Origin of the sequence: Arthrobacter oryzae (assembly GCF_030812315.1) — a bacterium.
In the GTDB taxonomy this organism is placed as follows: Bacteria; Actinomycetota; Actinomycetes; order Actinomycetales; family Micrococcaceae; genus Arthrobacter; species Arthrobacter oryzae_B.
Genome location: NZ_JAUSSM010000001.1, coordinates 169808 through 285150, shown reverse-complemented (window position 1 = coordinate 285150; position 115343 = coordinate 169808). Strand labels below are relative to the sequence as shown.

The following is a 115343-nucleotide window of genomic DNA, read 5'->3' as shown; positions in this document are numbered from 1 at the left end:
CAGGAAGATGAAGACAAAGATGAACAGGCCGGCGATGGCCCCGCTGTGGCCAAGGAACCGTTTGCGGACAATCTGTCCCTGGCTGAGCCCTTTCGCTTCCGGCTCGAAGGACGCCCCCGGCGGCCGGGGGTGCGAGTGCTCGGCGAGGAATTCTTCCTGCTGGGTCGGCTGGCTCATGCCTTAATCCTTACGCGGGGATCGAGTGCGGAATACGCAAGGTCTGCTATCAGGTTGAACACCATCGCGGTCACTGCCACGCAGACGAACACGCCCATCACGGGGTTCGGGTCAGTGTGCATGATGCCGTCCAGGAAGAGGAACCCCATGCCCCGCACCGAGAAAACTGTCTCCGTAATAACGGCACCGCCGATGAGCGCTCCGATGTCGAACGCCACGATGGTGGCGATGGGAATCAGCGCGTTGCGGAAGGCGTGGCCCATCACCACGGACCGCTCGGAGAGTCCCTTGGCGCGGGCTGTCCTGATGTAGTCCATGTTCATGATTTCCAGCATGGACGACCTTGTGAACCGCGTGTAGCTTGCCAGCGAAACAAGGATGAGGGCCATGGTCGGAAGGATCAGGTGCGTAAAAGTGTCCAGGCTCAGGACCCAGAAGTCGCCCTGGATGTTGGGGGTACCGGCACCGATTGTGGCGATCGGCCTCCCCCTGACCCGGCTGTTGTTGAAGTAGCTGGGCCAGGCCTGCATGAACCGGTCCATCAGGATGAGTCCGCCCACGAGGAAGGCTGTTATCCCGGCGGCGCGCATCGACTGGCCGCGATCGTAGCCGCCCATCAGGTAACCCGTTCCCACACCCACACCGATTGTCGCGATGCCCAGCAGGACGATCATGAGCGCCGTCGCCTCATTCAGCAGCGGCTGGACGGCGAAGTAGGCAACCACTCCGAGCACCACCACGATCAGGGACGACTGCAGGGCGCGTTTGTTCTTGAGCCCGGCCACGAGGACCGTGACGGCGAAGGCAATGCCGACGCCCGCAATCGCAATGACCACCGGGCCGAGTCCGGGGTTCCGGAACCACTGGACAACGGAGAAGTAGATCAGGATAAGGCTGGCGGCCAGGAAGACGATGCCGCCTGAAACCAGCCGGCGGCGGGCCACTCCGCCGACGGCAACGGCGACGATCACGCCCGCTACGGCACCAATCACCAAGGCCACCGGCAGTGGTATTTCAGGATTGCGGAGGAAATCGTTGAAGCCGATGGCGCCGTATTCCTTCAGCAGCACGGCAACCCAGAAGATGGGGAGCGAGAAGAACAGGAACGCCATGAACGTCACGCCGTAGTCGAGGGCGCTGTACTGCCGGAGCGCCGTGATGATGCCGAGGGCAATGCCGATCAGGATCGCCAGCACGGTGGCGCCGGTGACGAGCGTCAGGGTCTGGACCAGCGCGAAGCCGAGGGCCTCCGTTATTGGCTGCCCCGCGATATTCTTGCCGAGGTCGCAGGAGCCGCCGAAAGGAACCAGGCATTTGGCTGCTCCGCCAAGCCACTTGAAGTACCGCAGCGGGGCCGGTGTGTCCAGGTCAAGGAGCTCGCTGCGGGCATCCATGAGCTGTTGTTTGTTGGCGGCACTGCTGGCACGGAATTCCTCCAGTGGATCCCCGGACGACGCTGTCAGGAGGTACACGAGGAATGATGCCCCGAGAAGTATGAGTGCGGCAGTGATAAGCCGCCGGACGATGTACGTCACCATGGTGGGAAGCCTCTATATCCGGGCCGGGATCTTACCGGGCCCATCGCAGAATCAGTCCGGCTTGCCGAGTGAGGTGGGCGGAAAGCCGGCACAATGCCGGTGGTGCCGGCAAAGGCGCCGGGACGCTACTGCTTTGTCCCGGCGCCTTCACCTGCTGTTCGCTCTCTGAGCGGGGGCTTTACTTCTCTGCCCACTCCCAGAAGTTCCACCAGACACCGGTCTGGTTCGGCATGAACTTCACACCGGTGATGCGATCGCTGTAGGCGTCCACGCCTACCGACTGGAAGAGCGGAAGACCGTAAGCGGAATCCCAGATCTTCTTGTCGATCTGCGTAATCAGTTCATCCTGCTTGCTGCGGTCGGTGGTGACGATCAGCTCATCCATCAGCTTGTCGGCTTCCGGATCGCTGAACTGGTTGAAGTTGGATCCGTTGCCGGTGCGGAAGATCTGCGGTACGCCGGAAACACCGACACCCGGGTTGATCCAGCCGAAGATCGTGGCGTCGTAGCTGCCGTCGCCCAGGGCCTTGCCCCAGTCGGAAGCACCCAGGCCGCCGTCAACGATCTTGAAACCGGCCTTGGTCGCCGACTCGCGGATCAGGGAGAAGGCATCAACGCGGTTGGGGTTGTCCTTGTTGTACATAATGCGGATCTCAGGCGTCTTGCCGGCGAGAAGTGCCTTGGCGCCGTCAATGTCCACGTCCTGGTAGGCCGAGGAACCGTTGTTCTTTGCAGACTCCTCATAGGCCGCCTGCGCCGGAACGAACAGCTGGGAGTCCAGTGGCTTGGCTTCCGGATCGAGCTTCTTCACGATCTTGTCAACGATGTCCTTGCGGGGGACGGTCTTCATGAACGCCTCACGGACGCTCTTTTCGGCCAGCGGACCCGAGTAGTTCAGGTCGATGTGGTCGTAGGAGAGCTGGTTGCCCTGCTCCACGGTCACGCCCTGGCTTTCGAGCGCCTTGAGCTGTTCGATGGTGTCTGCAGAAGCCTGCGGAGCAATGATGTCCGCTTCGCCGTTCTTCAGTGCCTGCACCTGTGCCGGAGCGGAACCAATGTAGCGGACCGTGATTTCGTCCAGGCTCGCTTCCGGGCCCCAGTTGTAGTCCTTGTTGCGGACCATGGTCAGCGACTGGTCCTGCGTGACGCTCTTGACAATGTATGGGCCGTTGGAGAGGTAGAGGCTTGGATCCGACGGCAGGGTCTTGGTGTCGAACCCGGTGTTCCAGAAGTCGGCCATGGCCTTCAGCTTCTCATCGGCCGGCTTGGGAGCCTTGGCGTCGCCCTTCGGCTTTTCCTTGAGGTAGTCCACGAGTGCCTTGGCGTCGGTGAGTCCCGCCTTCTTCGCCATGACGTGGGCCGCGATGTCAATGCCCGGACCGCCAAGGATGGTTTCCCAGTCAGCAAACGGCTTGGTGTATTTGATGGTCATGGTGCGGTTGTCGTCGCCGAGTTCGGGGAAATCGGTGAGCTTGAGGCCGGTGGGATCGCCGGCGTAGGAGAAGTACTGCGTACCCGTCTTCGCCTCTGAGTCGGCGTCGTCGTAGTAGCCCGAGAACGCTGCCCACTGCAGCAGGAGGTCGGCTGCCGTGACCGGGGTTCCGTCCGACCACTTCACGCCCTCGTTGACGGTGTACTTGACCGTCAGCGGGTCATCGGAAGTCTTTTCCATCTTGCCGAACTTCTCGTTGCGAACAACGTTCAGCTGATTGTCGATGTAGTAGAAACCCGAGTGGGTGGCATAGCTGATCTTCGAGTTGATGTCAGTGTTGCCGTCGGCAGTGTTCGGGTTGAACGTGTTGAATGCGTTCACCTCGACCACCGTGGCTGAGCCACCCTGTTTGCCGGCAGTGGCGCTGGACGGGGTTGTCCCGCCGCTGTTGCCGGCGCAGGCGCTGAGAGCAAGCGCGGCAGCTGCCGCGACGCCTACCGCTTTGGAAATACGACCGAAGCGCATTCCGCCTCCTATGTTTCTGTGGTTTGAAAAGACCGCCGCTGTAGGCGCCGGCCAGACCGCCCATTCCCCCAGTGAGAATGTGGCTGGCCTCACATGAGCAGTAGCCTAAACCCGAAAGGTGCGCCCGTGGGACCAAAGTTGCCCATGGGTAAAGGTTGTTACCGAGCTGCAACAATGGGCAAGCTGTGCCGCTTTAAATCGTTGGAGAACCTTGATGCGCGACGGCCCGCGCTGGACCGGGTCCAATCACAGCAAAAGCCCCGATCCAAGGGAATCGGGGCTTGTGCTGTTAATGCTCAATCACTGACTGTGGCTTGCCATCAGACGAGTCGCTGCGGCGCTGCTGCTACACGTTGAAGCGGAACTCCACGACGTCGCCGTCGGACATGACGTATTCCTTGCCTTCGATGCGGACCTTGCCGCGGGCCTTCGCCTCGGCCATGGAACCGGCGTCGATGAGGTCGTCAAACGAGACAACTTCGGCTTTGATAAAACCGCGCTGGAAGTCGGAGTGGATCACGCCGGCCGCCTGCGGGGCGGTGTCGCCCTGGTGGATGGTCCAGGCGCGCGTTTCCTTGGGCCCTGCCGTCAGGTAGGTCTGCAGTCCGAGCGTGTGGAAACCCACCCGGGCCAGCTGGTCAAGGCCCGATTCGTCCTGGCCGTTCATCTCCAGCATTTCGCGGGCCTCTTCCTCATCCAGCTCGACGAGGTCGGACTCGAGCTTGGCGTCGAGGAAGATGGCGTCCGCGGGGGCAACCATGGCCCGCAGTTCGTCCTGCTTCTCCGGGCTGCCAAGAATGCCTTCGTCCGCATTGAAGACGTAGATGAAGGGCTTGGCGGTCAGGAGGCTGAGCTCCTTGAGGTGTTCCATCTCCAGTTTGTCGCTCTTGACCGAGGCGAAAATAGTGTCGCCACGTTCCAGCACAGCCTGGGCCGCCTTGATGGCAGCCAGCTCGGCAGCTTCCCGCTTCTTGATCTTGACTTCTTTTTCGATCCGGGGAATCGCATTTTCGATGGTCTGAAGGTCGGCCAGGATCAGCTCGGTGTTGATGGTCTCCATATCCGAGCGGGGATCGACCTTGCCGTCAACGTGGATGACATCGGGGTCATCGAACACACGGACAACCTGGGCGATCGCTTCGGCCTCGCGGATGTTGGCGAGGAACTTGTTGCCCAGGCCTTCGCCCTCCGACGCGCCTTTCACGATCCCGGCGATGTCCACGAAGGACACCGGGGCGGGCAGCAGCCGCTGGGATCCGAAGATGGCCGCCAGCTTCGCCAGGCGGGGATCCGGCAGGTTCACGACGCCGACATTCGGCTCGATGGTGGCGAACGGATAGTTCGCGGCCAGCACTTGGTTGCGGGTCAGTGCGTTGAAAAGGGTTGATTTGCCGACGTTGGGCAGTCCGACGATGCCAATAGTAAGAGCCACGAGCATTGATTCTACCGGTAATCGGTCCGGAACCATGCGGCAGCCCGTTCCCGTTCACCGCAGCAGTTCGCGGGCGGGCCTGCTCGTCGGCAGCGTGCCAGGCGGTGGCCGGCCGCGTGGCCGCGCGTGAGCCTGCGCTAAAAATGTCAGGGGCCCGTGCCAAAGTGAACACATGGACGCTTTTGCACTGATACTTGCCCTGCTGATGCTGATTCTCGGCGCCGTGATTGGCGCCGCCTTCACCTACGTGGTGTTCCGGCGGCGGAACGTTGCCCTGGAGCAGGATTTCGACGGCGTCTCGGCCCGTCTTTCGGAGGTCAGCGCGCAGTTCGCGGCGGCCGACGCCGAGCGGCGCCTGTTGTCGGCACAGAACAGGGAGCTCGGCGAGTCACGCAACCAGGACGGCAGCGTCCTGCGGGCCCTGGCACCCGTGGCGGAGAAGCTGACGGCAGTACAGCAGCAGGTGTCGCTGCTGGAGCGTGACCGGCTGGAGCAGTACGGACAGCTGGCACAGCAGCTGCAGGAAGCCCGTCTCTCCGACGAACAGCTTCTTCGCTCAACGCACGCCCTCGAGTCCGCCCTGCGGTCCAACAGCGCCCGCGGCCAGTGGGGCGAAGTCCAGCTGCGGCGTGTGGTGGAAGCCGCCGGCATGCTCCGCCACGTGGATTTCCATGAGCAGCACCACAGCGCAGGGGCGGGGAATGCCGTTCGGCCCGACCTCGTGGTCCAGCTCCCCGGCGAGAAGCAACTTGTGGTCGACGCCAAGGTGCCGCTGGCGTCCTACCTTGAAGCCCAGGACCTGGGGCCCTCCTCCGGACGCCAACAGCACGGGTCGGCCCTCAACGGCCAAAGTGCGCTGCTGACGGCACACGCAAAGGCATTGAAATCCCATGTGGACGCCCTGAGCAACAAGAAGTACTGGGACATCCCGGGTAATTCACCCGAACTGGTGATCTGCTTCCTGCCGGCGGAATCAATTCTGGCCGCCGCGCTGGCAGCCGATCCCGGCCTGCTGGACTATGCCTTGAACAAGAACGTTGTCCTCGCCTCCCCCGGCACTCTGCTGGCCGTGCTGAAGTCGGTGGCGTTCACCTGGCGCCAGGACGTGCTGACGGACAGTGCCCGGGAGCTCTTTGAGCTGGCCCGGCAGCTCTACGAGCGCATGGGAACGCTGGGCGACAACGTGACCAAGCTGGGGTCATCCCTCAAGACTTCCGTTGACCGGTACAACTCGATGGTCGGGACGCTTGAAGCCCGCGTCCTGCCCACGGCCCGAAAGCTCAACGCCCTTGAAGCCGAGGGGCTGACCACCCCGCCCGCCATCGAAGTGACCCCGCGTTCAGTGGCCGCCCCCGAACTGCAGTCGGAGGAATCAGCCGCCTAATCCCGCGCGAGGGAAAGGACCCCGGAGGGGTCAGGCCCGCGCCTTGTTTCCGCCCAGGGCGCGGGTCACGTCTCCGGATTTCTTCAGCGTCGCACGGAGCTCCTTCGGCAGCGAGAAGAGCAGGTCTTCCTCTGCAGTGACCACTTCCTCCACGGCACCGTAGCCATAGTCCGAAAGGAGCCGGAGCACGTCCTTGACCAGCACTTCCGGAACGGATGCACCGGACGTGACGCCAACCGTGGCAACCCCTTCGAACCAGGCCTCGTCCACTTCATTGGCGAAGTCAACGCGGAAGGAGGCTTTTGCGCCATATTCCAGGGCAACTTCCACGAGGCGCACGGAGTTGGAGGAGTTGGCGGAGCCCACCACGATGACCAGGTCGGCCTGCGGGGAAATCTTCTTGATGGCCACCTGGCGGTTGGTGGTGGCGTAGCAGATGTCGTCGCTGGGCGGATCCTGCAGTGTCGGGAAGCGCTCCTTGAGCAGCCGGACCGTTTCCATCGTTTCATCCACGCTCAGCGTGGTCTGCGAAAGCCAGATGACCTTTTCCGGGTCTCGGACCGTCACTTTGTCCACTTCGTGGGGGCCATTGATGATCTGGATGTGCTCGGGTGCCTCACCGGCTGTTCCTTCAACTTCCTCGTGGCCGTCGTGGCCAATGAGGAGGATGTCGAAGTCGTCCTTGGCAAAGCGGACAGCTTCGCGGTGCACTTTGGTCACCAGCGGACACGTGGCGTCAATGGTGCGCAGGCCGCGGTCTTCGGCCGACTGCACCACAGCGGGAGATACTCCGTGGGCCGAGAAAATCACCAGGGCGCCTTCGGGGACCTCATCGGTCTCGTCAACGAAGATGGCGCCCTTCTCCTCGAGGGAGCTGACCACGTGAACGTTGTGGACGATCTGCTTGCGGACGTAAACCGGCGGACCATAGTGCTCCAGCGCCTTCTCAACGGCAATGACGGCGCGGTCCACTCCGGCGCAGTAGCCGCGGGGAGCCGCGAGCAGAACCTTCTTGGGACCTGACACCGGAGCCGCAGCCAGCACGTCCTCAGGCGAACGGCGCCTCCGCGGAATTGAAGGCATGGGGATGGAGACAGCTGAGGTGGTCATTGTTCAATGCTACCGGGAACGCAAGGCGCGGCCGGCGCCGGCCGCAACGCGGGAAATGACGCCGGCCACAATGAGGACGGCGCCGGCGATGAGCGTTGCCAGGATCCACTGCCCGAACCTGTCGGAGGACGCGGCCACGAATTCGCTCTTGAAAATGTCAGCCACCTCGTTCCCGCTGGCAGTTCCGGCGACCGCAAGGCCCGCTGCGTCCGAGCCCAGTTTCCAGGCCGCCGCCAGCACCAGCGCTCCGGCGCCGGCGCCCACCAGCACAGTCCAGCGCCGGCGTGCGGCACTTAAGCCAAGCAGCAGGGCGATCGCCGATCCCCCCGCCAACGCATAACCCAGGGGTGCGTAGGCCGACACCTGGTCCACGAGTTGCCGCTGGCTAGGCTGCCCAATGTCGATCAGCGTCCGCTCCGGCGCCTCCAGCGGCACTTTCGTTGCATCCGAAATCTGCTGGGTCAGCAGGCCCACCAGGGGTGCCACATCAAGGGTGAGGGACGTGGACGGTTCTGCCTCCGACTGGGCGGTCCCGGAAGCCGCGAAATTGAGCCGGTGGCTCTTCCTCAGCGTTTCCTCCCACGCCGCGGGATAACCGGGGAGGGTCGTCAGTGATTTGGCGGCGGAGTCCAGGATCGGCTGCACGAGTTCCGCGAAGGGTTCAGGAATCTGCCCGGCCGGATCGATGCTGCCCACCGCGGTGGCAGCCAGCCTTTCCTGGAAGACGCTGTCCTTGCCCAGCGGGCCGGCGAGGGACACGAACCCGTCCTCCTGGACAATGTTACGGTCCACCCAGATGGCCGGAACGGCGACGGCGGCCAGCAGCAGGCCAAGGATGACGGCGGCAGCTGAGACAAAAGTGCGCAAGTGATTCCTAGGTTTGGTGGGCGGTACTGCCATCCTAGGGGCGCCGGCGGGGAAGCGAAAATGTCGGCGGACAGTGATAGAGCTATGGATAGAGTTGATTCGGTTTGATGCCATTCCGTTTTGATGCACTGCCACCGCAAAGGATTCCCATGCCCCAGGCCACCACCACAGCACGATCCGCCCGTGTCTGACAACACGCCCGCGGCAACCACGCTTCCGGCGACGGCTGCGGATACAAGTCCGGACAATCCGTGGCCCCTGCAACTCCTGTCCCAAAAACTCAAGGCCCACATCGAACGGACCCCCTCGGTCTGGGTCGAGGGCCAGGTTATCGAGTTGAACCGCCGCGGCAGCAGTGCCTTCATGACGCTCCGGGACGTCGACGCCGAAATCTCCCTGCCAGCCTCCATCTGGTCGAATGTGCTGGACCGCCAAGAGGTTCCGCTGGAACGGGGCTCCAGGGTGGTGGCCCTCCTGAAGGCCGAGTTCTGGCTCAAGACCGGACGCCTCAACATGTCCGTGAAGGACATCCGGCCGGTGGGGCTCGGAGACCTGCTGGCGCGGATCGAACGGCTCCGCCACGCGCTTTCCCTGGAAGGCCTCTTTGCGGACTCCCGGAAGAAACGCCTGCCGCTCCTCCCCCACCGGATCGGACTGATCACAGGACGCGACTCCGACGCCAAGAAGGACGTGCTCCGCAACGCCGCGCTCCGGTGGCCCGCCGTCGAATTCGAGGTCCGGGAAGTGGCTGTGCAGGGAAACACCGCCGTGTCCCAGATCGTTGGCGCGCTGCGGGAACTCGATGCGGATCCCCACGTTGACGTCATCGTCATTGCCCGCGGCGGCGGTGCGCTGGAGGACCTGCTCCCCTTCAGCAATGAGGACCTGATCCGGGCAGTATCCAGTGCGTCCACACCCGTAGTCAGCGCAATCGGCCACGAGGCGGACCGGCCAATCCTCGACGATGTGGCCGACCTCCGGGCGTCCACGCCCACGGATGCCGCCAAGAGGATCGTTCCCGACGTCGCGGAAGAACTCACCAGGGTGCGGCAGGCCCGCGACCAGCTCCGGCGCGGCGTGACGCGGCTGGTGGAACGTGAATCCGACCGGATGGCCTCCCTGCATTCGCGGCCTGTCCTCGCCTCGCCGGAAGCCATGGTCAGCACCCGCGCCGAAGACGTGGCCCGTTTGAGCAGCCGCTCACGCGCCGCCATCAGCACCGCCGTGCTGAGGGCCGCCGACCAGATCGTCCACCTCCGCAACCAGGTGCGTTCCCTCTCACCGCAACAGACACTGGACCGCGGCTACGCCGTGGTCCAGATGGCCGGGACGGAGCCGGCTGCGGATGGCCAGGGGGCCGTCGTGCGGCACCCGTCGCAGGCACCGGAAGGCTCCGAATTGTTCGTACGGGTCGCCGGAGGCAGCTTTTCGGCCCGCTCCACCGGCAACCAGCAGGTTTCCGACAACTGAACCAGCGCGCTGCCGGACAATTGCCGGCAGCGTCCAGTCCACTTACTACCCTCAGGAGCAGCACATTGGCAGCAGAACAGAAACCGAACGCGGACATCGAAGGACTGAGCTACGAGGAGGCCCGCGAACAGCTCGTGGCCGTGGTGGGCAAGCTGGAAGCCGGCGGCGCCAGCCTGGAGGATTCACTCGCGTTGTGGGAGCGGGGCGAGGCATTGGCCAAGCGCTGCGAGGAATGGCTGGAAGGCGCCCGCAAACGCCTGGCCGCGGCCAGGAACCAGGCCGGACCGGAGTCCTAGACCGCCCGGGTCCTCGGCGGACGGGTCAGGACCTTTCCACCAGACCGCGCTCCAGGGCAACATCGAACTCGGCTGCGGGCCACTCCAGGTTAAGGTCTTCCATAGCCTGGAGCAGCAGCTGCTGCACGGCGATGCGCGCGTACCACTTCTTGTTTGCCGGAACCACATGCCAGGGCGCCACCTCGGTGTGCGTCTTGTCGAAGGCCGCCTGGTAAGCGGCCATGTAGTCGTCCCAGAAGGCGCGCTCCTTCATGTCGCCGCTGCTGTACTTCCAGTGCTTCGAGGGATCATCCAGCCGCGCAAGGAGGCGGGCTTTCTGTTCATCCCGGCTGATGTTCAGCATCACTTTGACGATCCTGGTGCCGGACGCCGTTAGCCTGGCTTCAAATTCGTTGATCGCAGCGTAGCGTCTCTCCAACTCCTCCGGCGAGGCCCAGCCGCGGACCCGGTGAATGAGCACATCCTCGTAGTGGGACCGGTCGAAGACACCCACCATCCCGGCTGCGGGGACTTCCTTCTCGATCCGCCAGAGGAAATCGTAGGCTTTTTCCTCGTCGGTGGGTGCCTTGAACGCCTTGAGCTGCACACCCTGCGGATCCATGGCGCCCACCACGTGTGCCACGATGCCGCCTTTTCCCGCGGTGTCCATGGCCTGGAGGATCAGCAGGACACGCTTGCTGCCACCAAACTTGGCTTCGGCAAACAACTTCTCCTGCAGCGTCGCGAGCTTGCCGTCGAGTTCGGCAAGAAGGGCCTGTCCATCCGATTTGCCGCCCGGATATCCCGGCGTCGACTCAGGGTCCACATCCGCGAGCTTGAACCCGTCACCCGCTGCGAGGGTCGCCGAGGGGTGTTCCTTGAACGTTTCGATGCTTGCCATGACTAGCCTTCCGCCGATGTGCCGCCAGTCCGGAACTCCGCCTCAGGCGGCCCGCTCCGGCTGCCGCCGCCCGGGATCCACCGGGCGGCGTTGCTGCCATCAGGCTAGTTCCCCTGGTACCGGCTCAGGAAGTCCCCCATGCGGCCAATTGCCTCTTCGATGTCCTTCACGTTGGGCAGGGTGACCATCCGGAAGTGATCCGGCCGGACCCAGTTGAAGGCCCGTCCGTGGGAGACGAGGATCTTCTGCTCGCGGAGCAGGTCCAGGACAAACTTTTCGTCGTCGCGGATGTGGAAGACCTCAGGGTCCAGTTTCGGGAACAGGTAGAGCGCCCCCCTCGCCTGCTGCGTGCTGACGCCGGGGATGGCGTTGAGCATGTCGTAGGCCTTGTTCCGCTGTTCGAGCAGGCGCCCGCCGGGGAGGATCAGGTCGTTGATGCTTTGGTATCCGCCCAAAGCCGTCTGGATGGCGTGCTGCGCCGGGACGTTGGCACAGAGGCGCATGTTGGCGAGCAGGCTGATGCCTTCGAGGTAGTCGGCGGCGTCCTTCTTCGGCCCGGAAATCGCCATCCAGCCGGCCCGGTAACCGCACACCCGGTAGGCCTTGGAGAGTCCGCTGAAGGTCAGGCACAGGACGTCGTCGCCGGTGAGGCCGGCAAGGTTCACGTGGACGGCGTCCTCGTACAGGATCTTCTCGTAGATTTCATCCGCGAACAGGACCAGCCCGTGCTTTTCGGCCAGGGCCACGATCTTCTTGAGGGTCTCCTCGGGATACACCGCGCCGGTGGGGTTGTTCGGGTTGATCACCACGATTCCCTTGGTGCGGGGGGTGATCTTGGATTCGAGGTCCTCCAGGTCCGGCTGCCAGCCGGATTCCTCGTCGCAGAGGTAGTGCACGGGCCGCCCGCTCGCGAGGGCCACGGAGGCGGTCCACAGCGGGTAGTCCGGCGTGGGGATAAGGACCTCGTCACCGTCGTCGAGGAGCGCCATGAGGGACATGGTGATCAGTTCGCTGACGCCGTTGCCGAGGTAGATGTCATCCACGTGGATGTTCTGGATCCCGCGGGTCTGGTAGTACTGCGACACGGCGGTCCGTGCGGAAAATATGCCGCGGGAATCGCTGTAGCCCTGGGCATGCGGCAGGTGGCGGATCATGTCCACCAAAATGGCGTCCGGCGCTTCAAAACCAAACGGGGCCGGGTTTCCGATATTCAGTTTGAGGATGCGGTGACCCTCTGCCTCCATCTGCTGGGCGGCCTGAAGAATCGGTCCACGGATGTCGTAGAGGACATTATGAAGCTTGGTGGACTGCTTGAATTCTGCCATCCATCAAATATGCCATATGGCGGATGTACTTCAGCTGAGACTTGACTCACACAGGAAGCCGGCATTGCACGGGCCCGCAGGACAGCCGGGAACGACGACGGCGCCTGCCGGACGCTGTCACGTCCGGCAGGCGCCGTCGGGCTTCCGCCTACTTAACCAGGCCCTTGTCCTTGAGCCAGGCCGCGGCTGCGTCCTTCGAGTTCTGTTTCTGGGTGCCGCTGACGGCGCGATTGAGGTTGATGAGGTCTTCCGTGGTGAGGATTTTGGACACGGAGTTGAGCGCTTCCTTGGCCTTGTCCGTCATCTTGGCCTCGTTGTACAGCGGCAGGACCTGCTGGGCGATGAAGTTGTTCTTGGGATCTTCCAGGACCACAAGGTCATTGTCGGCGATCGCGGGCGTTGTGGTGTAGATGTCCGCGACCTGCACCTGGTCCTCGAGCAAAGCCTTGACGGTGATGGGGCCGCCGCCGTCGCTGAACGGTTCCAGCTTCTTGGGCTCGCAGCCATAGTTCTTCTTCAGGCCAGGCAGTCCGTAGGCGCGCTCGGCGAATGTAGCCGGGGCGCCAACCACCAGCTCACTGCAGACCTTGGCGAGGTCTTCGATCGACTTGAGCTGGTACTTTTCCGCCGTTGCTTTGGTCACTACCATGGCGTCCTTGTCCTCAGCCTTGGAAGCCTCCAGCACGGCCAGTCCCTCGGGCAGCTTGGCCGGGAGGGCCTTGTAGATGTCGTCCGCCGATACCTCGGTGGCTTCCTTGTCCACGTGCAGCAGGAGGTTGCCGCTGTAATCGGGGATGACATCAACGGAACCGTCCTGGACGGCCTTGAAGTAGACCTCGCGGGAGCCGATGTTGGGCTTGGTGCTTGCAGTCACGCCAGCCGCGTTCAGGGCACCCGCGTAGACCTCTGCGATGATCTGGCTTTCGGGGAAGTCCGCCGAACCGATTACCAGCGCGGAACCTGATTCTGAGCCGCCCGTGGCAGGTGCGCTTCCCAGGGGATCCGACCCTCCGCCGCAGGCGGACAGCGTCAGGGCAAGCCCGACGCCGGCTGCCAGGCCGCCGAACGCGCGGCGGCCCAGGACTCTTGAGTGGGTTTCCTTCATGACGTACCTCCTTGAAGAACAGGCTCCGCGGACACGGGGTCTGTGAGATCAACCGGCGCCTGCTGGCTCCGGTCTGGCGTGGCAGGGACTCTCCTGGAAAGGAACAGCCTCTGGAAAACGGCGAGAATCACGTCGACGGCAATGGCCAGTCCGGCTATCAGGAGCGAACCGCCCAGCATCTGCGGAAAATCGGACAACACCAGGCCGTCGAAAAGATACCGGCCCAGGCCGCCCAGATTGATGTAGGCAACTACTGAAACGGTGGCGATCACCTGCAGCACGCCGGTCCTGAATCCGCCGAACATTACCGTCAGGGCATTGGGGACTTCGGCCCGGAACAGCACCTGTAATTCAGTCATGCCCATGGCGCGGGCGGCGTCCACCACGTTCCGGTCCACGCTGGCGATCCCCGCATAGGTGCCGGCGAGCAGCGGCGGCACCGTCAGAATCACGAGGGCCCAAATCGGCGGCATCAGTCCGATGCCGGCCAAGAGGACGAAGAGAGTCAGCAGGCCAAGCGTTGGCAGTGCCCGCAGCGCCCCGGCCAGCGCAACAACCGCCACCCGGCCGCGCCCGGTGTGCCCGACATAGAGGCCTATTGGGACTGCAATGGCCGTGGCGATCAGCATCACGAGGCCTGTGTACTGGAGGTGCTCCGCGAGCCTGACAGGGATTCCCGTGCTTCCGGCCCAGTGCAGGGGGTCCCCCAGCCAGGCGAACGTGTCCGTGAAGACGTTGCTCATGCGGACGCACCGCCTGCCCGGACATCGGACAACCGCTCCGCCGCCGAAGCAAGGCCGGCCTTGTCCGTTCTTGCTGCGGCCCTGGTCCACGGCGTCAGGATCCGTTCGAGGAGCACGAGCACCGCGTCCATCACAAGTGCCAGAACCAAAATGGCAATGATTCCGACCACCACCTCGGTAATGAAGCCCCGTTGGAGGCCGGAGGTGAAGAGCATCCCCAGGTTCCCGATGCCCAGCAGGGCGGCCACGCTCACGAGCGAGATGTTGCTGACCGAGACCACGCGCAGCCCGGCGAACAGCACTGGCAGGGAAAGCGGGAGATCGATCTGGACGAAGCGCGCACCGGGCTTGAAGCCCATGGCAACGGCCGCCTGGCGAAGGTCCTCATCCACCGAGTCGAAAGCGTCGAGCGCGGCCCGCACCAGGAGGGCCACCGCGTAAATCGTGAGTGCCACAATCACGTTGACCGGGTCCAGGACCCTGGTCCCCAGGATGGAGGGCAGGATGATGAACAGGGCGAGGGACGGCACCGTGTAGAGCAGGGACGTGGCCGTGACCACCACGGAGCGCAGGGTCCTGTTTCGCCGGGCGAACTGGGCGAGCGGAATCGAGAGCAGCAAACCAAAGACCATGGGCAGGATGGCCAGCACCAGATGCTGGCCGGCGAGCTCGAACACCCGCCCGCTGTTGGCCAGGAACCATTCCATCAGAGGGCGCCCTGCCGGACCAGCCGGGCCGATTCAATGACCGCCAGCACCTCATCCGCCTTGAGGACGCCGGCAAGCCGGCCGTCGGCGTCCACTGCAACACCCAGCCCCGAAGGTGAGGAGAGGGCCGCGTCCAAGGCCCGGCGGAGGGTCTCCCCTTTCCGGAAGAGCGATCCCCCGGGGATGAGTGCCGAGCCCGCACCGGGGCTTGTCCAGCCCAGCGGGCGGGAGCCAGCGTCCACCACGAGCAGCCAGTCGTCAGCGGAAGCACCGGCCGCACCGGCCTCCAGGTCGCTGTGGCTAACGGTGGGCACATCGTGGAGAATGACGGCGTCGGACGGGCTGAATGCCAGGTGGCGGAATCCCCGGTCCTTGCCCACGAAGGACGCCACAAAGTCGTTGGCTGGGGCGCGCAGGATTTCCTCCGGCGTGGCGTACTGTGCCAGCTTTCCGCCGGTGGCGAAGACGGCGACTTTGTCCCCGAGCACGGTGGCTTCGTCGATGTCATGGGTGACGAACACGATGGTCTTGGCGAGGTCCCTTTGCAGCCTGAGGAGTTCCTGCTGCAATTCGTCGCGGACCACCGGATCCACGGCGCTAAAGGGCTCGTCCATCAGCAGCACGGGCGGGTCAGCGGCGAGGGCTCGCGCAACGCCCACGCGCTGCTGCTGGCCGCCGGACAATTGGGAGGGGTATCGCTTGCCGAGCACCGAAGCGAGCCCGACGACGTCGAGCAGTTCCTGGGCGCGCCGGCGCGCCTCCGCCTTGGAGACCCCGTTCAGCCGCGGGACCGTGGCGATGTTGTCCAGCACTGAACGGTGCGGCATCAGGCCCGAGGACTGCATGACATAGCCCATGGACCGGCGCAGCTGCGCGGCGGGGACGGACGCGACGTCCTTCCCGTCCACGGTGATGGTGCCCGAAGTGGGCTCCACCATGCGGTTGATCATCCGCAGGGAGGTGGTCTTCCCGCACCCGGACGGACCAACAAAAACCGTGATGGAGCCCCTATCGATGGACATGGTCAGGTTGTCAACGGCCGGCTGCCCGCTCTGGTACTGCTTGGTGACGCTCTGGAATTTGATCATGGCTTCAGCCATTTCCGGGCTTACCTAACTGTTGGGCGGCAACATCGGACGGACAAGCCAGAAGATCATAAGCTCGCTGATTTTCGGCTGTAAAGCAGGTATTACACAGCGTAACCAGCGGCCAAGCCAAAGTCAGCGGTGCCGCGGTTACCGTAAGCATTCGGTGACCTGCGCCTTTTGGATGGGTGGCGGTGCCGGACGCGTCATCCGGGCAGTCCGGCACCGCTGCGCCCCTCCCTGGCGCCACGTCACCTGTTCTTCCGTTTACCCCGCTTTCCGTCCCCGCCGGCGCGGTCGCCTGCCCCTTCCTGCCCGTAACGCTCGGCCGCCCGCTGGCTCTTTCCGGCCACCACCACCTTCTGGTGCCATTCCCGTTGGTAAGCCCGCCGGGCTGCCACGTCATGCCGGCGGTTCAGGGCCGCAAGCTCGCGCTGGAGCTTGAGGTAGCTCTCCCAACGGCGCATCTCCAGGGTCCCGTCGGCGAGCGCGCCCTGGACAGCGCAGCCGGGTTCCCGGTCGTGCGCACAATCGGCGAAGCGGCACTGGGCGAACAGCTCCTCCAGGTCGCCGAACATCTCCCCCATCCCGTCGTCCGCGTCGAAGAGCCCGAACCCGCGCACCCCGGGGGTGTCCATGAGCACAGCTCCGCCGGGCAGCGGAACGAGCTCACGGGACGTGGTGGTATGCCTGCCTTTGCCGTCCCCCGCGCGGACCGGACCGACTTCCTGGACGCGGTGCCCCGCGAGGGCATTGATCAGCGTGGACTTGCCGGCGCCGGAAGGCCCCAGCAGGACAAGCGTCCCGCCGGCCGGCATATGACTGAGCAGTTCATCGAGGCCATCGCCGTGTTCCGCGGACGTGGTGACCACCTCCACGCCGGCGGCTTGCAGGATGACCTTTCCGACGACGTCGTCCGCGATGTCTGCCAGATCCGCTTTGGTGATGATCACCAGCGGAGTGGCCCCCGAATCCCACGCCGCCACGAGCGTCCGCTCGAGCCGGTTGTGGGTGAGCGGCCGGTCCACGGGGACCACGACGCCCACCACATCCACGTTGGCGCCCAGGACCTGGGCTTCCGAGGACGCTTCAAATGCCCGCTTGCGGCTCAGCGCCGATTGACGCGGCAGCACGCTGATGACGGCGGGTTCCCCCACAGCATTGGTCCCGAGCCAGACCCAGTCCCCGGTGGCAGGAACCTCGCCGTGGGCGGGGTAAGGCAAGTGCCAGAGCTCTGCTGCCCCCGCGACCAGGACCCTGTTCCGGTCGACCCGGACCACGCGTCCCGGGCTCACTCCGCCCGGGACGGGGTGGGCCTCAAACAGAACCGCCGTTGAGGGGGTGAAGCCGAACTGCACGGGTCCGGCAAGCGCAGGTTGCCCGTGAGGTGAAGTTGAATTGTTGGTTGCTGGAAAATCTGAGGTCAGCACGTGACCTGAAGTTGAATTCAATGGAGAACCTCTGGTGAGGCCCCGTTGCATGGACTCCGCTGCTTGAGTCAGCCGGTGCGATGTGCGCGCGGTGATTCAGGCCCGATGATTCAGGCCCGGTGATTCAGGCCGGTGCGGGTCAGGACATGCGTTGGTCCGGGGCAGGACTAATGACTTTGCTGAGGCGCCTGGCGCGCAGGAATATTGCAGTCATCGTGTCCACCTCCCCGAGTTCACGGCCACGACTTTCGCGTGGGGCCGTCCGCTTCACCGGCGCTCCCGCCGGCGGCTTTTCAAGGGTAAACCGCCGGGCCCCGGCTTGGCTAGGGGTCTTGGGCGGGGGCTACTGCCGGTAGCCGGGCGTTCGGCCTAGAGTTGGTCTGTGACGAACCTTGAAGTGAGCCCCAGGGAAGAACTGTGCCCGCCCGGACAGCCCGGAGGATATGCCGGAAACGGGCCGTGCCTGCAGTTGTGGCCGGCACGGGAGGTCCCGCTGGGAGGAGTCCGGGCCATGAACGTCCTGCGGACGCTTCCGCAACGGGGCCTTCCCACCGTCGGCGCCTGGTGCTTCCTGGACAGCTTTGGTCCGGACCGGGTTGCCATGTCCGTGCTGCCGCATCCGCACACCGGCCTGCAGACAGTGACCTGGCCGCTCGCCGGCAACATCAGGCACCGCGACAGCGTCGGCAGCGACGTGGTCGTGCGTCCGGGCGAGCTCAACATCATGACCGCCGGCCACGGCGTCTCCCACTCCGAGTTCGCCGTACTGCCGCACCATCAGCACGACGGCGGGCCGGAGCTTCCGCTGCAGCGGGGCCTTCAGCTGTGGGTCGCCCTGCCGGACGGTGAGCGTCACCGGGCTCCGGCATTCGAGCAGCACCGGGACCTGCCGGAGGTCGCCGGAGCAGGATTCACGGCAACGGTCATGGTGGGAAGCTTCGCCGGAAAGGCCTCACCGGCCACCATGTACTCCCCGATTGTGGGAGCGGACATCAGCTGCACCGGCCCGGTCACGCTGCCGCTCGACCCGGAGTTTGAGCATGCGGTGCTGGTGCTCGACGGCGGAATTGCCATCGACGGCCAGGACGTTCCGCCGGGTCCGCTGGGCTACCTCGGCACGGGCCGCCAACTGCTTGAACTGGATGCGCTTCCGGGCACGCGCTTCATCCTGCTGGGCGGGGAACCGTTCCAGGAGGAGCTGCTGATGTGGTGGAATTTCGTGGGCCGGACCCATGACGAGGTGGCCCAGGCGCGCCAGGACTGGGAAGCCCAGGCCGGACTTCCGGACCCGGACGCCGAGGCCTCACGCTTTGGCCTGGTCCGGGGTCATGGCCCGGAAGCCGGGGCCGAAGCCGGGCGCATTCCCGCTCCTGCACTGCCCGGCGTCCCGCTCCGCCCGCGCACGCGTTCCTGACCGGCACACGCTCCAACGGCCCCGTTCATTCGGAGTCCGGGACGGCTCTAGCTCTGTTCGGCCACCAGCTGCAGGACGCCGAAGACGGGATCCTGCTCCAGCACGCGCACATCCGTGACGCCTTCGGCGGCAAGGCTGCGCGTGAAGGATTCCTGCAGGCGTGGCACGTTCATGCCAAGGCCGCCACCGAGGATCACCGGCCCCTTGATCCCCAGCTTCGTCAACGCCTGGGCTGTCAGGCCCGCCAGGTCCCGGCCTGCCTGTTCAACCAGCGCCTGGCTGGTTTCGTGACCCGCGTCCGCGGCCTCGACCACAAACCGGGCCTGCTGCGCCCAGAAGCGGCGCCCGGTCTCCGGCGAGTGGAAAAGGGCAATGAGCTTGTTGGGGTCGTCGATGCCGCAGGACCGCAGCAGCGCCGCGGTAAGTTCGTCCGGCTCCAAACCCTGGTTCATCCGGCGGAGGCTGTGGCGGACAGCTTCGCGCCCCAGCCAATAGCCGCTGCCCTCGTCCCCGAGCAGGTAGCCCCAACCGCCCGCACGGGCTTCCTCGCCCTCCGCGTTCCTGCCCCAGGCCGCGGAGCCGGTGCCGGCGATAACCGCTACGCCGGTGCTGGTCCCGCCGGCCGCCAGCAAGAGCCGGGAGTCGTGGACCACCGTGATCTTCGCCCCCGGCACATGCGGAGCGATCAGCGCCGCGAGCGCAGCTGCGTCCTCGTCCGTGTCGATTCCGCCGGCTCCGGCGTAGACCTGAGCCACCGCGCCTCCGCCGATCCGGGCAAAGAGCTCGGCCAGGTGCAGGGCCGCCTCCTCGCGGCTGACGTTTTGCACGTTTGAACTGCCGACGCTTTCATCGGCCACGGCCTGCCCGTTCTCGAAGCGGACACCGCGTGTCTTGGTGCCGCCGATGTCCAGGCCGATCACTGCGCCGGCCTGCGCACCAGCCTGAGTGGCGGCCGGTACGGCAGGGGCCCTGAGGGTGGAAGGAACAGAATCCGTTGCCGGCAGGTTGTCAGAATTAGTCACGTGAACAGACTACTGAGTCGTTACAGGGAGCAGGGAATGACAGACGCCATATTCGGTACAAGAATCATCGCGGCTCCCATGGCCGGGGGCACGTCAACTTCCCGGTTCGTGCAGGCCGTGCACCACGCGGGCGGCGTGGGTTTCCTCGCGGCGGGCTATAAGGGCGTGGAGGCCATGGAGGCCGAGATACGCGAGCTCCGGTCCGCCGGTACCCGATTCGGCATGAACCTCTTTGTGCCCGACAGGGCCCAGCTGAACCCGCCGTCCCCCGTCAAAGCAGCCTTGGAGGACTACCGGCGGAGCCTTGAGCCGGACGCCCGGCGCTACGGGGTGTCGCTTCCCGAACTGCGGCTCGACGACGATGACGAGTGGCAGGGCAAGGTGGACACCCTGCTGGCCGACCCGGTGGAGTTCGTGAGCTTCACTTTCGGGCTGCCGGAGCAGGACGAAGTGCGCGCGTTCAAGCGGGCCGGCTCCATGGTCATTGCAACAGTCACCAGCAAGGCCGAAGCCCTGCTGGCAGTGGAGCGGGGAGCGGACGCCCTTGCCGTCCAGCACGGGAGCGCGGGCGGCCACAGCGGGGCGTTCCTGACCCCAGGCGGCGCGGCCGCCTCCCCCGGACCCCGTACGACGGCGGAACTGATCGCCGAGGTGCGGGCCGCCGTCGGCGTTCCCTTGGTTGCGGCCGGCGGGATCATGGATTCCGCGGGCCTTGACTCCGTGCTGGCCGCCGGGGCAACGGCGGCCCAGCTGGGCACGGCGTTTGTCCGCAGCGATGAAAGCGGCGCGAGGCAGCTGCACAAGGACGCCCTCGCCAGCCCCGTTTTCACGGAGACGCGCCTGACGCGTGCCTTCACCGGCAGGCAGGCACGGGCCTTGGCCAATTCGTTCGCCCGGGACCATGAGGATGCACCGGAGGGGTACCCGGCAATCCATCACCTCACCGCACCGATCCGCGCAGCGGCCGCCGCGGCAGGTGATACGGAGCGGCTCAATCTCTGGGCGGGAACCGGATGGCAGCAGGCGGCAGCGGGCCCGGTCTCGGCCATCATGGCCGGGCTGCTGGCCGGATCCGACCGTTCCTGATCCGCCGGGAATTCCGGGGCTGCCGGCCGGCCTGATGAGCCGGTCCCGCTGAGTCATGCCCGATGAGACTGCTGGGCGTCAGGCTTCCGAGCGTGACCGGACCAGTCCGGCCAGCAGCGCCGGCCCCTCGGTCACCACCAGCTCCCGGAACAGCCTGACCTGGTCCGGCTCGCCCTCAGGGCCGCCGCGGCGCTCCCGCCATGCGAGGCCGATTTCACGGAATGCCAGGACCGATTCCAGCGGCACCTCCACCCAGCCCAGGTGGCCGGTGTGCGGTTTTACCGCCCGCCCGGGAGCCAGTCCGCCGGGCGGAAGGATGCTGACGCCGAGCCCGGCGGACACGAGGCCTCGGACGGTGTGGGAATCCTGGCTTTCAAAGGCGATCCGCGGGCGGAGGCCCGCTTCGCGGAACAGCGCGTCCGTCAGCGAGCGCAGGCCGTATCCGGGTCCCATCGCCACAAACGGATCCTGCCTGATGTCCGCCATCCGTGCGCTCTTCCGGCCGGCAAGGCGATGTTCATGGTGCACCACCAGCCGCAGCGGTTCCCGGTACAGGGCGGCTGAGCCGGTGCTCCGGCCCGCCGCTGCAACGGGCGCCGTCAGGGCCAGGTCAGCGGTTCCCGCCGCGAGTTCGGCCAGGCACGTGTCCCGGGCACCCTGGCTGAGGTCGAACGCGGTCTGCGGATGGCGGCTGCGGAAGACGCTGATCAGCAGCGGCAGCGTCGCCTCGCCAAAGGTGTGCTGGAAAGCCACGGCGATCCTGCCGCGCACCACCTCAGATTCGTGCCGCACCAAATCCAGCCCCGTCCGGAACTCGTTGAGCGCCGAGTCGATGTACGGCAGCAGCGCCTTGGCCGCCGGAGTCAGCCGGACTCCCCTGCCGTCACGGATCAGCAGCTCAGTGCCCACGACGGCACTGGCACGGGCGAGCGCCCGGCTGACAGTGGACTGGGGTATGCCGAGCAATTCCGCTGTCTCCGTTACGTGTTGCGTCCGCCCCAGCTCGGACAGGACGGGAAGCAAGGGCAGCAGCTGCACCAATTGTTTATGATCGACGTCCATCTCTGGCTCCCGCAGATTGATCCGATATAGGCATCTATTCTATGTAAATCATGCATTGGAAGCATGTCTCCGGGGCATCTACGCTGGCTTCATGCCCTTGCCCTCAACGCACACCCCGCCAAAAACCGGGCCTTGGGAAGGCCATCCGAAAGGTTCGGCCGCGTACGGAAGGCTCCTGGCGGGGCTGGCGTTCGCCGGAGTGGCAACGTTCGCGCAGCTCTACTCCACCCAGGCCGTGCTGCCCATCATGGCAACCGACCTGCAGATCACGGCGGCCGAAGCTGCCCTCACCATCTCCCTTGCGACAGTGGGGTTGGCCGTCACTGTCATCCCGTGGTCCTTCCTCGCGGACAGGATCGGCCGCGTTCGCGCCATGACCCTGGGCATCTCGGCTGCGACCGTACTGGGCCTGCTGACGCCCCTGGCCGCCACTTTTCCCATCCTCCTGGCCCTCAGGCTGCTTGAGGGCATGGCACTGGGCGGGATTCCGGCGATTGCCATTGCCTACCTGAATGAGGAAGTCCACAAGGCGCACGCAGCGCTGGCTGCAGGGTCCTACGTCGCGGGCACCACGCTGGGCGGGCTCGCGGGGCGGCTTGTTGCCGGTCCCGTCGGGGAACTGTGGGGGTGGCGGGCGGCAACATTGGCCGTCTCGGTTCTGGCAGCGGCCGCTGCCGTCCTTTTCCTGGTGCTGGTGCCCAGGGCCCGCGGCTTCACCCCGGCACGGGCCAGCGGCTTCCGCGGTGCCACCAGGACGCTGGCGGGCCATCTCCGCAACCCCCGCCTGCTTGCCCTCTATGTACAGGCGTTCCTGCTGATGGGCGGCTTCGTGGCCGTCTACAACTACCTCGGATTCCGGCTCTCAGGGGACCCGTTCGGGCTACCTGCCACCCTGATCAGCCTCATCTTCGTGGCCTACCTGTCCGGGACGGTGACCTCCCGGCTGGCCGCCGGCCTCACGCTAAGGTTCGGACGGCGGACCATCCTGCTGGCAGGCATCGTGCTGATGGTCCTGGGCCTGGCGCTGACATTGACGCAACTGCTGGTGCTGATCCTGGCAGGGCTGCTGGTCTTCACCGGAGGATTCTTTGCCGCGCACAGCATCGGTGCCGGCTGGACCGGAGGAATCGCCACCACGGGCAGGGCGCAGGCCGCCTCACTGTACAACCTCGCCTACTATCTGGGCTCCAGCGTCATTGGCTGGGCCGGCGGCCTGGTCTTTCAGTCGTTCGGCTGGACGGCGCTTGCCCTGGCCGTCATCGGGCTGGGATGTACGACGGCGGTGATCACCGCCGTCGTACATCCCGCCTCGGGTGACGGGCGACGGAAAGGTGCTGTGCAGCCGGAACCAGCCTGAGAGCGGTACAGCTAGCGCGTGCCCTCGATCGCCTGCTCCAGGTCCGCCACGATGTCTGCTGCGTCTTCCAGCCCGACGGACAGCCTCAGCAGCCTGGCATGGGGCTTTGCCTCGGCAGCTACGGGCCGGTGGGTCAGCCCCGCCGGATGCTGGATGAGGGTGTCGATGCCGCCGAGGGAAACGGCGTGCGTGATCATCCTGACCTCGGCCGGAATCCTTTCGGCGTGCTCCGCACTGGACAGTTCAAAGGCCATCAGCGAACCCGGGCCGGACATCTGAGTGCCCACAAGCCCCAGCGGATCGCACTCCGGGAGCCCCGGGTAGTGGACAGCCTTCACCAGCCCGTGGCCGGCGAGCGCGGCGGCCACCTTGTGCGCGGTTGCCTGCTGCGCCCGGACGCGCACCGGGAGCGTGGCCAGGCCGCGGTGGAGCAGGTAGGCCGGCCACGGAGTCAGGATGCCGCCGGTCACGGCGCGGACCTGACGGAGCCTGGTGGTCCATTCCGGGGAAGCTGCCACGACACCGCCCATGGCGTCCCCGTGGCCGCCGAGGAACTTGGTGGCGCTGTGCAGCACAAGCGCCGCGCCGTGGCGGAGCGGCTGCTGGAGCACGGGGCTGGCGAACGTGTTGTCCACCAGGAGCGGGACGCCGTCGGCGTCGGCGGCCAGCCGGGCGATGTCCACGAGCTCCAGGCTGGGGTTGGCGGGGGTTTCCACGATGACCAGCCCGGTGTCCGGACGCAGCGCGGAGCGGACACCATCCGGCGTTGTAAAGGTCACCGCCGTGCCCAGGACGCCCGAGGCGAGGACGTGGTCGCTCCCGCCGTAGAGCGGACGGACTGCCACCACATGCTTCTTGCCGGCCGCCACCGTCGCGAGCAGGACAGCCGATAGGGCGGCCATGCCGGTGGCGAACGCCACGGCCTCGGGCGCACCCTCCAGGACGGCGACGCCTTCCTCGAATCGTGCCACGGTGGGGTTCCAGAGGCGCTGGTAGACGGTGCTTTGGCCTTCCAGATGCACCCCGCCGGTGGCCATTTGTTCGTAGGCCTGCCCGCCGTCGTGGACTGATGGAAGCGGTGCCGTCGTGGACAGGTCAATCGGCACGGCGTGGACGCCCTGCTCAGTGAGGCCGCTGCGGCCTGCATGGACAGCCAGTGAATCGAGGGATAGCACGGGACTCCTTTGAATTATTCGCCATTGAATCCGGCAAGTATCTGGCAATAATTCGGAGTTTCACAGGGCTTATGAATGGAACTGTCGGAAATTGCGGTTTATGATGAACCCATAACACTTTGAGGAGGCCCTGTGAGCAGCGGTGCGAAGAATATTCGGCTCGGAGCGGGAACTGAACCGCTGGACGCCATCGATGAGCGGCTACTGGCCGCCCTGGTGGATGACGCCCGGATTTCGAACAAACAGCTGGCCGAGCTCGTGGGCATAGCCCCGTCGACGGCGCTGATGCGCACGCGGGCATTGTCCGAACGCGGCATCATCCAGGGCTTCGAAGCCAAACTCAGCCTGTCCGCCATCGGCCGTTCCGTCCAGGCCCTCATCGCCGTCAGGCTCCGCGCCCACGACCGCGAACAGATCGACCGGTTTACGTCCCGGGTGCCCAGGCTCCCGGCCGTGCTCTCCACTTTCCACACGTCCGGCTCGGTGGATTACCTGCTGCACATTGCCGTAGCCACCACCGAGGACCTGCGCGACTGGGTCCTGGACAACCTGGCAACTGATCCGGTGGTGGGCCACACCGAGACCACGCTGGTGTTCGACCACATCCAGGGCAACCACGGCCCGCTGCCCGACTGAGTTTCCAGGCTGCGGCGTTTCCAGGCTGCGGCTGGCCCCTAGCGCCAGATGTAGAGCCCGGAGTGCGCGGCACCCATGATGTCGGTCCGCAGCACGTCCAGCTGCTCGCGGCGGAGCGTTGCGGCGCGTTCGCGTTGGGCCCAGTCGGAGAGAATGACACGCCGGCGTTCGGCCCAGCGGACCAGCGCCGAGCCCAGTCCGGCCGCAGCCGATTCGACGACGGTCGGACGGCGGTAGGGGCTGCAGGCAGCTGCACCGGTGGCGGACACTGCACTCATGGCACTTTCCTTTCAGGTATTCCTGGTTCTGCGTTCTCTGGTTGTGCGTTCTCTGGTTGTGCGGTCCGCGCTGGTACGTTCCGTGAGTTACGGTCCCGGCCTCCCGCCGAAGCGGGCACGCCAAGGATGGGGAAGGCATTCAAGTGGATCTGGACCGGGCGGGCGCCTTCCTGCTCGCCTTCACTTCTGATGTCCTCCAGCAGGCGGTGGCCGTAGGCCTCCAGGGCGTGGGTGTACCTCGCCAGCTGCTCCGCAGTTAGCCGCGCATTCGCCGTGCTGATGAGCGACGCATGGAGCCATTCGGCATCAAGGCTTTCGTTGCCATGCCCCATGAAGTCCGCCAGCACGGCCTGCCTGCTGTGTTCAAACTCGCGGGTGACCAGCCGGGAGGCCTCCTCCGTCGCGGGCGAGGTTGCCAGTTCCGGAGACGTGATCTGGATGGCCCCGCGGGGGCGTTCCCACCAGCGTTCCCTCGCCGTGCCCTTGCCTTCCACTTCCCGGACAAAGTCGTGCTTTGCCAGCTGGCGAAGGTGGTAACTCGTGGAACCACTGGACTCGTTAAGGAGTTCGCCCAGGCTGCAGGCCGTCTGCGCGCCGTAGCGCGAGAGCATTTCGAGGATCTGCACGCGCAGCGGGTGTGCGAGCGCCTTCAGCGACACGGTATCCACGCGGCGAACCGGGAACGGCTGGTCTTCCGCCGACGGCAGGACTGCGTCAATTGGGCTGGCCGCCGCGGCCCGGGCCGCTTCCGCATCCTGGCCCGTGGCTGAGGCCGTCTCCGGTGAGCTGTTCATGCTTCAAAAATACGCTTGCAAAGAAACCTTTGCAAGCATTTCTTTGCAACAGTTTATTTGCAATGATTCGTTTGCAACAGTTTCTTTGCAACCGCTCCGCTCAGGCCGGTCGGCGGACCGCGGCAGCAAGCGTGCCCGCGGCCAGGACGAACGCAAGGAGTGCGCAGATCACCACAAAACCAGCCACTGCCGCCTGCAGGCCGTACGCCGCCGTCGCGAGTCCCAGGCCGATCACGGGGAGTGCGCTGCCGAGGTAGGTGATCACATAGACGGTGCTGATGATTTGCGCGTGCCTCGAGGCCTCCACTTTTCCTGCCACGTCGTTGAACACGGTCCGGAAAGACACTCCCTGGCCCACGCCCGCGGCCAGGCTGGCCGCGATCAGCAGCCACGGACTGCTCCAGGATGCGGCGGCGGCGATCAAAAGCACCGACACGGCGAGCACGGCCAGGCCGGCCGGCACCACGAACCGCCCGCGGACTGCCAGCAACTGGCTGAGGGCTGAAGCGCCGAGCGTCAGTCCGGCGAGCACGCCGATGAGCGGGCGGGAATCGGCGTCGACGATCTGGGCGAAGTAGCCTGGGGCGAGCGAGAGGCAGAAGCCGAAAACGGCGAAGCTGAGGAACCCGACGGCTGAAGCCAGCCAGAAGGCGCCGCGGGCCTCGCTCGAAACGGACGGACGGCGCGGCGCCAGCACCTTCAACGGCTGCGGCCCGGCAACGGACGAGATGGCCGGCCGCGCCTTCAGCAGGTAGAGCGGGACGAGCATGGCGATGAGGACCAGCGAGTGAAGGTAGTACGGCGTGGATGTCGGCCCCGGCAGGAGGGACAGGACACCGCCAATGGCCGGCCCGGCGGCCACTCCCCCGGCGGATGCCAGCAGGGTGAATCGTGAGGCCCAGTCTGGACGGGCGGGCAGCAGTTCGCGCAGCGCAGCTGAACTGGCCCCGGTGGCCAGGGCGACGGCGATGCCCTGGAGGGCCCGGCCGGCGGACAACATCGCCAGGCTGTGGGCATTGGCGAAAATAATGCCGCCTGCCAGTCCTACGACGACGGCAAGGAGCAGAGCGGCCCGGCGGCCGATGTGGTCTGACCAGTGCCCGGCAAGCATCAGCGTGGACACGAGTGCCAGCACGTAGGCGGAAAACGCCACCGTGATTCCGAATGACCCGATGCCAAGGTTCGCCTGAAGCAGCGGGTACAGCGGGGTTGCGAGGTTCGCGCCGACGAGCAGCGTGAAGATCACAACGCCCGCCATGACGAGCCGTGCCGTGGTGGAAGCGTCCCATGCCCAGCCTCCGGCGGTGGCCGGACGCATGCGGAGTTCGCTGAAGACAGTCATGTGCGTGCCTTTGCCTGGGGGCCGGACCCCGTCCGTTCCTTGTGGGAACAATCGGGGTCCGGGCGAAACAATTGATACCTACAGAATGGAACAAATCTGAGCTTGAACACCAAGATTCGTGGCAAAATTGATCAAAACAGTCAAGGATGCCTGGCCACGATGAACCGGAGTGACGAATTGAACAGCCTGGACAGCACGGACCTGAAGATCCTGCTGGAACTGATCCGCGATCCGCGGGTCCAGATCGGCGAACTCAGCGACTCGCTGGGCATCGCCCGCAATACAGCGCAGTCCCGGATCCGCCGGATGCTCCGCTCCGGCCTGCTGCATGACGGCGGACGGGAGATCGACCTCGAGGCAGTGGGGTACGACGTCGTCGCCTTCGTAACGATCGAAGTCAGCCACCGGGAACTCGACGGCGTGGTGGGCGCCTTGCGCCTGATCCCGCAGGTCCTGGAAGTCCACGAGATTTCCGGACGGGGCGATGTCTGGTGCCGGGTGGTGGCCACGGATACCCACAACCTGCAGACGGCACTGCGCTCGATCCTCAGGATCAAGGGCGTGATCCGCACGGAGACCGTTCTTGCGCTGCACACGCACATCCCCTACCGCACGGAGCCGCTCATCAGCAGGCTCGCCCAGAGCGCCGCGCCCGCCGTACGCGCCAAGTGACTGGGATAATGGCGCGTGACCATCATCGACAACGCCGTGTACGTCAACGGCCGCCGCACCGCCGAGCCGCACAATCTTGAACAAACGTTTGAGACCCTGGCGGACCACGGCGGCATGGCCTGGATCGGACTGTACCGGCCCACAGAAGCTGAAATGTCCGCCGTTGCCAAGGAGTTCGGCCTTCACGGGCTCGCGGTGGAGGATGCCATCTCCGCGCACCAGCGCCCCAAGCTGGAGCGGTATGACGACGTCCTTTTCACGGTGCTCCGTCCGGCCAGGTACCTCGACGCGACGGAAACCGTCGAGTTCGGTGAACTCCACATTTTTACGGGCAAGAACTTCGTCGTCACCGTCCGGCATGCGGAAACCGCCGGCGTGGCCCGCGTACGGCAACGCCTGGAGGAGCGCCCGGACCTCCTGAAACACGGGCCTGAAGCGGTGCTCTACGCCCTGATGGACCAGGTGGTGGATGACTACGTTCCCGTTGTGGCGGGACTGGAAAACGACATCGATGAGATCGAGGACCAGCTGTTCAGCGGCGATTCCGCTGTTTCCCGCCGGATCTATGAGCTGGCACGCGAAGTGATCCAGTTCCAGCGCGCCATCCATCCGCTGCCTGCAATGATGCAGCTGCTCAAACGCGGGTTCGACAAATACGAGGTGGTCACCGATCTTCAGCATCACCTCCGCGACGTCGAGGACCACGTGGAGCGGCTGGTCTCCCGGGCGGACTCCTTCCGCGACATCCTGCAGAATGCGCTCACCTTGGATGGCACGCTGACCGCCAACCGGCAAAACGAGGCGAGCGCCGAGCAAAACGAGCAGGTCAAGAAGATCTCGTCGTGGGCGGCAATCTTCTTCGCGCCATCCTTCGTGGCCGGAGTCTATGGCATGAATTTCGACCACATGCCCGAACTGCACTGGACCCTCGGCTATCCCCTCGCGATTGCCATGATGGCCGCGACGGCGGTACTGATGTACATCATTTTCAAACGGAAGGGCTGGCTCTAGGAGCCGCCGCCATGACCGATTCAGTGGCCGGCGGCCCGCAGCCCGCGTTCCGGCCGGGGCGGATCATCATCCCCGGCACCGCCCGGCAGCTGGGCACGTTCGGGCTGTTCGTCCCTGCACCAGGGCAGCGCCGCACCCTGGAGGCGGCGGGCAAGCCGCTTGACGTGAAAAGCGCCGAAGGTGACCTGCTGTGGATCGGCTTCCGCGAACTCAGCGGGGCGGCGGCCGGGGATGTGGTTTCCCTTGCTGGGCGGTTCGGGGAGTGGGTAGTGGACGGCCTCCCGGGCGATGCCGTTGCCGATTCGCCGGAGTGGCAGCACTTCCTGGACGTTGTGGACCTGTTGTTTGGTGCGGACGTCACCCTGTTCCTCATCGGTGCGGCGCTCCCGGAGTTCGGCGCGGACAGCCCGTTGTCCCTGCTGCTGCGCGTGGAATCTGACGAAGAACTGCCGGCCGAGCACTCTTCCGGAAGCTAGGCCGTCCCCGGCTGACCCAGGGTCACGGTGCCGGCATCGCCGTCGACCTCTACCTGCTGGCCGCTCGCGATCCGGCGGGTCGCCACCCCGGTGCCGAGCACTGCGGGGATGCCGTACTCCCTGGCCACGATGGAGCTGTGGCTCAGCGGGCCACCGACATCCGTGACCACGGCTGAAGCCATGGCGAACAGCGGGGTCCAGGCCGGTGTGGTGATGCGGGCCACCAGCACCTCCCCCGGCTGCATCCGGGCGAAGTCCTCGGGTCCGGCCAACACCCGGGCCGGAGCGTTGACCCGGCCCTGGCTGGCGCCCGCACCTTTGATCGTGTTCCCGTGCTGGTCCTGGGACCCTTCCGGCATCATTCCGGCCAGGGACCGCTGCAGCCACCGGATCTCCGGCAGCATCTGCGGGGCAGCGGCCTTGCGCTGTCCCCGCCAGCGCATCCTGCGGTCAGCGACCGCCGCCGCCAGCACCGGCCGCCCGGCACCCGTAATTGCTGCCGGGCCACTGGGGCGGGCCAGGCCGAATCCGACGGCGCTGCTGACCTCCTGGTGTCGAAGCCAGAACACGTCATCGGGCTCCGCGATGAGTCCGGCCGCGACCAGCCGGTGCCCCAGTTCACGCAGCATCCGCCGCATCAGCGGCCAACCGAGTCCGACGTCGGCCAGCGCATCTTCGCGGATCGGCGCTGACCCCTGCGCCCAGCGAAGCAACCGTACGAAGGCGGCCCGGCGGGCAGGGAGCAGACGGGACAGTATTCGATTCGCACTGTCCTCACGGCGTGCAGCTGCGAGCTCCCGTCTCCGGTGCGGATCGTTGCCCTGGCCGCGGAGGTAGAACTTCAGCGTGTCCAGCAGCGGGGACGGGTCGTCGGCCGGCACGGGATTGATGAAGTCAAGGTTGTAGACTGCGTGGCCGAAGCGGTCCAGGTGGAGCTGGAACCGGGGTTCCCACTGCTGCCACAGCCCGGCGTCCATCCCGGCCGGAGGTGTCTCCGATAGTTGTGCCGTGGCGAGGGTTTCTGTTGGCATTGCCAGGATGGCCTCGGCGAGCCCCGGAACTCCGCGGGCCCACTCGGCAAGGTCAAAGAGTGCCGCTTCAGCCCTGATGGGCTCGCTCTCGTAGCCCAGCAGGAACGTCTGGGCCGGCGGATCGGCGTCCCGCCGAACAAATCTGTCGTAGAACTTCTGGAAAGCGAGTTCGCTGGACGAAGCGACCGGAATGATGGACTGAACAGCCGTGTAGTACACGGTCCCGGCATCCAGCAGCGCCGACACGCCCTCAAGCAGCTCCTGCCCGGTGAGATCCGTGACGGGCCTGGCCGACCAGGACTCCACCACATGCATGTAGCGAGGATGGGAGTAGTCCCTCCAGCCCGGGATTCCCATGTGGGCCTCGCCCCGGATAAGGGCGCGGACGGCGGCCGGGAGCTTGCCCATCAGCCGCCACAATCCGGACGTGCGGTAGTAGTAATAGGCGTAGCCGTTGATGGCGGGGAGGCCCAGATCCCCATCGCGCAGGCTGCTCTTGCCGAACGCCTCGTCCAGCAGGGCATTCAGGGACCGCGACACTGAGCCGTCAATGAGGTCCGCGAACAAGGGCGAGAGCGGATCGGGAAGCTGCTCCACGATGCTCGCCCGGAAGTAGAGCCCCTTCGGGTAGGGCACGCTCCAGTCCGTCGGCGTTTCTCCCGCGGGCTCGGGCAGGGCGGTGATGGGCCGGGATTGAAGGATGAAGAATTCTCCGCCCGAGCGCGCCCACTCAATGTCCTGCGGGGAACCGAGGTGCTGTGCGATCCGTGTTCCGTAGCCGGCCAGTGTGGCCGCACCGGCGTCGTCCAGCACGGGTTGAAAGCGGCGGGCAGCCGGCACTGGTTCCTCACGCGTACCGCGGTCTGCATAGACCGTCATGGTTTCCTTGTCGGCGGTCCGCCGGGACACGACGCTGCCTGTTGCGGCGTCGACGACGATGTCGTCGGTGGAAACGGCACCGCTGACCACGGATTCGCCCAGCCCCCAGGCAGCGCCGATCACGACCTGGTCGCGGCGTCCCGTGGCAGGGTTGGCCGTGAACAGGACTCCGGCGGCGTCCGCGTCCACCATTTCCTGAACCACCACGGCCAGCCGGACGTCCTCCGGCCGGATGCCCGCCCGGGCACGGTAGGCCATCGCCCGGGCGGTCCAGAGGGATGCCCAGCAGTTGATAACCGCCGCGGCGAGGGCATCGCCGCCGCGCACGTTGAGGTAGGTGTCCTGCTGGCCCGCGAAACTGGCCGAGGCGAGGTCTTCGGCGGTGGCGGAGGACCTCACAGCAACAGCGGCTTCCCCGCCGGCATCGAGCCGGTGGTAGGCGTCGCGGAACTCGGCCGCTAACGCCGCCGGCATCACTCCGCCCGCGAAGAGCCCGCGGATGCGTGCGGACGCCTCCTCGAAGTCCCGGCCTGTGGCGGACGGAGGCAAGGCGGCCTCCGCCTGAATGCGCCGGTCCAGCCCGTTGTCCCGGACGTAGAGCTCGTAAGCGGCTGTATTCAGCAGGAACCCACAGGGCACGGGCAGGCCCGCGCGAACCAGCTCGCCCAGCCCGGCACCCTTGCCACCCGCCACCGCGACGTCGTCACGGCCAACGCCGCTGAAATCAATGATGTAGCCCATGAGCGAGCGGCCTCCTGTCCGGCCGGGGCTGCCCTTTCGCCCCTGATCCACAACATCTTGGCACGAGCCGTGGCATCAGGCCATGAACGTGGGTGTTTCGAGGCTTGCGGCACTCCCCTGGAGGTCGGCGGCGGGGAATCGATTGCCGGGGCGGTGGGGACGTCTGCTCGCGGTGTGCTCAAGACGGTCAGCGCAAGCCGGCGGTCGCCTTGATCCAGTCCAGCTCGTAGGGCACCGAGGCCGACAGGTTCAGATAGGCAGGCGCCGGCGGCAGTTCAAGGGCGTTCGTGACGCCCACCAGCTTCTGCTCGCCGTGATCGGACCAGATGACGGGTCCGCCGCTGTCGCCGCGGTTCGCTGACGTGTACGGCGAGTATGTGCAGAACTGCCAGGGGCCCGCGATGTCCGGGCACGCCTCCGGGGGGACCGTGGTGAGTTCGGTTTCAATCAGCCGGCGCGCAGGATCGCAGGATTCCGCCGGGTTGAACGGATCCCCGGTGCAGCCGTAACCGGCCACGGTGACTTCCGCCCCTACCGGCGCCGGTGTGGACGCCAACTCGATGGTCGGCTCGGAAACGGCCGACTGCAGGAAGAGCAGCGCGATATCGTCCTTGATCAGTGCCGGGTCGTAGTGCGGCATGGGCACGGCGCTGGCAACGCCAACGGTGTATTGGTCGCGTTTCTGGCCAAAGTGGAAGGTCACGTCAATGGCGGAGGGGCTGCGTCCGTTGTTCCGGATGCAATGTGCCGCCGTCACTACGGTGTCCTCCTTGATCAGGGAACCGGTGCAGGATGCAATGCCTTCCGGGTAGGCCAGTTGCACCCTGACCGCCCACGCGTAATCGTCCGAATCCGCCCTGCTGCCATTGAACACCGCGAGTGCGGGCGTGGCTGTTGCGGCTGTGAGGGCTGAGGTGATGAGCACCGACAGCAGCTGTGCAACGAGTCGCCGGCGGCGTCGTCCGGGGAGTGCTGGGATGGTGTCACTGTTGGGGGATGTGGTCTGCCTGGGGTTGCCGTTGCGCATGAGGTTGCTCCTCATCATTGCCTGAAGATACTTCGCGGATGTGGTGAAGGAACCATCACAAGCCTCAGGTTCCCGGAGATCACACATCTGCCCCCAGTCGCAGCACCATAACTCTGCCCCTCCCCTCAGGCGGGCGTCAAGGGCACACGGATCGGGCCGGTGGTCAGCCGGCCGCCCGGCGGTTAGGCGGCGCGCACCTCGACCTCGCCGGGCATGGCCGTGTCCGCACCGAACACAAGGTACCTGTTGGCGATCTTCTCGCTGAAGAACCGGTCGTGGCTGACCACCACCACGGCGCCGGGGAAATGCAGCAGCGCCCGTTCCATGACCTGGGTGCTGGACATGTCCAGGTGGTTGGTGGGCTCATCCAGCAGCAGGACGGATGCGCCGGACAGGAGGCACTGGGCCATCGCGACGCGCGCCTTCTGGCCGCCGGAGAGGTTTCCGATCTTCTGTTTGAGGTCCGCCTCGGAGAACTGGAACATCGCAAGGAACCTGTTGACCGATTTTTTGGTGGCGCTGAAGGCCAGGCTGTCCGGCAGCGCGTTGACTGCGTGAGAAACAGTGTCGGCGTCGTCGAGTTCTTCAAGCATCCGGTTGTAGGACACAAAGCCGGGTCCCTTGGCCCAGGAGACGACGCCGGTGTCCGCCTGTTCCTCACCGGTCAGCACCTTCAGGAGGGTTGACTTGCCGCTGCCGTTGGAGCCCAGGACCACAATCCGGTTGCCGCGCCTGATCTCGAAGCCAAGGCCGGCAAAAAGTTCCTTGTCGCCGAACGACTTGCCCAGCCCCTCCACACGGCAGAGGACGTCCTTGACGTGCAAGCCGCCGTAGATCTCTGTGACAATCTGGTCCACGGGGCGGGGCATGCGGGACTTCTTGATCTTCGCCAGCTGGTTTCCCAGCCCGCGGCTGGCGGCCTTGGCTGCCTCGCGGCGGTCGGCGATCCCTTCGGCCTCGAACGCCAGCAGTTCGGATTCGTGCACAAACTGCTGCTCCAGGGTCTTGAGCCGGAACTGTTTTTGCACAACGTATTCGCCGAAGTTGCCCGGGTACTCGTGCAGGTGGAAGTTTTCCACTTCGATGATCCGGGTGACCACGGCGTCGAGGAATTTCCGGTCGTGCGAGACGATGATCGCCGCGCCCTTGAAGTCCCGGAACCAGCTTTCGAGCCATTCGACGCCGGCCACGTCCAGGAAGTTGGTGGGCTCGTCCAGGAGGAGCACATCCGGGTCCTCAAGGAGGATCTTCGCCAGGGCGGCACGGTTCCGCCAGCCGCCGGACAGCTCGTCGATGGAGCAGAGACGGTGGGCATCGCTGAACCCCAGCGTCGTCAGCACCTTGTCGATGCGCCGCGGATAGTCCCAGCCATCGAGGCGGTCCATGTCCTCGAACAGTTCCGCCTGGCGGGAGATCAACCGGTCGAGTTCTGCTCCGGCGGGGTCCCCGGCGATGGCCGCATCGATGGACGCCAGTTCGGCTTCGACTGACTTGATCTCCACGAACAGCCCATCCAGGACCTCGGCAATGGTTGACTCGCCGTTCAGTTCGGAGAACTGCGAAAAGTAGCCGACCCTGATTCCCTGTTCCACGGTGACAGTTCCGGATTCCGGCGTGACCCGGTCAAGGATCAGCTGGAGCATTGTGGTCTTGCCGGAACCGTTCTTGCCGATGAGCCCCACCCTGTCGCCCGGTTCCAGGCGGAAGTATGCCTCGCGCAGGATCTGGGTGTTGTCGAATCGCACGCTGACGTCTTGCAGCCGGATAAGGCTCATTGCAGTCCTTTCGAGGGGGTGGTGCGGGGCGCGCAGGGCAGGCCCGGAAAAGAGAAAGCTCCCCCGTCCGATGCTGGCTCGGATGAGGGAGCTTATTCTGTGGAGCTAAGGGGATTCGAACCCCTGACCTCTTCGATGCGAACGAAGCGCTCTACCAACTGAGCTATAGCCCCGGGCCGCCGCCGTACCTTGGGATATTCCGCAGGAACAGGCAAACCGGTGTCCCTAGGCTACAAACTATCTGCGTGCTTCGCCAGCCAGCTCCCGAATGTCTCGCTTCCATAGCGCTGTTCCGGGATCAGGTTCCGGCCCTCGCGCAGGAATTTGCCCATGGCGCCCGGAAGGGGCAGGTGCACCAGGTGGCCACGGGAACCCGTGTGGCGCTTCCAGGTTTCCGCCAGCTCCCCCATGCCGATCGCTTCCGGTCCGCCCACCGTCCGGAGCCTGTGGAGTTCCGCCGAGGGCTCCTCGAGGACTGCTTCGAGCAGGGCCGAAGCCACCTCCGCCGGCGCGATGGTTTGGAAACGGGCGCCCTTGACCACCGGAATCAGCCCTACCCTGGCGCCGGCAGAGAACAGCTGCACCGGAAGGCTGTGGAACTGGGTGGTTCGCACCGTAACGGTCTCAAGGGAAGACGCCGCGAGACATCCTCCTTGTCCGCCTTGGACTGGTAGAACCGCAGCGGCACCTGGTCGCAGTTGATGATGGAAAGCAGGACGGCTTTGCTGACACCGGCGGTGTGCGCCGCCCCGAGGAGACGGGCGCCGCCGTCGGCAAAGTTCCTGAGGGCCTTGCCGGTCTTGCCTTCCAGGCAATCGACGACGACGGCGGCACCGGCCAGCGCGTCCGGCAGCCCTTCCCCGGTGGTGACGTCCGCACGGAAGTAGGCGGCGCCGTCGTCGTATTCTGAACTGCCGGGAACCGGCGGATTACGGCAGATGACGGAAACGTCGTGGCCCAGCGTCAGCGCCTGGCCCACCACCTCACGGCCAACTTGGCCGGTGCCGCCGGCAACACAGATGCGAGTCATGCTCTGAGGCTACAGGCAGGTACGGCACAGTCGTTGTGCGCGCGGCCCAGGCCCGCAGTAGCGGCCAAGGCTGTGCCCGCACGAAAAAGCCCCGGACGGCCGTTAGGCTGCCCGGGGCTATGGTTCGCAGTCAGGCGCGGCGGCGCTGCAGAACGTCGTCCAGGTTACTCAGGGCACTCTGCGCCTTCGTGAGCGGCTTGCCGGAGGCCCCTCCGGCGGCCGGAGCCGCTGCCGGTCCCTGTTTGAGGGACGGTTTGCCGGCAGCCTTCGGGGCTTCGGGCAGGTCAAGCGGCTCAGGGGCTGCACGTTCGGCCTTGGCTGCCTCGACGTAGGTGGGTTTGGGAACGTCGACCGGTTCCCAGCTGGATTCCGCGCTGACCGCAGATCCCGGGGCGGCGGCGGTCCGCAGGGCCGTATCGCCCGAGGCTTTGGCTTCGGCGAGGGCGGCTTCACGCAGTTCCTGGGCAGTCAGCGGCTTGACCTTGGGCTTGCTGCCCGCCTCAGCATCGAAAAGCTGGCTTTCCGGGGCATCCACGGCAGGCTCCCGGGTGGGACGCGGGACAGCTGCCCGCATCTGGCGCTCCGGGGCAGTCATGGCCGCACGGAAAGCCGCATTCATCCTGACGCGCCGGTCCCGTACCGCCAGCCGTCGAAGCAATGCCACGGACACGACACCGGTCAGCAGGGCGGCGACAGGCAGCCACGACGAACCAATGCCGAACATGAGGAAGGCGGCGGACATGATCCCGGTCAGCAGGGACACCAGCGCCATGAGAGCGATCGCACATCGTCCGTACCGGATCCTGAGTGCTCCCGGACGCGCCTTCGCCGGCCCCGGGCCGGCGGCGGGGGTCAGGGATCCCTGGGCGGATCCGGTGGCCTGCTTGGTTTCCATTGGTTTCTCCTGCTGGGCGGCCATTTTCATGACGTTTCCGGCTTGGGGGTCTGCGGGTTCGGCGAAGTTGAGTTCCGGCATCAGCTCGACGGCGGGCTGCAGCTGGTGCCGGCGGTTTCGGAGTACATACGGGGCCACCCAAACTATCCAGAGCGCGACAGCGACAACAAGGATCACTGAGCTGCTAAGGGGGAAGTCCACAATCAAAACCGTATGAGCAATTCGCCCCCCGCACTCGCATTACCTCCGGTGTGTCGCCGGGCAGCTGGCAAATCAATGGATTTATGACCAAAGACACAACAGCCGTCGTCAGGACACGTGGCTAAAAGCGCGTCAGGAAGCACTGTGCTGAGGGGTTGGGACGGGCGTCAGCAAGGCCACTGAAGGCGGTTCAGGACGGGCGGTTTCCCAGCCATCTGGAAAGCAGTCCTTCGGGAACTTCCTCGGCCGTGAGGGCGAAGGACCGGTGGTCAGCCCATTCCCCGTTGATGTGCAGGAAACGCGGCCGGTAGCCTTCGTCACGGAAACCAAGCTTTTCCACCACCCGTAGGCTGGGCGCATTTTCCGGCCGGATGTTGATTTCCATCCGGTGCAGCCCAAGGGTGCGGAAGCAGTGATCAGTAGCCATGGCCACTGCTGTGGGCGCAATCCCCCGGCCAGCACAGGACCTGTCCACCCAGTAGCCCAGCGTCGCCATCATTGCGGAGCCCCAGATGATGGAGGACACGGTCAGTTGCCCGACGATTACCGGATTGCGCTGCCCCGGCGTCCGTTCGGTGATCACAAAGGGCAACGCCGTGGCTTGCGCGGCCTGCGCGTTGAGGGACCTGACCATCTGCCGGTAGTCCGGCAGTGCCCCTCCCGGGGCCGGATTGGACGCCTCCCACGGAGCCAGCCATTCGGAATTGCGGGAACGGACCGCCATCCATTCCTTACGGTCGCGGTACCGGATGGGGCGCAGAACAAGGTCGCCGCACTCCAGCGTCACCGGCCAGATGCTGCCCCGCATGGGACCGTTACTTGGCCAGCGAGGAAGTGAATTCCGGCAGCCATTCGCGCAGCCCTGGGCCGAGGTCGTCGCTGTCGCAGGCGAGCTGGACGCAGGCCTTGAGGTAGCTGAGCTTGTCACCGGTGTCGTAGCGGCGGCCACGGAAAACAACGCCGTAGACGCCGTAACCCTCACCGGTTCCCGCAGCAAGTTCCTGAAGTGCATCAGTGAGCTGGATTTCCCCGCCCCTGCCAGGTTCGGTGCGTTCGAGGACGTCGAAGACGGCGGGGTGCAGGACGTAGCGTCCGATCACGGCCAGGTTCGACGGCGCTTCATCAACGGTGGGCTTTTCCACGAGCTTCCTGATCCGCACGAAACCGTTCATGTCGGTTTCATCGATATCGGCGCAGCCGTAGGCGCTGATCTGGGACGGCTCCACCTCAATGAGCGCAACGACGGATCCGCCGGTCTTGGCCTGGACCTCGATCATGGTGCTCAGCAGTTCGTCGCGGGCGTCGATGAGGTCATCGCCAAGCAGTACGGCGAAGGGCTCATAGCCAACGTGCTGCTTGGCGCGCAGCACGGCGTGGCCAAGGCCCATGGGGTCGCCCTGGCGGACGTAATGGATGTCGCCGAGGTTGCTGGCAGCCTGGATGGATTCGAGTTTGGTGGTGTCGCCCTTGGCCTCGAGCATTGACTCCAGCGAGGGAACCCTGTCGAAGTGGTCTTCCAGGGCGCGCTTGTTCCGGCCGGTGATCATGAGGATGTCGTTGAGGCCAACGTTGACCGCTTCCTCCACGACATACTGGATCGCGGGCTTGTCCACTACGGGCAGCATTTCCTTGGGCATGGCCTTGGTGGCCGGGAGGAACCGGGTGCCGAGACCCGCAGCAGGAATGACAGCCTTGCGGACGGAAGTATTGGTGGTAGTCACTGGACTAATCTAACGTCAGGGACCAAACATTGGGTAATTGCACGGACCGCCCGGTTTCGCCCCGAACTGAGGCCTCCGGGCATGGAAGGACAGGCACTCATGCCATCGAAGGAAGAGATCCGCTCCGCCCACAGGATCGAACGTGCTGCGGCCTCTCCCGCGGGACTGGAAGCCGCCGGTGCCGGCATCGCCCGCCACGGGCTGCAGTGGGCCACCATGGTTGCCGCCGGGGAGCGGGGCACATTTGCCGCGTACCTGGGAGTGGGATTCGAACCGCCCACGCTCCCGCTCATCGCCGCACTTCACGGGACCGGGCACAGGGTACTGTTGCCGGTCTGCGGGCCGTCGCTCACTCTGGCCTGGGTCTTCTGGACTCCGGCGACCGAATTTGTCCGCAGCAGTTACGCGCCCATCGAGGAACCCGTCGGAGAACGGCACGGCATCGAGGTCATGCGCGATGTGGCCGGGATCTTCGTTCCAGCCACCGCTGTGGACCTGTCTGGCAACAGGATCGGCCAGGGCGGCGGCTACTACGACAAGTTCCTGGCCGGACTGGAAGAGGAGGAACTGCCCGTGCCGGCGGCTGCAGTGGTCTACGACACCGAAGTGCTTCCGGCCGGCTCTATCGCCGCAGAGTCCTTCGACCGCCCGGTTCGCGTTGCGGTCACTCCGTCAGGCCTCACAAGCCTGATGTAAAGCTCCCCTGCCGCTGGTGATAGAATTGGCACTCAGGCCCTGCGACTGCTAAGGAGCGGAACACGTCGATGGAAACATCGGCTGGAATCCGCGACTTGCAGCACGGGACCTGTTCGTTTGTCCCAGAGGAGGATTTCCAGTGCCCACGTATGCATATGCCTGCAAGGACTGCAGCCACGCCTTCGAGATCGTGCAGTCGTTTACCGACAGCTCCCTCACCTCCTGCCCCGAGTGCGAGGGGACGCTGCGCAAGAAGTTCAACAGCGTCGGCGTCGTTTTCAAGGGCTCGGGCTTCTACCGGACCGACTCCCGCGACACCAAGGGCAGCAGCGTCTCGCCCGCCCCGGCTGCGGCTCCCGCGCCGGCTGCCGCAGCCGCAAGCTAGCCGCCACTTCCAGCACCGGCTGCCGCAATCCGGCGGACGCGTCCGCAACGGCGGGTTTTCCACATAGGACTTCCACGGTCTGTCCGCACCACCGGGACTCTTTTAGCCTGACGGTATGCCCTCCACCCTCCGCAACAACGGATTTTCGTCACGCCGTCACGGCATTCGGTCAGAACGCCCCGGGCGCCCGGGCCTGTCCGGCAGGCGCCGCTTCGCTGCATGGCTCAACCGCAACCGCAGGCTCGCCGTTGCGCTCCTGTTGTGCGCCGCCGCCGGCATCGCCGTCCAACAACTGACACCTGCACCCGCCCACACCGTGACGGCCATGGCCTCAGCCAGGGACCTTCCTGCCGGAGCAACCCTGTCCAGCAATGAAGTAGTGCCGGTCAGGGTGCCGCCCGGGATGATTCCCTCCGGTGCCTTCACCGACACTGCCGCGATCCAAGGCAAACAGCTTGCTGCACCGCTGCGCAAAGGCCAGCTGATCTCCGACACTCAGTTACTTGGACCTGGGCTGCTGGCGGGTACCGCCCCCGGTTCGGCGGCGGTACCCCTGAGGATGGCCGATCCGTCGTCCATCCAGTTGGTGGCGCCCGGCCAGCTGGTCAATATCGTCATGACCAACGGAACCGACTACGGCCAGGCGGCGGAATCGGAGGTGCTGGCTGCCTCTGTCCCGGTCCTCTGGACCTCCGGGCAGGGCGGGCAAACCGGACAATGGCTGGGCACGGGAGAAACCGAGGGGCTCATGGTGGTCGCCGCGGATCCCGACCAGGCACGCCGCCTTGCCGGCAGCTCAACACAAGGCAAACTCTTCTTCGTGCTCGTCGGAGCGCCGGGCCAGCCGTAAACCGGCCGGCCCGGTCCTATGGAGCACAGCGGTCAGCCCCAGTGCGGCGGTTTCTGCTCCTGCAGCCAGGCATCGTGGTCGTAATCCGAGGCGTGATCGCCCCAGCGCTTCGGGTCATCCTCAGCGGCTTTGTTCGGCAGTACTCCGGCGGGCACGCCGGCACCCGCCTCGCGGCCCCGGTTGGGCGCGGCCCCGTCGGCGCCCGAGGCAGGGACGCCGCCCCGGCTGCCCGCTTCGCTGCTGTTCGTGTCCATGCCGTCTTCCTTGCTGTATCCCTCTGAACCGGGTCCGGCGCTATTGGGCTCTTCCCGGTCCGCACCGCCCTCTTCCAAGGGTACCGGGGGCCTGGCCGCCGATGCCACGCTCCCGTACTCCCCGCTGCCGGACTGGGTTCCAGGTTCGGCCCCGGATTCGGTCCCCGACTCGCTGCGGTCCTCGGACCCGGCCGCTTCCCGTTCGGAAGCCTCGCTGGCACGCTCTGCGCTTGTCAGTGTCAGGTTGTCCACATCGTCCTCGAAGAACCCCTGGGAACTCGGTGAAAATCCGGTGACTGCCGGCTTTTCCAGCCCAAGGTAACCGCCGATCCGGTCCGCACAGGCGGACGGGTCGGTGAACACTTCGATGGTCCAGAGGGGCATGTAGCGCCAGCCCAGCCGTTCCAGCAGTTGCGGACGAAGCCTGCTCCGTTCCCGAACGCTCATGCGCCGGTATTGTTCCGTACCGTCGGACTCAATGGCCACGGGCCTGGGGATTTCGGCATCATCATGACCGATGGAATTCACCGGGTCGGCGGCCGCGGCCACGTCGATCACGCCGTCGTACTGGTGCCAGACCCTGGCGCCGCGGGCGCGCAGCCTGTCGCCCAGGTCTGCCACGAGGGGGTCGGCACCCAGCGCCTGTTCGCTCGCGGCTGCGCGGGACGCCGGCGTACCGAGGTCCGTGTTGCCGGCAATCTCACGGTCGAGCAGTTCATAGAAGTCGACGGCGCCATGGCTGAGGCGGCTGACGTCGAGGTCTTCCGGCTTGAAGCAACTGAGTACGTGCAGGGAACGCCGCGCACGGGTCATGGCCAGCGCGAATTTCGCCCTGCCGCCCTCGGCGGACAGCGGGCCGAAATTGTGGAGCGCGCGGCCGTGCGGCGTGCGGCCATACCCCGGGGAAAAGATCACGTGGTCGCGGACCAGGCCCTGGGCACGTTCCAGGTCCACAACCCGGAAGGATTCCGGCCCGGCCGAGAAGAAACTCGCCAACAGCGGGTAGTTGGGCAGCTGCAGCCGGATGGCCTCGCCGATCCTGGCCGCGTGGCGGAGGCTTGCCGTCACCACGGCGAGCGAGGTCCGCGGCCTTAGTCGGGCATGCTCGAACACGAGGCTGACCACCCGGTTTACCTCGGCGACGGCGGATTCCACGCCTTCCTGGTCGGCGCTGGGGAGGCCGGTCCCGTCGGGCAGGTATTCCACCAGCAGGGCCCGGTCCAGTCCGGTCGCGGTCTGGCCCTCAGGAAGCCTGCGGAGGCGGCCGTCGTAGAAACTCTTGCTCAGCTGCAGCACGAGGTCTTCGTCAACTGCCCGGTATACGGAGGTCAGCCGCCGCGTGGGCAGCACAGCAGCCAGGGCGGTGTAGGCACTCTCAACGCTCTGGTGGGCGGTCTCGCCCGCAGCGAGGCGCTCGACGCCCACTGTGAACGTGCGGGGGCTCGCGATCTTGTCGTCGCCGAACGCGATGACCTGCCTGGCCCGCGCGATCGCCGGAAGGACGGCTTGCAGGGATGTGGCTTCAGCGTCGAGGATGACGACGGCGTCGAACTTCTGTTCGGCGGGCAGCAGTCCGGTCATGAGGTAGGGGCTCACGGACCATACCGGCACCAGCATGGGAACCAGGGCAGGGGCCTGCGCCGTGAGGGCCGCCAGGGTGACCCGCCCGTCCTTCAGGAGACTCCGCAGCAGGTCGGCCTGGCGGGGGTTTTCGCCGATGCCGGCGCGCCAGCGCTCGGCGAGGGTCCAGCGCAGCCGCGCTGCCCCGCTGGCGATGTGGGCGTTGTCCGCCAAACGGTACTCGGCTTCGAGCTGGCGGAGGGCGTCGCCGTCGGACATTGCCAGGTAGTCATCGCCGCTGATCATCGCTTCAAGGGCGGACTGCCACCACGCAAGTTCCAGCTCTGATGCGACGGAGGCCGCGGGAACTTCGCGGTCAGCCAGGTCGGCGAGCAGCTCCCCGAGCCCGTGCTCACGCATGTTCTCGATGAGCAGCGTCCGCTCCGGAAGAGTCTTGAGCGTCCGGGAGTCCGCCACCAGCCGCTCCAGGCGCTCCATCAGTTCTTCATACGGTGTGTGCTGGAGGTCGCCGCCGGCTGCCGTGTGCTTTACAGCCGCACCCAGCTGCGCCAGTTCGCGCTCAAGGCTGCGGTACATCACGTTCACTTCGCCCAGGCCGGACGGCACGGCAGGGTGCCGCTGCGTAGTCGCGTAGCCCGCCCAAAGCGCCCGCTGCTCCTGGACCAGCACCAATGAGCTGTGGAGGTCCGAGATGTGCACGCCGGGGCGGACGTATTCCTTGGCGACACGGCGTAGCCGCGAACGCTGCATGGACGGCATCTCTATACCCCGTTCACGCCGCCACGGGGAGGTGGCAGTCGCGGAGATGAGGTCGTGGACCGGCCTGTCAAAAATATCCGGAGTGAATTTGTCCAGGCTCTCACGGACGGCCATCAGCAGCTCCAGCTGGGCGCCCCACTCGGCGAAGGTGGTTCCGAGGCGGATCTGGGCGTGCTCGGCTACCTCGTTCATGCGGTGGCGGAGAACCGGCAGGTTCTTCTCAACCGAGCGTGCAACGTCGTGCGCCTCCTCGGTTTCCTTACGGGTCAGGAGCCGGGCGCCGTGCCACGGGCTGGCCGTGGATGCGCGGCTGAAACTGCCGAGTTCGGCGGCGCGGTGCAGGCGTCCGGCCAGTTCCTCACGGTCCCGGATGTTGTCCAGTACGCTCCGCTTCAGCCGCACGGTCGTGGCGGGAGCCGGTTGGATGGACGTCAGTTCGGCAAGCGACTGCATGGCCTGGTAGGGCGAGCATCCCCAGCGCTGGCGGACGTTGTGCAGCGAGGCCACGTGGTCCATGAGCGCGTGCCGGTGCTCGGCAAGCGTGGTGTGCAGGTTCTCGAGCTGGGGCTGAAGGGACTTCTCATTTCGCACAATGGCACGCACCAGCTGCCCCTTGAGCTGAAGCGGTGTAGCCGTCCCGGACAGCGCAAACAGGATGGACTCCAGGCCCAGCGTCTCCAGCTGGGTCGCAACCTCGCTGAGGCTGGCACGGCGGTCGCCCACCACCAGGACGGTCTTGCCTTCGTCCACCAGCGCGCCGATGGTGTTGATGGCCGTCTGGGTCTGGCCCGTTCCGGGCGGGCTGCTGACAAGGAGGGAGTCCCCCGCACGCACGGCGTCCACCACATATTGCTGGTCGGCGTCGGCGTCGAGAAGCAGCAACTCCTCGGCGGGATCCCGCAGATCGATGTCCTGAAAGCGGTCTTCGGCCAGCTCGGGCACGTCCACGGCCTCGCCGGCGGCGGCCCGGGCAAGAGCTGCCACTATGGGATTGTTCTGGTTGATCCACGGGTCGTCGAGGTTTCCGGAGAGGTCTGCAAACGTTGAAACGAGCAGATTGTGCTCCACGTCGGCCCCGTGAATGGGCTTGATAAGGGTGCCCAGGCGGTCCAGGACGGGCTGGGGATCGAACCGGGCGGTGCTGTACGCCATCCGGGTTACGGCATTGACGTCGAAGACGATGCCGTGAATGCTCTTCAGGTGCCTGATCAGCGCCGGGTTGATGTGGGCCTGCTCGGTCAGCTGGAGCTCGTAGTCATCCTCGCCCGGACGGACAGTGAGGGAAATGGCCGTGAGCATGACCGGCGCGGACACGCGCTGGGGCTTACCGCCGACAGCCGATGTCCAGGAAACTGTCCCGGCCGAAAAGTAGCCGGCGTCGATGCCGCGGTCGTTCCCGAGTTCAAAAATCTTGGAGCGGAGGTTACGCGAAGCCCTGGCGGCGACGACGTACTGATCGTGGTCGCGGATCAGCGTGGACAGTCGCGTGCGCCTACCCGCCATGAGCTGGGCCAGACCGGACGGATGCGCATGCGTGAGGTCGATGGAACCTTCCGGCGTCTTGGTGAAGCGCAGCATGGTGTCTGCTCCGGTGACCGGTTTAAGCCCCGACAGCCATTTCTTGAGCTCCTCGGAGCCCTCTGGGAGGCCTTGACCAACTGACACTACTGCCTTCTTTTCTGCGCTTGCGCGTGACGCCCTGGACCATACCGGCATACTTTCGAGCGTAGCCCGAATCGGGGCCCAGTGAGAGACCGCAACACTGGGACGGGGCAAAATTTGCGCCGGATTTAGCGTGAATAAAGCAAAGTGGCCGGCCTCATCGCTGAGACCGGCCACTCAAAGTGCTATTCCCACTCGATGGTTCCCGGCGGCTTGCTGGTCACGTCCAGCACCACGCGGTTGACGCCTTCCACCTCGTTGGTGATGCGGTTGGAGATTTTCGCCAGCAGGTCGTACGGAAGCCGTGACCAGTCGGCGGTCATGGCGTCCTCGGACGAAACGGGACGGAGCACGATCGGGTGGCCGTAGGTACGGCCGTCGCCCATGACGCCGACGCTGCGGACGTCCGCCAGGAGCACTACCGGCATCTGCCACACGTCGTTGTCGAGTCCGGCTGCAGTCAGCTCTGCGCGGGCAATCGCGTCGGCCTTGCGGAGCAGGTCCAGACGTTCCTTGGTCACTTCGCCGACGATGCGGATGCCGAGGCCCGGGCCCGGGAAAGGCTGGCGGCCCACGATTTCCTGCGGCAGTCCCAGCTGGGCGCCGACGGCGCGGACCTCGTCCTTGAACAGCGCACGAAGCGGCTCGACGAGCTCGAACTGCAGGTCCTCGGGCAGGCCGCCCACGTTGTGGTGGCTCTTGATGTTGGCTGCACCCTCGCCGCCGCCGGATTCGACGACGTCCGGGTACAGCGTTCCCTGGACCAGGAACTTGATCTTTTCGCCGTGGGCAGCTGCCTCGGCAATGATGGCCAGTTCGGCTTCCTCGAACGCCCGGATGAATTCGCGGCCGATGATCTTGCGCTTGGTCTCGGGATCGCTGACCCCGGCCAGTGCCGCCTGGAACCGCTCCTGCTCGTTGGCGACGTAGAGCTTGACGCCTGTGGCTGCCACGAAATCGCGTTCAACCTGCTCTGCTTCGCCTTCGCGCAGCAGGCCGTGGTCCACGAACACACAGGTCAGCTGGTCGCCCACCGCGCGCTGGACCAGGGCCGCTGCCACTGCGGAGTCGACGCCGCCGGAGAGGCCGCAGATGACCCTGGCGTCGCCGATCTGCTTGCGGATCCGGTCAACCTGTTCCTCGAGGATGTTGCCCGTGGTCCAGTTCGGTTCAAGCTTGGCGCCCTTGAACAGGAAGTTCTCAAGGACTTGCTGGCCGTAGGCCGAGTGCTTCACCTCGGGGTGCCACTGCACGCCGTACAGGCATTTCTCTTCGTTCGCGAAGGCTGCCACTTCGGCGCCGGCGGTGGTCGCCAGCACTTCGAAGCCTTCCGGCGCCTCGTGCACGGAGTCGCCGTGGCTCATCCAGGTGTTCTGGTGCTGCGGCATCCCCTCAAGGACGGAGCGGCCCTCGCCGAGGATGGTGGTCTGCGTCGAGCCATACTCGCGCAGGCCGGTTTTATCCACTTTCCCGCCGAGCGCGTTGGCCATGGCCTGGAAGCCGTAGCAGATGCCGAAGACGGGGATCCCGGCTTCGAACAGGTCTGCGCCGACGCTCGGCGCGCCTTCCGCATACACGCTGGAGGGGCCACCCGAAAGGATGATGGCGGCGGGGTTCTTGGCCAGCAGTTGCTCGGTGCTGTACGTATGCGGAACCACTTCCGAATACACATTTGCTTCCCGGACGCGGCGGGCAATCAGCTGCGCGTACTGGGCACCGTAGTCAACAACCAGCACCGGCTTCTGGGAAGTCTGGGATGCAGTGGGAGTAGTCACCGTCCTAGACTACGTGGGCGCTTGCCGAGTCGCACGTTGAGACGGCCGTTCACGGCCTGAATCGGCCCCGGGCGTTAGGGATCTCACACGCCGCCGGTGCAGGCGCCATCCGCCGACTGCCTGGACCCCGTTTGGGACCCGGTTGGGTCAGTAGCGCTTGGACGCCTGCGGATTCGCGGCGAGTTCGGCCTCGACCTCGGCGTGGAACTTCTTCTCCACAATGAACGACAGGAACGGAATCACGCCGCCCAGTGCCAGGAGGATGAGTTTCGCGAACGGCCACCGCATCAGCGACCACAGGCGGAAGTTGGACATCAGGTACACGACGTACATCCAGCCATGGACAATCAGCACGGCCACCGAGAGGTTCACTCCCCCGAGGACGCCCTGCGGCTCGGCGTCGGCGAACCCGAAGCCAAACGGCTGGCCGGTCACGGCGTTGGTTCCGCCTGCGAACAGGTACTGGCCGAAGGCGTACCGCGCAACCAGTTCGGCGCAGAGCAGCAGGAGCATCGCACCGGTCAGGTATGCCAGGACTTTGTAGAACTTCAGGGCGGACCGGATCTGGGCTTCCGTCCCGCCGAACCGGCGCTTCTTTACGGTGCCTGATCCGCTGGTCTGGGACTGCTGGGGCTGGATGGCCGGCTTGGGATCGATCATGGCTGCACCTTTTGTTCAGACGGGCTGGAATTTTCTGGCGGGTTGGCTTGCTGTTGGGGCTCTTGCTGTTGGGGCTGCGGAGGGTCTTCGGTGTACTGGTGGTGCTCGTCGTCGAACTCGTCTTCGAGGTCGCGGCGGTAGTCATCCTTCACCATGCGCCACCAGATGAACAGGGCGAAGCCGGCAAACACGATCCACTCCACGGAGTAGAACAGGTTGAGCCAGTTCACCTGCTGCGCCGGGGGCTGCGGGCCGATGCGCAGGGGCTTGAGGTCGCTGCTGACGGCCGAGGCGCTGACGTCGGCCCCGCCGGCAACCTCGGAAGTGGCGGCCACAAATCCCGGATAGCTGCTGATTTCCCAGACATTGATGAGCTCAGCGACGGAGACGGCAGTGGCGCGTCCGGGTTCCGGAGCGGTGTTCGGCAGCGGGGCCTCGGACGGCAGGAGCCGTCCGGTCAGTTCAATAGTGCCCGACGGCGGGGTGCTCGCGTCCGCGGGGTCGGCAACCCACCCGCGGGCCACCGGAATCCACGTCCGGGGCGAGGCCGCAACGCCGCTCAGCACAGGGGCGTCCTGCACCGAAAACGCCGACACCACCCAGTATCCGGTAGCGCCGTCGTGGAGACGGCCGGGGACCAGCACCTGCTTCTCGGGATCGTAGGAACCTGTGGCGGCGACCATTTGGTCCGCCACGGAGCCGTGAAAGAAATCACCCGGCTGCAGCACCGAAATGAGCGGCTTTGTGTCTTCCGTCCCGGTCGAAACCGGGGCTTCAGGTTGGGTTGACCGGCCGAATTGCCACTGGCTCAGCAGCACAAAAACCCCGGAAATGACGATCGCAAAGACCAGGCCTGCGATCCAGCGGGGTTTGAGGGCAGTTTTCAACACACATTAACCGTACTTCGTTCCCGTGTAGAACAACGAAACGGGGTCAGCGCGAACGAACACTTGAGGCCCCTCGGCGAGGGGCCTCAAGTGTTCGTTCGCGCTATTGCGGGGCAGCCGGATCCCCTCTAGTGGTCGAAGAACACCAGGCTTGAGTTGATGAGTTCGGCGATGACTTCGGCATCGTAGGCGCGGCGCAGGGATTCCCGGAATGATTCCTTCGACAGCGACCGGGCCAGGGTGGCAAGGACCTCCAGGTGGTCCGAGAAAGAACTTGCCGGCGTCGCGATCAGCAGGATCACTGTTGCCGGCCCGTCAGTTGCGCCGAAGTCCAGGGCCCTGCCGTACTTCGTGATCCCAACGGCGATGGAGGTCCGGGACACGAACTCGCTGCGGGCGTGCGGCAGCCCGACGCCGCCGGGCAGTCCGGTGGCGAGCTGGTGCTCCCGCGCATTGACGTGCTTCAGGAAGCCGTCAAGATCCGATACACGCCCTGCCGCATAGAGCCGTTCCGCGAGCTGGGTGGCCGCGTCCGCTTTGTCCTTGGCATCGAGCTCGAGAATCACCATTTCCGGTGTGGTGAGTTCGGCATCATACCGGTCCAGTGGTTCCGCCAAGAGGTGTCCCTTCAGTGAGGCAGGAGGCGCGCGTCAGTCATTACCCTGTCACCGCAACGGGACAATGTCCTCGACGCCCAGCCGCGCGGCGTCGGCAGATTCATCGTCAGGCTGCTCCTGGCTGAGCCGTTCGGCTTCCACCCGGGCAAGGTAATGCTTGATTTCGCTTTCGCGCTGCGCATCGCTCCAGCCAAGAATTTCTCCCATCAGCTTAGCGACAACCGGGACAGCCGACACACCCCGGTCCCAGGACTCAATGGAAATACGGGTCCTCCGCGTCAAAACGTCGTGTACATGACGGGCCCCCTCGTGCGTGGCCGCGTAGACCGCTTCGGCCTGGAGGTAGTCGTCGGCGCCAGGCAGCGGTTCGGCCAGCGCAGGGTTGTCCTTGATGAGCGCCAGGACCTCGGTTGCCATGGAGCCGTAACGGTTGAGCAGGTGCTCGATCCGGGCCACGTGCACACCGGTTTCTTCCGCCGTCCGGTTGCGGCGGTTCCAGGCCGCCTTGAAGCCGTTGGCCCCCAACAGGGGGATGGTATCGGTGCAGCTCGGCGGGACGCGTTCATCCATGCTCCGGGTTGCCTCATCGACGGCGTCCTTGGCCATGACGCGGTAGGTGGTCCACTTTCCGCCGGCCACCACCACGAGGCCCGGCACCGGGTGGGCCACCACGTGCTCGCGCGAAAGCTTGGCGGTTGAGTCGTTCTCCCCGGCCAGCAGCGGGCGCAGCCCGGCGTAGACGCCTTCAACGTCTTCCCTGGTCAGGGGCCGCTTGAGCACCTTGTTGACGTGTTCGAGGATGTAGTCAATGTCCTTGCTGGACGCCGCCGGGTGCGCCTTGTCCAGATGCCAGTCAGTGTCCGTGGTGCCGATGATCCAGTGCCGCCCCCAGGGAATCACGAAGAGCACGGACTTCTCGGTCCGGAGGATCAGTCCGACGGTTGACTGGAACCGGTCGCGCGGCACTACGAGGTGGATGCCCTTCGAGGCGCGCACCTTGAGCTGCCCGCGGTCCGTCACCATGGCCTGGGTCTCATCGGTCCACACGCCTGTAGCGTTGATGACCTGCTTGGCACGGATGCTGAAGGCAGAGCCGTCCTCGCGATTGACCACCTTGGCGCCCACCACCCGCTCGCCTTCGCGCAGGAAGTCGACAACCGCCGTCTGGTTGACGGCATGGGCGCCATAGTGCGCGGCGGTGCGGATGAGGTTGGCCACATACTTGGCGTCGTCCACCTGCCCGTCGTAGTACCTGATGGAACCGACGAACGCGTCATCCTTCAGGCTTGGGGCCGCGCGCAGGGTGCCGCGGCGGCTCAGGTGCTTGTGGAACGGCACTCCGCGTTTGTGCCCGCCGGAAATGGACATGACGTCGTACAGGGCAATGCCTGCACCGACATAGGGCCGTTCGAGGAAGGGCTTCGTCAGCGGGTAGAGGAAGGGCACCGGCCTGGCCAGGTGCGGAGCGATCTCGGACAGCAACAGCCCGCGTTCATTCAGCGCCTCCTTGACCAGCCCGAAGTCCAGCATTTCGAGGTAACGCAGCCCGCCGTGGATGAGTTTGGAGGAACGCGATGACGTGCCGGCGGCCCAGTCGCTAGCCTCCACGATGCCAACGCTCAAGCCTCGCGTGACGGCATCAAGGGCGGCGCCGGTGCCGACGATGCCACCGCCGACGATGAGGATATCGAGTTCCTTGCCCGGCTCCATTGTCGCCTTGAGCGCTGCAAGCGATGCTTCCCGGGCGGCGGGGCCAAGGGCCCCTTGGGAAAAGGAAGAACCACCGGAAGAACTGAACATTTCAAGCCTCCATCCGCATCAAACCTCGTAGTTCACCAGACTACTTGCTAGGCATGCTGATGGGCAGGGCCGCTGAAGGCACTATTCACCGGTCCCGGGGACAGCCCGGGACCGGCTGGAACCTCAAATTCCGGAGTACGGGGACACAACGACGTCGACCCTCTGGAATTCCTTCAGGTCCGAATAGCCGGTGGTCGCCATGGAGCGGCGGAGGGCACCGATCAGGTTGGACGTCCCGTTGGTGTGGTGGCCGGGCCCGAAGAGGACCTCCTCGAGCGGGCCCACCGTGCCGACGTTGACCCTGTCGCCACGCGGGAGTTCCAGGTGGTGGGCCTCCTGGCCCCAGTGCCAGCCCTTGCCCGGAGCTTCTTCCGCCCTGGCCAGCGCACTGCCGAGCATCACGGCGTCTGCGCCCATGGCGATGGCCTTGACGATGTCGCCGGAGGAGCCCATTCCGCCGTCGGCAATCACGTGAACGTAGCGGCCGCCGGACTCGTCCATGTAATCGCGGCGGGCCGCGGCGACGTCGGAAATCGCCGACGCCATGGGCGAGTGGATACCGAGTGCACGGCGGGTGGTGGTGGTGGCACCGCCGCCAAAGCCCACCAGCACACCGGCAGCGCCCGTGCGCATCAGGTGCAGGGCGGGGGTGTAGCCGGCCGCGCCGCCCACAATTACGGGGACATCGAGCTCATAGATGAACTGCTTCAAGTTCAGCGGCTCGTGGTCCTTGGAGACGTGCTCCGCGGAAACCGTGGTTCCCCGGATCACGAAGATGTCCACGCCGGCAGCGACAACTGTCTTGTAGTGCTCCTGGGTGCGCTGCGGAGTGAGCGAGCCGGCGACGGTCACGCCCGCGGCCCGGATTTCAGCCAGGCGGGACGTAATCAGTTCCGGCTGGATGGGCGCTTGGTAGAGCTCCTGCATCCGCCGCGTGACGGCGGGGCTGTTCGTCTCATCCTCCAGCGCTCCGATCTGGTCGAGGACGGACTGGGGGTCCTCGTACCGTGTCCAGAGCCCCTCCAGGTCCAGCACGCCGAGTCCGCCGAGGCGGCCCAGCGCAATGGCGCTCTCGGGCGACATTGCCGAGTCCATGGGCGCGGCGATGACAGGCATGTCGAACTTGTAGGCATCTATCTGCCACGAGACCGAAACGTCCTTGGGATCACGCGTCCGACGGTTGGGGACGATCGCGATGTCATCCAGGGAGTAGGCACGACGCCCACGCTTGCCACGGCCAATCTCAATCTCATAAGTCACGTGACCACTTTACTTGACCACGCGGGATACGGCGGGGCGACTCCCCCGGACGCCTCCCGAAACTGATAGTCCACACTTTATTGACACGATTTGTCAACCATTTACAAGTTATGAAAATACCTTTACGTTTACTCTCGGTTACCACCTGATCCACCACGTGACCACCCATCACTCCATCATCCGGGCCACCCGTGTGCCCGATCCGAGAAAGAAGCCCCTCTTGGGAAAAGCAGAAAGTGCATCAATTAGGCGCCACCGCATATTGGCCCTGTCGCTCGCGGCAGCAGTCGGCACTCTGGCCTTCGCCAGTTCACCGGTCTTCGCCACCACTGAAGACGGGGACGCTTCCGCCGCAGGCGGGCGCGCCGCTGCCCAAAGCGCCACGGTCCAAAGCGCTACCGTGCAGGACGTGGCGCCCGGCGAGGCCTACACCAAGTTCATCGTGGACTACAAGGAGAGCGCGGCCAATGCCACCCCTAACGGCCGCGCCAACGCCTGGGGCAAGGCGGCCAAGGAACAGGGAGTTGCCGTGAAGGAGGTCCGCACCCTGGCAACCGGGGGAACGCTGCTTGAGGCGGACCGGGCCCTTTCCGGCCAGGCCGCCGCAGACTTCATGACCGAAATTGCAGCGTCCGGGTCGGTCGAGTCCGTCGAGCCTGACGCCCGCATGACCCTGGCGCTCACGCCGAACGACCCGCGCTATGGCGAACAGTGGGATTTCACAGCCGCGAACGGCATGCGGATCCCCGGCGCGTGGGACGTCGCAACCGGTACCGGCGTGACCGTGGCCGTCATCGACACGGGCATCACGGCGCACGCCGACCTCGACGCGAATGTGCTCCCCGGCTATGACTTCGTCGCGGACGCCACGGCCGCCCGTGACGGCAACGGCCGCGACGCCAATGCCCAGGACCAGGGCGACTGGTACGCCGCCGGCGAGTGCGGCCAGGCGACGGCCGGCAACAGCTCCTGGCACGGCACCCACGTCGCAGGTACCGTCGCAGCCGTCACCGGGAACGCCACCGGAGTGGCGGGCGTCGCTCCCAACGCCAAAGTGGTGCCGGTCCGTGTCCTGGCCAAGTGCGGCGGCTCCCTGTCTGACATCGCCGATGCCATCGTCTGGTCAGCCGGCGGAACCGTTGCGGGCATCCCGGCCAACGCAAACCCCGCCAAGGTCATCAACATGAGCCTGGGCGGGTCGGGCGCCTGCGGAAGCACTTACCAGGCAGCCATCGATTCCGCGGTTTCGCGCGGCGCCACAGTAGTTGTCGCGGCCGGCAACAGCAATCAGGACACATCCGGTTTCCGCCCGGCGAACTGCGGCAGCGTTGTCAGCGTGGCAGCCGGCAATCCGAGCGGCAGCCTCTCCTACTACTCCAACTTCGGCGCCAGCGTTGACCTGACAGCTCCGGGAGGCGACGTCAGGGTTTCCGGCGGCGGAATCCTCTCCACCATCAACACCGGCACCACCACACCGGCCTCGGCAGGCTACGCAAACTATCAGGGCACGTCCATGGCGGCCCCCCACGTGGCCGGGCTGGCCGCACTGATGAAATCCAAGACATCCTCGCTCACGCCGGCACAGGTTGAATCAACACTCAAGCAGGGAACCCGGGTCATGCCGGGCGGCTGCACCACGGGCTGCGGTGCGGGACTGTCGGACGCCACCAAGACGATGGGCCTGCTTGGCGGGACCATTCCCCCGCCGTCAGGCAATCTCCTGCTGAACCCGGGCTTCGAAGAAGGCGCGGTTTCCTGGACGTCCGATCACGCCGACACGTTTGAGACCGGCGCGAATGCCCGGACGGGTTCCCGTTTCGCCGGCCTCAACGGCTGGGGCCGGGCAACGTCCTACACGCTCGACCAGGCCTTTGCAGTCCCCTCCGCCGTGTCCGCCGCTTCGCTGTCCTTCTACCTGAAGGTGCAGTCTGACGAAACCACCGCCAGTTCGGCCTACGACACCCTCAAAGTCCAGGTGATCAGCGGCGGCACCACCACCACGCTGGCGACCTACTCCAACCTCAACGAATCCACCGGCTACGTCCAGAAGCAGTTGGATCTTTCTGCCTACAAGGGCAAGAGCGTGACTCTGCGCTTCCTCGGCGTCGAGGATTCATCGCTGTCAACGTACTTCTTCCTCGACGACGCAGCTGTAAGCACTTCCTAGCTCCTGTCTTGGAGAAATCCGGGAACCGCCGGCCGCGCAGGGTGCGCGGCCGGCGGTTTCTTGCCTGCCGTCTTCCGCCCGACGCCGTCGGCGCACACGAGGGGACTAGTCCCCATCGCGGGGTCCGGCGTGGATGGAATAGATTGAAATGGAGAACCGCGGGCAGGCGATGCGGGCACGGATAGTTTGGGGAATTCATGGCGCGCACTCCTGTCAGCAACATCACGATGGCCACGGCCACGGATCCCCGCGCGCCGGCGTTTGGTTTCGCCCAGCGCCGGTCCTGGGTGTTCTGGGCATGGTGGTATCCGGCCGTGCTGGCGATGGCCGGAGCTGTGCACGCCGGACTCGCCACCGTCCTTGGACAAAGCGCGGAAATCGGCATCGTCATGGCTATCCTTGGCGGGGTCTTCGCGGCCTTGGGCTGGAGCTTTACTACGTGGCCGCGGTTCACGCGCAAGCTGCCAAAGCCTGCCTCGGACATCGCCCGGGTGGAACAGGGAATCCGGATCACCCCAGGCATCATCCGGACCGTGCTCATCGCGGGCGCCCTGGGTATCGGGGCCCTGGTGCTGCTAGCGCCCTTGGGCGGCTCACTGGAGGCGGTCCCCCTGTTCGGAATGCTCGCGGCGGTCCTGCTGGGCTTGGCCGCGGGCTTGGCCCACACCGGATGGCTTATGAAGAACAGCACTGAACGTTACTCCCGCTGGGTGAACCGACGGCACAACCCATGAAGGACGCATTGATGACACCGGTTGCTGGTCAGCCATCCACTTTCCAGGAACTCGCCTTGGGGCACGCACACCGCCGCAACCGTGTGTTCTTGTTCTGGTGGATGGGCATGGCCTTCGCGATTCCGGGATTGGCGTATGCCATGGCAGCGGCGGCCACCGGGCAGTCCCTCGAAACCGGCCTTATGACAGCGGCCCTGGGCCTCGTCCTTTCCGGGGCAGGCTGGTTGCTGGCCATTGGACCGAGGTTTACGCGCAAGCCGCCGCGGCCGGCAACGGACTTTGCCCGCACTCACCAGCAAATTCGGATAGCAACCGGAGTTGCCGCCGCAGCCCCGATTGCGATGCTGGCGATCGTGGTCGCCTTAGTGACCCTCACGCCTAAAGGCGCATCGCCGGAAGTCCTCCCGATCCTGTCGTCCCTCGCGGTATATCCCGTCCCGATATCCGCAGCTCTGCTCTATTCACGCCGTCACTTGCTGGCCCGGCGCGAGGAACTGTACGCCCGGTGGCTGGCGCGCAGGTAGCCCCGCCCAACACCCGCCCTGAGTCAGATCCCCTCCGCCTCGTCCACCGAGAGCTGCGATTCGAACATCCGGAAGTACCGGCCCCGGAGGGCCACGAGTTCGCGGTGGGTGCCCTGTTCCACGATCCGGCCGTCCTCCAGCATGTAGACGATGTCCGCCTTCTCGATCGTCGCGAGCCGGTGGCTGATGGCGATGATGGTGCTGCTGCGGTCGGCGAACAGCCGGGTGAAGATCCGATGTTCGGCCAGGGCGTCGATGGCCGACGTCGGCTCGTCCATGACCATGAAGGTGGCGTTCCGGTAGAAGTTCCGGGCCATCGCGAGCCGCTGCCACTGGCCGCCGCTGAGTCCGCTGCCCTTCCGGCCCCGCGGATCTTCCATCCAGTTGCTGACGTGGTTGTCGAGGCCGTTGGGCAGCTTGTTGATGAACTCGAGGGCCTCAGCGTCGGAGGCGGACCGGCGGATCCGCTCATCGTCGCGCGGTGAATCGACGTCGCCAAAAAGAATGTTTTCCGCAGCCGTGGCGAACTCGTACTTGAGGAATTCCTGGCTCAGCACCGCCAGATGGCGGTGCCAGGACTTGACGTCGACGGCGGCGAGGTCGACGCCGTCGAGCATCACCTGCCCGGAATCGGGGCGGTAGAGCCCCGCGAGAATCCGGATCAGGGTGGACTTGCCGGCGCCGTTCTCCCCCACGATGGCGATGTGCTGGCCCTCGCGGATGGTCATGGTGACGCCGCGGATCACCTCGATGTCGCTGCCGGTATAGGTAAAACGGATATCCCGCAGCTCCACATTCTTCGGAGCCTGCAGCAGCGGCGGCGCATGCTCCGAGTGAACCGGCATGGCCATGAAGAGCTCATAGTCCTTGAGGTTCGCCAGGTCCTCATCGATGGAGCTGAGGGAGGAGACCAGGCTGTTGGCCGTGGACAATGCCCTGCTGACGATCTGCTGGACGTAGAGGAACTGGCCCACCGGCTGCGCGCGGGCGATGATCTGGCCCACCACCCAGATCAGTGATACGACCTCGGCCCCGTACTGCAGGGCGTCCGCCGCGAGCTGCTTGGGGATGTAGCGCTTCTGGAAATCCAGCCGCCTTTTCTCGTCGGCGTCCCGGAGCCGGGAGCGCAGCTCCATCAGATACCCGACGATCCCGTACAGGCGCATCTCGGCAATGTGCTGGGGACGCAGCAGGTTGGTCTCGATCATCCGCCGCTGGCGGCGTGAATCGACCTGCGTGTTCCAGTGGGCAATCTGTTCCCGGGAAAGCTTGAACTGAAGGTACACGCTGGGGACGATGGCCACCAGGACGATCACCGCTATCCACCAGCTCACGAGCAGGAGCGCCCCGACCGCCAGGATCACGGAGACAAGTTGGGTGAAGATCGCGGCGATCCGGTCCAGGACCCGTGCATAGGAATCGGAGAACCTTTTGGCGCGGTCGTAGAGGTCCACCGTCTCCTTGTCGTCGTAGCGCCAGAACTCGAGGGCCAGGAACCGCTCGTACATCTGGTCGCCGACAATCGCCCCCACCTTGAAGCTCATGAGCTGCTGGATGTAGCGGTCCACACTGCTGAAGGCGCCCCAGAAAAGGCCCAGTGCGGCCGTGATGATGACGTAGATGATGGCCTGCTGGCCCGCAGCGGCATCACCGGAATAAGCGGCGGCCAGGGCGGTGGTGGTCAGCGCAGCAAAGTAGGTGGTGACCAGGGGCAGCAGTGCCGAGATCAGCGAGCCCACCACTTTCATGACAACGGCGGCCGGCGAGGCACGGAAGCTGACTCGCAGCACCTGTGCCACTGCCCGGGCATACGGCCTCACAGCAAGTTTTCGCTTGGGATCCCGCTTGGGGTTCAGCTCTGCGGGATGGCGTGGTTCGGGCATGACTACAGCCTAGTTCCGCGCGCTCTGGCCGGGCGGCAGCGTCAGTACTTCTCGCCGTACTCGTACTCGGGTAAATCGAAGCAGGCGCTGTAACCTGCCACCCGCAGAGTCTCAGGCGAATCTTAGAACGAAACCACGTTCCCGGGCACCAACTCAACGATCTGGTCCTGCACTGACAGCAGTTTCGTCTTGGCATCCGCCAACCCGCTGCCGGACGCAGGTTGGTCCGTTTCGTTGGCGCACGCCGTCAGGCTGAGGGCGAGACCAAGGACCGCCATGGCACACAAACGCGCCGCTGGATATTCAGTTGTCACGCATCCCCCATGCATTCTGCGCGGAATTCCCGCGGTCGCTGCCTACGATATAGCAGCAGACACAAGCGGGCCATGGGGACGGTTCCCCATGGCCCGCTTGAACAGCGTTGTTAGCGTGAACCGTAGTTCGGAGCTTCCACCGTCATCTGGATGTCGTGCGGGTGCGATTCCTTGAGGCCGGCCGGCGTGATGCGGACGAACTTGCCACGCGCCTTCAGCTCCGCCACGGTCGGGGCGCCGGTGTAGAACATGGTCTGGCGGAGGCCGCCCACCAGCTGGTAGGCAACGGATGCCAGCGGGCCGCGGTAGGCAACGCGGCCTTCGATGCCTTCCGGAATCAGCTTGTCGTCGCCGGACACGTCCGCCTGGAAGTAACGGTCCTTGGAGTAGGACGTGTTCTTGCCGCGCGTCTGCATGGCGCCGAGGGATCCCATGCCGCGGTAGCTCTTGAACTGCTTGCCGTTGACGAAGATGAGCTCGCCGGGTGATTCGTCACAGCCGGCCAGCAGGGAGCCGAGCATCACGGTGTCGGCGCCGGCAACGAGCGCCTTGCCGATGTCGCCCGAGTACTGCAGGCCACCGTCGGCAATCAGCGGAACGCCGGCCGGGATGGCCGCCTTCGCGGACTCGTAAATGGCGGTGATCTGCGGAACGCCTACGCCGGCAACAACGCGCGTGGTGCAGATGGAGCCCGGGCCCACGCCCACCTTGATGCCGTCGGCACCGGCGTCGATCAGGGCCTGCGCACCTTCGCGGGTGGCTGCCTGGCCGCCGATGATATCCACGTGTGCCGCCACGGGATCGGACTTCAGGCGGCGGATCATGTCCAGCACACCCTGGGAGTGCCCGTTGGCGGTGTCCACGAACAGGGCATCCACACCGGCGTCGATGAGGGCCATGGCACGTTCCCAGCCGTCACCGAAGAAACCGATGGCGGCGCCGACGCGCAGGCGGCCTTCGTCGTCCTTCGTAGCCAGCGGGTACTGCTCGGCCTTAGTGAAGTCCTTGGTGGTGATGAGGCCCTTGAGCCGGCCCTGCTCGTCCACGAGGGGAAGCTTTTCGATCTTGTTGGTGGCCAGCTTGTGCGAGGCTTCCTCGCGGCTGATGCCGACGTGCCCGGTGACCAGGGGCATCTTGGTCATGACGTCGCTGACCAGACGGATCGGGAAATCCGCTTCCGGCACGAAACGGGTGTCTCGGTTGGTGACGATGCCCAGCAGCCTCATGCCCTCGTCCACGACGGGCAGGCCAGAGACGCGGTAGTGCGAACAGATCTCGTCCAGCTCGGCCAGCGTCGCTTCCGGGCCGATGGTCAGCGGGTTGGTGATCATCCCGGACTCGCTGCGCTTTACGCGGTCCACCTGGTCTGCCTGGTCCTGGATGGACAGGTTGCGGTGAACCACACCGAGGCCGCCCTGGCGGGCCATGGCGATGGCCATCCGGGACTCCGTGACGGTATCCATGGCGGCGGAAAGCAGCGGAGTCTGAACGGAGATGCGCTTGGAAATGCGCGAGGAGGTGTCTGCCTCTGACGGGATGACGTCGGTGTGCCCGGGCAGGAGCAGTACGTCATCGTAGGTCAGGCCGATGAAGCCGAACGGGTTGTGTTCGGGCTGGGTCATGAGTGCGCCTCTTACCTTAATTTCTGGGGTTCACGGGTAGGGGTTGCAGCTGATGACCAGCCCGTCATTACGGGACTGGCCTGTGCAGAATGTGGTGCGGCGGTTGCTGCGTTCGTGCGGAAGTATTGAATAAATTCTAGAACCTCGGCGGCGATCCCCATATTCCGCAGCGGTAATGTGAGCAACCGCACCCGCCGGTTCCGGCAGGGCCCGCTCCCCTCCCCCACCCCCAGGCCGGGGTTCCTGCCGGCTCAAGTCCAGCCGGTGGCGGCCAGCAGCCGCTGCTCGAACATGGGAATCATGCTCTGCACGTACGTCTTGGTCAGATGGTTGTCATCCTTGTAGACGTATACATTGCCCACCACGGCCGGGCAAATGCCGTCCGCACAGATGAAGTCGCTGAGGTCCATCAGGTGGAGGCCGTCCACCTTGCCGCGGTATGCGTCCAGCGGTGACGAGTCGGCGAGCGATTCGCTGAGCGGCGGATTGCACTCCTCCGCGGCGGCGCCCCTCTTTTGCACGCACTCCGGCATGTTCATACCGAAGCGCGGGTTGTCCCGGACCCCCACCACGTCCATGCCGGCGTCCGTGAACGGTTTGATGCCTGCGAGGTAGCCGGGCACTTCGGTTTCGAACGGCGCCTCTGCATGGGTCAGTGACGCAACGGTGAACACAGCGTCCGGCTTGTGCTCGAGCACATATTCGGCGCTGGCCTTGTTGAAGGCATTGCACTCCGCGTCCCGCTCGGGCGATTCTGCGCCGAAGCGGCAGCTGCCCTTGAGGAGTGTGACCACTTCCCAGCCGTGCTCCTTGGCGATCGGGCCGAGCGCAGCCATGTACTGCTGCGCGTGCGAGTCGCCAAGCACCACAATCCGCTTGGTAACAACTTCCGGTTTGCTGTTCTGCAGGCAGCCGGACAGCAACGGGTCGCCGGGCACGTTGCCGTCGGTGCACAGTCCGTCGATATCGGCCCACTCATCTTTCATGGCGGCCGGTGCCGGAATGATCTTCGCCTCCGGCGTCGGCTTCCCCGCGTTTTCCGGCGTCAGGGCTGCGGCACCGGGAGTCAGTTCCCTCGGCTGCGCCGCGGCCGCCGCTTCCTCGGCTGTCAGCTTCGTCTGCCAGAGGGATACCGGCCCGGCGAGCAACGCTCCACAGGCCACAATCACGACGGCGTTCCGCCAGATCCGCCGCTGCGGCCAGTGCCATTCACGCAGCGGCTTCTCTACGAAACGGGTGGTGAGGACGGCCATGACCACGGACGCCGCCACGACGGCGAGGCCCTGGACGAGGTTGGGTGACACAATTCCGGTGCCGGCCAGGGCAAGCACCAGCAGCGGCCAATGCCAGAGATACAGCGCGTAGGAGTTGTCACCGAGGGATACGAGCGGTTTCCAGCTCAGCAGGCGGTCGGCGCCGAAGCGGCTGCCGCTCTGTCCGGCAACGATGATCGCGGCGGCCGCCAAGGTGGGCCACAGCGCCACGAAACCGGGAAAGGACCGGTCAACGGTCAGCAGCAGGCCGCACGAGACCATGGCCGCCACGCCTGTCCAACCGAGGATGACACGAAGGATTTTTCCGGGCTTCACGTAGGGCAGGACCAAGGCGAGGAGGGATCCCAGCGCGAATTCCCAGAGCCTGGTCCGGGTATCGAAGTACGCGTAGGCCTGGTTTGTGGAGGTCTGCTCAATGGAGTAGGCCAGCGACAGGGCAAAGATCGCTCCGAAGGCAACGGCCAGGAGCAGCCGGTAGCTGACGGCCGGCCGGCGAAGGACCCTGTGCAGTACAGCCACTCCCGCGAACACAAGCGGCCACAGAATGAAGACCTGCCCCTGGATTGACAGCGACCAGAAGTGCTGGAGCGGACTCGCGCCCGAGTGGTCCTGGGCGTAATAGTCAACGGCCGAGTCCGCGAGCAGCCAGTTCTGCCGGTAGAGCAGGGAGGCCCATGCCTGGTCCAGGACGTCCGGCCAGCGGCTTTGGGGCAGTATCGCCCACGTTCCGATGAGGACTCCCAGGATAACCACGACAGCGGCCGGAAGCAGCCGCTTGAAAAGGTGCAGCCAGTGGCTGATGAGCTTGAGGGGGCTGCCGTTTTCCACCTTGCGGATGAACGAGAGGGTGAGCAGGAAGGCGGAGATGAGCAGGAAGATGTCCACACCGCCCGACACCCGGCCCAGCCAGACGTGGTACGTGACCACCATCAGTACGGCGAGGGCACGAAGGCCCTGGACCTCCGGGCGGTACCCCTTCCTGGCTGCCTTGCCGCCGCCGGCGGTCGCCGTCGATTCGGGTGCGGTCGCCTCGGGGGCGATCCGCGCTGTAGTCGTGGTATCCGTCGTGGGAGTCGTCGTCATTCGTTGTTCCAGCCGGTTGCTGCCAGAAACTCCTTCTCGAAGTAGGGGGTGATGCTATCCATGTACGTCCTGGTGACGTGGTTGTCGTCCTTGTACACCATGACGTTACCGATGACCGCCGGGCATGATTCGCCTTGGCAGAAGAACCGGCTGAAGTCGAGGAACTTCGTCTCCGGCACCTCACCCGCTATAGCGGCGTCGGGAGAGGACGGCTGATAGCTTTCAGCCGTCTTGGCCGCACATGCCGAAAAGTTGCCCTGGTTGCGTTCCAGGCAGTCCGGCACGGCCTCCGGCATCCGGGGAGTGTCCCTAAGGGCGACAACGGGGATGCCGGCGTCGTTGATCTTCTTGATCTCCGGTACCCAGGCCGGGTCCATGAATTCCGTCTTGTTCGGGTTCGGGTCAGTCCTGGTACTGGTGGTCACCACAAGATCCGGTTTCATGTCCAGGACCTTCTCAACGGTCTGCTTGTTAAAGTCCAGGCATCCTTCGGAAAGCTCGGGGGCGGCTGCATCCGTCACCGGGCAGTAGCCCTTGGTGATGGCTTCCACCCTCCAGTTGTACTTGTCGGCCAAAGTAAGCACGGGCGTGGCCCAAACGTGGGCGTGGGAGCTGCCGATGATAACCACAGTCTTACCGGCATTCTCTTTGCCGTTGGAACAGACGTTTGTCAGCTTCTCCTCGTCAGCGGTGCATCCACCTTGGTACTGCGGCCATTCCTCGGCCACCGTCGTGAGGCTGGGGAGGAGCGGTGCGGATTTGTCCGCGCCGTCCACGTAGGCCGGATCCAGCACGCGCGCGCCGGGGTTATTGGCCCAGGCCTGGCTCGCTGCGGCGGCCGTTGCGCTGTTGATCTGGAACTGCCAGCCGGCCAGCGGCAGCGCCGCCGTAGCCACGGCGGCGGCCACGGCAATGATTGCCCGGCGACGGTTGACTTCGGGCCATTTCCATTCGCGCCAGGGTTTCTCGACAAACCTGGTGGTTAGGTAGGCCAGGCCCATCGACACAACAATGATGATGGTTCCGGAGATGGGCCCGGCGTGGTCCCGTCCGGTCGCTGCCAGGGAGATGACGAGGATTGGCCAGTGCCACAGGTAGAGCGCATATGAGTTGTCCCCGAGCCTGACGAGCGGTCCGGCGCTGAGGATCCTGTCCACGCCGAAGCGGCTGCCGGTTTGGCCCGCAGCGATAACGCAGGCGGCAGCAAGGGTGGGCCACAGGGCGGCCACGCCCGGGAACGCAGCCTGGACATTCAGCAGGATGCCGCAGCTAAGCATGGCCGCAATTCCAAGCCAGCCAAGGGCGATGCGTCCGGCCCGGGGAATCCGGAGGCCCGGGAGAACCAGTGCCACCAGCGTGCCCAAGGCGAATTCCCACAGTCGTGCGCCGGTGTCGAAGTAGGCCTGGGCCTGGTTGGTGACGGTGAAAATGATCGAGTAAACCAGCGACACCAGGAAAATGCCCGCGAAGATGTAGCAGAGCAGAATGCGGTAGTGCAGCCGGTATCTCTTGGCCAGGAGTGCTGCCCCGGCAAAGATCAGCGGCCATAGGATGAAGACCTGCCCTTGGATGGACAGTGACCAGAAGTGCTGGAACGGACTCGCGAGGCTGTGGTCCGTGGCGTAGTAGTCGGTGGCCTGCACCTGAAGCAGCCGGTTTTCCATATAGAAAAGGGACGCCCAGCCCTGGGCGATGATGTCCAGCCAGCGTGTGCGTGGCAGGAAGACGAGGCTCGCGGCGAGAACGGCGATCAGCACGGTGACGGCGGCCGGCAAAAGGCGCCGGAAAAGGTGCAGCCAGTGTTTGAACAACGCCATCGGCCGGCCCTGTTCGTACCTGCCCACAAACTGCAGGGTCATGAGGAAGGCAGAGATCAGCAGGAACACGTCAACGCCGCCGGAGACCCTGCCAAACCAGACGTGATAGCTGACCACCATCAGCACGGCCAGGGAACGAAGGCCCTGGATTTCGGGCCGGAACTTTGATTTCCGGCTCGGCTCAACGCCGGCGCCATTGCGGCGCGGCGAGGCCAGGGCTCTCGCTACGGACATTGAAAAACCCCTCAAGCGGATAACCAAAGCATCCATGTTACCGAATCGTAATCTTCATCGCCAATGCAGACGCAGGCGAAGGAGCCCCCACCTCCCATTAAGTCACCGCAAGCTGGGAGTTTCCAGTGGAAGGCATCACGCCTGTGGAGCGGTCGGGAAACTAGGCTGGTGCCGAGGTCGGACGGTGAAGCCGGCACACACTGAGGAGTGGCCAACGTGATCGTTCAGGTGCGCATCTGCATACCCGCGGAGCTCTCCGAGCTTGTGGTGGAAAGCTGCACGCAGCAAACCGGGGCGGCGGAGGTGGCCGTCCACAAAGGTGCGTCCATCCAGCCGCCCGGCGATGTCGTGGTGGTCCACGTCGCCAGGGAATCCGTGGAGGAGCTGCTCGAAAAGCTGCATGTCCTGAAGGCGCAGGAGCTGGGTTCCATCTCCATCTCCATGCCTGAGCTGGTGCTCTCCCGGCGTGCGGACGGGGCCGAGGCCGCAGCTCCCGGCGACGGGGCCGACGCCATGATCTGGGACGAGGTGACCCGCCAGACCGGCGAGGACGCGCGCCTCACGTGGAGCTATTTGGCGTTCCTTGTCCTGGCGACCCAGCTGGCCGCCATCGGCATCGTCACCAATTCGACCATCGCCATCGTCGGGGCCATGGCAGTGGGGCCGGAGTTCGGGCCCCTCGCGGCGCTGGCTGTTGCGCTGGCCCAGCGCAAATGGAAGCTGGGACGCAGTGCCGCAGTGGCTTTGGGCATCGGCTTCCCCGTAGCCATGCTCCTGGCTGCCTTGGCGGCCTGGCTCTCGGTGCCGCTGGGGCTTTTTCCCACCGACGCCCTCGACACCGGGTCCGCCGTCGAGTTCATCTACCATCCCGGCCCTTACTCGCTGATCGTGGCAGTCCTGGCCGGCGCCGCCGGGATGCTGTCGCTGATCAGCCGCCGCTCGGCCGCCCTGGTCGGAGTCTTCATTTCCGTGACCACCGTTCCCGCGGCAGGCTTCGTGGCTGTTGCGCTGGTCCTGGGCGAATACCAGAAAGCGGCAGGATCGGCGATTCAGCTGCTGCTGAACCTCGTGGGAATCGTGGCTGCGGCCCTTGCGGTGCTCATCTTCTACCGCGTGATCACCAGGCGGCTGCCGGAGAACATGGCCCGGCGGCTCAGGAACCAGGCGCTGCGCGCCCGAGGCTAGCTCGCCACGGGGATCTTGCTGGCCAGATATTTGGCGTCCCGGCATGAACCGGGGAGGGTAGCCGACGCCGCGGCGAACATGAATTCCTCGCCCAGGAAGAACAGCCCGGGCACGTCGGCCGCCACGCCGCGGTGCTGCCTTGGCCGCCCGCCGCCGTCGAACACCTGCGGTTCGATCCAGTCGAAGGACTCACGGTAGCCGGTGCACCAGATCACGTTGGACACATCATCGAGAGGGCTGCCCGCCACAACGGGACGTCCGTCCTGCACTCCGGTAACCCTCGGGACGAACTCGACGCCGGCGGCAGCCAGGTCCTTGCTCTTGGTCCTGATCAGGGGATCGGCGTGCGTCAGCTTGTGTGGTGCAGCCTTACGGCCAATCGGGGTGTCGAGGGTAAGCACGTAGAGCCCGAGGAACCGCACCACGGGCAGGACAAAACGGGCTGCGTTTCTTCCGTGCCGCACCGGCAACTCCCCGCCCGGCTTCCCTGCGACCACCGTGGGATGCGTCCGGCTGACTTCGAGGGCAATTTCCGCTCCCGAGTTGCCCAGCCCGACGACCAGGACGCGGCCGTCCCGGAGCTGGCCCGGGTTCCGGTACTCGCTGGAGTGAAGCTGGACAATGGACGGTGCAAGGTCTGGCGCGAAGTCCGGAAGCCTCGGCGCCTGCGTGCAGCCGGTCGCCACAACGACGTTGCCTGCTTCCCACCGTCGGCCGTCCGAGGCGGCGACGTACCGTCCCTGTTCGCGCCAGAGCCTCTCGACCCGGATGCCGCTGAGGACCGGGAGGTCAAAGGTGGCGGCGTAGGTTTCCAGATAGTCGGCCACTTCGTCTTTAGTGGGGAAGGACAATCCGTCACCCGGGAAGGGCATACCGGGGAGGCCGTCGTACTTCGCTGGCGTGAACAGCCTCAGGGTGTCCCAGCGCTGCCGCCAGGCGTCACCGATTCTCGGATTGGCATCCAGGATCAGGAATCTCCGGCCCTGGCGCTTGAGGTAGTGGCCCATGGCAAGGCCGGCCTGTCCCCCTCCGATGACCAGGGTGTCCAGCGTGCCGGGTGAAGGGTTGGTGTTCATGACTGCGCTCCTTGATGACGTGTGGTGATATCCATAGCTGAACCTTCCGGCTTGCCGGCCTGCATGCTGCCCGTTGCGTCGTGTCCGGTTTCCCGGTAGCGCAACCACCAGGCCAGCATCAGCGCGGATGCGAAGACGTATGCGAGGTGGAGGGCCCAGATGGGGCCCGCCGGGAGGTGGAAGACGTACAGGGAATGCACGATGTTGGCCACGTTGCTCAGGATCAGGTTACCCAGGCTGTAGGAGGCGAGGTCCCGTGTCCGGGCTGCCTTGATGAGCATCGGCAGCATTCCTGCGGCGAACAGCACCGTCGAAAGGGTGCCGGCGAGGACTGGAAGGTTCATGTTTTGAGGCTACGTGCGGGGGCCCATGGCCCGCGTCGGCTAAATTATGCAATTCCGCAGCGGACGCCGATGGGTAATTTTGTGCAGTCCACCTGGAGTTTTTGTCCAGATACGGTGAGCAAAAGGCGGCTTTGGGCACGTTATCTGGACAAAAACTCGGGGTGAGGGTTGCGGAACGTCATCCGGCGAGCCCGTGCTCGAAGGCGTACCTGGTGGCCGCCGCCCGTGAGGACAGCCCCAGCTTCAGGAAGATGTTGCTGATGTGCCGGGCCACGGTTTTTTCGCTGAGATACAGCTCCGCGGCGATGGCACGGTTTCCCTGTCCCGAGGCCACGAGTCGCAGCACTTCGGTTTCCCGCGGGGACAGCGGTCCCTTGGCGCCGCTGATTCCTTCGCGCATCAGGGCAGCTGCCCAGGCGGCGGCAGACGCTGCGCCCAGTTCCAGTAATTCCGCCTGCGCCGCTTCAAAGTCCATCAGGGCCGACGTTTCATCGCCGAGGGCGCGGCACGCGGAGCCGATCAGCACGCGGCAGCGGGCGGCTTCATAGGGAACGCCGAGTTCAAGCCACAACCGCCAGGCCTCCCTCAAGGGTTGCATGGCTGCCGCGGCATCGCCCGTTGCGAGACGGAGAGCGCCCACCGCCTGGCCGGCAAAGGCACGGACCATGGAGGTGGGGCATTCGCGGGCCAGAGCTTCCAGCTCCTGAACGCCTCGCCGCGCGGCTTCCGGATCGGAGGCAGCCAGTTCGATCTCGACCAGTGCCGGCAGCATGTTCCGGCGGGTAGCGAGGTCGGCCGCGTCAGCCGCCCGCCGGATCATCGCTTGGGCCTGCTGCGCATTTCCCCGGGCCAGCCACAGGAGTGCTAGGCCCGGCTGCGGCTCGTAGCCGGTCCGGGCTGCCTGCCGGTAGGACGCTTCGGCGTCGTCCAGTTTTCCACTCAGCCGTTCCACCTCGCCCTGCTGGTAGTAGGCGCCGTAAAGTGCTTGAGGGTCTCCCCTGACGGCGAGTCCCTGCGCTGCCCCGGCTGCCATCAGCGCCTCGTCCCACGCCCCATGGAGCATAAAGAGTTCGGCGCGGTGTGCCTGGCACTGGCCGCTGAAGGACACCATGTCAGGGCGTGCACTGCACCAGCGGTCCAGGGCCGCCGTCCATTCCAGTGCCCTCTCCAGGTCGAAGGCCAGGTGGCAGTTGCCGATGACTGCGCAATAGATAATCCCTGACGGAATCGCCGAGAGCTCACCGGCCGTCACGGCCACCATCACCTCGTCGAACATCCTGAGTCCTTTGTCAGGGTGGCCGAGCATCAGCAGGGCCTGACCCGTGCCGAGGAGGCCCAGTGCCGACAGGTCCTTGTCGTGGAAACGCCGGCCGAATTCGGCCACGCGGGAGAAGTCTTGCAGGGCGCCCGCCGGATCACCGCCGTAAAGTTTGCCCAGGCCCTCCGGGAGGAGCAGGAGACCCTGCACGGCGCCAGGCTCGGCCATTTCATCCACGAGGCGCTGGCCGCGGGCAAACCACCCTCCGGCCCGGGCCTGTTCCCCGAAGAACATCAGTTGCATGCCCATCCAGCCTGCGCAGCGTGCGGCGCTTTCGACGTCGCCCATCACGAGGTACTCCTCGTGGGCGCGCGTCAGGGTGTCCAGCCCCGTGGTGCCGGTACCGGTCAGGATCTCGGCGGTAGCCAGCCGTTCAAGGTCGGCAGCCGGCAGCCCGCCGCGCTCATCTGCGTCGCGGAGGCGCTCATGGGCTTCGGTCCAGCGATGCTCCTGAAATGCTGACCTGCCCCGGTCGATGTCCGTCTCAGCTGACATGCTGGCCTCCCGATACCACCCGCCCAGCCGGTTAAGCGCCACGGTACGCCCGCCGGAGAACCGGCACAAGCGGCCCTAGTTGTCTTCCAGCGCGCATCCGCTACGAGCGCAGCAGCGCGCGCAGCGTCTGGATGGTGTCTGCCCCTGCCGCCGTCTTGTCCTCGCGGTAGCGCTTGACGCGTGCGAACCGAAGGGCAATGCCGCCCGGATAACGCGGGGAGTTCTGCACGCCGTCGATCGCTATTTCGACGACGGTGATGGGCTCCAGCCAGACGGTCCCCGCAGTACGCCGCACCTCGAGTTCCTGGAACCTCCCGGTCTGCCACCGCAACAGCGCGTCGGTGAGGCCCTTGAAGGTCTTGCCCACCATCACATAGCCGCCGGGTTCGCCGAACTCACCGGTCGGGTCGAGGGCTCCGAGGTGCAGGTTCGACAGCATCCCCGTGCGCCGTCCTGACCCCCACTCGCAGGCAAGCACCACCAGGTCGTAGGTGAGCACGGGTTTCACCTTGACCCAGTTGGAACCGCGCCGGCCGGCCGCGTAGGCCGATCCGACCGCCTTGACCACCACTCCTTCGTGCCCGGCGTCCAGCGCAGCGCGCGACACTCCTTCAGCCACGTCCGGATCCGCCGTGATCTCCCCCGGGATCCGGTGCCCCGGGGCGATACGTTCCAGCACGCCGATGCGGGTGGACAGCGGCTCGTCGAGGAGGTCCCGGCCGTCAAGGTGCAGCACGTCGAAGAACCATGGATGCAGCACGGTAGTGCGTGCCGCGTCCGCCCCGAACCGGGACATGGTTTCCTGGAAGGGCCGCGGGCCGCCGTCCTCATCGAGGGCGAGGGTCTCGCCGTCGAGGATCACATCGTGCACCGGAAGGCTGCGCACTACTTCCACCACCTCGGGCAGCCGGTGGGTCACCTCTGCAAGTGTGCGTGTAAAGATGCGTACTTCGTCGCCGGCGCGGTGCACCTGGATGCGCGCGCCGTCGAGCTTGTATTCCACGGATGCCTCCCCCGTGATCCCCAGCGCCGCGCTGGTACTTGCCGCGGTTGAGGCGAGCATGGGCTGTACGGGACGGCCGAGAACGAGGCCCACGGCGTCAAGCTCTGCGGCCGTGCCCGTGATGGCCAGGAGGGCGGTTCCGCCGAGGTCGCCGGAGAGCATCGCGGCGCGGCGCACGGCGTCGACGGGCCGATCGGCGGCGCGGGCGATGGCATCCGTCAGCACCCCCTCCAGCGCACCGGTTCGCAGTTCGCCCAGCAGCACGCCGGCGATGAACGCCTGTTCGCGCTCAGTGGCGGCGGCAGTGAGCAACTTAAGAGCCGCGGCGCGCTCGGCAGCCGATCCGGCGCCTGCCGTGCCGAGCAGCCGGTCCAGCGCAGCGTCGAGGTCCGCGACCGTAATGCTCGCCTCGCCGGCCGGCTCACCCATGGCCGCTGCCATACCGCGCCAACCGATCCCAACCCGGCCCTGCCGCGGCCTGGCGATGAGCAGGCCCACGGCCGGTGCGATGTCGGTGGGGTCAAGCCGGCGCAGCAGGTCAGCCAGTGCCTCGACTTTCGCGAGCCGGGAACGGGTGGACGCGACGGCATCCGTGGTCCTCACGAGCTCTTCGAGCAGCATGGCATCAGTCTGCCACGGAACCCGGTGCCGCGGCGGGCCCCCGCCGTTGCTGGACAGTACCTGGACGCAGTCCCAGAATGAACGCATGGGAATCATCGTCGCGAACCTGTTCATCACGCTCGACGGCGTCTACCAGGGGCCCGGCGGCCGCGAAGAGGACACTGAGGGTGGCTTCGCTTTCGGGGGCTGGCAGGCTCCGGTATCCGACAACGAGGCTGAGGCGGCCATCGAGTCCGAGATCAGCAACATCGATGCCCTGCTGCTCGGCCGGAAGACCTACGACATCTTTGCTGCCTACTGGCCCCACCAGTCCGACGACATCGGCGGCACGCTCAAACGGGTGCCGAAGTTCGTGGTCTCCAGCAGCCTGACTGATCCCGGCTGGGCCGGCACCAAGGTGCTGCCGGATGCCGCCGCCGCCGGACGGCTTCGCGAGGAGTACGGCCAGGTGCACATGTTCGGCAGTGGCGTCCTGATTCGCTCACTGCTGGCGGCGGATGTGATCGACCGCCTCCATTTCTGGCTCTATCCGGTCACCCTTGGCCAGGGCAAGCGCCTGTTCGACGCCGGCACGATCCCCGCCACGTTCCGCCTCGCCGAGCCGGCACGCACCTTCCCGAAGGGAGCGGTGTCGCTGGTCTACGAGCGTGCGGGCGACGTGGAAACGCAGGAAATGGCGGCCACGTAATGGGCAAGGTCCGGCATCGTGGGCCGCGGCATGTATGACGCCGCAGGGGCGTGGGGAGGGACGAACCCCTTCGCCGGCCCGCTGTTCGTGCTCACTCACCGCCTGCAGGACCAGCCGGCGGCCGCGTCCGGTTTTACCTTCGTGTCCGGGCTCGACGAAGCCCTGGTGCAGGCAACCGGGGTAGCCGGAGGCAAAGACGTGTCGATCGGCGGCGGCGCGGATGTGATCCGGCAGGCACTGGCCGACGGCCGGGTGGACGAACTGGTGCTGTCGACGGCACCGGTGATCCTTGGCTCCAGCAAACGTCTTTTCGACGGCTTCGATCATGACGTCGACCTCGAAATCGTCAAGGCTGTCAGCTCGACGTTCGCCACGCACGTGCGCTACGCGGTCAAAAGGTAGGCGACGTCCCGCACACCCGGGACGCAAAGAACCGGCCCAGCAACGCTGGACCGGTTCTTGCGGTGTTGGCTACAGGCTAGTGCTTGTGGCCTGCGTGCTCGTCCTCGTCAGCCGGCTTTTCGACAACGAGGGTCTCGGTGGTGAGAACCAGCGCTGCGATGGAAGCGGCGTTGCGGAGGGCTGCGCGCGTCACCTTGACGGGGTCGATGACTCCGGCAGCGATGAGGTCTTCGTACTCGCCGGTCTTGGCGTTGAAGCCATGGTGGATGGCGGATTCCGCGACCTTGGCAGCGACGACATAACCGTCAAAGCCGGCGTTCTGGGCGATCCAGCGCACAGGCTGGACCAGAGCGCGGCGCACGATGCCCACAGCTGCTGCTGCGTCACCTTCAAGCGCGGTGACGGCGGGGTCCTCGTCCAGTGCCTTCAGGGCGTGGATGAGGGCGGAACCGCCACCGGCAACGATGCCTTCTTCGAGGGCAGCGCGGGTGGAGGACACAGCATCTTCGATGCGGTGCTTCTTTTCCTTGAGCTCAACCTCGGTGGCTGCGCCGACCTTGATCACGCCGATGCCGCCGGCCAGCTTGGCCAGGCGCTCCTGGAGCTTTTCCTTGTCCCAGTCGGAGTCGGTGCGGGTCAGCTCGGCGCGCAGCTGGGCAACCCGTGCCGCAACGTCCTCGGCCGATCCGGCACCGTCAACGATGGTGGTGTTGTCCTTGGTGACCGTGATGCGGCGGGCCGTACCCAGCACCTCAAGGCCGACGGAATCCAGGCTGAGGCCCAGTTCCGGGGAGACAACCTGCGCACCGGTGAGGGTGGCGATGTCCTGCAGCATTGCCTTCCGGCGGTCACCGAAGCCCGGAGCCTTGACGGCAACGACGTTCAGGGTGCCGCGGATGCGGTTGACGATCAGCGTGGACAGTGCCTCGCCGTCGACGTCTTCGGCAATGATGAACAGCGGCTTGGAGCTCTGCAGCGCCTTTTCCAGCAGCGGCAGGAAGTCCTGCACCGAGGAGATCTTGCCCTGGTTGATCAGGATGAGGGCGTCTTCAAGGACAGCTTCCTGGCGTTCCGCGTCGGTGACGAAGTACGGGGACAGGTAGCCCTTGTCGAACTGCATGCCCTCGGTGAGGACCAGTTCGGTCTGCGTGGTGGAGGACTCCTCGATGGTGATCACACCATCCTTGCCGACCTTGCCGAAAGCCTCGGCCAGGAGCTCGCCGATCTCGTCGCTCTGCGCCGAAATGGCGGCGACGTTGGCAACCTGGGTGCCTTCGACCGGGCGGGCGTTCTCGAGCAGGCGGGCTGCAACGGCTTCAACGGAAACCTCGATGCCGCGCTTGATCTGGCCCGGGGCGGCGCCAGCCGCAACGTTGCGCAGGCCTTCCTTGACCAGGGCCTGTGCCAGGACGGTGGCGGTGGTGGTGCCGTCACCGGCAACATCGTTGGTCTTGGTGGCGACCTCCTTGGCCAGCTGGGCGCCAAGGTTTTCGTACGGGTCATCCAGTTCGACTTCACGGGCGATGGTCACGCCGTCGTTCGTGATGGTGGGAGCGCCCCACTTCTTGTCCAGCACGACGTTGCGGCCGCGCGGGCCAAGCGTCACCTTGACCGTGTTGGCGAGCTTGTCGATGCCGGCTTCAAGCGACCGGCGGGCAGCGTCGTTAAACGCAAGCTGCTTTGCCATGGTTTTGTCCTTTCAAGACAGAAACCCCGCGCAGCTGACCTGTCAGACATGCATCAGACGGATCGGCGGCGCGGGGGTCCAAGAGTTACTTTACGACGATCGCCAGAACGTCGCGGGCGGACAGCACGAGGTACTCGGTGCCGCCGGTCTTGACTTCGGTTCCGCCGTACTTGGAGTAGATAACAACATCGCCGACGGCGACGTCGACCGGAACGCGGTTGCCGTCCTCGAAGCGGCCGGGGCCTACTGCGACAACTTCGCCTTCCTGCGGCTTCTCCTGCGCGGAGTCCGGGATAACCAGGCCGGAAGCCGTGGTCTGCTCGGCTTCGAGCGGGCGGACAACAATACGATCCTCAAGAGGCTTAATAGAGACCGACACTCGGACCTCTCCTTCTACGTCAGCAAATTCATGGACTGGAAAACTGTTGCGCCTACGCGTGCAAACCGTCGTCGCGGTGCCGGCAGCAGCGTGGCTGGCAGTTCTTCATGTGTTAGCACCCTCCTAGGGAGAGTGCTAATGATGACTCTATGTAAGTCGTTAGCACTCGGTCAAGACGAGTGCCAGAATTTCGTCGCCGGTGAACGGCTAGCGCCCTGCCAGGTCCTCAAAGTCGACGTCGTCGCCGTCGTCCGTGTCGTCGTCTCCCGTAACGTTGCGGTTCCGGTAAAGCACGACGGCGGCAGCCAGCGCCGTGACCACAGAGGCAATCAGGAACACCAGTCCGCCCGTGCGGACGGCAGTGTACGACTCGCGGATTTGCTGCGCCTCGTCAGTGGCATCCTGGATGTTCTTGCCGCCCACCGAGTACACGGTTGCGTTGAAGGAATCCAGGAAGAAGATGATCACGAGGAGCGCCAGGCAGACCACGGCGATGGCGGAACCGGCGATCAGCGCCGGTCTGGCGTACTTCGCAAGGCCCGTGCGTAGGTGGTGGTCATTGATTTCCGGCTGCGGCCCTGCACTGTCATCCATGCCTCCAACACTATCCGCACCATGTGTGTCCGCCTCCTCGATTAGGCTTGATGACATGGCTGACGCACCGCAGGACCTGATCGCCCCGCTCCTGACCAGCGAAGGCTGGGAGTTGCTGGCGTCGCTGGGACCGTACCGGGAGGACGATGCGTTCCGGCTCAATGAATCGCTCCGGAAGGCCGGCCACTCCCCCGCCCTGGTATCAGCGGTCCTCACCCAGTCCCGGCTGCGGACAAAGGCTGAAGCCAAGTTCGGCGAGTTTGCCCGGCAGATGATTTTCACCCAGGCGGGGCTGGAGCAGGCCACGCGCCTCAACGTCGCGGCCCGGCACGCGGAACGGTTCGCGACCGCCGGGATAGAACATGTGGCGGACCTCGGCTGCGGGCTGGGCGCCGATTCCATGGCCCTGGCGTCCATGGACATCAAAGTCACCGCCGTGGAAATGGACGAGACCACCGCTGCCTGCGCCACCATGAACCTGATTCCGTTCCCGCACGCCAGCGTGGTTCACTCCGATGCCACTTCCCTTCCCCTCGACGGCGTGGACGGCGTCTGGCTGGATCCGGCCCGACGCACCACGTCGACTTCGGGAACGCGGCGGATCTGGGATCCGGAGGAATTCTCCCCGCCGCTGTCGTTTGTGGAATCCCTCGCGGGGTCCGGCCGGGCAGTGGGCGTCAAGATGGGACCGGGCATTCCGCACGACGCCGTCCCCGCAGGCTGCGAGGCGCAATGGGTTTCCGTGGGCGGCGACGTCACCGAGGTGACGCTGTGGTTCAACGCGGTCAGCCGGCCGGGCATCCGCCGGGCTGCCCTGCTCCTCGGCCCGCAGGGCGCCGCGGAGATTACCAGTGCCGAAGAGTTCGACGCCGGCCCCGTGGCCCCCGTGGGCCCCGTGGAGGGCTACTTGTATGAGCCCGACGGCGCCGTGATCCGGGCCGGCCTCGTGGCCGACGTCGCGGCCCGGCTCGACGGCCACCTCGTGGACGAACACATCGCCTACATCTGCGCGCCCGGGCTCGTGGATACGCCGTTTGCCAGGGCCTACAAGGTCCTGGAAGTCATGCCGTTCAACGTCAAGGCCCTCAAGGCCTGGGTGAAGCAGCACAACATCGGTGTGCTGGACATTAAGAAGCGGGGCACGTCGGTCACCCCGGAGGAACTCCGCAAGCAGCTCCTGGCCGGAGGCAAGCACGGAGGCAAGGGGTCCAAAGGCAAAAAGACAGCCACCCTGGTCCTCACCAGGATCGGCGAGGACCGGGTGGCCATCTCGGTGGAGCCGGTGCAGCCCCTCGTTTAGCCTGCTTCCCGGTTACTGCATTTCCCGGTAACCGGGATTCCCCGCTTACTGGGCCCGCATGAACTCTTCAGCCGCCCGGACCTGCTCGTCGGTGGGCCGGACGCCGGTGTACAGCACAAACTGTTCCAGGGCCTGGATCGTGGCTACTTCGGCGCCGGTGATGACCGTCTTGCCGGCAGTCCGCGCCGCCTTGATGAGCGGTGTCTCAGCGGGCAGCGCGACGACGTCGAACACCACCTGCGCGGCGTCCACCGCCTCCGGCCGGAAGGACAGCGAGTCTGCGTCCGGACTGCCCGCCATGCCCCCTGCCATACCGATAGGTGTGACGTTGATGATCATGTCTGCCGTGCCGCCAGCATCCGCCGCCGGAAGTTCCGGGCTCCACTTGAACCCGTAGAGATCGGCGAGCGGCTTACCGGACGATTCGTTGCGGGCGATGATGGTGACGTCCCGGAATCCTGCGTCGCGCAGGGCGGCGGCGGTTGCTTTGGCCATGCCCCCGGAACCCTTGAGGAGCACCGAATAGTGGGTGGGGACGGCGTTCCGCTGCAGCAGCTGCTCAATCGCCGTGTAGTCGGTGTTGTAGGCCGTGAGGCGGCCGCCGTCGTTCACGATCGTGTTCACCGAATCGATCGCTTTGGCCGAGGGGTCCATGACGTCCACCAGCTCGATGACGTCTTCCTTGTACGGCATGGACACGGCGCAGCCCCGGATGCCCAGGCCCCTGACCCCGGCGATGGCCTGCGCCAGGTCCGTTGGCGCGAAGGCCTTGTAGATCCAGTTCAGGCCCAGCTGTTCATACAGATGGTTGTGGAAACGGGTCCCGTTGTTGCTCGGCCGGGCCGAAAGGGAGATGCACAGGGTCATGTCTTTATTCAGAATTGGCACGGGTCCATTAAACGCCCCGCAGCCGCAGATCCCCGATAGGAACGGGGCACGTCGCGGACTAAGACGGACACAAGGGCACTATTTACGCCGCCGGGCTACTGCGCCGCCAGGCAGCGGCGCTCAGCAACCGCTGCCGGGGGCGTAAGGCCCGACGGCGACGGGCAGCTTTCCGGGGGCGGTCGCCTTTCCCGCCAGGACGGCTGCCAGGGCGTTGAAGGATTCCTGGCTGCGTCCGTACAAGGCAACTTTTGCGGGTGCTGCCGAGCCTGCCAGCGACCACGGCGCATCAAGGGCCACCACGACATCGCCTTTGGCCGGCGGCTGGTCGTATCCGATAAGCGTCACGAGGGGGCCGGCGCCAAGGTCGATACCGGCCGCACGGGCGGCCTGGGCAAAACGGGCGCGGTCCTGTTCACTGCCGCCGGCCAGCCGGACACTCCCGGGCACCATCGCACCGTGGCACGGGCCGGCAAGAACCGTGACTGCCGCGGCGGAAACACGCTGGGATAGGGCGGAACCGCTGCCCGGCGCGGCGCCCGGCGGTGCAGGGGTCCGGGCACGCCACATCATCATGGTCACCACGCGCTGTGCCGCCTCTTCCAGGCGGGGAAGCGGCACTGCGCCGGAATTGACGGCACTGACCACTGCCGCGTGCGCCGCGGCCACGTCCCCGGGCATCAGCAGCAGGTCCGCACCCGCGGCCAGGGCCCGCGGCGCGGCGGACTCCCCGGGGAACTGCTTATGGACTGCGCCCATGTTGAGGGCATCCGTTACGGCAACGCCCTTGAAGCCCATTCCGCGCAGGGCCTCGTAGCTCGGCTTGGACAACGACGCCGGAATCCCCGGCTCCAACGCGGGGACGGAAATGTGGCCCGTCATGATCATGGGGAGGCCGGCATCGATGGCGGCCTGGAACGGTTTCCAGTCCCTCGCCCGGAGTTGCTCCACCGTGGCCTTCTGCACGGGCAGGCTCTCATGCGAATCCACGGCCACAGAGCCGTGTCCGGGGAAGTGCTTTGCCGAGGGCAGGACCCCGGCTGACAGCATCCCTTGGGCAAAGCCGACGCCAAGGCTTGCCGCAGCGTCCGGATTGCCGGACATCGCCCTGGCGCCGATGGTGGGATCCTGCGGCCCGGCGGTGACATCAGTGGCGGGCGCGAAGTCCGCCGTGAATCCGAGCCCGGCCAGCTCTGAAGCCAACGCCTTGCCGGCGTCGGTTGCCAGCGCGACGTTGCCTGCGGCGCCGTAACTCATGGGAGCCGGCCATTCCGTCAAAGGAGCGCGGAGCCGGGCAACCATGCCGCCCTCCTGGTCCACACCCACGATGGCAGGCCAGGTGCGTCCGTCCGCCCCGGCCGCTTTCTGCAGGCGGCCCAGACCGGCTGCCATGGCGGCCGTGTCCACGGTGCCGTCGGCGGCCTGCGGCACGTTGTCGCCCATGACGATTGATCCCGCGAGGTGCAGCCGTTCCATGGTGGCGGCGTGGGCCGCGAAATCGGTGCCGGCGAAGAAGGGCATCAGCACCTGTCCGGCCTTCTGTTCAACGCTCATTTTGGCAACGGCCGCCCGTGCAGCGTCCTCGTCCTTCTGCTGCGGACCCCAACCCAGTTGCCGCTCCCCCGGGGCCGGCGCGGAAGGTTTTGGCGCGGCCGGGCGGCCCGAAGATCCGGGTCCGGAGGCGGGGGCACTCCCCGAGGGCGTGGCCGAGGCGGTGCCCGGCGACGTCCCGGATCCGGACGGAGCGGGCACGCCGGTGCAGGAGACGGAGGCAATCACTGCCGCCGTCACCGCGATTGTGGCTGCTGATTTGAGCACTGTTCCGGCCACTGAGTTCTTGTGAGCACTTTCACTGCGTCCCTGAGTCCAAGCCATCAACTCGATGCTACCCCTGCACTAGACTTGAACCACCCGTTGCCCGCCCGCAGGCGGCTACGGCAGCGGACGGCGGAAACAGTGAAGGGACCACATGAAGATTGATTTCGCTTCATCCAGGCAATCAACTCTTGGTGTGGAATGGGAGCTGGCCCTGGTCAACGCCCAGACCGGCGAACTTGCCTCCGTGGCCAACGAGGTGCTCCGCGGCGTTTCGGCCAACCATCCCGAGCTCAATGAGGATGACGAACACCCCCACATCAAGCAGGAACTCCTGCTGAACACCGTGGAGCTCGTCACCGGCATCTGCGAAACAGTGGCGCAGGCCAAAGCCGACCTCAGCAGTTCGCTCGCCGCCGTCCGGGAAGTCACAGATCCCATGGGCGTTGAAGTGTTCTGCGCCGGAAGCCACCCTTTCAGCCCTCCCCAGCTGCAGCCCGTGACGGACAAGGCCCGCTACGCCAAGCTGATTGACCGCACCCAGTGGTGGGGCCGCCAGATGGTGATTTACGGAGTCCACGTCCATGTGGGCCTGGACAGCAAGGACAAGGTCCTGCCGGTCCTGGACGGCTTGGTGAACTACTTCCCGCACTTCCAGGCGCTGTCCGCCTCCAGCCCGTTCTGGGGCGGCGAGGACACCGGCTACGCGTCCCACCGTGCGCTGATGTTCCAGCAGCTGCCCACCGCCGGCTTGCCCTTCCAGTTCTCCACCTGGGCCGAGTACGAGTCCTATGTCGAGGACATGTTCACCACCGGAGTGATCGACACCATCTCCGAGATCCGCTGGGACATCCGCCCGGTCCCCAACCTCGGCACCATCGAGATGCGCATCTGCGACGGTCTGGCCACCCTGGAGGAGGTCGGCGCCATCGCCGCCCTGACCCAGTGCCTGGTGGACGAATTCTCCACCACCTTGGACAACGGCGGCACCATTCCCACCATGCAGCCCTGGCACGTCCAGGAAAACAAATGGCGTGCCGCCAGGTACGGCCTCGACGCGATCATCATTCTCGATGCCCAGGGCAACGAGAAGCTGGTCACCGAACACCTGCTGGAAACCCTGAACCGGCTCGAACCTGTGGCCGCTAAACTCGGCTGCTCAGACGAGCTTGCCGACGTCGAAAAGATCATCAGCCGTGGCGCCGGCTACCAGCGGCAGCGCCGTGTGGCCGCCGAGCACGGCGGCAACCTCCAGGCCGTGGTGCTGGACCTGGTCAGGCAGATGCGGAACGGCCCCACCGCCTGAGCCCTGCCCCACCGCCCGAGCCCTGCCCCACCGCCCGAGCCGCGGCGCACCGCGCAGTGCACTGGCAACGGCGCCGGGCACCCGGAACCGCCCGGCTAGGCCGAGACCGTGGTGACCGGCATGGACGAATCCGGGGCGAAGCCGATTCCGCTGGGATCGATGCCGGCCATGACCAGCTGGGCCCCGAGGGCGGCCACCATGGCACCGTTATCCGTGCACAGCTCGAGCGGCGGAACGGTCAGCCTGATCCCGGCCGAGCTGCAGCGCTGTTCGGTGAGCTGCCGCAGCCGTGAATTTGCCGCCACGCCGCCGCCCAACAGGAGTTCGGTGATGCCGTTTTCCCTGCAGGCAAGCACCGCCTTGGACGTGATGACGTCCACCACCGCCTCCTGGAAAGCAGCCGCGATGTCCGCCACCGGAACGTCCTCCCCGCGGGCTTCGAACTGTTCCACGCAGCGGGCGACGGCGGTCTTCAGCCCGCTGAAGGACCAGTCGTACCGGTGCGGGCCGGGTTCATCCGCGGTGCCCATGTACTTGGGTTGCGTCAGTCCGCGCGGGAACCGGATGGCTTTCGCGTTGCCGGTGCGGGCGAGCCTGTCGATGGCCGGTCCGCCCGGGTAGCCGAGCCCCAGGAGCCGTGCCACCTTGTCGTAAGCTTCCCCGGCAGCGTCGTCGATGGTGGATCCCAGCAGCTCGACGTCGTCGGTGATGCTCCTGATCCGGAGGATTTCGGTATGCCCGCCGGATACCAGCAGGGCGCCCAGGTTCTCCGGCAGCTCGTTCCCCGGCAACGAACCCGTGAACGGCCGCGGGCCGCCGTCGTCCGGCTGCAGCAGGCCAACGCCGACGTGCGCCACCAGGTGGTTGATGGCGTAGAGGGGCTTGCCCGTGGCCACGGCGAGCGCCTTGGCGGCGCACACGCCCACCATCAGCGCTCCCGCCAGCCCGGGACCGGAGGTGACGGCGATCGCGTCGACGTCGTCGAGGGTTACCTCCGCCTCCGCCAGGGCTTCCTGGAGCGTGGGCACAAAGGCGTCAAGGTGGGCGCGGGACGCGATTTCCGGGATGACGCCGCCGAAGCGCACATGCTCGTCCATGGAGGACGACACGGTGTTGCTGAGCAGAGCGGTTCCGCGCACGATGCCTACGCCCGTCTCATCACAGGAGGACTCGATGCCCAGGACAAGGGGCTGCGTTCGGTTCATGGGGTGTCTGCCTCCGTTGCCGGCGAGTGGTCTGTGCTGGGCGGTCTTGCCACAAGGCTGGAGTCCTGCAGTTGGAGCCGCATGATCAGGGCATCCACGCCGTCCCGGTAGTACCTCGGCCGGACGTGGATCTGTTCGAAGCCGAACCGCCGGTAGAGGCCCTGGGCGCGGGGGTTGTCAGCCCGGACTTCCAGCAGCACGTCCGCCGCGCGGCGCCGTCGGCTTTCTGCAATGAGCTCGGTCAGCAGGGCCGACCCGATGCCTTTGCCTTCGCATTCGGGTACCACCGCGATGGTCTGCACGTCCGCGATCGGTTCGATGCACATCAGCCCGGCGTAGCCCACAATCTCGCCGGCAATTTCGGCGACGAGGTAATGGCGGGTTTGGGCCTGCGCCAGTTCGTCATGGAACATCTGGAGCGGCCATGCGTCGACGGGGAACAGCCTGCGTTCGAGCACGTGCACGGCGGGGATGTCCGCCCCGTTCATGCTGCGCAGCGTCACCCTGGCCGGCGTGGTGCCGTCTGCGCCGCCGGCAATGCCGTTCACAGCGCACGCTTCCGGGGCCCGGGGACCTGGGCATCGGACTCGCGGAGGTACAGCGGCGTCGAGTCCAGCAGCTGCTCCCCTGCGGCAAGCCTGGCCAGGGCGAACTGGCCCAGGAAGAGGGCGTCGGGCTGCTCGGAGCTGAAGTCCGGATCGGCGCGGAGTACGTCCTCGTAGATGCCTGCGCCGGCGCCGTAGGCCGGGAGGTCGGGAAGGTTGGCTGCGAATCCCACGTGCGGACCGTCCACCAGCCGGGGCAGCTGGCCGTCAGCGAGGGAGTAGCGGGCCCAGTAGACCTCTTTGCGCCGGGCGTCCGTCGCCACCAGGAATTCCGGCACGGCGGAGGTGGATTCCGCCACTTCCAGCGCCATGGCGTCCAGGCTCATCAGGCCGTACAGGGGTTTGCCCCATACGTAGGACAGTGTCCGCGCAGTGGCGATCCCGGACCGGAGTCCCGTAAACGGCCCCGGGCCCACGCCGGTGACGATCGCGTCGATGTCCGCGCCGGTGACTCCCGCGTCGGCGAGGAGTGCGTCGATGCCGGGGGCCAGGACTTCGGCGTGGCTGCGGGTGTCCTCGGTGGAGAAACTCGCCAGCACCCCTTCCGGCGCATCGTCCGAAACCAGCGCCGCACTGGCCACGGCGGAGGTGTCGATGGCAAGGATGAGCATCAGGAGTTCCCTTTCAAGGCGGCAGGCAGCAGCGGCTGCTCAGCCCAGCGCGGGCCGAAGCCGCGGATCAAAATGGTGCGGGGCTCGTCGTCGTCGTCCGTGTCAAAGTCCAGCACGCCGGCCGACGCGTCCTGCGTGGAGGCAGCCGGCGCGGAGGCGCCCAGCGGCCGGTGCAGTTCGACATCGAGCAGGCTGTCACTCAGGTGTTCCACCCGCCCCCTGCCCCACTCCACCACGGTCACCGTGCTGTCCATGGTGTTTTCGAGGTCGATGTCATCGATTTCCGCCGCGGATTCCAGCCGGTAGGCATCCACGTGCACCAGGTCGGGGCCGCCGGGGCGAGGCCCGTCCGCAAGGTTGGGATGGATGCGGACCAGGACGAATGTTGGGGAAATGATGCCGGCCCGCACGCCAAGGCCTTCGCCGAGGCCCTGGGTGAAGGTGGTCTTGCCCGCTCCGAGCTCGCCCGTCAGGATGACCAGGTCGCCCGCCTCGAGAACGGCGCCGAGGGCCGCCGCGAGGGCATGGGTCGCCTCGGCGCTCTGCGCCGTCAGGGACAGTTCCCACTGCGGATCGCTCATCGTCCCTCACCCTGACCGTCGGCGTGGCCTTCATTGACGTGGCCTTCGTTGATGTGGCCTTCGTTGATGTAACGGCGCGGGACACGCGGGCTGATGCGGGTCACGATCTCGTAGTTGATGGTGCCGGCCGCGCGTGCCCAGTCGTCCGCCGTCGGCCCGCCGTCCGCGCCGTCGCCGAACAGGACCGCTTCGGCTCCCAGCACGCTGGCTCCGCCGGACGCCACACCGCGGGGTCCCAGGTCGATCACCATCTGGTCCATGGCGATCCTGCCCACCACGGGGTAGTTGCGGCCGTCAACCCGGACGGGGCCGCCCGTGGCCACGCGCGGCACGCCGTCTGCGTACCCCAGCGGGATCAGCCCCAGGGTGCTTGCACCGCCCGTGTGATAGTTGAGCCCGTAGGAGACGCCCTGGCCGGCGGGGACGTCCTTGCAGTGCGACACCTTGGTCCGGACTGTCATGGCGGGGCGGAGTCCCAGCTCGGCCGGCGTCTGGCCCTCGAATGGTGAGAGCCCGTAGATGCCCAGGCCCACGCGGACCAGGTCGAAGTGCGTGTCCGGGCGGGAAAGCGTGGCGGGGGTGTTGGCCAGGTGCCGGACTTCGGGATCCACCCCGGCGTCCTCGGCGATTGCCAGGACTTCGCGGAAGGCCTGCAGCTGCTGATCCGTTTCCGGGCGGTGCGGTTCGTCCGCCACGGCAAGGTGGGAGAAGATTCCCACCACGCGGAGCAGGCCCTCGTCCTGGTATTCCATGGCTTCGCCCACCAGGCCGTCCCAGGCCTCCAGCGTTACGCCGTTGCGGCCAAGGCCCGTGTCCACTTTCAGGTGGATGCGCGCGGGTCGTTCCTGCTCACGGGCGGCCCGGACGATCTTTTCCAGTTCCCAGCCCGAACAGCCGATGTCGATTCCGGCGGCAACCGCGGCACCGAAGTTGCTCTCCGGCGTGTGCAGCCAGGCCAGCAGGGGGGCCTCGATGCCCGCGGCGCGCAGGGCCAGCGCCTCGGAAATATGCGCGACACCAAGCCAGCGCGCCCCGGCCTCGAGCGCTGCCCGGGCCACGGGAACGGCACCGTGCCCGTAGGCATCCGCCTTCACCACGGCCATGACCTGGGCCGGCGACGCGACCGCCGCCACGTGGCGGACATTGTGCCGGATGGCGTCCAGGTCGATCACTGCTGAGCGTTCGTCGGCGGGGTCAGACACTGCGTCCGGGACGGGCCGGACGTCGCCGCCTGCTGCTGGGTATGTCACCCTAGTGATTCTAGTGGCGGCGGCGCGGGCGGCTTAATTCACCTAGGCGTCGGAGAGGTGGGCGATCGTGGCAGTGGCCCGGCGCAGCGCCTGCGGGGGAACATCGCGGACGATCTCCTGAAGGAAACTGAACCGCCGCAGCCACTGGCTGCTTTGCCGTTCAGGCCTTGCGTTGGCCCGCTTCCACCAGTCGGCGATGTCTCCCCAGCCCGGCGCGGCCAGGGAACCGCCCACTTCCTGGACCGCCAGGGACGCGCACAGGTTCGCGAACCGGAGCCGGTCCGCCAGCGGCCAGCGCGCCAGGCTGCCGACGATGAACGCCGCGCCGAAGCAGTCCCCGGCCCCGGTTGGGTCGTAGGCCGAGACCGGCAGTGATGGCACCCATTCCTCCTCCCCCGTTTCGGAGTCCACGGCCATCGCGCCCTGCGGTCCCAAAGTCACCACCGCCACGGGAACCCGGTCGGCGAGCGCATACAGTGCCGCCCACGGCGTGTCCTTGCCTGTGAAGGCCATGGCCTCGCGCTGGTTGGGCATAAAGGCGTGGAAATACCGCAGGTTGTCCAGCCGTGTGGAGGACCACTTGCCGGTGGCGTCCCAGCCGACGTCGCCAAAAAGCTTGACCCCGGCGCTGTGGGCGGCAACGGCCCACGGGGCGAGTTCCTCGTCCAGGTCTGCGACGGCGGCCAGCGCCGCCGGCGGCGCACCGATCAGCTCCGATGAGGTGACGGGTGCGGGGTGGCCGTGGGTCACCATGGAGCGGTCGTGCTGCACGCTGAGGGATACCGTCACGGGCGAGTGCCAGCCGGGAATGCGCTTGGAAAGGGACAGGTCCACGTGTTCCTGGGCAGCCAGGATCTTCCAGTTGTAGTCGCCGTAGCCGTCGTCGCCGAACGCTGCCGCCAGCCCGGTCCGCAGCCCCAGGCGCGCGGCGGCGATGGCCTGGTTGGCCACGCCGCCCGGGCAGCTGCCCATGCCCTCGCTCCAGATCTCCGTACCCGGTTCGGGCGCGTGCGGCAGTCCGGTGAAGATGATGTCCTGGAAGACCGTCCCGGTCAGGAGCAGATCGAAGCTCCCGTCCGCGGGAGTGCGGACGTGGGAGAGCGGGTCGAACCGGCGCTCTGGTATCGCGTCCATGTTCGGCAGACTACGCCCTCGTGCCTGCCCTGCAAAGTGCCGCGCCGGGGCGGGACCGGCCCGCGCCGCCTTCCCGGAATAGACTGCGTGTTATGCGGCTCATGATTGCCGGTGGCGGCGGGTTCCGGGTCCCGCTCGTGTACCGGGCGCTCTCCTCCGGCCCGTTCGCGGGGCTGGTGCGCGAGCTCGTCCTGTTCGACGTCGACCCCCTGCGGCTCGCCGCGATCGAGGCCGTCCTCTCATCGATGGCTTCCGGCCCCGCCGGGCCCGGACCCGCCGTCCGGACAACCACGTCCCTGTCCGACGGGCTCGACGGTACGGACATGGTGTTCGCGGCCATCCGTCCGGGCGGAACGGCAGGCCGGATAGCCGACGAACGCGTTGCCCTCGGCCTGGGCCTCCTGGGCCAGGAAACCACGGGCGCCGGCGGAATCTCCTACGCCCTGCGGTCCATCCCCGGGATGCTGGAGCTGGCCCGCGAAATGAAGGAGCGCTGCCCGGAGGCCTGGCTGGTCAACTTCACGAACCCGGCCGGAATGGTCACCGAGGCGCTGGTCCCGGTGCTGGGCAGCAGGGTGATCGGTATCTGCGATTCGGCCGGAGCCCTGGTGCACCGGGCGGCCCGCGCGGCCGGCGCCCCGCTGCCTGAGGGAAAGCTCGACGGCGTGGGCTACTACGGGCTCAACCACCTCGGCTGGCTGTACCGGCTGGAGGCCGGCGGCAAAGACCTGCTGCCCGGGCTGCTGGCAGACGCACAGGCCCTGTCCGGATTCGAGGAGGGCCGGCTCTTTCCGCAGCCCTTCCTCCAGTCCCTGGGCTGCCTGCCCAACGAGTACCTGTATTACTACTACGACACGGGGCGGGCAGTCGGCGCCATCCGAGCCATGGCGCAGACCCGCGGCGAGTCCATCCACGAACAGCAGTCCGGGCTGTACCCCGCACTTGCCGCGGCCGGCCCCCGGGCTTATCAGCTCTGGGACGCCGCCCGCCGGTCCCGCGAGGAAGGCTACCTGGCAGAGGCGCGTGCCAGCGGCGAACAGCGGGACGAGGACGACCTTGCCGGCGGCGGCTACGAGCGGGTTGCCCTCGGCGTGATGCGTGCCCTGTCCGGCGAGGCGTCCGGTGTGTCCGGCGGCGCGTCCGGTATGTCCGGAGGGGGTGCCGAGCTCATCCTGAACACCCCCAACGCCGGTGCGGTTCCCGGATTGCCGGCGGACGCCGTCGTCGAGGTTCCCTGTGTGGTGACGCCCGACGGCGCGGTGCCGCTGCCGCAGGACCGACCGGCTGACGCGCAACTGGCCCTCATGCAGCGGGTCAAGGAGGTGGAGCGGCTGACGGTGTCCGCGGCAGCGCACGGCCGGCGCGACGACGCCGTCCGGGCCTTCGCGCTCCACCCGCTCATCGATTCGGAAGGGCTCGCCGTCGAACTGCTCGCCGGCTACGAAGCGGTGTTTCCGGCGCTCGGGCTGCTGTGGCGCGGCACGGACTAGACCTACAGTCCCGGATTAGGCCCGCAGTACCTACAGCTTCCGGTACATCAGGTGCAGCCCCACATAGCCCAGCGTCGGATGGTTGAAGGCCTCCGGGATGGTGGCCAGGACCTCGAATCCCATGGCCTGCCAGGCGGCCACCGCGCGGACGTTGCTCTCCACCACGGCGTTGAACTGCATGGCCCGGAAGCCTGCCGCCCTGGCCGCGTCCAGCGAGTAGGCGCAGAGTGCCCGGGCCAGCCCCTTGCCGCCGTGGTCAGGGTGGACCATGTAGCCGGCATTGGCCACGTGGCTCCCTCCCCCGCCCTGGTTGGCATGCAGCTCGCCGGTCCCCAGCACCTGCCCGTCCCGGACTGCCACGAAGGCCTGGCCGGGGGCGTCCTTGAACCAGCGTGCCCGGGCGTCGTCCTCCGTGGTGCCGCGGTCCCACGTGAAGGTGTCGCCGGCCCTGATGACGGGCTCCAGGATCGCCCACATGCCGGGCCAGTCGTCGGCGGTGGCGGGACGGATTTCGATGCCGGCTGCGGGGCTGGCTGAAGCTGCGGCTGGGTCTGCGGTTGCGCTCACAGGCGACACGTTAGCAGGAGGGCTGCGGTTACTGTGCGCAGGACGCAGGACGCTGTGAAGGCCGGGGCAGTACAGGAGTAGTGTTTTATCGGATGCAGTTCCGCCAGTCGAAGGGAGAGCCGTGACTCTGATCCGCCGTGTCGCGTTCCTTTCCCTGCACACCTCGCCCATGGAACAGCCCGGTTCCGGTGACGCCGGCGGTATGAACGTCTACGTGCGGGGGCTGGCCTCGGCACTTGCCGCAAGCGGCGTGGAAGTGGAGATCTTCACGCGGTCCACGTCATCGGGACAGCCCGCCGTCGAGCACCCGGACCCCGGCGTGTGCGTCCACAACGTGATCTCAGGACCGCCGCGGAAGCTGCCCAAGGAGGAGCTTCCGGAGCTGCTGCACAGCATGGTGGCCGAGATTGAGCGCATCCGGCAGCGTCAGCCGCACGGCCGGTACGACGTCATCCATTCGCATTACTGGGTCTCCGGGGTGGCCGGCCTGGAGCTCTCCAGCCTCTGGGGCGTGCCGCTGGTGCACACCATGCACACCATGGCCAAGGTCAAGAACCTCCTCCTGCACTCCGGCGAGAAGCCCGAACCGCGGCGGCGGGAGGACGGTGAACACCGGATTGTGGACGGCGCGGCACGGCTCATCGCGAACACCCCGGCCGAAGCCGCCGAGCTCGTCTCGCACTACAACGCCGACTTCGACCTCATAGACGTGGCTCCCCCGGGCGTGGACCTGACGGTGTTCACTCCGGCGTTCCGGAGCCGTTCCCGGGCGCAGCTCGGAGTACCTGCCGGCAAGTTCCACCTGCTGTTCGCCGGCCGGATCCAGCGGCTCAAAGGCCCGCAGATCCTCCTCAAGGCAGCGGCCCTGCTCCGCTCCCGCCGCCCGGACATCGACCTGCAGGTCACCATTTTGGGCGCCCTGAGCGGGGCTAAGGACTTCGACCTGAAGTCGCTGATCAGCGCCGCGGGAATGGACGACGTCGTCACCCACCATCCGCCGGTGAACGCACCGGATCTTGCCGCCTGGTTCCGCGCCGCCGACGTCGTGGTGATGCCTTCCTACAGCGAGTCCTTCGGGCTGGTGGCGCTGGAAGCCCAGGCCTGCGGGACCCCCGTGGTCGCCACCCGGGTGGGCGGCCTGTCCCGGGCGATTTTCGAAGGACGGACCGGCCTGCTGGTGGACGGGCACAAGGCCGCGGACTGGGCGGACGTATTGGAAGCGCTCTATGATGACCCCGCCACGCGCGAGGACATGGGGCGGGCTGCAGCGGTGCAGGCCCAGAGCTTCGGGTGGCAGCGGACCGCCGCCATCACGCTGGAAAGCTACCATGCCGCCGTCGACCAGTACATTGATAGTCACAGAATTCCGGTGGGCCACACGCCCTGAGCCGGGCAGCGCCGGGCGGGAACCCCCGAACGGCTTTCCCTGAAGCCACGAACTGAAGGACAAAGATGTCTGACGCCGACGCCATGAGCGACCTCGAAATTGCCCAACGCGCCACCATGCTGCCCATCGGGGAAATCGCCGCCGCGGCGGGCATCAATGCTGACGCAGTGGAACTCTACGGCCGGTACAAGGCAAAGATCGACCCTGCGAGGCTCACGGACCCGTCCGGTGTGCCGGACCGCCCGCAGGGCAGGGTGGTGCTCGTCTCGGCCATGTCCCCCACACCGGCGGGCGAAGGGAAATCCACCACGACGGTGGGGCTGGCTGATTCGCTGGCCCGGGCCGGGCGGAAGGTGATGATTGCGCTGCGCGAGCCGTCGCTGGGTCCCATCCTCGGCATGAAGGGCGGCGCCGCTGGCGGAGGGCTTTCCCAGGTACTGCCCATGGATGAGATCAACCTGCATTTCACCGGCGACTTCCACGCCATCACCTCCGCGAACAACGCACTCATGGCCCTGGTGGACAACCATATTTTCCAGGGCAACGACCTCAACATCGATCCCCGCCGGATGACGTTCAAGAGGGTGCTGGACATGAATGACCGCTCGCTCCGCGAAGTGGTGATCGGCCTCGGCGGGCCTGTCCAGGGCATTCCGCGTCAGGACAGTTTCGACATCACCGCGGCGTCCGAGATCATGGCTGTCTTCTGCCTTGCCACGGACATTGCCGATCTGCGCACCAGGCTGGGCCGCATCACCTTCGGCTCCACGTATGACCGTGAGCCCGTGACTGTGGCCGACCTGGGAGTCCAGGGCGCGCTGACCATGCTGCTTCGGGATGCGATCAAGCCCAACCTCGTGCAGACCATCGCCGGCACGCCCGCCCTGGTGCACGGCGGACCGTTCGCCAACATCGCGCACGGCTGCAATTCACTGATCGCCACCCAGACGGCCCGCCGGCTGGCGGACATCGTGGTCACCGAAGCCGGCTTCGGCGCAGACCTGGGGGCCGAAAAGTTCATGGACATCAAGGCGAGGGTGGCTGACGTGGCGCCGTCCGCCGTCGTGCTCGTAGCCACCGTGCGGGCACTGAAGATGCACGGCGGCGTGGCCAAGGACCGGCTGAAGGAGCCCAACGTGGAGGCCCTTGCCACCGGCGTGGCCAACCTCCGGCGGCACATCCGTAACGTGGAGAAGTTCGGGATCACACCGGTGGTGGCCATCAACAAGTTCGCCACGGACACCCGGGAAGAGCTCGAGTGGTTGCTCGAGTGGTGTGCCGGCGAGGGCGTGCAGGCTGCCGTGGCTGATGTCTGGGGCCGTGGCGGCGGCGGGGACGGCGGCGACGAACTCGCGGCCAAGGTGCTGGCAGCACTCGACGCCCCGCACAGCTTCCGCCACCTGTATCCGTTGGAACTGTCTGTGGAGGACAAGATCCGGACCATCGTGCAGGAAATCTACGGGGCCGACGGCGTGGACTTCTCCGTCCCGGCCCTCAAACGGCTGGCCGACATCGAGAAGAACGGCTGGGCGGGCCTGCCCGTGTGCATGGCCAAGACGCAGTACTCATTCAGCGACGACGCCACCAAACTCGGCGCGCCCAAGGGCTTCACGGTCCACGTCCGCGACCTCATCCCGAAGACGGGCGCAGGGTTCATCGTGGCGCTGACGGGCGCGGTGATGACCATGCCCGGCCTGCCCAAGGTCCCGGCGGCAATGCGGATGGACGTGGACGACACGGGCAAGCCCATCGGCCTCTTCTAGACCCTCTCTCACTTCCTGCCCCCCTCCCGCCGACGCTCTCTCACTTCCCGCCGGTTCTTCCCCGACGCTCTCTCACTTCCTGCCGGTTCTTCCCCGACGCTCTCTCACTTCCTGTGCATGCAAGGACTACCTGTGGATATCTTCTGCGGCGTCATCGAGTTTCGCGTCACAATGCCAGCATGCAAAAGTGCAAGAATCTGCCTGGGCCGCTGGCAACTGCTCCGTTCACCTTGGATTCGGCGAGGGCCTCAGGAGTTTCCCCGGACCGACTGCGGCGGAATGACGTGATCCATGTTGGACGCGGACTTTACCGCCCCTCGGACTGGAGCTTTGAATTGGAAGGCGCGGCACGGGCGCTGTCTGCCGCATCGCCCGGTGCCTGGATTTCACACGTGACTGCAGCACGGCTTCGGTGCCAACTGTTGCCGCCCTGGTTGGCGGACTCGACGGAGCTCCATTTGAGCAAGCCCAGGTCCTTACCCTCCGTGCGCCGCAAGGGCGTTCTCGGCCATACGGTCTTTGCCCGGGAGGACGAAATTGAATCGGTCGACGGCATCCAGATCAGCACCCGGTCGCGGACGTGGCTGGATCTGGCGCGGCGGCTGTCGGTAAGTGACCTCGTGTGCATGGGCGATCAGATAATCCGCGTTCCGCGAGTGGACTTCGAGGGCCGGACGCAGCCCTACGACACCTTGGACGGGCTCCGGTCCCTGGTCGGCCGCCATCCAAACCTGCAGGGCGTTGTGCGCGCCAGGGAAGCCCTGGACCTGATGCGCGTGGGGGCAGACTCAGCACCCGAGTCGCTGCTCCGCTTGGCGATAGCCGATGCTGGCCTTCCTGAACCGGACCTCCAGCTGGCACTGCGGGATGCTGGCGCCATATCCCCGAGCGCCGATCTCGGTTACCGTCACCGGCGAATCGCCATCCAGTACGACGGCGAGCATCACCTTCTTGACGCTCAGTCCCTGAGTGACAGGCGGAGGAACAAGGCGTTCGAATCGGCCGGCTGGACGGTCCTGATATTCGACAAGGACGATCATGCTGACGGCTTCCAACGCGCCGTCGGGAAGATCAAGCGGGCGCTGCGCACTGCGTGGCTGGATCATCCCCACGCATCCGGCTTCGCCGACGCGGGATGAGAGAGCGTCCCGCCACAGCCCACCAAAAGTGAGAGAGCGTCCCGGCTAAACGCGCAGGAAGTGAGAGAGCGTCCGGTCTTGCGAACCGCGCGATGCGCCCCCCGTGCGGCCGCCGCGCTTGAGCGAAACAAACACCACCACAACGCTCAGCACCACCAGCCCCGCCACGTACGCCGCGGTGGCCGGGTCCTCGGCGAGGAGCTGCGGAATGGCCCGTCCCGGCACGGCGACGGCAAAGATGAACGCCACGGCAGTACCGATGTAGCTGCCGATCATGTTCCCCAGGTGCGACGGGATGTTGCGGCGGATGGCACTGACCAGGCCAAGGGTGACCGTCACGATGGTGAAGGCGGACAGCCCGTGCAGCCAGGTGAAATGCCCGGCCGTCACAATCCAGAAACTGCTGAGGCAGACGTAGTACATGGCTGCCAGCCACAGGTAGCCCATGGTGCGATGGATGCGGTCACGGCGCCGGCGAAGGATTTGGAAGGGTCCGATCGCGAGGACGAACAGCGCGGCGATCACGTGGCTGACAAGCAGTACATTCCAGTGCTCCATAGCCTTAGGATAGAGCCACTATCCAACGTGTGTACATCAGGATAGTTGGCGCCGGATCCGCTATCCAATGGTTCCGGACCTTCGCAGGGAGGGCGGGCATGCAGCTCAAGGATCTCAGCGGGCAGACGGGAGTCTCGTCCGCCAGCATCAAGTACTACCTGCGCGAGGGCCTGCTGCCGGCCGGCGAGACCGTCAACGCAACCCGCGCTCAGTATTCGGCCAAGCACGTCGAGCGCCTCGAATTGATCCAGGCGCTCCGCCGCATAGTCGGACTGAACATCGAGCAGATCCGCGGCATCCTTAGAATGGCCGACGACGGCGCCCCGCGCCTTGCACTCCTAGCTGCGGTTCAGCGCGTGGTGCTGGACCTGGACACCCCCGCCGCCGGCAGTGGCGACGTCCGCACACCGGCGACTGACGCCGTCGTGCGTATCCGGAACTGGCCCGATTATCCCAGCGACGCCCGGAACGCCCTGAACGCCCACCTCGAACTGATGGAAAGCCTCAACATCCCGGTGTCCGGCGAGCTCCTGGACGCCTACAGCAAGGCAATGGACGACGTCGCCGGGCTCGACATTGCGGCCACGACTGCCCCGTACAGCGTCGACCAGCTCATTCTCACCGCTGCGGTCGGCATGCACATGCACAGCCAGCTGCTGCTGAAGCTCCTCGCCCTTGCCCAGGCGAGCCATGCCATCCGGCGCTACGAACCGGGCGCGTAAAGCGCGACACTCTCCCACCAAAAGTGAGAGAGCATCGCGCGAAAACGCACCAGAAGTGAGAGAGCGTCTCCGGAAGCTTCAACGCGTCGTTGCCACCCCAACCTGGACCCACCGCTCAGTCGCTGGAGCTTTCCCTGCTGACAAGGAGAATCAGCTTGTACAGGTACCGGGGCTCGCCCGATCCAAGCTCAGAGTTCCAGTCACGGGTGATATAGACGGAAACCTGAGTGCGGAGGTCGTTGACAGGTGTCGTCTGACATCCGTAGTTACTAACTCCGTTCTCGACCGGGCTCTTTTCGTCGACTGAAAAGTCGAGGCACTCGGAGAACTTCAGAAGGTAGCCGGACTCCGTGATCATCCGTATAATGTCTTCAGCCCTCGGAGCATCGTAACGCTCCCAGATCCTCTGGATCCCCGGGCAACGGACGGCGACGCAATACGCTCCCGGTCCCTTGATGTTCTCTGTCGTCAAGGTCCATCCGTCAGTCACCACGAACTGGTCGGCGGCCGCCCTGACACGCGGGACCGCGGCTGCGCTTTTGTTGTAGTCCACCGCAAGAAACGCGGCAATGCCGGCGGCGAAGATGGCCATGACGGAGACCGCCGCGATAATACCCTTGAGCCACCCCTTCATGCTGCTCCCCCAGTCAGCGACCACTTCGGTCGGTTCAGTGTAGCGCCAAGCACATCCCGCCCCCACGCAAAACGCTCCCCCACCAAAGTGAGAGAGCGTTAAGCCAAAACCTGCAGGAAGTGAGAGAGGATCGCCCAAAACCGTGCAGGAAGTGAGAGAGCGTCCGGGGTGGGTGGTGGGGCTTAGCGCTCCAGGTCTCCGCGGATGAAGGCCTCGACCTTTTCACGGGCGAGGTCGTCGTTGAACTGCTCCGGCGGGGATTTCATGAAGTAGCTCGATGCGGAGAGCAGCGGGCCGCCGATGCCGCGGTCCAGGCCGATCTTGGCGGCGCGGATGGCGTCGATGATCACGCCGGCGGAGTTGGGTGAGTCCCAGACCTCAAGCTTGTATTCGAGCGAAACCGGAGCGTCGCCGAAGTTGCGGCCTTCGAGGCGGACGAAGGCCCACTTGCGGTCATCGAGCCACTGGACGTAGTCGGATGGGCCGATGTGGACGTCCTTGGCGGCCAGTTCGGCTTCGACGTTGGACGTGACGGCCTGGGTCTTGGAGATCTTCTTGGACTCGAGGCGGTCGCGTTCCAGCATGTTCTTGAAGTCCATGTTGCCGCCGACGTTCAGCTGGTAGGTGCGGTCCAGCGTGACGCCGCGGTCTTCGAAGAGCTTGGCCATGACGCGGTGCGTGATGGTGGCACCGATCTGGCTCTTGATGTCGTCGCCCACGATGGGGACGCCGGCCGCGGTGAACTTGTCCGCCCACGCCTTGGTGCCGGCGATGAACACGGGCAGCGCGTTGACGAAGGCCACACCGGCATCGATCGCGGCCTGGGCGTAGAATTCGGCAGCTTCCTGCGACCCGACGGGCAGGTAGCAGACCATGACGTCAACCTTGGCGTCCTTGAGGGCCTGGACAACGTCGACCGGCTCTGCAGGGGACTGCTCAATGGTTTCGAGGTAGTACTTGCCGAGGCCGTCCAGGGTGTGGCCGCGCTGGACGGTCACGCCGGTGGGCGGAACGTCGGCAATCTTGATGGTGTTGTTTTCGCTGGCCAGGATGGCGTCGGCCAGGTCAACGCCGACCTTCTTGCCGTCGACATCGAAGGCTGCAACGAATTCAACGTCGTTGACGTGGTACTTGCCGAACTCCACGTGCATCAGACCGGGAATCGTTGCCTGGGGGTCGGCATCCCGGTAGTAGTGGACACCCTGGACCAGGGATGCGGCGCAGTTACCCACACCGACAATGGCAACACGAATCGGATTTGAAGACACGGAACTCCTTTGAGAACAAACTTCACGTGCCCGGCGCGGCTGCACTCTGATGTGCGGCGGCGGCTGATGGGCACAGCGCCATTGGGCGCCCTTGCATTCTAGCTAACACCGCCGGGGCCGGAGATGTTCCCGCCAGCCCCGGCGGCTCTGTTACGCGTTGGCTACTTCTGCGCCCAGAGGTTGATATCGGATTCGACGGCGAACTCGTCGATCGCCTTCAGCTCCTCCTGCGAGAACGCCAGGTTGTTGATGGCGGACAACGTGTCCTCCAGCTGCTTGACGCTGGACGCCCCCACCAGGGCGGACGTGACAGGTGTGCCCTTGGGCTGGTCGCGGAGGATCCAGGCGATGGCCATCTGCGCCAGCGACTGCCCGCGGTCGGCCGCGATCTTGTTGAGTCCGCGGACGCGGTCCAGCTTGTCCTCGGTCAGGGACGACTCGGACAGGAACCGTTCCTTGGCCGCACGCGAATCGGCCGGGATGCCGTTCAGGTAGCGGTCGGTCAGCATGCCCTGGGCCAGCGGCGAGAACGCGATGGAACCCGCACCAACCTCTTCGAGCGCCTCGTAAAGGTTCGGCGTTCCGTTCTCGGTCCAGCGGTTCAGCATGGAGTAGCTGGGCTGGTGGATGAGCAGCGGGGTGCCGAGCTCCTTGAGGATCCGGGCCGCCTCGATGGTCTGCTCGGGTGTGTAGGAGGAGATGCCAGCGTAGAGGGCCTTGCCGGAGCGCACGGCGTAGTCCAGCGCGCCCATGGTTTCCTCCATGGGTGTTTCCGGATCCGGGCGGTGGCTGTAGAAGATGTCCACGTAGTCCAGGCCCATGCGCTGCAGGGACTGGTCCAGGCTGGAGATCAGGTACTTGCGGGAGCCCCACTCGCCGTACGGGCCGGGCCACATGTAGTAGCCGGCCTTCGTGGAGATGACCAGCTCGTCGCGGTAGGGCTTGAAATCGTCCTGGAGGTGGCGGCCGAAGTTGGTTTCGGCGGAGCCGTCCGGCGGGCCGTAGTTGTTGGCCAGGTCAAAGTGGTTGACGCCCAGGTCGAAGGCGCGGCGGAGGATGGCGCGCTGCTCATCGAAACGCTTGTCGTCGCCGAAGTTGTGCCAGAGGCCAAGGGAGATGGCCGGTAGCTTGAGGCCGCTGCGTCCGACGCGGCGGTAGGGCATGGATTCATAGCGGTTGTCCGCTGCCGAATAAGTCATATGATCTATCCTGCCAGCTGTGACGCAGGCTACAGCCAACAAGTCCGTTGTTACGCCGCGGGCTGACATGAACAGCCCGCGGCGCAACAGCAAAGCGGATCCGGCGGTTAGGCCCGCAGAATGGCCGCACTCCAGGGTGCCAGCACCAGCGAGGCGCCGTCCGGCTGTGTTGCCTCATCGGTGGAGAGCAGCAGGGTTCCGCCGGCGTCGTCGAGCTTGACCGTCTGTTCCGAGAAGTTCAGCACCACGTGCACGTCTCCGCGCCGGAACCGCAGCCAGCCCTCCTCCTCGGTGTAGTCCACCGCGGTGTCAGTGAACCCCAGGCCTGCGAGTTCCGGAGTACTGCGCCGCAGCGCGGTCAGTGAGCGGTAGAGCTCCAGGAGGCGGGCGTGGTCGCCCTCCGTGGCCTCACCCCAGTTCAGTTTTGAACGCCGGAAGGTTTCCGGATCCTGGGGGTCAGGCACGACGGCGGGATCCCACCCCATGCGCTCGAACTCCTTGATCCGGCCTTCCGCCGTCGCCTTGCCCAGCTCCGGCTCGGGGTGCGAGGTGAAGAACTGCCAGGGCGTGGTGGCGCCGTATTCCTCCCCCATAAAGAGCATGGGGGTGAACGGGGACGTCAGCGTGAGGACGGCGGCCAGGGCCAGCTGCCCGTAGGAGAGCGACTGGGACAGCCTGTCGCCGGTGGCGCGGTTGCCGATCTGGTCGTGGTTCTGGCTGCACACCACCAGGGCGGCAGGGTGCACCAGCCCGGTGTTGATGGGCCGTCCGTGGTGCCGGCCGCGGAAGCTGGAGTAGCTGCCGTCGTGGAAGAACCCGACGCGCAGGACCTTGGCCAGGGCGCCCAGCGAGTTGAAGTCGCTGTAGTACCCCTCGGTTTCCCCGCTGATGTTCACGTGGACCGCGTGGTGGAAATCGTCGCTCCACTGACCCTCAAGGCCGTACCCGTTGACGTCCCGGGGGTACAGCAGGCGGGGGTTGTTGAGGTCCGATTCGGCGATCATGGTGATCGGCCGGCCGGTTTCGGTGGACACGGCGTCGCCCAGGGCGCCGAATTCCTCCAGGAGATGGACCGCACGTTCGTCCTTGAAGGCATGCACGGCGTCGATCCGCAGCCCGTCCACGTGGTAGTCGCGGAGCCACATGGCCGCGTTGTCGAGGATATAGCGGCGCACCTCGTCGGACCCGCCGCCGTCCAGGTTGACCGAGTCGCCCCAGGTGTTCCCCTCCCCCGACTTCAGGTAGGGCCCGAAGCGCGGCAGATAGTTCCCGCTCGGCCCCAGGTGGTTGTACACCACGTCCTGGATGACACCCAGGCCCGCGCGGTGCGCCGCGTCCACGAAGCGCTGGTAGGCGGCAGGCCCGCCGTAGCCCTCATGGACGGTGTACCAGAGGACGCCGTCGTAGCCCCAGTTGTGGGTGCCGTTGAAGCCGTTGACGGGGAGGAGTTCCACGAAGTCGACGCCGAGCTCCTTGAGGTAGCCCAGCTTTCCGGCCGCGGCCTCAAGGGTGCCCTCGGTGGTGAAGGTGCCGATGTGCAGTTCGTAGATGACGGCGCCCTGCAGCTCCCGGCCCCGCCAGTCCCCGTCCGCCCACTTATGGGCGGACGGTTCAAAGGTGCGGGACAGCGAATGGACGCCCTCCGGCTGGCGGCGGGACCTGGGATCCGGCAGCGGAGTGGTGTCCGTTCCGGGCAGGTAGCCGTAGTCAACCTCGCCCTCGGAGGGGGCACCGGGGGCAGTCCACCAGCCCCCGCCGCGCTGGCTCATCGGGTATTCAGAGCCGTCCGCCACCAGGGTGATGGCGTTGACGTCGGGTGCCCAGATATCGAAACGATGGCTTCGGCTTGCAGTGGACGTCATCCGTGGTTCTCCGTTCCTGTGGAGGTGGCAGGGCTGGCGGGGACGAGCAGGGCAACGGGGTACGTGGCCAGGACGTCCGCAACGGACACCTGCCCGGGCCCGAAGCTGGCGCCTGTGAGCTCATCGGTCATCGCAGCCGGGAGGGTCACCGAGGTGTCCCGCCAGCCGCCTGACTGTTCCAGCCGGCGCGGCAGCCGGGTGGCCAGCGTGACGGCACCGGTCAAGCCGGTTCCGCGGCTGAAGGCCACCAGGTGCGCCGCTGCCGGGCCGGCCGCGGCGAGTGCCGTGTAGCCGGTGAAAAGCTCAGGACGGTCACGCCGGAGCCGGAGTGCCCGCGATGCCACCAGCAGTTTGGCGGCGTCATCCTGGTACGACGCCGGACGCTCACCGGCGTCGAGGGCGGCCAATGCCCGCTGCCTGGCCGCAAAGTCGACAGTCCGGCGGTTGTCCGGATCGGTGAGGGAACGGTCCCAGAACTCGGTGCCCTGGTACACGTCCGGCACTCCCGGCATGGTCAGCTGCACCAGTTTCGCGGATAGTGCGTTCGCGGCGCCGTACGGCTCCAGGAGGGCCACGAAGGACTCCAGTTCCGCACGGACGTCCGGGTTGTCGAACGCGGCGTCGACGGCGGCGGCCAGCTTCTGCTCGAACGCTTCGTTCGGGTCAAGCCAGTCGGTTGAGTTCCCGGCCTCGCGCGCAGCCTTGGTGGCGTACTTCTGCAGGCGTTCCCGGGAAGCCGGCCAGGCGCCGGCGATGGCCTGCCACAGGAGGCTGGCCAACGGCCCGTCGGGCAGCGGGGCCAGTTCCTGCAGCCTGGTCAGTACCTTGTCCCATTCCGCCACGAATTCGGAGATCACCGAAATCCGGGCCCGGGTGTCCTCGCTGCGCTTGGTGTCGTGCGTGCTGAGCGTGGTCATGGAGAGCGGCAGTTCGGCTTCCCGCCGTAACATGCGGCGGTGGAACTCCGCCGGGTCGAGGGCGAACTCGGTGGGATCGGCGCCCACCTCCGTCAGGGTCCCCAGCCGGGTGTAGCGGAAGAACGCGGTGTCCTCCACGCCCTTGGCCATCACCATGCCGGACGTCTGCTGGAACCGCTGCGCCAGCGCCGAACCGGCGTCCAGCAGCAGCGGCTGCAGCAGCTCCACCGTCTGTGCAAGATCGGGCCGGTTCCGCGCAGCCAGGCTGCAGGCTTCCTTCAGGACTTCCTCCCCGAACGGAAGATAGGTCCGGTACACCGGGAAGGCGGCGATGATCTCGGACAGCGCATCCGCCGCACGTCCGCTGTCGAGGTCCGTTCCCGCCGGAACCAGGCGTCCCAGCCGCAGGATCTCCGAGTGCAGGATGCCGTCGGTGATCCTGCGCTTGGTCCCGCGGATCATCTCTTGGTAGTCAGCGGGTTCGCCGCCGCGGAGCCTGCCGTCGAGCTGGTCCAGGGCCGTCTGGGCCTCGGCGTCGACGAAGAGCCGGTCCACGTCCGCCAGGGCGTCGTAGCCGGTGGTCCCCTCGCATTCGAAGGAGGCCGGAAGTTCCTCGCCCGGTTCCAGGATCTTCTCGATCAGAAGGTACCTACCGCCGGTTACTTCGCGGAGCCGCCGGAGGTAGCCCTCAGGGTCCGCCAGCCCGTCCGGGTGGTCGATCCGGAGCCCGTCCGCCAGCCCCTCGCGGAACCAGCGGACTACCTCCTCGTGCGCCTCGTCGAACACCCGGGGGATTTCCACCCTGACGCCGGCCAGCGTATTGACGGCGAAAAAGCGGCGGTAGTTGAGCTCGTTGTCCGCGCGGCGCCAGCCCACCAGTTCGTAGTTCTGCCGGGCGTGGACGTCGCGGGGGTCATCCCCTTCGGAGTAGCTGCCGTCCGCCAGCGGGAACCGGTGGTCGTAGTAGCGCAGTTCGCCGTCGCGGATTTCCAGCTTGTCGAGGTCGTCATCGCTGCCCAGCACAGGCAGCCGGACGCGGCCGCCGGCGAAGTCCCAGTCGACGTCGAACGCCTCGGCGTAACGCGACTGCTTGCCTTCCTTGAGCAGCGACCACCACCAGGGATTCTGGTACGGCGATGCCACTCCCACATGGTTGGGCACGATGTCCACCAGCACGCCCATGCCGGCGTCCCGGGCTGCCCGGGACAGCGCCTCGAGCCCCTCCGGGCCGCCGCGGTCGGGGTCGACGGTGGACGGATCGGTGACGTCGTAACCGTGGTCCGAGCCCTTTTCCGCCGTCAGGATCGGGGAGAGGTAGACCCAGTCCGCGCCCAGCGACTTCAGGTAGGGCACTGCGGCGGCGGCGTCCTGGAGCGTGAACGAAGGGCGGATCTGGAGCCGGTATGTGGAGACGGGCGTCTTCATGACTCCGCCGGCTTCCTCTTGGTTTTCTTGACTTGCCCCGGCTCCGCGATCATGGGGCTGGTCAGCGCCGCAGTCTCGCTGGTGGAGGTCTGGGACAGGGCCGCGAGCGAAGCCGCCACGGAGTGGTCCGGCTCGACTTCCGGGGTGCTGTGCGCGCGGAGTACCACCAGGGACTTGGCGTCGACGGCCAGGACGCCGCCTGCTTCGACGGGTTCGGTGTCGGCGTTGTGCCCGGCGGTGTCGATGATGACGTCCCAGGCCGGGGCGTGTTCGTCCGATGGCAGGGTGAACTTCACTTCTTCGACGTTCGCATTGAAGTACAGCACGAAGTTGACGTCGGTGATCCGCCGCCCCCGCTCGTCCAGGCCCTGGATGCCGTCACCGTTGAGGAATACGCCAATGGACCGGCCCAAGCCGCTGTCCCAGTCCTCGGGCTTCATGGTGGAACCGTCAACGTCCAGCCATTCGATGTCCGGAAGCCTTTCTCCCTCGCCGCGGAGCACCGGCCTGCCGTCGAAGAATTTGCTGCGGCGGAACGTGGGGTGCCTGTGCCTGAGTGCGTTGACGGCGGCCGTGAACTCCACGAGCGGCTGGTCCACGTTGTCCCAGTTGATCCAGGTCAGTTCGGAGTCCTGGCAGTAGCCGTTGTTGTTGCCTTGCTGGGTGCGCCCCAGTTCGTCGCCGTGCAGCAGCATGGGGACACCCTGGGAGAGCAGCAGCGAGGCGATGAAGTTGCGCTGCTGCCGGGCACGGAGGGCCAGGACCTTGGGGTCGTCGGTGGGGCCTTCGGCGCCGCAGTTCCAGGAACGGTTGTGGGATTCGCCGTCGTTGTTGCCTTCGCCGTTGGCGTCGTTGTGCTTCTCGTTGTAGGACACCAGGTCCGACAGGGTGAAGCCGTCGTGGGCCGTGACGAAGTTGATGGATGCCACCGGCCGGCGTCCGGAATGCTCGTAGAGGTCGGCGGAGCCGGTGATCCTGGAGGCGAACTCGCCCAGGGTGGACGGTTCTCCCCGCCAGAAGTCGCGGACAGTGTCCCGGTATTGGCCGTTCCATTCCGTCCACTGCGGTGGGAAGTTGCCCACTTGATATCCGCCGGGGCCGACGTCCCAGGGTTCGGCAATGAGCTTGACCTGCGACACCACGGGGTCCTGCTGGATGAGTTCGAAGAAGGTGGACAGCTTGTCCACGTCGTAGAATTCGCGGGCCAGGGTGGAGGCGAGGTCGAACCGGAAGCCGTCCACATGCATTTCGGTGACCCAGTAGCGCAGGGAATCCATGAGCAGCTGCAGGGAGTGGGGGTGCCGGACGTTGAGCGAGTTACCAGTGCCCGTGTAGTCCATGTAGTGCTTCTCGTCGCCGTCCATGAGCCGGTAGTAGGCGGCGTTGTCGATGCCCTTGAAGGACAGCGTGGGGCCCAGGTGGTTGCCTTCGGCGGTGTGGTTGTACACGACGTCGAGGATCACTTCGATGCCTGCCTGGTGCAGCGAGCGGACCATGGCTTTGAAGTCCTGGACCTGCTGCCCGACGTCCCCCGTGGAGCTGTAGGTGTTGTGCGGGGCGAAGAACCCGATGGTGTTGTAGCCCCAGTAGTTGTTGAGGCCCTTGTCTTGGAGGATGCCGTCGTTGACGAACTGGTGCACGGGCATGAGCTCGATCGCGGTGACGCCCAGCTTTTGCAGGTGGGAGATGACCGAGGGGTGGGCCACACCGGCGTACGTGCCGCGCTGGTCCTCCGGAACTTCGGGGTGCAGCTGGGTCAGGCCCTTGACGTGGGCCTCGTAGATCACCGATTTGTGGTACGGCACGCGGAGGGCGTGATCGCCGTTCCAGTCGAAGAACGGGTTGATCACCACGCCCATCATCATGTGCGGCGCGGAGTCGGCGTCGTTGCGGGAATCGGGATCGCCCATGTTGTAGGAGAACAGGGCGGGGTCCCAGTCAATCTGGCCGTGCACGGCCTTGGCATACGGGTCCAGTAGCAGCTTGTTCGGGTTGAACCGGTTCCCGGAGTCGGGATCGTACGGGCCGTGGACGCGGTAGCCGTATTTCTGTCCCGGCTGGATGTGGGGCAGGTAGCAGTGCCAGACGTAGCCGTCTACTTCAAGGAGCTCGATCCGCGACTCAACACCGTCTTCGTCGAAGAGGCACAGTTCCACCTTTTCGGCTCTCTCGCTGAACAGCGCAAAATTCGTGCCAGTGCCGTTAAAGGTGGCTCCCAGCGGGTATGCCGATCCGGGCCAGACTTCCATGTGTACTCCTCGTGCGAACGAACAAATCTTAGACAGACTACTAGTAAGTAGGATTACTATTAATTTCCCGCGCTTGGCGGCCGATCGTTACAGCGTCCGCATCACCTCGGACAGGTAGTTTGCGATTGCGCCGGCGGTCACAGGGCCGCCGGCTGAGGCAAGGGTCCCGGCACGGCCGTGCAGGCTTGCCGCCATGGCGCCGATGGCCGCCCAGCGCTGATCCGGGGAGATGCCGGAGGCGGCAAATCTTTCCTCTTCGTCGGAGTGCTGGGCCAGCAGGGCGCCGAGTATCCCGGCCAGCACGTCCCCGCTGCCGGCGGTGGCCATCCACGGCGTGGCTTCGGCCTGGCTGAACACGGGGCCCGACGGCGCAGCCACCACGGTCGTGGCGCCCTTGAGCAGGACTGTGGCTCCGGTCCTTTCGGCGGCCCGGCGCACAGCCTCGAGGGTGGCGCCCTCCACGCCCTGCCGCCCCAGGTCGATCCCGTAGCGCTGCAGGACGTGCGCCAGCTCGCCGGCGTGCGGTGTCAGCACCACATGCGGTGCCAGGGCGTCCGGCAGGGCCGGCAGCGCACCGGCGTCGGCCGCCACAGGGAGTCCCGTGTCGACGGCGTCGCGGACCCGCCGCAGCTGGTCGTCGTCGCCGTCGGCGATCCCGGAGCCAACCAGCCAGGCCTGGACATGGGCGTCAGCCACGCTGTCCGGCCCGCACACCACTTCCGGGCACGCCTGGCGGACCAGCTGGGTGGGCTCGGGCGGACCGAGGTACCGGACCATCCCGGCGCCGGCGGAAAGGGCGCCGCGGCAGGCGAGGACCGCGGCCCCCGGGTACTGCTGCGAGCCGGCGACCACCCCCAGGACCCCGCGGGAGTACTTGTGGGAGCGGCGCGACGGCGGCGGCAGGAGCCGGGCAAGGTCTGCGGATTCCAGGCGCCGCAGCGCCGGCGGAGGCAGTTCGGTTTCGATGCCGATGGGGATGACCTGCACGCGCCCGGAGTAATCGGCGCCGGGATCTGCGAACAGTCCGGCTTTGGCCCCGCCGAAAGTCACGGTGAGGTCCGCAGGCAGAACGGGATCATAGGCTTCGCCGCTGTCCGCGTCCACGCCGCTGGGGATGTCGCAGGCCACCACAAAGCCGTGTGCTCCGGTCCGGAGTTTCCCAATGAGGGTCGCCGGTGCACCCCGCAGCCCACCGCGGGCTCCGGTCCCCAGCACGGCATCAATCACGACGTCGGCACGGGCGGTTTCCGCCGCCAGCTCGCCTGCGTTGTGGTCGCTGAGGGCGCGGGTACGGCCGCCGGCCCGTTCCAGGGCGGCGAGGCCTCCGGGGTGGGCTTCCCCGGCGGTGAGGACCGCCGTCGCGCGCATTCCGCGGGCCGCCAGCATGGCGGCGGCGAACAGCCCGTCTCCCCCGTTGTTGCCCTTGCCCGCCAGCACCGCGACGCTCGCGCCGTAGGGGCGGATGCCGCGCGACGCGAGTTCACGGACCACTGCGTTGGCCAGTCCGTAGGCCGCCCGCTGCATAAGAACAGCGCCCGTGCCAGCGCCCAGGCTTGCCTGGATGAAGTGCTGCTCGGCCTCCCGTATTTGGGTTCCGGTATAGGCGCTGATCATTGGTTCAGTCCAATCGGTGCTGGGTCCGCGGCAGGGCTGTCAGGTGAAGAGTCCGCGTCAGCCTTCCGCCAGGACGGTCGCCGTGGCGATTCCGCCGTCGTGGCTCATCGACAGGTGCCAGCGCTTGACGCCCTTGGACTCGGCGACGGCCAGCACGGTGCCCTTGACCTGGATGGTGGGGCCGTTCTGGTCCAGGCCGATCCAGCAGTCCTGCCAGTTCATACCGGCGGGAGCCCCCAGGACCTTGGCCACGGCTTCCTTGGCCGCAAAGCGCGCGGCCAGGGAGCGCGTGTTCAGCTCGCGCTCGGCCGGGACGAACAGCCTGTCCCGGAGCCCGGGGGTCCGTTCCAGCTGCCGGCCGAACCGTTCAATGTCTACGACGTCTACGCCAATGCCAACAATCATGCGGCTTATTCTACGGTCACGCTCTTGGCCAGGTTGCGTGGCTGGTCCACGTCGTAACCCTTGGCCGTGGCGAGTTCGAGGGCGAAGATCTGCAGCGGCACGGCGGCCAACAGGGGTGCCAGGAGAACCGGGGTCTCCGGAATGTAGAAGACGTGTTCGGCGTAGGCCTTGACCGCCTCGTCGCCTTCCTCGGCGATGACGATGGTCTTCGCGCCGCGGGCCCGGACCTCCTGGATGTTGGAGACCACCTTGGCGTGCAGCGAGTTCCGGCCGCGCGGGGACGGGACCACCACGAACACCGGCTGGCCCTCCTCGATCAGCGCGATCGGGCCGTGCTTGAGCTCACCGGCGGCAAAGCCTTCAGCGTGGATGTACGCCAGTTCCTTGAGCTTGAGCGCGCCTTCCATGGCCACCGGGAACCCGACGTGGCGGCCCAGGAACAGCACAGACTTGGCGTCCGCCATGGACCGGGCCAGTTCCTTGATCTCGTCCACGTGGTCCAGGACCTGCTGGATCTTCGCCGGGACCTTCGCGAGGTCGGCCAGGATGTCCTTGATCTCGCCCTGGAACTTGTTGCCGCGCAGCTGTGCCAAATACAGGCCCAGCAGGTACGCGGCGGTGATCTGCGCCAGGAACGCCTTGGTGGACGCCACAGCGATCTCCGGCCCGGCGTGCGTGTACAGCACGGCATCGGATTCACGCGGGATGGTGGAACCGTTGGTGTTGCAGATGGAGAGGGTCTTGGCGCCCTGTTCCTTGGCGTACCGGACGGCCATCAGGGTGTCCATGGTCTCGCCGGACTGCGAGATGGACACAATCAGCGTGTTCTCGTCAACGATCGGGTCGCGGTAGCGGAACTCGTGGGAGAGCTCCACCTCGGTGGCGATGCGGCACCAGTGCTCGATGGCGTACTTGGCCACCTGGCCCGAATACGCGGACGTGCCGCAGGCGAGCACGATGATCTTGTTGATCTTCTTCAGGTGCTCCGGGTCGATGCGCATTTCATCGAGGGTCAGCTTGCCGTCGAGGTCCGAGCGGCCCAGCAGGGTGTTGGCGACGGCGTCGGGCTGGTCGTGGATTTCCTTTTCCATGAAGGACGGGTAGCCGCCCTTCTCGGCCGAGGCCGGGTCCCAGTCAACATGGTATTCCTTGCCCTGGGCCGGGGCGCCGAAGAAGTCGGTGATCTCCACGGTGTCCGCGGTGATGGTCACGATCTGGTCCTGGCCCAGCTCCACGGCGCGGCGGGTGTAGTCGATGAAGCCGGAGACGTCCGAGCCGAGGAAGTTCTCGCCCTCGCCCAGTCCCACCACGAGCGGGGAGTTGCGCCGGGCGGCGACGACGACGTCGGGCTGGTCCGCGTGCACGGCCAGCAGGGTGAAGGCGCCTTCGAGGCGCTGGCAGGCCAGTTGCATGGCCCTGGTCAGGCCGCCGTTGGAGGCGTCACCGCCCAGCTTGTTCCGGAAGATGTCGCCCAGGAGCGCGGCGGCCACCTCGGTGTCCGTCTCGGACGCGAACGTGGCGCCGCCTTCGAGCAGTTCGAGCTTGAGCTCGGCGAAGTTTTCGATGATGCCGTTATGGATCAGGGCCAGCTTGCCGCCGTCGGCCAGGTGCGGGTGCGCATTCTGGTCCGTGGGCCCGCCATGGGTGGCCCAGCGGGTGTGGCCGATTCCGGTGACGGAGTCCGGCAACGGACGCTCTTCCAGTTCGGTGAGCAGGTTGCTCAGTTTTCCGGACTTCTTGCGGGACGAAATGGTCCCGTCAGCCACCACGGCGACGCCGGCGGAGTCATACCCCCGGTACTCCAGGCGGCGGAGTCCCTCAAGGACAACGTCCAACGCGCCGTGGCCAACATTTACCCGGCCTGACGAATGGCCTACGTATCCTACGATTCCACACATAGAGCCAAGCTTATATGGCGGAGTGGGCCGTCGCCGTCGAACGTGGCCTCCTTGACGGGTCGCAAGCCGCCCTTTACGGCGGTTGCGTCGCCATCCATTTCGCTCTCAGCGTCGCGGAGGGCAGAATCTCTAACGTGACTTTGCAACGCAATGAAGCGAATGGAGAGGGTGTCTCCCCGTTCGTGGAGCTGGACAGGCAGACCTGGTCCCGGCTCGCAGCCCAGATGGAACAGCCTCTGAATGAAGAGGACGTGGTCCGTCTCCGAGGGCTCGGAGATCCGCTGGACATGAAGGAAGTCCGCGAAGTCTATTTGCCGCTCTCCCGGCTGCTTCATCTCTATGTGGAGGCAGCGGGCCAGCTTCACGCCGCCACCACCACGTTCCTCGGCGAACAGACGCAGCGCACGCCCTTCGTGATCGGCGTGGCCGGTTCCGTGGCCGTGGGCAAGTCCACCATCGCCCGCGTGCTCCGCGAGATGCTCCGGCGCTGGCCCGGCACCCCCAATGTGGAGCTCATTACAACGGACGGGTTCCTGTACCCGCTGGCAGAGCTCAAGCGCCGGCACCTCCTGGACCGCAAGGGGTTCCCGGAATCCTATGACCGCCGCGCTCTGCTGCGGTTTGTGAGTGAGATCAAGGGCGGCGCAGAGGAGGTCCGGGCACCCTGGTACTCCCACGTCACGTACGACATTGTGCCCGGCAAGGAAGTGGTGGTCCGCAGGCCGGACGTGCTGATCGTGGAGGGCCTGAACGTCCTGGCCCCCGCCCGCCCCCGCCAGGACGGCAGGCAGGGACTGGCGCTGAGCGACTTTTTCGATTTCTCCATCTATGTGGATGCGAAGACCTCCTACATCGAGGAGTGGTACGTGGACCGGTTCCGCAAACTGCGCAGCACCGCGTTTGCCCAGCCGGAGTCCTACTTCCACCGCTACGCGACGCTGTCCGACGACGAGGCGGAGACCACGGCCCGGGACATCTGGAAGCGCATCAACGAGCCCAACCTGGAGGACAACGTCCTCCCCACACGGGGCCGGGCGCAGCTGGTGCTCACCAAGGAAGCAGACCACTCCATCCGCCGCATGCTGCTGCGGAAGGTCTAGCACAGGTGTGCCACAACTGCGCTGTGACCGCCGGATCTGTGCTGGCCGCCGGACCTGTGAGCAGGAGGTCGGTGGCCAAGCTTTTTGCCGTCGGCGCGGGGCTGACTGCCCTCGCAGCGTGCACGCCCGACGGCGGGACCCAGCCGCCGTCGTCGTCCTCCCCGTCCGGGACTTCCGCATCCGCCGCGCCGACGGCTGCGTCGTCGTCGGCGGGGCCGGAGACGTCCACTGCCGCTGCCACTGAACCGGGGACCGTGGCGGCGCCTGCGCCGGCAACCACCTCTGCGCCGACGCCCACCTCGCCTGCGGCCGGACTGGCAAAACAGTACTCCCTGACGGATCCCGCCAGCCCGTGGCTGGTGGTCAACAAGCACCGCCCGCTCTCCCCCGCTGATTACGTGCCGGCGGACCTCGTCCAGCCGAACGTTGCGCTGGCAGTTTCCGGCGAAGCTGCCCAGCTGAACAGCACGACGGCGGCTGCCGCGGAACAGATGTTCGCCGCGGCCGCGCAGGACGGCGTGACCATGACCCTGGCCAGCGGCTACCGTTCCTACGGCACGCAGGTGGCGACGTACAACAGCTATGTTGCCTCCAGGGGCCAGGCCGAGGCGGACACCGCCTCGGCCAGGCCGGGATTCTCGGAGCACCAGACAGGCTGGGCCTTCGACATCGGCGACGGCGGCGGGGCCTGTAGTTTCCAGCCGTGCTTCGCTGAGCAGCCGGCCGCGGTGTGGGCCAAGGCCAACGGGCACCGCTTCGGCTTCGTGGTCCGGTACCCGTGGATGTTCCACGGGATCACGGGCTACTACTACGAGTCCTGGCACCTGCGCTATATCGGCGTGGAGGCCGCGACGGACATGACGGCACGGGGCATCAACACGCTGGAAGAGTACTTCGGGCTGGAAGCGGCGCCGGGGTACCTGTAGGGAAGCTCTCGGGTGCCGCCGGAGGCCGGCGGCGCGCCCAAGGAAGGCTCCAGCTGCCGCCGTGTACATTTCCCGCATGGGGGACATCGGGGGTGCCAGCGCAAACAGCGAAATTGACGGCATCGTGCAGCGGCTGTCTACCATGGCCCGGGAGGATCCGCACCGGCCAACTGGCGGGGCTGGAACACAACCGGACCGATTGAATGCCGTCCTTGAGTTTCTGCCGCAGCTTAGACTCCGGACCCTCCGGGCTCTGGAGCACTACATCACCAGCCCGGATGGCCTGGCAGCCATTCGCGGTTGGAACGGCTGGCAGTCGGAGGTGCCCAGCGTCGCAAACTTCCTGCTTCGCTACTGTTGCCCACCGGCGCTGTGGCGAATTCCCCGGAGCGCCGCGTCCATTGACGCCGACCTGCTGGATCTACTGAGCTTCAACAAGATACAGAATGCCCACGGCGAGACGATGGGTTACGCCGGCGTGGACGCTTATGCGGATGCCAAGGACGACTGCCACTGCATGACCGCCGCCTTCGCCCAGTGGATCCTGACGACCGCGCCGGACCCGGCGCGCGTCTCGGGTCTGGCTGCGAAAGGGCGGCTGGCGAAATTCGGGATTTCACCGGCGGATTTAGACCCGGACGAACTCCGGGCGGAACTCGCCAAGGTGGATGTCGATGCAGAGGTCAGCGTCCTGGTTGGTTTGTATGCCGACAAGCCCCAACCAGACCCGACCGGCCCCCCGGGACGAGACCAGCAGCATACGCCCAACCTCGCAGACATCGACGACGACGGGAAGGGAAGCTTCGAGGTCACCATCCCTCCCACTGCTTCGTCTCCTTCCACGGCCGGAGACGCTTTCGAGAAACACATCTCCCGCAAGGACTCCACGGCCGCTGTTAAACGGCAAAAAGCCCTGTTCTGGGTTGTTTGCCCGCTTGCTGCCGTCGCAATTCCGCTTTGGTTGGCGTGGCCTTTGGTTGCGGAATTATTGGCGGGGCCCCAGCTCAGTGCCTGGAAAGGGCTCGGTGCTTTTCTCCTTGCTGAGGCTGTGGGCGGCTGCCTGATCGCACTGGGCCTCTCTTCCTTGCTGGATCTTCGGGCGAGAGGGTATTTCCTTGTGGCCCGCGAACTGAACCACTTCACGGTGCTGCAGGGCCGGCGCGACGAGGAATTCCTGCAGGCCTTGCGTGTCCTACGCCCCGGCCTGTTCGCCCGGTCAGCTACTGCGGGCCTGCCCCGGCTTTTTACTGTTTGCTTCGACAAGGAGGGGGCACTGCTGGTTGGCGGCGGCTCACGACCGCGTGTAGTCGCGGCATTTCACTGGCTTCACGTGCGCGAAATCCAAGCAGAACCGCAGGTCCGCGGCCACCACGCCAAGGGCGGCACCGGTCAGCGGGTGGTGCTTCTAGTCCGTCAGGAGGGCCGCGATGAGAAGCTGACATTCCCGCTCGAACGCGCGAAGGTGGCATGGACCTCCCGAACGTTCCTGGAATCGGATCCGGTCAAGGCGACGCTGGCCTTGGTCCAGGGGATGCGGACCCTGAGCTCCCTTGAGAGACCCGGGACAACCCCGCATGGTATCCGCAAAATGACACCCGAGATTGAGGAGCGCATACATCTGTTGCTGCGGGACGACGCCGTGCTGGAAGGCACGGACTACGAGATGGAAGCGTTGGCGTATGAAGCCAAACTCCGGCCTCCTCCGGTGCTGGCGAGTTCAGCATTCGTCCGTGGCCGCCAGGTTTGAAATTGTCCGAGGGTTGGCTGTTGTGGCGCTCCTTTGCGCGGCGGGCCCTCTAATCCTGGCGTTGTTTCTGAGGTAGTGGCCTAGTCCCGACGTGACGCCCGACACGCCCCGCGAAATTACCCGGCTCGTCCTTTTAGGGCAGCCCGTCCACCGGTCCTCGGCTGCGCCCGGCGACGACGTAGACACCGAATAGCAGGGCGTGTGGACGTGTCCCTCGCCAGGTCAACGAGGCAGAAGCGCCACTTCGCTCCACGACGGTAGCTCTCCAGCGACGCCGCACCAGCCCGGGGCGGAACAGTTGGACGTCGCTGAGGAAGGAGTAGGGAATCCATCTCCCTGCATGGCGCTTTGCAAGTTCGGACGCACGAGCTGACGTAACGGTGGCGCGCTGAAAGTGTGGGTTCTCGCTGTGGTCCAGGGGGCCGTGCGGGATGGTGCCGGCGGGCAGGATGAGGATGCCGTTCCGGTTGACCCATATTTGAACTTTCTGGCCGTCGCTGGCGGCATCCCCGGAGACCAGCCGGCACAGATCGTCGTCCTCGGGAGGTTCCACGGTCTGTGCCGGATGTGTTGTCTGAGCCGTGGCGGCTGGGTCGGGTGGGGCTACGCCGTCTCCGGCTGGGGCGCCCGGCTGATCCGCCGGATGCAGGTCATGGGCCCTCCCGTTGGCAGCAGCGACGGCCTGCATAACGGCTGCGCGCAGTCCATCGGCACACAGCCGGGGCGCTTCAACGGCGAACACTTCGCGATCGAGCTGGACAACCGAGCGAACACCGACCTGCTCTCCCAACAGGTCCGCCAGGTCGTCGCGATCGGGGCGAATGAGCAGACCGACCCCGTCGTCCAGGTCCACCAGCCAGCCGTGTTCGTCGATTTCGGGTTCGTCCTCGGCCTCGACGGAGATCCAGTCCGCCAACTCGGCCGGCCGAACCGGTCCGACCTCCTCCTCCGCAATGTATGGCACGAGAAGCCCCAGGCGCTCAACAACATCAGCCGTGTGCAGAGTACAGTCATGCTTCTTCAGTCGGTGGTGCACCATTCCCGTCCATCCTCACCCGAGTATCGACCGCCCTTCGGCACACGAGAGTCTACGGCACCTAGCATCCGGGACAAGGGGCCATCCTCCGTGAGGGCCTGGCTCTTCGCGACGATGACCTCTCGGCGAGCATGAGGTGATTGTCCACTCCTGGCGTGACGCCCGACACGCCCCGCGAAATTACCTGGCTGTCACATCATGTTTACGGGGCTGCACTAGCTTGGAAGCTATGTTGACCGGATTCAAGAATTTCATCATGAAGGGCAACGTCGTAGACCTTGCCGTCGCCGTGGTCATGGGTGCCGCCTTCGGCGCCGTCGTGACCTCAATCGTTGAAGGCTTGCTGACTCCGCTGATCGGCCGCCTGTTCAGTGCCAAGGGCATTGAAGAGATGCAGTGGGAGGGATTCATGTACGGGTCCGTCATCTCCTCCATCATTTCGTTCCTGCTGGTGGCAGCCGCCATCTACTTCGTAGTCATCGTGCCCATGAACCACATGATCGAACGCCGCAACCGCCGGCTCGGTATTGGTACCGAAGTCAAGGAGGAGGCCGCCGAAGACCCCCAGATCGCACTCCTCACCGAAATCCGCGACGAACTCAGGAACGGCAGTCGCAGGGCGTAGTTTCTGGACATGACGAAAGTGGTCCGCCTCCGGCTGGAGGCGGACCACTTTTAGTCTTGGGCCGGACTGGTCCGGGTTGGCTCAGACGGCGCCGGCTTAGACGGCCGGTGCAACCGCCAGGCGTTCTTCCACCACGGCGGCGAGCCGCTTGCAGATACGTTCAGCGGTCGGCATGTCGGCGGCTTCCACCATCACGCGGACCAGGGCCTCTGTACCGGACGGCCGCAGGAGCACACGGCCGGTCTCGCCCAGTTCCGTGGACGCTTCGGCCACTGCGGCGAGTACCCCCTCATCCGTGCCTGCCCGCGCCTTGTCCACGTTCTTGACGTTGATCATCAGCTGCGGGAGCTTGGTCATCACCGTGGCCAGTTCCTTCAGCGGCCGGCCCGTGAGCGCCACCTGTGCAGCCAGCTGCAGGCCCGTCAAGAGACCGTCTCCCGTAGTCGCGTGATCGGCGAAAATAACGTGTCCGGACTGTTCGCCGCCGAGGTTGAACCCGCCGTCGCGCATTTCCTCAAGAACGTAACGGTCCCCCACCGCAGTTTCGCGGATGGTGATGCCCGCATTGCGGAGGGCGATCTTCAGGCCGAGGTTGCTCATGACCGTGGCAACCAGGACGTTGTCCTTGAGCTTCCCGGACTCCTTCAGCGCCAGCGCGAGGATGGCCATGATCTGGTCGCCGTCCACCTCGTTGCCTTCGTGGTCGATGGCAAGGCAGCGGTCGGCGTCGCCGTCGTGCGCGATGCCCAGGTCGGCACCGTGCTCCACCACGGCACGCTGCAGGGCGCCGAGGTGGGTCGAGCCAACGCCGTCGTTGATGTTCAGGCCGTCGGGCTCCGCACCAATGACCACAATTTCAGCGCCGGCGTCGTTGAAGAGCTGCGGGGAACAGCCGCTGGCGGCGCCGTGGGCGCAGTCGAGGACGATCTTCAGCCCGTCGAGGCGGTGCGGCAGGGTACTCAGCAGGTGGACGATGTAGCGGTCCTCGGCGTCGGAGAAGGTCTGTATGCGGCCCACGTCGCTTCCGGTGGGGCGGAACGCGTCCTTGCCCATCTGTTCCTCGATGGCGTCCTCAACCTCGTCAGGCAGCTTCTGGCCGCCTTTGGCGAAGAACTTGATGCCGTTGTCGGGAGCAGGGTTGTGGGAGGCCGAGATCATCACGCCGAAATCTGCCTTGAGGTCGGCCACCAGGTACGCGGCGGCCGGGGTGGGAAGCACGCCGGCGTCATAGACATCGATGCCTGAACTGGAGAGTCCCGCCGAGACGGCCGCGGAGATGAACTCACCGCTGGCCCGCGGATCGCGGGCCACCACTGCGCGCGGCCGGGCACCGTTCGTGGTGCGTTGGTGGCCGAGTACGACGGCGGCCGCTTGCGCCAGCTGCATTGCCAGCTCTGCTGTGAGCAGGCCGTTTGCCAGGCCCCGGACACCATCTGTTCCAAATAATCTAGACATCGGGTCAAGTTTAGACGATGGACCCGGTGGAGCTGACTTCTGGCTCCAGCCGAGGTACGCCTTGGTTGTTGCGCGCCCGGCTGTTACGACCCCGGGAGCGTTGGTGCCTTAAAACAGCGGAAGCCCGCCCCGCCAAATGGCGGGACGGGCTTCCGGCAAGCGGGTTTAGCGCTTGGAGTACTGCTGAGCCTTACGGGCCTTCTTGAGACCAGCCTTCTTACGCTCGATGACGCGTGCGTCACGGCGGAGGTAGCCGGCCTTCTTCAGGGTGGCGCGGTTGTTCTCGGTGTCGATCTCGTTCAATGAACGGGCGATGCCAAGGCGCAGGGCACCGGCCTGGCCGGAAATGCCACCACCGTGGATGCGTGCGAAGACGTCGTAGGCGCCATCCAGATCAAGGATCTTGAACGGCTCGTTGACATCCTGCTGGTGCAGCTTGTTCGGGAAGTAGTTGGCCAGCTCTCGGCCGTTGATGATCCACTTGCCGGTACCGGGCACGATGCGAACACGTGCCACGGCTTCCTTACGACGGCCAACTGCGGCGCCGGCGACGGTCAGTGCCGGGCGTTCCTTCTTGGGCGCTTCTGCTTCCGCAGGACCGCTTTCCGAGGTGTAGCTGGTCAGGGTTTCCTCAGCCGCAACGGCTTCGGTGGTCTCTTCGTTCTGAGCCACGGTTCTCCTTGTATAGATAAGTTGTTTGGTGGCCAGGACTACTGGGCGACCTGGGAAATTTCGAAAGTCTTGGGCTGCTGAGCCGCGTGCGGGTGCTCTGCACCGCGGTACACCTTCAGCTTGCCCAGCTGCTGTGCAGCGAGGGAGTTCTTCGGGAGCATGCCCTTGATGGCCTTCTCCACGGCGCGGACCGGGTTGGATTCCAGCAGCTCCGCGTAGGTGACGGAGGTCAGGCCGCCCGGGTAGCCGGAGTGCCGGTAAGCGCGCTTCTGCTCGAGCTTGGCGCCGGTGAGGGCAACCTTCTCAGCGTTGATGATGATGACGAAGTCGCCCATGTCCATGTGGGGAGCAAAGGTGGCCTTGTGCTTGCCGCGCAGCAGGATTGCGGTCTGGCTGGCGAGACGACCAAGGACAACGTCGGTGGCGTCAATGACGTGCCACTGGCGGTTGATATCGCCGGGCTTCGGGGTGTACGTACGCACGGTGTTTGCCTCGTTCTTGTTCTGGCGTTCTTGTTTAGGTGTCACGTAAGCGTGTGCACCTACTATCTATGCGCTACCGGAACAGAGGTGAGGGCTCTAGAAATCCAGTGGTCCAGAGGTCTCGAATGTGCCCGAGGAGTAGTTATCCTGCAACCGGATTCTCAGCGGGCACGCATCATCGAGAAAGGACACGCACAACGACTATCAAGAATAGCGGGTACAGAGGCCGCTGGTCAAAATAGGCTCTAGGTAGCCAGCCTGCGCCGGTCCTGATGCTCGGTTCGGCGGTTTGGCCCACGAGTAACTCCGAGCTTAGGTGCCCTCTTTGACTGAAATGCCCCCGGCTTCCCTGTTGGTAATCGCGTGTGCGCTCTTGGGGCTTGCTGTGGCTCCACTTGCCCTGCTGCTCGCGCGACAATTGCTTCCGACTCTGGAGTTGGGACGGGTCCGCTGGCAGAGCCACGTTAGTTTTTCACTAACGGCGCTTCTGTTCGCCGCCATGGCCTGGCGGTTCGGCTGGTCATGGGTGCTGCCAGCATTCCTATTCCTATGCGCAGCTGGGCTTGTGCTGTCCCGGATTGACCTCCAACACAAGTTGTTGCCCAACAAGATAGTCTTTCCGTCGCTTGGAATCGGATTTGTGCTGCTGCTTTTAGACGCCGGCATGAACCAACGATGGGGAAATCTGCTCGCTGCGGTCATCGGATGTGCCGTAACTTTCGTGATTTATCTGATTTTGGCCTTAATTTCTCCCCGCGGAATGGGCATGGGAGACGTAAAGCTTTCGGCACCACTTGGTTTGTACTTGGGCTACCTCTCGGTCGGGCATTTGATACTGGGTATAGCCCTTGGTTTCATTGTGGGTGCTGTTGCCAGTGTTCTTCTTGTTACAACCGGATTGGCGGGGCGGAAGACCGCTTTACCATTCGGGCCGTCCATGTTCCTGGGCTGCGTCGTGACAGTGCTTTGGGGCGTCGAGATCGGGCGCATCCTCATGCCTACGGTGTTCTCGCGGTAGCAGTTTCCGAGTACACCAAGTAGCCGTGTACTCCACATCTCAGGATTACAGTCGCTCGCCCCAAGTAACCTCCAGTTAGTGGAGTAAAAAAGACGAGTACAACCACGCGTTGTGTGGCTATTTGTGACTCCTGTATTCCTTTGTGTATCGAAGTTCCAGCAACGCCGAATTGGGGGGCGCGGGAAATTCGAAAACCATTTCAGCACTCACAAAAGGAACAAGAAAATGAATTCTGCACTGGTCTCCATGATCGCTTTTGTCGCCGGCGTCAAGAACCGTCTCACGGGTGAAGAGAAGGGCGCAACGGCCGTTGAATACGGTCTGATGGTTGCCCTCATCGTCATCGCGGCCCTTGTTGGTATTGGCCTGGTGGGAACCAACCTTCAGACCCTCTTCAACGACACCATCGCTCCGGAACTGGTTCCGGCTCCGTAGTCTCCGGACAGAAAAGTCCATTGATGGCGGTTCCTGGGCCACCTGGGAACCGCCATCGGCCTTTCGAGACTAGGGAACAAGAAATGCATGAACCAACCGAAAAGGGCGCAGCAGCCGTTGAGTTCGCTCTGATTCTTCCTCTGCTGCTCCTAATACTCATCGGAATCATCGAGTTTTCTTTTGCATTCAACGCACAGCTCTCGCTAAATCAGGCTGCACGTGAAGGCGCCCGCTATATGGCGATTCATAACGACAGCGGAGTCGCTGCTACACAGGCCAGCCAAGCGGCCGGCCGAC

General features: G+C 65.8%; 102 protein-coding genes and 1 tRNA gene (2 of these 103 running past the window's edge). 33 read left to right on the top strand and 70 right to left on the bottom strand.

What is annotated here, in order from left to right; genetic code table 11:
• The 4 genes from J2S97_RS01385 to ychF form a co-directional block, all read right to left on the bottom strand.
• Positions 1 to 177, bottom strand: partial view of an ABC transporter permease gene (locus J2S97_RS01385; protein WP_307045839.1) — the start only. It extends 924 nt beyond the left edge of the window; 177 of the gene's 1101 nt are visible here — the first part of the coding sequence; it begins with the start codon at positions 175 to 177; the stop codon falls past the left edge of the window.
• On the bottom strand, positions 174 to 1715 hold the full coding sequence (locus J2S97_RS01380; RefSeq protein WP_307045838.1) for an ABC transporter permease: 1542 nt from the start codon (positions 1713 to 1715) through the stop codon (positions 174 to 176). The genes J2S97_RS01385 and J2S97_RS01380 overlap by 4 nt, the downstream gene beginning before the upstream one ends.
• Before the next feature lie 178 nt (positions 1716 to 1893).
• Positions 1894 to 3672, bottom strand: coding sequence for an ABC transporter family substrate-binding protein (locus J2S97_RS01375; protein WP_307045836.1), 1779 nt, complete (start codon positions 3670 to 3672; stop codon positions 1894 to 1896).
• Positions 3673 to 4018: 346 nt separating this feature from the next.
• Entirely contained in the window at positions 4019 to 5104 is a 1086-nt protein-coding gene (gene ychF / locus J2S97_RS01370; protein ID WP_307045834.1) for a redox-regulated ATPase YchF, read from the bottom strand.
• A gap of 172 nt (positions 5105 to 5276) precedes the next feature.
• Here ychF and J2S97_RS01365 point away from each other — a divergent pair, with 172 nt between their 5' ends.
• Positions 5277 to 6488, top strand: coding sequence for a DNA recombination protein RmuC (locus J2S97_RS01365; protein ID WP_307045832.1), 1212 nt, complete (start codon positions 5277 to 5279; stop codon positions 6486 to 6488).
• A 30-nt stretch (positions 6489 to 6518) separates the two neighbouring features.
• Here the strand turns inward: J2S97_RS01365 and J2S97_RS01360 are convergent, their stop codons facing one another.
• Together J2S97_RS01360 and J2S97_RS01355 are read right to left on the bottom strand one after the other, a co-directional pair.
• Positions 6519 to 7598: a 4-hydroxy-3-methylbut-2-enyl diphosphate reductase gene (locus J2S97_RS01360; RefSeq protein WP_307045830.1), complete on the bottom strand. Its 1080-nt coding sequence runs from the start codon at positions 7596 to 7598 to the stop codon at positions 6519 to 6521.
• Between the two features lie 9 nt (positions 7599 to 7607).
• Positions 7608 to 8465, bottom strand: a complete 858-nt coding sequence (locus tag J2S97_RS01355; RefSeq protein ID WP_307045828.1) for a hypothetical protein — start codon at positions 8463 to 8465, stop codon at positions 7608 to 7610.
• A gap of 183 nt (positions 8466 to 8648) precedes the next feature.
• Here J2S97_RS01355 and xseA point away from each other — a divergent pair, with 183 nt between their 5' ends.
• Complete coding sequence (gene xseA / locus J2S97_RS01350; RefSeq protein ID WP_307045826.1) at positions 8649 to 9935, top strand: exodeoxyribonuclease VII large subunit; 1287 nt, start codon at positions 8649 to 8651, stop codon at positions 9933 to 9935.
• Positions 9936 to 10000: 65 nt separating this feature from the next.
• Positions 10001 to 10231: an exodeoxyribonuclease VII small subunit gene (locus J2S97_RS01345; RefSeq protein ID WP_104172140.1), complete on the top strand. Its 231-nt coding sequence runs from the start codon at positions 10001 to 10003 to the stop codon at positions 10229 to 10231.
• A 25-nt stretch (positions 10232 to 10256) separates the two neighbouring features.
• On the opposite strand, the gene J2S97_RS01340 is transcribed toward J2S97_RS01345, so the two are convergent.
• The 7 genes from J2S97_RS01340 to rsgA form a co-directional block, all read right to left on the bottom strand.
• Complete coding sequence (locus J2S97_RS01340; protein WP_307045824.1) at positions 10257 to 11111, bottom strand: polyphosphate kinase 2 family protein; 855 nt, start codon at positions 11109 to 11111, stop codon at positions 10257 to 10259.
• A 104-nt stretch (positions 11112 to 11215) separates the two neighbouring features.
• Complete coding sequence (locus J2S97_RS01335; protein WP_307045822.1) at positions 11216 to 12436, bottom strand: pyridoxal phosphate-dependent aminotransferase; 1221 nt, start codon at positions 12434 to 12436, stop codon at positions 11216 to 11218.
• 148 nt (positions 12437 to 12584) lie between these two features.
• Entirely contained in the window at positions 12585 to 13541 is a 957-nt protein-coding gene (locus J2S97_RS01330; protein WP_307045820.1) for an ABC transporter substrate-binding protein, read from the bottom strand.
• Complete coding sequence (locus tag J2S97_RS01325; RefSeq protein WP_307045817.1) at positions 13538 to 14284, bottom strand: ABC transporter permease; 747 nt, start codon at positions 14282 to 14284, stop codon at positions 13538 to 13540. The genes J2S97_RS01330 and J2S97_RS01325 overlap by 4 nt, the downstream gene beginning before the upstream one ends.
• A complete protein-coding gene (locus J2S97_RS01320) occupies positions 14281 to 14991 on the bottom strand; it encodes an ABC transporter permease (protein WP_307045815.1) in 711 nt (236 codons plus the stop codon). The genes J2S97_RS01325 and J2S97_RS01320 overlap by 4 nt, the downstream gene beginning before the upstream one ends.
• Positions 14991 to 16091: an ABC transporter ATP-binding protein gene (locus J2S97_RS01315; RefSeq protein ID WP_307045814.1), complete on the bottom strand. Its 1101-nt coding sequence runs from the start codon at positions 16089 to 16091 to the stop codon at positions 14991 to 14993. The genes J2S97_RS01320 and J2S97_RS01315 overlap by 1 nt, the downstream gene beginning before the upstream one ends.
• 236 nt (positions 16092 to 16327) lie before the next feature.
• Positions 16328 to 17527: a ribosome small subunit-dependent GTPase A gene (rsgA, locus tag J2S97_RS01310; protein WP_307045812.1), complete on the bottom strand. Its 1200-nt coding sequence runs from the start codon at positions 17525 to 17527 to the stop codon at positions 16328 to 16330.
• A 361-nt stretch (positions 17528 to 17888) separates the two neighbouring features.
• Between rsgA and J2S97_RS01305 the strand changes: the two genes are divergently transcribed.
• The gene (locus J2S97_RS01305; RefSeq protein WP_307045810.1) at positions 17889 to 18920 is read left to right on the top strand and encodes a pirin family protein; all 1032 of its coding nucleotides are present in this window, start codon (positions 17889 to 17891) and stop codon (positions 18918 to 18920) included.
• A gap of 47 nt (positions 18921 to 18967) precedes the next feature.
• Here J2S97_RS01305 and J2S97_RS01300 read toward each other — a convergent pair whose 3' ends face one another.
• Complete coding sequence (locus J2S97_RS01300) at positions 18968 to 19942, bottom strand: N-acetylglucosamine kinase (RefSeq protein WP_373460474.1); 975 nt, start codon at positions 19940 to 19942, stop codon at positions 18968 to 18970.
• 36 nt (positions 19943 to 19978) lie between these two features.
• Here J2S97_RS01300 and J2S97_RS01295 point away from each other — a divergent pair, with 36 nt between their 5' ends.
• Positions 19979 to 21028, top strand: coding sequence for a nitronate monooxygenase (locus tag J2S97_RS01295; RefSeq protein WP_307045808.1), 1050 nt, complete (start codon positions 19979 to 19981; stop codon positions 21026 to 21028).
• Positions 21029 to 21106: 78 nt separating this feature from the next.
• Here the strand turns inward: J2S97_RS01295 and J2S97_RS01290 are convergent, their stop codons facing one another.
• Positions 21107 to 22090, bottom strand: a complete 984-nt coding sequence (locus tag J2S97_RS01290; RefSeq protein ID WP_307045806.1) for a LysR substrate-binding domain-containing protein — start codon at positions 22088 to 22090, stop codon at positions 21107 to 21109.
• Between the two features lie 91 nt (positions 22091 to 22181).
• Here J2S97_RS01290 and J2S97_RS01285 point away from each other — a divergent pair, with 91 nt between their 5' ends.
• A complete protein-coding gene (locus J2S97_RS01285; protein WP_307045804.1) occupies positions 22182 to 23447 on the top strand; it encodes an MFS transporter in 1266 nt (421 codons plus the stop codon).
• An 11-nt stretch (positions 23448 to 23458) separates the two neighbouring features.
• Here the strand turns inward: J2S97_RS01285 and J2S97_RS01280 are convergent, their stop codons facing one another.
• A complete protein-coding gene (locus J2S97_RS01280; RefSeq protein WP_307045802.1) occupies positions 23459 to 24622 on the bottom strand; it encodes a trans-sulfuration enzyme family protein in 1164 nt (387 codons plus the stop codon).
• A gap of 132 nt (positions 24623 to 24754) precedes the next feature.
• Between J2S97_RS01280 and J2S97_RS01275 the strand changes: the two genes are divergently transcribed.
• Positions 24755 to 25258: an Lrp/AsnC family transcriptional regulator gene (locus J2S97_RS01275; RefSeq protein WP_307045800.1), complete on the top strand. Its 504-nt coding sequence runs from the start codon at positions 24755 to 24757 to the stop codon at positions 25256 to 25258.
• Positions 25259 to 25296: 38 nt separating this feature from the next.
• Here J2S97_RS01275 and J2S97_RS01270 read toward each other — a convergent pair whose 3' ends face one another.
• The 3 genes from J2S97_RS01270 to J2S97_RS01260 form a co-directional block, all read right to left on the bottom strand.
• Positions 25297 to 25536, bottom strand: a complete 240-nt coding sequence (locus tag J2S97_RS01270) for a 2-nitropropane dioxygenase (protein ID WP_307045798.1) — start codon at positions 25534 to 25536, stop codon at positions 25297 to 25299.
• On the bottom strand, positions 25533 to 26330 hold the full coding sequence (locus J2S97_RS01265; protein ID WP_307045796.1) for an ArsR/SmtB family transcription factor: 798 nt from the start codon (positions 26328 to 26330) through the stop codon (positions 25533 to 25535). The genes J2S97_RS01270 and J2S97_RS01265 overlap by 4 nt, the downstream gene beginning before the upstream one ends.
• Positions 26331 to 26430: 100 nt before the next feature.
• The gene (locus J2S97_RS01260; RefSeq protein ID WP_307045794.1) at positions 26431 to 27672 is read right to left on the bottom strand and encodes an MFS transporter; all 1242 of its coding nucleotides are present in this window, start codon (positions 27670 to 27672) and stop codon (positions 26431 to 26433) included.
• A 159-nt stretch (positions 27673 to 27831) separates the two neighbouring features.
• On the opposite strand from J2S97_RS01260, the gene J2S97_RS01255 reads away from it, so the two are divergent.
• The 3 genes from J2S97_RS01255 to J2S97_RS01245 are packed head-to-tail and all read left to right on the top strand — an operon-like array spanning position 27832 to position 29831.
• The gene (locus J2S97_RS01255; protein ID WP_307045792.1) at positions 27832 to 28344 is read left to right on the top strand and encodes an Lrp/AsnC family transcriptional regulator; all 513 of its coding nucleotides are present in this window, start codon (positions 27832 to 27834) and stop codon (positions 28342 to 28344) included.
• 15 nt (positions 28345 to 28359) lie between these two features.
• A complete protein-coding gene (gene corA, locus J2S97_RS01250) occupies positions 28360 to 29355 on the top strand; it encodes a magnesium/cobalt transporter CorA (RefSeq protein ID WP_307045788.1) in 996 nt (331 codons plus the stop codon).
• An 11-nt stretch (positions 29356 to 29366) separates the two neighbouring features.
• Complete coding sequence (locus J2S97_RS01245; protein WP_307045786.1) at positions 29367 to 29831, top strand: hypothetical protein; 465 nt, start codon at positions 29367 to 29369, stop codon at positions 29829 to 29831.
• On the opposite strand, the gene J2S97_RS01240 is transcribed toward J2S97_RS01245, so the two are convergent.
• The 9 genes from J2S97_RS01240 to galU form a co-directional block, all read right to left on the bottom strand.
• Complete coding sequence (locus J2S97_RS01240; protein WP_307045784.1) at positions 29828 to 32482, bottom strand: PEP/pyruvate-binding domain-containing protein; 2655 nt, start codon at positions 32480 to 32482, stop codon at positions 29828 to 29830. The two genes, J2S97_RS01245 and J2S97_RS01240, sit on opposite strands and share 4 nt — an antisense overlap.
• A 187-nt stretch (positions 32483 to 32669) precedes the next feature.
• A complete protein-coding gene (locus tag J2S97_RS01235) occupies positions 32670 to 33527 on the bottom strand; it encodes a S1 family peptidase (RefSeq protein ID WP_307045783.1) in 858 nt (285 codons plus the stop codon).
• Between the two features lie 164 nt (positions 33528 to 33691).
• Positions 33692 to 35284, bottom strand: coding sequence for an ABC-F family ATP-binding cassette domain-containing protein (locus J2S97_RS01230; protein ID WP_307045781.1), 1593 nt, complete (start codon positions 35282 to 35284; stop codon positions 33692 to 33694).
• Between the two features lie 100 nt (positions 35285 to 35384).
• A tRNA-Ala gene (locus J2S97_RS01225) sits at positions 35385 to 35457 on the bottom strand.
• 57 nt (positions 35458 to 35514) lie between these two features.
• The gene (locus J2S97_RS01220) at positions 35515 to 35868 is read right to left on the bottom strand and encodes a hypothetical protein (protein WP_307045779.1); all 354 of its coding nucleotides are present in this window, start codon (positions 35866 to 35868) and stop codon (positions 35515 to 35517) included.
• Positions 35838 to 36314 (bottom strand): SDR family oxidoreductase, encoded by a 477-nt coding sequence (locus J2S97_RS01215; RefSeq protein ID WP_307045777.1) that lies wholly within the window; start codon positions 36312 to 36314, stop codon positions 35838 to 35840. The genes J2S97_RS01220 and J2S97_RS01215 overlap by 31 nt, the downstream gene beginning before the upstream one ends.
• A gap of 130 nt (positions 36315 to 36444) precedes the next feature.
• Positions 36445 to 37410 carry a hypothetical protein gene (locus J2S97_RS01210; RefSeq protein ID WP_307045776.1) on the bottom strand — a complete coding sequence of 322 codons (966 nt, stop codon included), beginning with the start codon at positions 37408 to 37410 and terminating at the stop codon, positions 36445 to 36447.
• 190 nt (positions 37411 to 37600) lie between these two features.
• On the bottom strand, positions 37601 to 38218 hold the full coding sequence (locus J2S97_RS01205; protein WP_307045774.1) for a GNAT family N-acetyltransferase: 618 nt from the start codon (positions 38216 to 38218) through the stop codon (positions 37601 to 37603).
• Positions 38219 to 38225: 7 nt separating this feature from the next.
• The gene (gene galU, locus J2S97_RS01200; RefSeq protein WP_307045772.1) at positions 38226 to 39131 is read right to left on the bottom strand and encodes a UTP--glucose-1-phosphate uridylyltransferase GalU; all 906 of its coding nucleotides are present in this window, start codon (positions 39129 to 39131) and stop codon (positions 38226 to 38228) included.
• Between the two features lie 99 nt (positions 39132 to 39230).
• Here galU and J2S97_RS01195 point away from each other — a divergent pair, with 99 nt between their 5' ends.
• The 3 genes from J2S97_RS01195 to cpaB all read left to right on the top strand — a co-directional run bounded on the left by J2S97_RS01195 (position 39231) and on the right by cpaB (position 41062).
• The gene (locus J2S97_RS01195; RefSeq protein ID WP_307045771.1) at positions 39231 to 39827 is read left to right on the top strand and encodes a 5-formyltetrahydrofolate cyclo-ligase; all 597 of its coding nucleotides are present in this window, start codon (positions 39231 to 39233) and stop codon (positions 39825 to 39827) included.
• A 139-nt stretch (positions 39828 to 39966) separates the two neighbouring features.
• A complete protein-coding gene (locus tag J2S97_RS01190; RefSeq protein ID WP_307045769.1) occupies positions 39967 to 40212 on the top strand; it encodes an FmdB family zinc ribbon protein in 246 nt (81 codons plus the stop codon).
• Between the two features lie 115 nt (positions 40213 to 40327).
• A complete protein-coding gene (gene cpaB, locus J2S97_RS01185; protein ID WP_307045767.1) occupies positions 40328 to 41062 on the top strand; it encodes a Flp pilus assembly protein CpaB in 735 nt (244 codons plus the stop codon).
• 32 nt (positions 41063 to 41094) lie between these two features.
• Here the strand turns inward: cpaB and J2S97_RS01180 are convergent, their stop codons facing one another.
• The 7 genes from J2S97_RS01180 to J2S97_RS01150 form a co-directional block, all read right to left on the bottom strand.
• Complete coding sequence (locus J2S97_RS01180; RefSeq protein WP_307045765.1) at positions 41095 to 45372, bottom strand: AAA family ATPase; 4278 nt, start codon at positions 45370 to 45372, stop codon at positions 41095 to 41097.
• A 131-nt stretch (positions 45373 to 45503) separates the two neighbouring features.
• Positions 45504 to 47093 (bottom strand): glutamine-hydrolyzing GMP synthase, encoded by a 1590-nt coding sequence (gene guaA, locus J2S97_RS01175; RefSeq protein WP_307045763.1) that lies wholly within the window; start codon positions 47091 to 47093, stop codon positions 45504 to 45506.
• A 147-nt stretch (positions 47094 to 47240) separates the two neighbouring features.
• On the bottom strand, positions 47241 to 47753 hold the full coding sequence (locus tag J2S97_RS01170; RefSeq protein ID WP_307045761.1) for a DUF3817 domain-containing protein: 513 nt from the start codon (positions 47751 to 47753) through the stop codon (positions 47241 to 47243).
• Positions 47750 to 48643, bottom strand: a complete 894-nt coding sequence (locus J2S97_RS01165; RefSeq protein WP_307045759.1) for an SURF1 family protein — start codon at positions 48641 to 48643, stop codon at positions 47750 to 47752. The genes J2S97_RS01170 and J2S97_RS01165 overlap by 4 nt, the downstream gene beginning before the upstream one ends.
• Before the next feature lie 125 nt (positions 48644 to 48768).
• Positions 48769 to 49257 (bottom strand): PTS sugar transporter subunit IIA, encoded by a 489-nt coding sequence (locus J2S97_RS01160; protein ID WP_307045758.1) that lies wholly within the window; start codon positions 49255 to 49257, stop codon positions 48769 to 48771.
• 48 nt (positions 49258 to 49305) lie between these two features.
• Complete coding sequence (locus tag J2S97_RS01155; RefSeq protein WP_307045756.1) at positions 49306 to 51057, bottom strand: glycerol-3-phosphate dehydrogenase/oxidase; 1752 nt, start codon at positions 51055 to 51057, stop codon at positions 49306 to 49308.
• 123 nt (positions 51058 to 51180) lie between these two features.
• Positions 51181 to 52317: a GuaB3 family IMP dehydrogenase-related protein gene (locus tag J2S97_RS01150; protein WP_307045754.1), complete on the bottom strand. Its 1137-nt coding sequence runs from the start codon at positions 52315 to 52317 to the stop codon at positions 51181 to 51183.
• Positions 52318 to 52579: 262 nt separating this feature from the next.
• Here J2S97_RS01150 and J2S97_RS01145 point away from each other — a divergent pair, with 262 nt between their 5' ends.
• The 3 genes from J2S97_RS01145 to J2S97_RS01135 all read left to right on the top strand — a co-directional run bounded on the left by J2S97_RS01145 (position 52580) and on the right by J2S97_RS01135 (position 55742).
• Entirely contained in the window at positions 52580 to 54484 is a 1905-nt protein-coding gene (locus J2S97_RS01145) for a S8 family peptidase (protein ID WP_307045752.1), read from the top strand.
• A 197-nt stretch (positions 54485 to 54681) separates the two neighbouring features.
• Positions 54682 to 55218: a hypothetical protein gene (locus tag J2S97_RS01140; RefSeq protein ID WP_307045750.1), complete on the top strand. Its 537-nt coding sequence runs from the start codon at positions 54682 to 54684 to the stop codon at positions 55216 to 55218.
• Positions 55219 to 55229: 11 nt separating this feature from the next.
• Positions 55230 to 55742, top strand: coding sequence for a hypothetical protein (locus J2S97_RS01135; protein WP_307045748.1), 513 nt, complete (start codon positions 55230 to 55232; stop codon positions 55740 to 55742).
• A gap of 23 nt (positions 55743 to 55765) precedes the next feature.
• Here the strand turns inward: J2S97_RS01135 and J2S97_RS01130 are convergent, their stop codons facing one another.
• From J2S97_RS01130 to J2S97_RS01110, 5 genes are all read right to left on the bottom strand, one after another.
• A complete protein-coding gene (locus J2S97_RS01130) occupies positions 55766 to 57625 on the bottom strand; it encodes an ABC transporter ATP-binding protein (RefSeq protein WP_307045746.1) in 1860 nt (619 codons plus the stop codon).
• Positions 57626 to 57747: 122 nt separating this feature from the next.
• A complete protein-coding gene (locus J2S97_RS01125; protein WP_307045744.1) occupies positions 57748 to 57939 on the bottom strand; it encodes a hypothetical protein in 192 nt (63 codons plus the stop codon).
• 110 nt (positions 57940 to 58049) lie between these two features.
• Positions 58050 to 59561 carry an IMP dehydrogenase gene (gene guaB, locus J2S97_RS01120; RefSeq protein ID WP_307045743.1) on the bottom strand — a complete coding sequence of 504 codons (1512 nt, stop codon included), beginning with the start codon at positions 59559 to 59561 and terminating at the stop codon, positions 58050 to 58052.
• Positions 59562 to 59812: 251 nt separating this feature from the next.
• On the bottom strand, positions 59813 to 61918 hold the full coding sequence (locus J2S97_RS01115; protein ID WP_307045741.1) for an acyltransferase family protein: 2106 nt from the start codon (positions 61916 to 61918) through the stop codon (positions 59813 to 59815).
• Entirely contained in the window at positions 61915 to 63969 is a 2055-nt protein-coding gene (locus tag J2S97_RS01110) for an acyltransferase family protein (RefSeq protein WP_307045739.1), read from the bottom strand. The genes J2S97_RS01115 and J2S97_RS01110 overlap by 4 nt, the downstream gene beginning before the upstream one ends.
• Positions 63970 to 64185: 216 nt before the next feature.
• Here J2S97_RS01110 and J2S97_RS01105 point away from each other — a divergent pair, with 216 nt between their 5' ends.
• Entirely contained in the window at positions 64186 to 65154 is a 969-nt protein-coding gene (locus J2S97_RS01105; protein WP_307045737.1) for a DUF389 domain-containing protein, read from the top strand.
• Here J2S97_RS01105 and J2S97_RS01100 read toward each other — a convergent pair.
• The 4 genes from J2S97_RS01100 to J2S97_RS01085 all read right to left on the bottom strand — a co-directional run bounded on the left by J2S97_RS01100 (position 65151) and on the right by J2S97_RS01085 (position 70011).
• The gene (locus J2S97_RS01100) at positions 65151 to 66230 is read right to left on the bottom strand and encodes a flavin-containing monooxygenase (protein WP_307045736.1); all 1080 of its coding nucleotides are present in this window, start codon (positions 66228 to 66230) and stop codon (positions 65151 to 65153) included. The genes J2S97_RS01105 and J2S97_RS01100 overlap by 4 nt on opposite strands.
• Complete coding sequence (locus tag J2S97_RS01095) at positions 66227 to 66574, bottom strand: hypothetical protein (protein ID WP_307045734.1); 348 nt, start codon at positions 66572 to 66574, stop codon at positions 66227 to 66229. The genes J2S97_RS01100 and J2S97_RS01095 overlap by 4 nt, the downstream gene beginning before the upstream one ends.
• A gap of 178 nt (positions 66575 to 66752) precedes the next feature.
• Positions 66753 to 68387 carry a helix-turn-helix transcriptional regulator gene (locus J2S97_RS01090; RefSeq protein WP_307045732.1) on the bottom strand — a complete coding sequence of 545 codons (1635 nt, stop codon included), beginning with the start codon at positions 68385 to 68387 and terminating at the stop codon, positions 66753 to 66755.
• 100 nt (positions 68388 to 68487) lie between these two features.
• Positions 68488 to 70011, bottom strand: coding sequence for an ATP-dependent DNA ligase (locus J2S97_RS01085; protein ID WP_307046529.1), 1524 nt, complete (start codon positions 70009 to 70011; stop codon positions 68488 to 68490).
• 85 nt (positions 70012 to 70096) lie between these two features.
• Between J2S97_RS01085 and J2S97_RS01080 the strand changes: the two genes are divergently transcribed.
• Together J2S97_RS01080 and J2S97_RS01075 are read left to right on the top strand one after the other, a co-directional pair.
• Positions 70097 to 70699 carry a dihydrofolate reductase family protein gene (locus tag J2S97_RS01080; RefSeq protein ID WP_307045731.1) on the top strand — a complete coding sequence of 201 codons (603 nt, stop codon included), beginning with the start codon at positions 70097 to 70099 and terminating at the stop codon, positions 70697 to 70699.
• 30 nt (positions 70700 to 70729) lie between these two features.
• Entirely contained in the window at positions 70730 to 71101 is a 372-nt protein-coding gene (locus J2S97_RS01075) for a dihydrofolate reductase family protein (RefSeq protein ID WP_307045729.1), read from the top strand.
• 76 nt (positions 71102 to 71177) lie between these two features.
• Here the strand turns inward: J2S97_RS01075 and groL are convergent, their stop codons facing one another.
• The 3 genes from groL to J2S97_RS01060 all read right to left on the bottom strand — a co-directional run bounded on the left by groL (position 71178) and on the right by J2S97_RS01060 (position 73761).
• Complete coding sequence (gene groL / locus J2S97_RS01070; protein WP_307045727.1) at positions 71178 to 72788, bottom strand: chaperonin GroEL; 1611 nt, start codon at positions 72786 to 72788, stop codon at positions 71178 to 71180.
• Positions 72789 to 72873: 85 nt separating this feature from the next.
• Complete coding sequence (gene groES / locus J2S97_RS01065; protein WP_003805290.1) at positions 72874 to 73167, bottom strand: co-chaperone GroES; 294 nt, start codon at positions 73165 to 73167, stop codon at positions 72874 to 72876.
• Between the two features lie 207 nt (positions 73168 to 73374).
• Positions 73375 to 73761: a hypothetical protein gene (locus J2S97_RS01060; RefSeq protein ID WP_307045724.1), complete on the bottom strand. Its 387-nt coding sequence runs from the start codon at positions 73759 to 73761 to the stop codon at positions 73375 to 73377.
• A 55-nt stretch (positions 73762 to 73816) separates the two neighbouring features.
• On the opposite strand from J2S97_RS01060, the gene J2S97_RS01055 reads away from it, so the two are divergent.
• Complete coding sequence (locus J2S97_RS01055; protein WP_307045723.1) at positions 73817 to 75061, top strand: class I SAM-dependent methyltransferase; 1245 nt, start codon at positions 73817 to 73819, stop codon at positions 75059 to 75061.
• A 45-nt stretch (positions 75062 to 75106) separates the two neighbouring features.
• Here J2S97_RS01055 and J2S97_RS01050 read toward each other — a convergent pair whose 3' ends face one another.
• Together J2S97_RS01050 and J2S97_RS01045 are read right to left on the bottom strand one after the other, a co-directional pair.
• Positions 75107 to 75949: a shikimate 5-dehydrogenase gene (locus tag J2S97_RS01050; protein WP_307045721.1), complete on the bottom strand. Its 843-nt coding sequence runs from the start codon at positions 75947 to 75949 to the stop codon at positions 75107 to 75109.
• Positions 75950 to 76069: 120 nt separating this feature from the next.
• Positions 76070 to 77821, bottom strand: coding sequence for a glycoside hydrolase family 3 N-terminal domain-containing protein (locus J2S97_RS01045; protein ID WP_373460473.1), 1752 nt, complete (start codon positions 77819 to 77821; stop codon positions 76070 to 76072).
• Positions 77822 to 77915: 94 nt separating this feature from the next.
• Here J2S97_RS01045 and J2S97_RS01040 point away from each other — a divergent pair, with 94 nt between their 5' ends.
• Positions 77916 to 79067, top strand: a complete 1152-nt coding sequence (locus J2S97_RS01040) for a glutamate--cysteine ligase (RefSeq protein WP_307045718.1) — start codon at positions 77916 to 77918, stop codon at positions 79065 to 79067.
• Positions 79068 to 79162: 95 nt separating this feature from the next.
• Here J2S97_RS01040 and tsaD read toward each other — a convergent pair whose 3' ends face one another.
• Genes tsaD through J2S97_RS01010 form a run of 6 tightly spaced genes read right to left on the bottom strand, consistent with a single transcriptional unit; the run spans position 79163 to position 84453 of the window.
• Positions 79163 to 80272: a tRNA (adenosine(37)-N6)-threonylcarbamoyltransferase complex transferase subunit TsaD gene (gene tsaD, locus J2S97_RS01035; protein ID WP_307045715.1), complete on the bottom strand. Its 1110-nt coding sequence runs from the start codon at positions 80270 to 80272 to the stop codon at positions 79163 to 79165.
• Positions 80269 to 80760: a ribosomal protein S18-alanine N-acetyltransferase gene (gene rimI / locus J2S97_RS01030; protein WP_307046525.1), complete on the bottom strand. Its 492-nt coding sequence runs from the start codon at positions 80758 to 80760 to the stop codon at positions 80269 to 80271. The genes tsaD and rimI overlap by 4 nt, the downstream gene beginning before the upstream one ends.
• A 56-nt stretch (positions 80761 to 80816) precedes the next feature.
• Positions 80817 to 81488: a tRNA (adenosine(37)-N6)-threonylcarbamoyltransferase complex dimerization subunit type 1 TsaB gene (gene tsaB, locus J2S97_RS01025; protein ID WP_307045713.1), complete on the bottom strand. Its 672-nt coding sequence runs from the start codon at positions 81486 to 81488 to the stop codon at positions 80817 to 80819.
• The gene (gene tsaE, locus J2S97_RS01020; RefSeq protein WP_307045711.1) at positions 81488 to 82069 is read right to left on the bottom strand and encodes a tRNA (adenosine(37)-N6)-threonylcarbamoyltransferase complex ATPase subunit type 1 TsaE; all 582 of its coding nucleotides are present in this window, start codon (positions 82067 to 82069) and stop codon (positions 81488 to 81490) included. The genes tsaB and tsaE overlap by 1 nt, the downstream gene beginning before the upstream one ends.
• Entirely contained in the window at positions 82066 to 83319 is a 1254-nt protein-coding gene (gene alr, locus J2S97_RS01015; protein WP_373460472.1) for an alanine racemase, read from the bottom strand. Before alr ends, tsaE begins: the two co-directional genes overlap by 4 nt.
• Before the next feature lie 42 nt (positions 83320 to 83361).
• A complete protein-coding gene (locus J2S97_RS01010; protein WP_307045709.1) occupies positions 83362 to 84453 on the bottom strand; it encodes a PfkB family carbohydrate kinase in 1092 nt (363 codons plus the stop codon).
• Between the two features lie 92 nt (positions 84454 to 84545).
• Here J2S97_RS01010 and J2S97_RS01005 point away from each other — a divergent pair, with 92 nt between their 5' ends.
• Positions 84546 to 85943 (top strand): family 4 glycosyl hydrolase, encoded by a 1398-nt coding sequence (locus tag J2S97_RS01005; RefSeq protein ID WP_307045707.1) that lies wholly within the window; start codon positions 84546 to 84548, stop codon positions 85941 to 85943.
• A 30-nt stretch (positions 85944 to 85973) separates the two neighbouring features.
• On the opposite strand, the gene J2S97_RS01000 is transcribed toward J2S97_RS01005, so the two are convergent.
• Positions 85974 to 86510 carry a GNAT family N-acetyltransferase gene (locus tag J2S97_RS01000; protein WP_307045705.1) on the bottom strand — a complete coding sequence of 179 codons (537 nt, stop codon included), beginning with the start codon at positions 86508 to 86510 and terminating at the stop codon, positions 85974 to 85976.
• A 121-nt stretch (positions 86511 to 86631) separates the two neighbouring features.
• Between J2S97_RS01000 and mshA the strand changes: the two genes are divergently transcribed.
• The 3 genes from mshA (at position 86632) to J2S97_RS00985 (ending at position 90799) form a co-directional block, all read left to right on the top strand.
• Entirely contained in the window at positions 86632 to 87897 is a 1266-nt protein-coding gene (gene mshA, locus J2S97_RS00995; RefSeq protein WP_307045703.1) for a D-inositol-3-phosphate glycosyltransferase, read from the top strand.
• Between the two features lie 65 nt (positions 87898 to 87962).
• Complete coding sequence (locus J2S97_RS00990; protein WP_307045701.1) at positions 87963 to 89660, top strand: formate--tetrahydrofolate ligase; 1698 nt, start codon at positions 87963 to 87965, stop codon at positions 89658 to 89660.
• A gap of 458 nt (positions 89661 to 90118) precedes the next feature.
• A complete protein-coding gene (locus tag J2S97_RS00985) occupies positions 90119 to 90799 on the top strand; it encodes a DUF559 domain-containing protein (RefSeq protein WP_307045700.1) in 681 nt (226 codons plus the stop codon).
• Positions 90800 to 90844: 45 nt separating this feature from the next.
• Here J2S97_RS00985 and J2S97_RS00980 read toward each other — a convergent pair whose 3' ends face one another.
• Entirely contained in the window at positions 90845 to 91357 is a 513-nt protein-coding gene (locus J2S97_RS00980; protein ID WP_307045698.1) for a DUF2306 domain-containing protein, read from the bottom strand.
• 98 nt (positions 91358 to 91455) lie between these two features.
• Here J2S97_RS00980 and J2S97_RS00975 point away from each other — a divergent pair, with 98 nt between their 5' ends.
• Complete coding sequence (locus J2S97_RS00975) at positions 91456 to 92079, top strand: MerR family transcriptional regulator (protein ID WP_307045696.1); 624 nt, start codon at positions 91456 to 91458, stop codon at positions 92077 to 92079.
• A gap of 115 nt (positions 92080 to 92194) precedes the next feature.
• On the opposite strand, the gene J2S97_RS00970 is transcribed toward J2S97_RS00975, so the two are convergent.
• The 9 genes from J2S97_RS00970 to glmS all read right to left on the bottom strand — a co-directional run bounded on the left by J2S97_RS00970 (position 92195) and on the right by glmS (position 105550).
• Complete coding sequence (locus J2S97_RS00970) at positions 92195 to 92713, bottom strand: hypothetical protein (RefSeq protein ID WP_307045694.1); 519 nt, start codon at positions 92711 to 92713, stop codon at positions 92195 to 92197.
• 182 nt (positions 92714 to 92895) lie between these two features.
• A complete protein-coding gene (locus J2S97_RS00965; RefSeq protein WP_307045692.1) occupies positions 92896 to 93981 on the bottom strand; it encodes an inositol-3-phosphate synthase in 1086 nt (361 codons plus the stop codon).
• Between the two features lie 161 nt (positions 93982 to 94142).
• Entirely contained in the window at positions 94143 to 95180 is a 1038-nt protein-coding gene (gene mgrA, locus J2S97_RS00960; protein ID WP_307045690.1) for an L-glyceraldehyde 3-phosphate reductase, read from the bottom strand.
• A gap of 107 nt (positions 95181 to 95287) precedes the next feature.
• The gene (treZ, locus tag J2S97_RS00955; protein WP_307045688.1) at positions 95288 to 97042 is read right to left on the bottom strand and encodes a malto-oligosyltrehalose trehalohydrolase; all 1755 of its coding nucleotides are present in this window, start codon (positions 97040 to 97042) and stop codon (positions 95288 to 95290) included.
• Complete coding sequence (treY, locus tag J2S97_RS00950) at positions 97039 to 99384, bottom strand: malto-oligosyltrehalose synthase (protein WP_307045687.1); 2346 nt, start codon at positions 99382 to 99384, stop codon at positions 97039 to 97041. Before treY ends, treZ begins: the two co-directional genes overlap by 4 nt.
• Positions 99381 to 101633, bottom strand: a complete 2253-nt coding sequence (gene glgX, locus J2S97_RS00945; RefSeq protein ID WP_307045685.1) for a glycogen debranching protein GlgX — start codon at positions 101631 to 101633, stop codon at positions 99381 to 99383. Before glgX ends, treY begins: the two co-directional genes overlap by 4 nt.
• Positions 101634 to 101720: 87 nt before the next feature.
• The gene (locus J2S97_RS00940) at positions 101721 to 103247 is read right to left on the bottom strand and encodes an NAD(P)H-hydrate epimerase (protein ID WP_307045683.1); all 1527 of its coding nucleotides are present in this window, start codon (positions 103245 to 103247) and stop codon (positions 101721 to 101723) included.
• Between the two features lie 57 nt (positions 103248 to 103304).
• A complete protein-coding gene (locus tag J2S97_RS00935; RefSeq protein ID WP_011692749.1) occupies positions 103305 to 103652 on the bottom strand; it encodes a holo-ACP synthase in 348 nt (115 codons plus the stop codon).
• Between the two features lie 5 nt (positions 103653 to 103657).
• Positions 103658 to 105550, bottom strand: coding sequence for a glutamine--fructose-6-phosphate transaminase (isomerizing) (glmS, locus tag J2S97_RS00930; protein ID WP_307045680.1), 1893 nt, complete (start codon positions 105548 to 105550; stop codon positions 103658 to 103660).
• A 125-nt stretch (positions 105551 to 105675) separates the two neighbouring features.
• Here glmS and coaA point away from each other — a divergent pair, with 125 nt between their 5' ends.
• From coaA to J2S97_RS00915, 3 genes are all read left to right on the top strand, one after another.
• On the top strand, positions 105676 to 106650 hold the full coding sequence (gene coaA, locus J2S97_RS00925) for a type I pantothenate kinase (RefSeq protein WP_307046521.1): 975 nt from the start codon (positions 105676 to 105678) through the stop codon (positions 106648 to 106650).
• A gap of 5 nt (positions 106651 to 106655) precedes the next feature.
• The gene (locus tag J2S97_RS00920) at positions 106656 to 107576 is read left to right on the top strand and encodes a M15 family metallopeptidase (protein WP_307045678.1); all 921 of its coding nucleotides are present in this window, start codon (positions 106656 to 106658) and stop codon (positions 107574 to 107576) included.
• Between the two features lie 76 nt (positions 107577 to 107652).
• A complete protein-coding gene (locus tag J2S97_RS00915; RefSeq protein ID WP_307045676.1) occupies positions 107653 to 109323 on the top strand; it encodes a hypothetical protein in 1671 nt (556 codons plus the stop codon).
• A gap of 133 nt (positions 109324 to 109456) precedes the next feature.
• Here J2S97_RS00915 and J2S97_RS00910 read toward each other — a convergent pair whose 3' ends face one another.
• Positions 109457 to 110362 carry a hypothetical protein gene (locus J2S97_RS00910; RefSeq protein ID WP_307045675.1) on the bottom strand — a complete coding sequence of 302 codons (906 nt, stop codon included), beginning with the start codon at positions 110360 to 110362 and terminating at the stop codon, positions 109457 to 109459.
• A 226-nt stretch (positions 110363 to 110588) separates the two neighbouring features.
• Here J2S97_RS00910 and mscL point away from each other — a divergent pair, with 226 nt between their 5' ends.
• A complete protein-coding gene (gene mscL, locus J2S97_RS00905) occupies positions 110589 to 110984 on the top strand; it encodes a large conductance mechanosensitive channel protein MscL (protein ID WP_307045671.1) in 396 nt (131 codons plus the stop codon).
• Positions 110985 to 111080: 96 nt separating this feature from the next.
• Here the strand turns inward: mscL and glmM are convergent, their stop codons facing one another.
• From glmM to rplM, 3 genes are all read right to left on the bottom strand, one after another.
• Entirely contained in the window at positions 111081 to 112439 is a 1359-nt protein-coding gene (gene glmM / locus J2S97_RS00900; RefSeq protein WP_307045669.1) for a phosphoglucosamine mutase, read from the bottom strand.
• 165 nt (positions 112440 to 112604) lie between these two features.
• Positions 112605 to 113111, bottom strand: a complete 507-nt coding sequence (rpsI, locus tag J2S97_RS00895; RefSeq protein WP_104172070.1) for a 30S ribosomal protein S9 — start codon at positions 113109 to 113111, stop codon at positions 112605 to 112607.
• A gap of 38 nt (positions 113112 to 113149) precedes the next feature.
• Positions 113150 to 113593: a 50S ribosomal protein L13 gene (gene rplM, locus J2S97_RS00890; RefSeq protein ID WP_078027203.1), complete on the bottom strand. Its 444-nt coding sequence runs from the start codon at positions 113591 to 113593 to the stop codon at positions 113150 to 113152.
• Between the two features lie 334 nt (positions 113594 to 113927).
• On the opposite strand from rplM, the gene J2S97_RS00885 reads away from it, so the two are divergent.
• From J2S97_RS00885 to J2S97_RS00875, 3 genes are all read left to right on the top strand, one after another.
• Positions 113928 to 114611 (top strand): prepilin peptidase, encoded by a 684-nt coding sequence (locus tag J2S97_RS00885; RefSeq protein WP_307046519.1) that lies wholly within the window; start codon positions 113928 to 113930, stop codon positions 114609 to 114611.
• 225 nt (positions 114612 to 114836) lie between these two features.
• Entirely contained in the window at positions 114837 to 115046 is a 210-nt protein-coding gene (locus J2S97_RS00880; RefSeq protein ID WP_307045667.1) for a Flp family type IVb pilin, read from the top strand.
• An 83-nt stretch (positions 115047 to 115129) separates the two neighbouring features.
• Positions 115130 to 115343, top strand: partial view of a TadE/TadG family type IV pilus assembly protein gene (locus tag J2S97_RS00875; protein ID WP_307045666.1) — the 5' portion only. Its footprint extends 179 nt past the window's final position; only the first 214 of its 393 coding nucleotides appear in the window; it begins with the start codon at positions 115130 to 115132; its stop codon lies off the right edge, out of view.

Coding starts and splice junctions, on each gene's coding strand:
- J2S97_RS00980 (WP_307045698.1), bottom strand. CDS start 91,357: ATGGAGCACTGGAATGTACTGCTTGTCAGCCACGTGATCGCCGCGCTG.
- J2S97_RS01335 (WP_307045822.1), bottom strand. CDS start 12,436: ATGGCAGAATTCAAGCAGTCCACCAAGCTTCATAATGTCCTCTACGAC.
- J2S97_RS01060 (WP_307045724.1), bottom strand. CDS start 73,761: ATGGATGACAGTGCAGGGCCGCAGCCGGAAATCAATGACCACCACCTA.
- glmM (WP_307045669.1), bottom strand. CDS start 112,439: ATGTCTAGATTATTTGGAACAGATGGTGTCCGGGGCCTGGCAAACGGC.
- J2S97_RS01205 (WP_307045774.1), bottom strand. CDS start 38,218: ATGCGGGGCAGCATCTGGCCGGTGACGCTGGAGTGCGGCGACCTTGTT.
- groL (WP_307045727.1), bottom strand. CDS start 72,788: ATGGCAAAGCAGCTTGCGTTTAACGACGCTGCCCGCCGGTCGCTTGAA.
- J2S97_RS01325 (WP_307045817.1), bottom strand. CDS start 14,284: ATGAGCAACGTCTTCACGGACACGTTCGCCTGGCTGGGGGACCCCCTG.
- J2S97_RS00915 (WP_307045676.1), top strand. CDS start 107,653: ATGGGGGACATCGGGGGTGCCAGCGCAAACAGCGAAATTGACGGCATC.
- J2S97_RS00990 (WP_307045701.1), top strand. CDS start 87,963: ATGTCTGACGCCGACGCCATGAGCGACCTCGAAATTGCCCAACGCGCC.
- J2S97_RS01100 (WP_307045736.1), bottom strand. CDS start 66,230: ATGAACACCAACCCTTCACCCGGCACGCTGGACACCCTGGTCATCGGA.
- J2S97_RS01270 (WP_307045798.1), bottom strand. CDS start 25,536: ATGAGTGCAGTGTCCGCCACCGGTGCAGCTGCCTGCAGCCCCTACCGC.
- J2S97_RS00880 (WP_307045667.1), top strand. CDS start 114,837: ATGAATTCTGCACTGGTCTCCATGATCGCTTTTGTCGCCGGCGTCAAG.
- J2S97_RS01260 (WP_307045794.1), bottom strand. CDS start 27,672: ATGACTGTCTTCAGCGAACTCCGCATGCGTCCGGCCACCGCCGGAGGC.
- J2S97_RS01290 (WP_307045806.1), bottom strand. CDS start 22,090: ATGGACGTCGATCATAAACAATTGGTGCAGCTGCTGCCCTTGCTTCCC.
- J2S97_RS01045 (WP_373460473.1), bottom strand. CDS start 77,821: ATGGCTTGGACTCAGGGACGCAGTGAAAGTGCTCACAAGAACTCAGTG.
- J2S97_RS00970 (WP_307045694.1), bottom strand. CDS start 92,713: ATGAAGGGGTGGCTCAAGGGTATTATCGCGGCGGTCTCCGTCATGGCC.
- J2S97_RS01010 (WP_307045709.1), bottom strand. CDS start 84,453: ATGGACGCGATACCAGAGCGCCGGTTCGACCCGCTCTCCCACGTCCGC.
- J2S97_RS01195 (WP_307045771.1), top strand. CDS start 39,231: ATGCCATCGAAGGAAGAGATCCGCTCCGCCCACAGGATCGAACGTGCT.
- J2S97_RS01075 (WP_307045729.1), top strand. CDS start 70,730: ATGTATGACGCCGCAGGGGCGTGGGGAGGGACGAACCCCTTCGCCGGC.
- J2S97_RS01155 (WP_307045756.1), bottom strand. CDS start 51,057: ATGTTCAGTTCTTCCGGTGGTTCTTCCTTTTCCCAAGGGGCCCTTGGC.
- glmS (WP_307045680.1), bottom strand. CDS start 105,550: ATGTGTGGAATCGTAGGATACGTAGGCCATTCGTCAGGCCGGGTAAAT.
- J2S97_RS01110 (WP_307045739.1), bottom strand. CDS start 63,969: ATGTCCGTAGCGAGAGCCCTGGCCTCGCCGCGCCGCAATGGCGCCGGC.
- mgrA (WP_307045690.1), bottom strand. CDS start 95,180: ATGACTTATTCGGCAGCGGACAACCGCTATGAATCCATGCCCTACCGC.
- J2S97_RS01330 (WP_307045820.1), bottom strand. CDS start 13,541: ATGAAGGAAACCCACTCAAGAGTCCTGGGCCGCCGCGCGTTCGGCGGC.
- J2S97_RS01365 (WP_307045832.1), top strand. CDS start 5,277: ATGGACGCTTTTGCACTGATACTTGCCCTGCTGATGCTGATTCTCGGC.
- J2S97_RS01340 (WP_307045824.1), bottom strand. CDS start 11,111: ATGGCAAGCATCGAAACGTTCAAGGAACACCCCTCGGCGACCCTCGCA.
- J2S97_RS01040 (WP_307045718.1), top strand. CDS start 77,916: ATGAAGATTGATTTCGCTTCATCCAGGCAATCAACTCTTGGTGTGGAA.
- J2S97_RS01170 (WP_307045761.1), bottom strand. CDS start 47,753: ATGATCGATCCCAAGCCGGCCATCCAGCCCCAGCAGTCCCAGACCAGC.
- J2S97_RS01135 (WP_307045748.1), top strand. CDS start 55,230: ATGACACCGGTTGCTGGTCAGCCATCCACTTTCCAGGAACTCGCCTTG.
- J2S97_RS01295 (WP_307045808.1), top strand. CDS start 19,979: ATGACAGACGCCATATTCGGTACAAGAATCATCGCGGCTCCCATGGCC.
- J2S97_RS01265 (WP_307045796.1), bottom strand. CDS start 26,330: ATGAACAGCTCACCGGAGACGGCCTCAGCCACGGGCCAGGATGCGGAA.
- J2S97_RS01130 (WP_307045746.1), bottom strand. CDS start 57,625: ATGCCCGAACCACGCCATCCCGCAGAGCTGAACCCCAAGCGGGATCCC.
- J2S97_RS01240 (WP_307045784.1), bottom strand. CDS start 32,482: ATGGGCTACATCATTGATTTCAGCGGCGTTGGCCGTGACGACGTCGCG.
- J2S97_RS01285 (WP_307045804.1), top strand. CDS start 22,182: ATGCCCTTGCCCTCAACGCACACCCCGCCAAAAACCGGGCCTTGGGAA.
- J2S97_RS00940 (WP_307045683.1), bottom strand. CDS start 103,247: ATGATCAGCGCCTATACCGGAACCCAAATACGGGAGGCCGAGCAGCAC.
- rimI (WP_307046525.1), bottom strand. CDS start 80,760: ATGAACGGGGCGGACATCCCCGCCGTGCACGTGCTCGAACGCAGGCTG.
- J2S97_RS01320 (WP_307045815.1), bottom strand. CDS start 14,991: ATGGAATGGTTCCTGGCCAACAGCGGGCGGGTGTTCGAGCTCGCCGGC.
- J2S97_RS01380 (WP_307045838.1), bottom strand. CDS start 1,715: ATGGTGACGTACATCGTCCGGCGGCTTATCACTGCCGCACTCATACTT.
- J2S97_RS01085 (WP_307046529.1), bottom strand. CDS start 70,011: ATGCTGCTCGAAGAGCTCGTGAGGACCACGGATGCCGTCGCGTCCACC.
- tsaE (WP_307045711.1), bottom strand. CDS start 82,069: ATGAGCGATCCGCAGTGGGAACTGTCCCTGACGGCGCAGAGCGCCGAG.
- J2S97_RS01215 (WP_307045777.1), bottom strand. CDS start 36,314: ATGACTCGCATCTGTGTTGCCGGCGGCACCGGCCAAGTTGGCCGTGAG.
- J2S97_RS01115 (WP_307045741.1), bottom strand. CDS start 61,918: ATGACGACGACTCCCACGACGGATACCACGACTACAGCGCGGATCGCC.
- treY (WP_307045687.1), bottom strand. CDS start 99,384: ATGAAGACGCCCGTCTCCACATACCGGCTCCAGATCCGCCCTTCGTTC.
- mscL (WP_307045671.1), top strand. CDS start 110,589: ATGTTGACCGGATTCAAGAATTTCATCATGAAGGGCAACGTCGTAGAC.
- cpaB (WP_307045767.1), top strand. CDS start 40,328: ATGCCCTCCACCCTCCGCAACAACGGATTTTCGTCACGCCGTCACGGC.
- tsaD (WP_307045715.1), bottom strand. CDS start 80,272: ATGAACCGAACGCAGCCCCTTGTCCTGGGCATCGAGTCCTCCTGTGAT.
- J2S97_RS00975 (WP_307045696.1), top strand. CDS start 91,456: ATGCAGCTCAAGGATCTCAGCGGGCAGACGGGAGTCTCGTCCGCCAGC.
- J2S97_RS01360 (WP_307045830.1), bottom strand. CDS start 7,598: ATGACCACCTCAGCTGTCTCCATCCCCATGCCTTCAATTCCGCGGAGG.
- glgX (WP_307045685.1), bottom strand. CDS start 101,633: ATGGAAGTCTGGCCCGGATCGGCATACCCGCTGGGAGCCACCTTTAAC.
- J2S97_RS01005 (WP_307045707.1), top strand. CDS start 84,546: ATGCGGCTCATGATTGCCGGTGGCGGCGGGTTCCGGGTCCCGCTCGTG.
- J2S97_RS01090 (WP_307045732.1), bottom strand. CDS start 68,387: ATGTCAGCTGAGACGGACATCGACCGGGGCAGGTCAGCATTTCAGGAG.
- treZ (WP_307045688.1), bottom strand. CDS start 97,042: ATGACGTCCACTGCAAGCCGAAGCCATCGTTTCGATATCTGGGCACCC.
- J2S97_RS01180 (WP_307045765.1), bottom strand. CDS start 45,372: ATGCCGGTATGGTCCAGGGCGTCACGCGCAAGCGCAGAAAAGAAGGCA.
- J2S97_RS01080 (WP_307045731.1), top strand. CDS start 70,097: ATGGGAATCATCGTCGCGAACCTGTTCATCACGCTCGACGGCGTCTAC.
- J2S97_RS01235 (WP_307045783.1), bottom strand. CDS start 33,527: ATGATGAGGAGCAACCTCATGCGCAACGGCAACCCCAGGCAGACCACA.
- J2S97_RS01245 (WP_307045786.1), top strand. CDS start 29,367: ATGACCGATTCAGTGGCCGGCGGCCCGCAGCCCGCGTTCCGGCCGGGG.
- J2S97_RS01230 (WP_307045781.1), bottom strand. CDS start 35,284: ATGAGCCTTATCCGGCTGCAAGACGTCAGCGTGCGATTCGACAACACC.
- J2S97_RS01095 (WP_307045734.1), bottom strand. CDS start 66,574: ATGAACCTTCCAGTCCTCGCCGGCACCCTTTCGACGGTGCTGTTCGCC.
- guaB (WP_307045743.1), bottom strand. CDS start 59,561: ATGACCCAGCCCGAACACAACCCGTTCGGCTTCATCGGCCTGACCTAC.
- J2S97_RS01055 (WP_307045723.1), top strand. CDS start 73,817: ATGGCTGACGCACCGCAGGACCTGATCGCCCCGCTCCTGACCAGCGAA.
- J2S97_RS01315 (WP_307045814.1), bottom strand. CDS start 16,091: ATGGCTGAAGCCATGATCAAATTCCAGAGCGTCACCAAGCAGTACCAG.
- J2S97_RS01375 (WP_307045836.1), bottom strand. CDS start 3,672: ATGCGCTTCGGTCGTATTTCCAAAGCGGTAGGCGTCGCGGCAGCTGCC.
- J2S97_RS00910 (WP_307045675.1), bottom strand. CDS start 110,362: ATGGTGCACCACCGACTGAAGAAGCATGACTGTACTCTGCACACGGCT.
- J2S97_RS01140 (WP_307045750.1), top strand. CDS start 54,682: ATGGCGCGCACTCCTGTCAGCAACATCACGATGGCCACGGCCACGGAT.
- J2S97_RS00885 (WP_307046519.1), top strand. CDS start 113,928: ATGCCCCCGGCTTCCCTGTTGGTAATCGCGTGTGCGCTCTTGGGGCTT.
- J2S97_RS00935 (WP_011692749.1), bottom strand. CDS start 103,652: ATGATTGTTGGCATTGGCGTAGACGTCGTAGACATTGAACGGTTCGGC.
- tsaB (WP_307045713.1), bottom strand. CDS start 81,488: ATGCTCATCCTTGCCATCGACACCTCCGCCGTGGCCAGTGCGGCGCTG.
- J2S97_RS01255 (WP_307045792.1), top strand. CDS start 27,832: ATGAACCGGAGTGACGAATTGAACAGCCTGGACAGCACGGACCTGAAG.